This window comes from Epibacterium sp. ABZ3_068, assembly GCF_056159265.1.
Genome location: NZ_JBSWUV010000001.1, coordinates 511269 through 624984, shown reverse-complemented (window position 1 = coordinate 624984; position 113716 = coordinate 511269). Strand labels below are relative to the sequence as shown.

Genomic DNA, 113716 nt, shown 5'->3' with positions numbered 1-113716 from the left:
ATCTGACCCCCTAAATAGCATCTGACGCCCTGAAGCCCTCTATGAAATATTGCCCCTAGATCAAGCTGGGGCGACGATATGGCTTAGAAACCAAATCCCTCACAGTTTATGGGTATAAGAGGCTCTGTTGCACAAATCTCGTGAGGGATTCATCTTGTGAACCCAGCGTGGTAGCCGGGATGCATGAGCTGACCCACACCCCCGACCTACAAGACCAGGAACTGGCCAGCCTAGCGAGCCATTGAGGCGCCATTGGTTCTAGCCCAATGGCGAGCGAAGCGCTAAAGCGCCGGGGATCGCTGACGATCTGGTTCGACCCTGAGATGAGCTGTGATGGCGTGCCGACAGGCAGGCGTGGCCGACAGCAGACCTATAGCGATGCCGCTATCCAGACGTGCCTTTCGATGAATGGCTACTGCGAAAGCTTCAATCGCACAGTTCGGCACGAATGGCAGATGTGCTGTGCAAATCGCCTGCCGGGCAATGGATGAACTGCTCAAAGGCGAAATCTTCTACAGCCTAAGGGAAGCTCAAATCCTGATTGAAGAACGGAGGAAGCACTACAACACGAAGCGACCACATAGTGCTCTGGGTTACCGCCCATCGGCCCCGGAAACCATCGTCCAGATGGACCAAAGGCCGATCATGCACTAACAATCAAACTGGTCCACTCAGGTGGGCCTGATCACTCAAAGAACTCTAACAATTTTGCGCGTTTGATCTTCTTGTTGAAGACCTTGTCACCTGTCGCAGAAACTCCACGAACTTGGAAAACGTCCTTGGCCAGATCCAGCCCTATGGTATTCACTAGCATTGGGTGGCTTCGCTCAAAAGCAGATTTTGACACCTGTATTATGGCGCATTGCGACGCCGGGAGGAGCAGGAGGCATCCGCTTTGGGTAAGGTGGTGTGCCTCCACTATCGAAACTTTTCACGGACACGTTCAGCTGGTTTCTTGCACTAAGGTGAATCGGACTCCATCTTGTTTTTACTTGCGAAAATGACCTTCTGCATAAGATTAATGAACTGACATCTCTCTTCTTCTGAAAGGTCAGCCAGCGCTTCGGTGTTCACGGCCATTGCGGCTTTGATCGCCGGGGCCCGCAATCCACGTGCGTGATCTGACAGCCAGACGCGCTGCACGCGGCCGTCATTCTCATCCTTCTCACGTCGGATCAGCCCATCGCGCTCCATTCGCGCGAGCGTGTTGGCCATCGTCGCCTGCTCGATGTCCAGCCGCTCGACCAACTGCTTCTGGGTCAGACCGTCGGCCTCCCATAATTCCAGCAAGGCCGGGAAGGTGCCGGTCGTGAGCCCCAACGGGCTGATCCGGGCGGTCAGCCCTCGCACGAAGAGCCGTGCGATGTGGTTTGCAAGATAGCCCGCCGATTGATTTTTCTTGAACTTCATGTGTCCATTCTACCACTTGAATAGCTTGCTATGCAAGAATATATAGTATGCTATATTAATGTTGAATGGAGAATAGAAATGACAAAATTCGTCCATCCCCTTGCCGGAGCAATCGCCTTGCTGACGATTCTAACCTTCTGGCTCTCCACCGCGATTTCGGAACTATTTGCGGACGCGGCCACCGTCACACTGGTCAAGTCGCTGATCCCGTGGGGGTTCATCATCCTAATCCCGGCTCTGATGGCTGCAGGCGGGTCGGGCTTTCAACTGGGTAAGAAAATGCGCGGCCCGATGGTCGCAACCAAAAAGAAGCGAATGCCCTTCATAGCAGCCAATGGCATCCTGATCCTCATTCCTTCGGCGTTTTATCTTTCGTTCAAGGCACGTGCTGGGGTGTTCGATACCGGGTTCTACGCCTTGCAGGCACTGGAGCTAATCGCGGGCGCCGTTAACATCGTACTCCTGAGCCTGAACATGCGCGACGGTTTTCGATTAACTGAAAAGTTGCGCCGCAGTCCGGCTCAAGCCGTGCAAGCGAATGAAGCAGGAAAAGCTGGACGAGCTGGCCGTGCCAGAAGCCCCGAATGAGGTCTGGTCCATTGGCTTTGGGGGATGGACGGCAATTCCGACCGCCCCAACATGGCCTTCGGTGGGAGAACACCCGCTATGAAACCGAAAATCGCCGCGTAGTTCAACAATCGGGCCCCATTAAAAATGGGGGCATTACCTAAGAACCGATCGATTGACCGCAGCAAGTGATCTTGCGGGATGTGATTATCCAATGAAAACTCATAGAGCAGTGCCGCCTGCGCTTCCTGCCTCGGTCCCATTGCCCTAGGTCATGTTGACAAATGGCGCAGCCAAAGGCGGATCGATGTGATGTCGATGAAGCCTAGATAGCTTTCTGCAGTCTTGTCGTATCGTGTTGCGACGCGCCTAGCATTCTTGAGCTTGTTGAAGCATCTCTCAACCATGTTGCGTAGCCGATAAATCGTGTGATCCACACCGACGCGCATCTTGCGGGTCTTACGCATCGGGATTTGGGTTAGGATGTCACGTTTGTTCATTTTTTTTCGAATACGGTCAGCATCATAGCCACGATCGGCCAGCAGCACCTTGGGCTCTGGCAGATTGTCGGCCATGACCTGATCGAAACCGAGATAGTCAGATGTTTGCCCCGGCGTGATCTCCGTTCTCATAGGCAGGCCATGTGCGTTGACGCGGAGGTGGATCTTGGTCCCTCTCGGCAGATTTGCGATGCAAATCGCCTGCCGGGCAGGGGAGAAGCCACCTCTTGAACGGCCAAAACCTTGCCGCGGAGTCCCCCTTTAGCGCCTGTTGCCCGATGATGGGCGCGGACCACGGTGCTGTCCGCTGCCCGGCAGGCGGCTTTGCCGCCGAGAGGGATCATTTGAAGTGCATCAGGCACCGCCCCGCTGAGGTTCAGAGCATCAAGGATGTCTTCCCACAATCCCGCCAGCGTCCAGCGCCTGAACTGGCGATAGACGCTGGACCATTTTCCGAACTCCTCGGGCAAATCTCGCCACGGTGACCCGGTGCGCGCGATCCAGAAAATTCCATCCAAAACAAGTCGGTGGTTGGTAGGCTTGCGTCCATTCGGTGCGCGGACAGAAAGGACGAAACGTTCAAAGAACGCCCATTCTCCATCCGACATAAGGTCTCGTGCCAAGCTGGTCTCCATAGCAGATACCAGCTTGAATCACGCTTGAAGCGCGGTGTGAATCCCTTTTGTCAACACGGCCTAGATACTCCTGTCCAAAATAGGATTTGAATTAACCGACGGTCCTTCGAGCAAGGGCGAGTTTTCAATAAAGGAGGCAATAAAGCGGACAACGATGCCAACAGGTGTCGTTGGGTATCGATTTTCCCCTTCTCGCTGATCGCTTCGCTCGGATTCCTAGTTGACCATGAAGATCGTAATGAAAAGGACGAGCACCAAGCCAAACCCGACCGTGAAAAAGATTGCGCGCTTTAGCGATCCGACAAGCCCTGCCAGCGCCAGCGGACCAAGAAACCAGTAGGCCTGTGCAGTATAGAAGCCGGGGAAATACTTGCCAAACCAGATGACCCACCAGGTGTGCGCAATTGCATTGCCCAATGCACCGTAGACGACGAAGAACAGCATTGGCGCGACCAGGAATCGGATGCCCTTGGTCAGAACCGCAATGCAAGCGAGTGTGAATCCCGCGTATGAGAGCATATTGATCGCGACAAAAAAGTTGGCACTGTAGGCATCAGCACCGTAAAGCACTGGAAACTTCTCACGAAAACCTGTCACGAACTCTTCGATAAAGTGGATGAACTGCCAGGCGAGCGTAGCGAAATAGATCGGGTAGTAGGCTTGGGCATCGGGAAATGCCGTCTTGCCACGATGGATCAGCACAACAATTGTTGCGACGCCGAGTAGGCCGACGTCGAAGGTGACGATGAGGGGGAGACCGCCAAGCAGGGTGAAAGTCAGCGCCATCACTGCTGTTACTGCTAGGGCAAGCCACATCTGGATGCGGGTAAGGGCTGTACTGAAGGTTTGCATGACTTGGTTCTTCATCTTTGCCAACATGTGTTGACATTTACTTTTCGCAACCCGCAAATGTCAACGCGCGTTGGCAACTGGTGAAGTGGCAAATCGACAAATGAAGACCCGTAAATCTGACCTCACTAAGTCCAGGATCCTTGAAGCTTCCCGAACGCTGTTCGCGCAGCTTGGGTATGAAGCCACAACGATCCGGGGCATCGCTGAGAAGGCTGAAATCGATCCTTCGATGGTGATCCGATATTTCGGCAGCAAAGACGCTCTCTTTGCTTTGACCGTTGATTTCCAAATGGGCCATATCGCTCCCCCTTTGTCTCGGGATCGCACTCCAGGTCAGCGCGGCGTCAGGCATTTCCTGCGGCTTTGGGAAGGCGAGGAGGCAATTGCGGCGCTGCCAATTCTACTTCGGACGGCGTCCTCTTCCACGTTGGCCGCGGATCGGCTTCGCCGGTTATTCGAGACGCAAATACGTAGCCTGATCGAAAATCTGACCGGACGACCAGTTGAGCCAGAATGCGCAGGGTTGATTGCCAGTCAAATGCTCGGCTTCGCCTATTGCCGATACATTTTGCAGATCGAGTCCATTGCCAACATGATGCCGGACAACGTGGTCGCGTCGCTGGGTGAATGCATCGACCATCACCTGCAGGTGGAAGGTCCGCTACCCGGGGGAACGGACGCACATGGCGGCCGAAACACCCAACCGTCTGGCCTCGAGGAGGAAGGAAGATCATGAGGTTATTGGCGAAAAACAGCACTGCAATTGTTAGATCGTCCAAACTCGGATTGCAGGTAACTGATGTGATCCCAGAAAACTGGACCTATTTGGCCTAGGTCATGTTGCCAAACGGGATTCACACCGGCCCTTAAGCGTGTTTCAAGCTGGAATCTGCGATGGAGACCAGCTTTGCACGAGACTTGATGTCGGACGAGGAATGGGCGTTCTTTGAGCGTTTCATCCTGACAGTCCGCGCCCCGAACGGGCGCAAACCCACGAACCACCGCCGTGTTCTTGATGGAATCTTCTGGATCGCCCGCACGGGCGCGCCGTGGCGCGACCTGTCTGAAGAGTTCGGGAAGTGGTCCAGCGTTTACGCGGGACGAAGTGTTCATTCGCTGTGGGCGCTCGAATGGCAGCTCTTGGCTTATCGCGTCGGCAAACTAATGCTGGCCGGGCGATTTCTGGACATACGCCAACAGTACGAGTTGGTCACGTAGGAAATCGATCAGTCGGCATCCAAGTAGAGGTGGAACCAACTGTTACCGGCGTTTCCGCAAGGGCGCGTCAAACCATGCACGCTGCATCACGAAGAATGGGGTGAAGGTAGACAGGCGCCTTGGATTGCGTGCAAACGGGCCCGACGAGATCGCCAGGCCCATTCGTATTAGTGGTCTTGTGCCAGGAGACGCCCGCCGTGCGGGTTATCGATCACCATCTTCCATCCCCCATCGGACTGCTTGCGCAGAACCGCCACGGACAGTCCCGATTGCTCAATAGCCTGGCCATCCGGGCTTTGGGCAGTCATTTTCCAAGGCGCGATATGCACCGCGATATCGCCACTCACGATGACCTCGTGCCCAGCGGGGTAGGTGAACTCCGGCCCTAACGCCGCCATTCCTGCGAACATCTGTTCAAGCAGAGCCGCATTCGAAACAGGGGCCTCGGGCTCGAACACCACGGTGGCCGCCGCTTCATAGCTTTGCATGACGGTCGAAATATCGCCTGCCTGAAAGCCGACCGTCATGGTTTCGATCGCGGCGAGTACGCCTTGTTGATCTTGTGTCATTTTTTGTCCTTCTGCGATTGAGATACTCGGGAACGTGACGGCAAGCGCTACCAGCCACGCAAATGCATGTTTCATGTCTTCTCCTTTGGTTGGATTGGGTGGATCAGGGTCTAGCCGGGCGGGTTCACGATCTTCAGAACCTCAGCGGCGTAGTCGTTGAGTGGCGTCAAAGGGCCAGTGGCCCGCTGCAGCTTGGCCGCAATCAGACTTGTCTGCGTGCGCAGTGCCTGCTTTTCGACCTCGGCGAACGCGGGTGCCTCTGCAAACTCGGCGGAGGGCGCGGTGCCAATCCGCCCCATCGCCATCGCCGCGGGCAGACGTTTGCGGCAGGTGCAGCGGGGGCCTTTGTCGGCAAGGCCACAATGCGCCGCGGTGAAATCCTGAATCAACGCCCGCGCGCGCGACAGGCGTTTGCGAAAATTCGCGGGGGAAATGCCGAGCGCCTCCGCTGCCTCTGCATGATCGAACTCGATGATTTCGCCCAGAACATAGGCCGCGCGGTGCGGCGGATCGAGGCAGAGCAACATTGCCATGGTACAGCGCAGCCGCAATTCGTTGAGCATGATGTGGTCTTCGGGCGCCGCCTGCGCCTCGTCGGCCAATCCGCCCAGTAAGTCGTCACCAAACATCTGAAAAGAGAGGCCGGGATCATTGGCGATGACCTTGCGAGCGGTCAGCAGGTAATTTGTTGCGACCCGATAAACCCAGGTCTCAAACTGACTGTCCTCACGGAACGTCGAGAGCTTTGTCACAATCCGGACGAGAATTTCCTGCGTGGCGTCTTGCGCAGCCGAGGGGTTGGCCAACATTCGATATGCCAATCTATACACCCGGTCCTGGATGCCGCGCACGAGCGTTTCAAGGGCTTTCGCGTCGCCTTGCTTTGCGGCGGCGATGTCGGCTGTTTGTACACAGTCCATCGGTCGGTTTGCGCCTCTCTCTGTCTTGATACTTCGTTAGACAACTGCCTGAGGCAAGGTGTGACAAGAAATTTTGCCTATGATCGAACGAATTGAAACCGACACTCAACCTGCGTTCAATATCTTGCCTGCGTGATCGTGGATTTCCGCCGCGACCGCCGCGATCACCTTCGATCCCCGACTGTCCTGATTTCGCAGCAGCCAAACAGAGCGCGCCGCGCTGAGCGGGGTCATTTGACTCTGCACCGCGCCGCGCAACTGGTCGCCCACAACTCTGGGCAGGACCGCCACGCCGATCCTGTGATCCACGGCGCTTACCAAATTAGAGAAGTCATCGACGACAACGACCGATTGAAACCTATCGGGATCCACCGACCATATTTGACTGTGGCGCTCTGCCTTCATGCGAATGAGGCAAAGCGAGTCATAGGCGCCCCGATCCAATGCCGCGATTTGGTCCGGATGGCCAAAGACCCCCATGGAAAGGGTGCCGACCTGTCGCCCCAGAAGATCTTCTGGCGGTGCATCCGTGAAGCGGAGGGCGATATCCGCTTTGCCGCTTTGGACGTCCACCGGATCGTCCCCGGTGATCAGATCGAAGGACAATGCGGGGAACCGGCGGCGAACGGTGGCCAAGGCCGGAAGAACCAACAGATCGAAGCCCCACGGATTACAGGCGATGGACACGCGGTCGATGACATCGGGGTGTTCGCGGCGTGCGAACTGCGCCATCTCGTCAACCACGGCGTTCATCCTGTCCGCATGATCACAGATGACCTTTCCCTTCTCGGTCAAGGTCCAAGGGTGGCGCTCCCGATTGACAAGCCGCAGCCCCAAAGCACGTTCCAGCGCGGTGATGCGGCGCGACACCGTTTGATGGCTGAGCCCGAGCGCGCGCGCGGCCGAGGTCGCACCACCATAGGCGCGCAGCACAAGGAGGACACGCAGATCAGACCAGTTTAGAGAGTGAAACTCGTCCATTTTTGCACCTTTCTTGTCCACGCTCTTCTGTTTTTGCACCAAAGGCACCGTGTTAGAAAGAGAAAAAGAGAAGGAGCAGCTATGAGTATGTCAGTTTTTTTGATGATCGCGGGCCTGTTGCATTTGGCCCTCTTGATCGGTCATGGCGCGCAGATCGCGTTGAGCCATGGGGTGTCTTGGGGCACGGGGCGGCGCAGCACCGCGCCGGTTCTGAGTGACCTTGATCGGCGGTTTGACAGAACAGTCACGAACAATACTGAAAGCATGATCGCCTTTGTGCCCGTGACCGTTGCGGCCCTTATGCTTGGTGCCGATACTGGCGTCGCGCTATGTGCGGCGCAGGCCTTCATCGCTGCCCGTATTGCCTTTACTGGGTTATACCTTCTCAACATCCCCTATGTGCGAACTCTGGTCTGGTTCGTCGCAAACCTGTGCATTGCGACGATTGCCTATGAGACCCTTTTGGTAGTGGACTGGTGATTGTTCAAAAATGCCACTGCGTGACCAAAACCGAAACGCTCAAAGCCAATCCGGCCATTGGCCAATGGCGGCAACGTGTGGTTCACGATCTCATGTGCTTCCTGCAGAATTCGAGATTCGGGGCTCATTCTGTACCTTCGCTGCGTGGAAATCCAATGACCGCTTGGGGCTGGCTGGCGTCATCTGAGGACCGGGGCCAGGTGCGTACATGCTGCAAGCCTGCTGCGGCATCGCCGCAAGGCCGCTGAGAGCCCGTTTTACTGAATGCTGCACCGTGCGCGAATGTCTGCGCTGCTCGAAAATCAAATAAGGTCAGTCAACGTTCCAACGTGCATGGAATTCGGGGTCTACCGCTTCATTGGGGTCGTAATCGCTTTCCTGCCACTTTAGAAACTTGGTTTTTTCTCGTGGAAACAGCGAGAAGCGCTCCCAGTTTTCTTCCAGCCAACCGAGTGTCATGGCACTGCCATTTTCCCTCAGGTGATCCTCGTGAATAACCCAATTACCCATCAAACCTGCCTTGAAACCCAACCAGTTAACCCCGACAAGGTGCTTGTTGAACTTGATGAACATGTAGCAAAATGCATCGCGATCTGGGTGAGTATCGAAGAAATACAGCAGATCACCGACACCAATGCGCTCACTGGTGTCTGTAACCTCGCGATAGGTCTGCCCCATCAAGTTGAATTCAAACATGAATGATTCCGATCCCCACGTTTACAATGGCTCTCACGTCTACATCGGGATGAAATGGAGCAAAAGACTGCATAGCAGTCTGTGACCTGCCAAGAGCAAATGGCAGCAAAGTCCGCCTCCCTTCCGTTCGACGGTGGTTGGTGGCTGCATCTGCGGCGAAGGTCTGTTCCCCCCATTGCTCGTGCAGCATGAGACCGTTGCCTAGGTGGCAGATCCTGAGACTTTGCAAATGTCGCTCACTGCGCTTCGCTGACATTGGGGAGGGACGCAGCATCAGGTCGGGCAGCCTGAAGCCGCAGAGTGTCTGTTTTCGGGAAACTGGCCTTCAAATCTCGCATATGCAGCGTTGAGCGCGAAGCATGCCATGTGAGGGACCGCTTCGGGCTTATTCAGTTGAAAAACTCGCCGATTTGAATGCTCGGTTTTGATCTCGATATCTGCACAGCCGAGACCTTGATCATATGGCGGGTGTTGTTTGGGGAGCCGTGATGAGCTTTGCGAGTTTTCTGAGGTTCTGGGCGGTGGCGGCGAGGTGGAATTCGTCGCGTGCGCCGCATGGACCACGTAATCGGAGGCGTCCGAGACCGAGGATGCGTTTGAGGTGGGCAAACAGCATCTCGACCTTCTTCCTGAGCTTGCAAGAGATCGCGTATTGGGTGGTTTGGGCGATGGCGCGCGCCACGTCTCGGGATGGTTCGTGGACCGACCGTGTTACCTTGCGCCGCGGCTCTTTCGGGCAGCATCGGCTTTTCAGGTTGCAGGCGTCGCAGTCGGATCTGCGGGCACGATAACGAAGGATGCCGTCCTTGTCCGGTTTCGGTTCCCTCGGCTTTGTGAAGGCCCGGCGGTATTGTTTGAGTTCCTTGCCACCTGGACAGATGTACGCGTCATTCTCAGTGTCATAGGTGAAGTCGGCTCGCTCGAAGGTCCCGTCGTTGCGACCGGATTTATCGATAACCGGGATATGCGGAGCAATGCCATGATCGACAAGCCAGCCAAGCATGGGTCCCGAACCATAAGCCGTGTCTGCGATCAACCGTTCCGGCTTGAGATCATGGCGCTGGTGCACCCGACTAACCATGGTTCGGGTAGCACCGACCTCAGCCTGTCGGATAGACCGAGTTGCTTCAACATCCAGGATCACACCGTTGTCGGTGTCGATCAGATAGTTGGCGGAACAGGCAAAATAGGCGGGTCCACCCCGTGCCCCTGTCCATTGCGAGGCTGGATCGGAATGTGAGGTGAACTTCGGCTTCACCGGGCTTGCAGCACCAAAGGCGGCTTCATCCAACGTCTCTAGGTATTCCCTGACGGCGCGGGGTGCATCTTCAGGGACGATCTTCTCAGGTGCCCAATCCCGCTGCGGTGAGGAGTTCTGCCGATTGGCATCAGCCTGGATCAGGCTGGCGTCAGCTGCGAAACGCTGCCCACTGGCCAACCCTTCCTCGATACAGCGCGTAACAACCGTCTCGAACAAATGCCGCAAAAGGTCACTGTCTCGGAAACGGCCGTGCCGGTTCTTCGAGAAGGTCGAATGGTCCGGCACCGGATCAGTGAGATCGAGGCGGCAAAACCAGCGGTACGCGAGGTTGAGATGCACCTCGTCACAGAGCCGACGCTCAGATCGAATGCCCATCACGTAGCCCACCAGCAGCATCCGGATCATCAGTTCCGGATCAACTGACGGTCTGCCCGTTGAGCTATAGAAGGGGGCAAGGTGTCCCCGGATGCCTGAAAGTTCGACGAACCGGTCTATGCCACGGAGAATGTGATCCTGAGGAACATGGTCCTCAATCGAGAACTCGTAGAACAACGCTCCCTGCGCTTCCTGCCTCGGCCCCATCATCGCGGTCAATCTCCTGCAACGTCGCAAGAATTGAATCAGTCAATCCAGCACCAAACAAGAAGAGTTTTTCAACAGAATAAGCTGGCTGCGGACATTTTCTGGTAGCTGACTTTTGGCAGCTTTGTCACGACCATCTCCGGTGAGTTCAAGGCATAAATCTATTTTCCGTATTGGCCGCTAGGCCAATATAGCGTCAGCTATCGGTTCACGGAAGGTAACAATCAAGGGGTCACTTGCAACGCTTACTTTTTGTCTGATCACATCTCTTGCTTATTTGGCAGCGTCTCGGGCTTTTCGGCCGAAAACTGGAACACTTCGGCCATGTCATGGATCCTGTCATAGATGAAATTGCTGACATTTCGGATTCTGGCCAGGTATTTGTAGTCCTCGGGATAAAGCAGCCAATAGCTGCGGCTGAATTTGATCTCATGGGGAAGGATGGGAACCAACTCTGTGTTGCGGGCAATGAAACAGGGCAGAACCCCCATTCCTGTTCCGTTTCGCACCGCGTCAAGCTGCGCTTTTACGGTTGCCGCCTTATAGACCACACGAAGATCGGCCGAGATGCTCCGGTTGAAATCCAACTCATCCGTGTAAAGCAACTCGTCGATATAGCCGACAAATGGGTATGCGGTCAGATCTTCGCGTTGTTGCGGAATGGAGCGACCGTCAAACAGGACCGGGTTTGCATACAGGCGCAGATCATAGTCGATCAGTTTGCGCATCACCACCCGCCCGGTGATCGGCCGATCCAGGGTGATGGCAATATCCACGTCGCGCCGCCACAGCTTGTGGTTGGAAGGCACAGGCACCAGCTCGATCTCATAGCTCGGCTCGCTCCGGATGAATTCGGGCAAGAGATGAGACAGGATTGCATTTCCAAATCCGTCAGGTGCTCCGACCCGAACCCGGCCCGAATGGCTGCTGTTATATCGGCTGAGTGAATCCGCTATGGCGCTGGCTGCGGTTTCCATCTCCTGAGACCGGCTCAGGATCAGAGCACCGGGCTCAGTCAGCGCCATTCCGTCCTGTGTTGGTTCAAAAAGGTGGCACCCAGCTTTCTCCTCCATCTGGCGCAGGCGACGGGCCACTGTTGTGTGGCTCACCCCCAGCCGTTTGGCCGCCTGGCTTACGCGGCCGGTCCGTTCGATTTCCAGAAAGATGCGGATGTCATCCCAGTCCAATTGCACGCAGGGTCTCCTTTCGGGGGGTAAGTCCCAGTAACAACATTCATAAACCAGTTCAGCCCGCTTGGTAACCAATCTGGTTTGTCCTTCCCGGTTTGCATTTACACGTCATCGGAGCCTTTTGCCGAACACGCATTGTACTGTGATCGATTTGAGGGCCATCCGTGCGTCGCTTCTGGCAAAATGGATATCCCCACATTAGGATGATCGCATGGTGCCATGTTTTGGCCGATAAAACCCACCCTCAGAGAGGCCAAATGAACGCTCCAGATCCAGAACACGCTGTGGAGAAATCCGATCCTTCCGCACCTACGGAGGTTGCTTCACACCCAAGTGAGGTTGTGAACCTGCTGCCGCGCGGCGAGCTTGATGCGCTGGCGATCGCCACTGAAACCGACAAAAGCTCCAAGCGGCATGACTACATGCGGTTTTACGAGAGCCTGCTGACGCCTTACAAAGACCAGTCATTCTCGCTGCTGGAGCTTGGCGTCGGACTGCCCAGCCGGCGTGCGCCCTCTTTGCGCACCTGGAAATCCTTCTTCCCAAAGGCACGTATCGTGGGCGTCGACATCCGCCGTGTCTCAAAGGAGTTTGAGGAAGACCGCATTCATATCGAGATTGGGAACGCCGCCAAACCCCGGTTTCTGAAACGTGTCTTTCGGACCTATCAGCCGTCAATAATCATCGACGATGCCTCGCATTTCTGGTCTCATCAGATCATCGGGTTTCAGACGTTGTTCCCTTTGCTTCCGCCCGGAGGGATCTATATCGTCGAGGACGTGCATACGAGCTTTCTGGCCCAGGAGCAGGGATCGCAATATGCGGATCACGAAGAAAGTTTCTGGAGCTATTTCAACCGTTTGCAGATGGCTACTGTTTGTGCTCAGAACCACGGACCGGAGTTGAGTCAGGCTGAAAATCGTCTGGTTTCCTGGATCGACGCCATGTTCATTACGCGCAAAACCGTCGCCGTTGTAAAACGTCAGGCCCCGCGCCGCAGGGAATGGGTCACCCCCGCACAGGAGACGCTGTAGCCGACGCCGCTTATCCGGCCTTTGCGCGTTTCAAAAGCCAGATGAAGAAACTGCCTCCGACCAGGCCTGTGACGATGCCAATCGGCATATCTTCCGGGGCCATGACGGTGCGGGCGGCAATATCGGCCCAGATCAGGAACAAGGCGCCAAACAGGGCCGACAGTGGAAGGACCCGGCGATAGTCGCCGCCGACCACAAGGCGCACCACATGCGGGATCATCAGGCCGACAAAGCCGATGATCCCGGAAAAGGCGACCAATGTGCCGGTCATCAGCGCCCCCAGGACAAAGATCTGCAGCCGAAAGCGGCGTACAGGAATACCCAAGGTGGCGGCGGTTTCATCGCCAATTGTCATCGCATTCAGATCATCGCTGTGCAGCCAGATCCAGAGACCGCAGGGCAAAAGCACCGCCACCGGATAAATCAGATGTGTCCACTGTGCGAGGCCGAGCCCGCCCAGCATCCAGAATACAACCGTGTGGGCCGCGCGTGGATCGCCCATGAAAATCAGCAGATTACCGCCGGCCATCACAATAAAGGACACGGCAACGCCCACCAGCACCAAACGGTCCGCGCCGGAGGCTTCGGTAAACCTGACAACAGCCAGCACCATCACTGTGGCACCCAATGCCCCGGCAAAAGCCATAAGCGGGACCGTAAGGAGGCCCAGAAACAACCCGGTATGCAACAGCGCAAGGATCGCGCCAAAGGCCGCCCCGGAGGAAATGCCCAAAAGATGCGGATCAGCAAGCGGGTTTCGGGTGACCGCCTGAAGCGCGGCCCCAACCATTGCCAAACCTGCCCCCACCAAGGCCGCCAGCAACGCGCGGGGAAACCGAATGTCCCAGACAATGGCCGCGCGCCCTTTGGACCAGGTTGGTTCAATCAGACCCGGCGTCAGGTGCTCCATCACTACGCCCCAGACGGTGGCGAGAGGTATGGAGACCGCCCCGACCGCAACCGCAAAGCTGACCGACGCCAGAAGTGCCGCACCCCCAATGAGGCCCCAGAAGATGCGGGGAAACCGCAGGCGCGGTTTTTTGGGGGGTAACAGGGTGGCATCGGTCATGAATTCGGGTCTCACTCCGGCAGATCTGCTCACTCTGCCCAAAAGGCAGAGGCGAGCTTTTTGATTGCCTTGATGTTGCGCGGTCCAGGCGTCGCCTCGACATATTCCAGCGTAACAAACCGGTCGTTCTTCACGGCGTCCATATCCGCAAAGGCCGGGTTGTTCATCATGAACGCGCGTTTTTCTTCGGCAGTTACATTGCCATAATTCACAATCACCACAACCTCGGGATTGCGCTCCACCACTTCTTCCCAGGTGACCGTGGCCCAGCTTTTCTCGAAATCATCCATGATGTTGGTGCCGCCGGCGGCTTCGATCAACGCAGTTGGCATGGCGTAACGGCCAGCGGTAAAGGGGCTTTCCTCGCCGCTGTCATAGACAAAAACACGCAGCGGCTCATCACCGGCGTTCAGCGAGGCCGTAAAGGTTTCAAGCTCGGCTTTGTAGCCATCCACCAGGGTCGCCGCCTTGTCCTCGACGTCAAAAATGCGGCCAAGGTTCAGGATGTCGTTATACATGTCATCCATGGAAACCTTGGGTTTGTCACCGATGTGGATGCAGCTTTCGGTCAACTCATATACTTTGATGTCAAATGGATCCAAAGTTTCTGGCGTGACTTCGCCGCCGACTTTCATACCATAATTCCAGCCCGCGAAATAGAAATCCGCATCCGCGCCCAACAGCACCTCTTTGGTGGGGTATTTGGCGCTCAGCTCGGGTAGCTCTTCGATGCCTGCGCGCATATCTTTGTCCAGGGTCTTCCAGCCCGAAATACCAGTGTAGCCCACCATTCTGTCCGCCAGCCCCAGAACCAGCATCATTTCGGTCAGGTTTACGTCGTTGGAGACGGCAGCTTTGGGCGGCGCGTCAAAGCTGACCTGACGGTTGCAGCTATCGACAGTGGTTTCAGCCAGTGCGGCACCGGTCGAGGCAACAAGGGCAAGCAGGGAGATCGTCAATTTCATGGGGTTGGTCCAGTTTTGGATTTGGAAAGGTGGAAGGTGAGATGCGACCGGGCGCTGATTGACAGCCACTCGGCGCGGGCATGTACATCAAAGGCAGTGGACACACGCTCCGAGGACAGCACCTCGGCAGGCGGGCCAAAGGCGATGCTTTGCCCTTGATGCAGCAGAAGAATGTCGTCGCAGACCTCCGCTGCCATATTCAGATCGTGCAAGGAGGTGACAATTGTCATATCCAGTTCGCGGATCAGTTGGAGCACGTCCAGCTGATGGCGGATGTCCAGATGGTTGGTCGGCTCATCCAGAACCAGAACCTGCGGTTCCTGGGCCAGCGCGCGTGCGACCATACAGCGTTGACGTTCTCCGCCGGACAGGGTGCCAAAGGCTCGCGATGCCAGGTGATCCAGATCCAAACGGCACAGGGCGTTTTCCACAGCGGTTGCGCAGCCTTTGCCCGGTACGGCAAATCCCTGGCGATGCGGGATACGTCCCAGCGCCACAACATCGCGCACCGACAGCGCAAAATCTGTAGGTTGCTCCTGTAAAACGGCGGCAATCTTGCGGGCGCAGGATCGCGGGGGCAGGGACCAGATGTCGTCTCCGCCGATTGTGATGCGGCCACGTGTTGGTTTGACCCAACGATAAAGCAGCCTCAGCAAGGTCGTCTTGCCCGCGCCATTTGCGCCGACAACACCCATCACCCGCCTTGGAGCAAGGTGAAACGAGGTCGGATGCAGGATCAAAGGCTGCGCCCGCCCGCTTCCCCAGGAGACATTTTCAATAGTCAGCTCAGCTGCGCTCATGCGGCGGGCTCCGGCTGCTCGGTGGCGGAAAACAACGTGGCCGGCACGCGCGCCAGGGTGGATTTCCGCAGTTTTCCAGGGCGATCAACAGAGGAGCACCAGCCGTCCCCCAAGGTTACATATTGCTGCGCAAAGACAAGGATATCCTGCACGTCCGCGTCCGCGTTCAGATCGCCAAAGAGGTATGTTGCCTTGCCCACGCCATGAAACCCGACGGTGCAGGGATGGTCACATCCTGCCATACAGGCGACGCCTGCGACACCAATGTGGCCTGCAAGGCGTGGATCCTCTGCGATGGCCGTGTGCAAAGCGTCGATCAGCTCAAAGCCCGGCTGGCGTCGGGTTTCCTTGTCTTTGCAACTGATGCAGACCGCAATTCTGCATTGTGTGTTCTCAGCCATTCTGCCCTCCGCAGAACCGGGGGGACGACGAAAACAGGGGATGCGGCAGTGACATGGCCACATCGCACAACTCTTTCGTCCGGACGCCCCGTCCGGGTTTAAAAATATCTGGATGGCAGGTCTCCTGACTCGCGGGTCACTGCGCTCTGTCCCTTCCCGGTCGAAAGCCGACCAGTGGTCCTGACAGAGAGCTCACCGCTCACAGTTGCGGGGGCAGTCACGGATTTGGTGCCTTTTGGCTACGCCGCACCGTGTTCCCTTTTCATCCCGGATTGCCTTGGGCGTCGCGGGAACCATCGTCCCCGTCTCTGCCAATCCCTATTGTCTCTGTCAAGTTTCCCTGCAAACCCCTGAGCTGGAAACAGGCAGCCGGAATGGCCAAAAGGCCCATGAAGCGCTGAGCAGGAGCCGCAACAAAGTCCGGCCAGACCGCAAGGCTGCAGGTCTTCACTGTTAGCGCGGAAGCAGAAAGATTGTCGGCGGCGCTGTTATCGGGTCATGTAAACCCAGCTTTTGAAAGGACGCACCATGACCGACAAAGATGATGCAACAGGATTGGACATCCACAACATTCCGATCCTGTTGCGCCGCAAGATCGAAGCGATGGTCCTGAAACATGTTTTTGACGTGATCAGCGAACGGTCCGGGCGTGACGAAGCCGAAGCGGTTATCGGTGAGGCCTGTTCAAAATCGGCCATCGAGCAGGGGCAGATGATGGCCGACGCCCTGGGACATGTGCCGGACCTCAAGGACTTTGCCGACATTTTGCCCAATTGGACGCGACAGGGCGCTCTTGAGATCGAGCCCTTGACCATGACCAGGGACCAGATGGACTTCAACGTCGTGCGCTGTCGTTATGCGGAAATGTACCAAGAGATGGGGGTAGGTGACATCGGCCACCTCTTATCCTGCAATCGAGATGGCGACTTTTGCATCGGCTATAATCCGGACATTGAAATGACCCGCACACAGACCAAAATGCAGGGCGCCAGCCATTGTGACTTTCGCTACCGTCTCAAGCCGAAGCCATGAGGCACAAGCGATACAGGAAACGAAAGGGTGAAGAAACGACTTCCAAATGCGCCCACCTGTTGGTGCAACGGCAGGAACAGGCAAGAGATAACGACGCGCTATTGACTGAGGTCTGCCCAGATCTGTTCGACCCAGGACTTGATCTGCAGCGCTTCCTCCCAACGGTTTGAAAGCTCAATGCCATCAGGCCCAGTCATCGCGTAATCCGGCGGGCCCAATTCACACAGGAACACACAAGACCCCTCGGGATTGCGGGTTTTCCACCCGTTCAGACCTTCGCGCCAGAAGGCCCTGAACATATCAACCCATTGTTGGTTCTGGGGGAAATCAAGTTGCAATTGCACTTGGCTGCGGCTTGCAACACGCCCTTGAAAACTGTCGGAACGGGCCAGAATACGGCTCATATGTTCTGCGTCGCGTTCACGGATCGGACAGGCCATTTCACGCCCCACCACATAATGAGAGAGATCGGCACACATCCGCATTTCCGGGATCGCATCCAGCAGGCACAATGTGCTGAACAAATCGTTGGTGATACAGTCGCGATGGGTTTCAAACAGGATTGGCATGCCTTCCTGTTCTGACATTTCAATCCAGGCCCGAATAACGGGGATCATGCCGTCCACACTCAGCGGCATGACCTGACCAATGACCACGACAAAGGGCGCGCCAAAGTCCTTGGCCATTTTCAACGTCGGACGCAGCCCTTCGACAGTCTTGGGGAAATCCACCAAAAAGGGAGTCAGACCAGCGCGGGCCATCATCGGTTGGATGCGTTTGACATCCTCAACCGGGGTTGCGCCAAAATCCAGCGCCATGCCTTTGTAACCGGCACCGGCAACCATCTCCACAACCTGCTCATAGGGCAATTTTATGCCGGTCTGGTCATGAGGCTGCATCGCCCAGAGCGACGTATAAACATCCAGCGTTTGGTTCATTCCGCTTCCACCCGCATGCTGCGACCATTGACCGGCACCACCCAGACCTCATTCATCGGATATTGGCTTTCATCTTTCTGGCTGAGTTTTTTGATCACTTCGATCTGAAACTCAAACCACCCCATCCGCCAGACTTCACCGCCGATTTTCGCTTCGATTTTTTCGTTCAGCTCGCGCAGTTTCCAAAACGGCACCGAGGGGAATGTATGATGCGCAGTGTGATAAGGCATCTGCCAGCAGAGCCAGCGCATCAGCGCATTTGTCCGGGTGCTGCGGGTATTTTCCAGAATGTTGTCTTCGTGGCTCAACCCCAGGTGTTCAATGGTGTTTTGCAGCTGATGAACCGGCTTTGTCAGAACCATCGGGATGATCCAGAACGTCGCCCAGGCCCAGTTTCCAAAAGCGACCGACACAGCAATGACCAGCACATAAAGTGCAAGGTGAATTCGGCTTTCACGGATGATCATCGCTTCTTCATCTGCGCGGATATAGGGTTCGATGATGATACCTCGGGCGCGACGCACAGTTCCAACAACGCGGTTGCGCCAATAGGTTACGCCGCTCAGCCACAACAGATAAGTCGTGAGCGTGTATGGCTCACGAACCAGTTCACCGTCGCGCTCCCAGTCCTGTGTCCACTTGTGGTGGGCAAAATGCATCACCTGATCATAATCGCGCGGGAAGATCATCACAAACCCGATCAATCTGCCCCAGATCTCATTGACCCGCTTTGTCGCAAAAACCGTACCGTGTGACAGCTCATGCTGGCCCGCGTAGAGGAAATTCAAAAGCACACCCAGCACAAAACCGGTCAAGATGACCCAGTAGCTCCCCAGTGCCTGCGCGTGCAAAATGGCCATCATAGCAATCGCGCCGATGTGGCTTAGGATCTGCATCCAGCCCCGAAGGTCTGAGCGCGCATTCAGTTCGCGTAGCTCAGCAGGTTCAAGCAGTTTGCGGCGGGAGAAGCTGGCTTCCATGGCATGGCCCTCAGGTTGGATCTTGATCCTTACTTGACTACCCATTTAAAATTTGCAGGTCTAATGATTATATCTCCGGTAAATGATGAGATTCTTGCATGAATTTGCCTCCAATATCCGCGCTGACCGTATTGGACGCGCTGGCGCGTACCGGATCCGTCAAAGAGGCCGCACGGGTCTCCAACCTCAGCCAAAGCGCGGTCAGCCATAAACTGAAGGCGCTGGAAACGCAGTTGGGCTTTGACCTGACCACTGCAAAAGGGCGGGGCGTGGTGCTCACGCCGGAGGCCCGCAGATATGTTGCGGCCATCCGTCCGGCGCTTGCCATACTGCACGAGGCCCACAGTGGGCTGGAGCAGGCAAAAGGGCGTCTGGAAATTGCAGTTACATCCGGGTTCGCGGCCACCTGGCTGGCGCCGCGTCTTCAGGCATTTCTGGAACGTTACCCAGCTATTTCGCTGAAACTGCGCAGTGTCGCAGTGGGAGAGAGCCTGCCGGATTGTGACCTGTCCGTGGTCTTTACCGACCGCCCTGCGCCTGGCTCCCAACGTCTCTTTGATGTGACGTTCTTTCCGGTTTGCAGCCCGGATTTCTTGCATAGCCACGGGCCGCTCACATTGGATCGCTTGACGCCTGACATGTTGTTGCATCTGGACAATCACACCGATTGGCAGGAGTGGCTGCACAAAAACGACATGGATCTTGCGGTTGCGGGGCCTGGCCTTGTCTTTACGGGCCTATTGGCAATGTATGCATCTGCCGAGGCCGGGATGGGGCTGTGCCTCGGGGATGCGGTGACCTCAGACCATGCGCTGCGCTCTGGCCGCCTGGTCCGTCCCTTCGAGCAAGAGATCCATGCGCGCGCCTCTTATTGGATCACACCGCCGTCTGCCGGGTTAACGGCCCCTGCCACAGCCTTTTCGGATTGGCTGCGCGAAGGTTTTGCACAGGGTGCGGGTTCGCAGTTTACGTCGAACGACAAATGAAATTAAACTTTGCCCTAGGTGTGCATTTTTTTTGAAGGATCAAGATGCCAAGGGTTCCGTCCACACAAGCCCTGCGCGCGCTGGAAGCGTTTGCCCGGTTGGGGTCGATCTGGCAGACCGCAGAAGAGCTGCATCTCACCAAAAGCGCGGTGAGCCATCAGTTGCGTCAGCTTGAACGCGATCTCGACTTTCCTCTGACCGACAAAGTTGGAACGCGTTTGCAGCTGACCCCGGCAGGGCGGCGGTATGCTGTTGATGTCCGCAAGGCTCTGGTTGCATTGCACAACGCGGCCTCACGGTCTTCGGCCCGGGGGCTCAGTGGCAAGCTGACTGTCAGCTGCCCGCCGGGCTTTGCAAGCAATTGGCTGTGTACATCCCTGCAGAGCTTTCAAAATGCGTTCCCGGATATTTCGCTTGAACTGACAACGCCGCGACGGCTCAATGACGTGAGCAGCCCGGATGTGGATGTATTTATTGCGTTCGGGCAGGAGTTTCCGGGAAACGTCGTGCTTGAGACGTTTCAGGAGATTTCCTACACGCCGCTCTGCAGCCCGGCCTATCTGAACCTTATGGACGGTTTCTCGGATCAGAAAATCCTCTCACGGGCCACCCTGCTTCATTTGCAGGATCACCAGGAGTGGCGCAGTTGGATGAAGATGAAAGACCTGCCGGTTGAATGGGGGAACCGCGGCATTCGATTCTCTGACATGAATCTGGCCTATTCGGCGGCACTGGCTGGGCAGGGGATCGCGATGGGTGATGAATTTGTCTGTTCTGCCGCTCTTTTGAGCGGAAAACTTGTGCGCCCGTTTCCCGAGCGTTTGCCGACTCAAAACGCCTATCACATTGCTTTGCCGCAGGATCGGGGGGTAAATCCAGCCGCTGCTGCATTTGTGAGCTGGATGAAGGACACTTTGCGTAAACCTTGAACGGTTTTTGCACCATTCGTGTCACCGGCAAAAAATATTTGCTGTTGGCGCGAATTTCTTTCGCTTGTTCTGACCGGGGCGGGGCATCCAATGTGTATTTGGAGACCAGCCACCCATAGGACGTGAACACGTGACTTCCCTCAAGCCAGCCATCGAAGCCATCAACATCGGTAAGGACTACGGTACGTTCACGGCATTGGACGATGTGTCGATGAAGATCATGCCCGGCGAGTTTCTGACTCTTTTGGGGCCATCCGGGTCGGGCAAGACGACCTTTTTGATGATGCTGGCCGGCTTTGAACCCATAACCCGTGGGTTTTTGAAGATAGAAGGCTTCGACCGGACCACGGCCCAGGCCGAAACGCGCGGGTTCGGGATGATGTTTCAGGGCTACGCCCTGTTTCCCCATATGACCGTCGAAGAAAACATCGCCTTTCCGCTGAAGGTTCAGAAACGCGCAAGGTCGGAAATCAAAAACCGGGTTACGGATATGATTGATCTGGTGGGGCTGACAGGGCACGGTCACAAGCGCCCGTCCGGCCTGTCTGGCGGCCAGCAGCAACGGGTCGCCTTGGCGCGTGCGCTTGCCTATGAACCGCCGGTCCTGTTGCTGGACGAGCCGTTCTCGGCACTTGACAAGAACCTGCGTGGCCAGATGCAGGATGAATTGCGCCGCATCCATGCCAGGATGGGAACAACCTTCGTGTTTGTGACCCACGACCAGAGCGAGGCGCTGGCTTTGTCCAGTCGAGTGGCGATTTTTGAACACGGAAAGCTGCAACAACTTGCGGATCCGGCCACGGCCTATGCTCGACCCGCCAACCGGTTCGTTGCGGAATTTCTGGGGGACATCAATATATTACCCGCCAAATTCGATGGAACCCATTCCACGGTTGGCGATTTTGCATTCCATCTCAGCAGTGCGCCCAACGCAACCGCGGACCATGTGGGGATCCGTCCCGAAAACCTGATCCTCTTGCCCGATACGGACAGGCGGGGGCTGAGCTGTGAAATCGCAGACCGTATCTACATGGGCGCGCAATCTCGTTTGCATCTGACCGCGCTTGCCGATGGCAGCCCTTTGATCATCGACCTCAAGACCTCCGAGCTGAATGGTGCAGCCGAACCCGGGCAAAAGATCCGGGTCGGCTGGGCCGCAGAAGACAGTCTGATCTTCTGATCAGTGTTCCAACAGAAAGGTATCAAAATGCACACTCCCTTCCAGCAAGACCAAGCATCACTATTGAAAGAAAAGCTCAAATCCGGCGCGTTGTCCCGTCGCGGTTTCTTGCAAGGCCTCGCGCTTCTTGGCGGCACCTCAGCGCTGGGTTTGTCCGCAGGCCAGTCTCAGGCTGCGGGCAAAGACATGGTTTTTGTAAACTGGGGCGGCGACGCGATTGACGCGATGGCCCAGGCGTTTGGCGATGGCTTCGCGGCAAAATCCGGCGTGAACGTCCTCTATGACGGTTCCGGCCCGCTGGAGGGGTCAATCAAGGCGCAGGCCGAAACCGGGAGCCCAACATGGGATCTGGTCGATTGTGATCCCTTCTCTGGTCAGGCCTTGGGCAAATTGGGCCTGATGCGTCCGATTGACTGGGATGTGGTGGACCCCGGCAAGATCCGCGAGGGTTTCCAGTGGGAATATGCCGCCAACAGCTATTTCTACAGCTACATCATCGCCTATGACAAAACCAAATACGATACGCCGCCGACCTCGATGGCGGATTTCTTTGATGTTGATAAATTCCCCGGCAAACGCGCCATGTACAAATGGGGTGTGGGCATGTGGGAAGCGGCGCTGTTGGCGGACGGTGTTGCTCCCGAAGAGCTCTATCCGCTGGATCTGGAGCGTGCCCACGCAAAGATCGCAGGTTTCAAGGATCACATTGGCGCCTTCTGGGGCGGCGGGGCCGAAAGCCAGTCCTTGCTGTTAAACGGTGATGTGTCCATGGCCATCATCTGGAACACTCGGGCGATGCTGCTGGACAAGGACAGCGAAGGCGAGATCGGCATGACCTGGGCTCAGGGTATTCTGGCTCCCGGATCAACCGGCGTTTTGATGAACAACCCGGCCGGTGAAAAGGCCGCCATGGACTATATCGCCTATACGCAGGACCCCGAAGCGCAGGCCAAACTGTTTGCCCTGCTTGGAAATGGGCCAGCCAACCCTGCAGCAGACGCGCTGATCCCGGATGCGGACAAGTTCTATAACCCGGTCGACCCCGAGAACTTTGCCCAGCAAACCCCGCTTGATATGGGCTGGTACGAAGAAAACTACGGCGCGGCGCTGGACGCCTACCTTGGCGTGATTTCCTCATAATCAATGACACATCCCGCCCCAAAGACCGGCTTTGGGGCGGGTTTGAACGAATGCCCTCATAAATGATGACCCGCTTTCTCCTTCTTTCGCCATTGATGCTGTTCCTTGGGATCGCCTATCTGATCCCGCTTAGCGGCGTCATGATTCAAAGCCTCACAACCCCGCAACCCGGTCTGCAGAACTATGAACAGGCCCTGGGGGACCCGATGGTCTGGGGGGTCATCTGGCGGACCTTGCGGATCTGCCTATATGTGACGGTTCTGTCTGTGGTGCTGGCCTATCCGCTGACCCTCCTGTGGTTGCGCGGGGGCAGGGTGACCCGGGTCCTGGTCGAGCTGGCCATCATGGTGCCGTTCTGGCTGTCTGTCCTCAGTCGGGCCTTTGGCTGGCTGTCGCTTTTGTCGAACCGGGGTCTGATCAACAGCTGGCTCCAGGGAGCGGGTCTCATATCTGAACCCCTGACACTGGTGCGAACCGAACTGGGCGTCGTCATCGGCATGGTACACTTCCTGATCCCCTTTGCCGTTTTTCCGCTGGCCAGCGCCATGCGTGCGGTGGATGATCGGGTGATCCTTGCCGCCCGCGGCATGGGCGCAAGCCCGTTGCGGATCTTCTGGCAGATCTTTGTCCCGATGACTAAAAGCGGCATCATCGGCGCGGGCCTTCTGGTGTTTGTCTTTGCGCTTGGGTTCTACATCCTGCCGACGCTTCTGGGCGGCGGGCGTAGCGTGATGATTGCCGAACTGATCTATCTGCGTATTTTCCAGATCCCCAACTGGGGGCTTGCGGCCGCACTTTCGGCGCTGCTGATGATGTCGATCGGGGCGTTCCTGGTGACGCTGATCAAACGAGCGGGAGTATCATCGCAATGAAAGGTCTGCGCCCCGGTTTCTGGACCACGCTTATTGGCGGTTTTGCAGCGGTTTTTCTGCTGTTGCCACTGCTTGCGGTGATCCCGGTCAGTTTCACATCAAAACGGTACCTCAGCCTGCCCAAGGACAGCTGGTCCTTCCGCCATTATGAGGCGCTGCTGAACAAGCCGGAATGGGCGGACAGCCTCTTGTTGTCGGCGCAGGTCGGAGTCGTTGCCGCACTCCTGTCGACCCTCCTGGCAACGGCATTCTGCCTTGGTCTGTGGATGATGCGGCCAAAATTCGGCGGCCTGCTGGCCGGGCTTGCCCTTTTGCCCATGGTTGCGCCGCCGGTGGTGTCCGCACTCACGCTCTACTTCTTCCTGCGCTCTGTCAGCAGATGGAATAGCTGGATCGTTTATGACGGCTGGCTTGGGGTGGCGGTGGCCCATACTGTGATGGTGGTGCCCTATGCGGTGGTGATCATCATGGTCGCGCTGTCACAGGTTGATCGCAAAATTGATCTGGCGGCACGGTCCATGGGCGCATCCGCCTGGACCCGCATTCATGCGGTGATCTTGCCCAATATCCGGTTTGGCATGTTCTCTGCCTTCCTGCTGAGCTTTGTCCTGTCCTGGGATGAGATCGGCGTCACTTTGTTTATCACTTCGATTAAGGCGATCACATTGCCGCGCCGCATGTGGATGGGGCTGCGCGACAATGTCGACCCGGCTGTGGCAGCCCTGTCTGTCGTCCTGATCGTGGTGGTGTCTCTCGTCATTCTTGGTCGGCTTCTCTGGCAAAGCCGCGCTGCCCGGAACCCATAATCAGTTGAGATTTGGCAATGAATATTTCCTTAAAAAAGCCGTTCAATCAGCCCCTTGGTGGCAACGCAATGCCGCGGTCTGGTGGCCCTTCCACCATGATGCGCCTGCCCACACAGGAGACAGCCGCGGGGCTTGATGCATGTTTTGTTGGCATCCCGATGGATATCGGCACCTCCAACCGTCCCGGCACGCGTTTGGGCCCGCGCCAGATCCGAGACGAAAGCCGCATGATCCGCCCCTATAATATGGCCACCGGAGCGGCACCGTTTGAACATCTTCAGGTGGCCGATATCGGGGATGTGCCGATCAACCTCTTCGATCTGAAGAAGTCGGTCGACATTATCACCGCATTTTACAAGGACGTGCTGAGCCATGGGGCAACGCCTTTGACCCTTGGCGGCGATCATACGCTGACCTGGCCGATCCTGCGGGCCATTGCCGAAAAACACGGCCCTGTTGCGCTGATCCATGTGGATGCGCATTCCGATACCAATGCCGATATGTTCGGCGAGACCGTGGCCCACGGCTGTCCCTTCCGACGTGCCCACGAAGACGGGCTTCTGGACAATGACAAAGTGTTCCAGATCGGCCTGCGCGGCACCGGCTATGCGGCTGACGACTTCGATTGGGGACGCGCGCAGGGGTGGACCTGCATACAGGCCGAAGAGTGCTGGCACAAATCCCTCACACCGCTGATGAAGATCATCCGGGACCGGATTGGCGATACGCCGGTGTACCTCAGTTATGATATCGACAGTCTGGATCCTGCCTTCGCGCCGGGCACGGGCACGGTTGAGGTGGGTGGTTTGACAACGCTTCAGGGGCTCGAAATCATTCGCGGATGTGCCGGGTTGAACCTTGTGGGGGCAGATCTTGTGGAAGTCTCTCCGCCCTTTGATTCAGTTGGTAATACGGCAATGATCGCCGCAGACTACCTGTTTGAAATGCTGTGTGCCCTTCCCGGCGTGCCGCAGACCCGCGGCACTGTAAAACCGCAAATTGAGTTCTGAGGACACTGGCGTCCCGAACAGCCCCGATTGGATAAGATAATGGAACAGACCAACCGCCCCGAAGGTATGAGTGTTCAGGAGTGGGATGCGCGCGTGAATTTGGCCGCGGCCTACCGCCTTGCAGCCCATTTCCGGCTCACCGATTTGATCTATACCCATATCACCGCCCGTGTTCCCGGCGAAGAGGGGCATTTTCTGATCAACCCCTACGGTCTGCGCTGGGAAGAGATCACGGCCTCCAATCTGGTGAAGGTCGATGTGGAGGGCAACAAGGTTGCGCCCTCAGTGTTCAACGTGAATCCAGCCGGTTTTACAATCCACTCGGCCATTCACCGCAGCAGCCACAAAGCCGCCTGGATCATGCATACCCATTCGCGCGCGGGGGTCTCTGTCTCAACCATGGAAGACGGGCTGTTGCCGCTGAACCAGATTGCGCTGCAGTTCTATAACCGCATCTCCTATCACGATTACGAAGGCATTGCGCTGGATCTGTCAGAGCGAGAGCGGATTGTGGCCAGCCTGGGCAGCAATCAGGCGCTGGTTCTGCGCAATCACGGGCTTCTTACAACAGGGGCTACTGCCGGGCAGATGTTCAATAACATGTTCTATCTTGAACGGGCCTGCGAGATACAGGTGGCAACACTGTCCATGGGCCAGCCGCTTCGCATCGTCCCCGACGCTTTGGCCAAACATGTGGCATCGCAATATGACACTCCCATGGGAGAGGATGACGACATAGAGCTCGAATGGGCCGCGCATCTGCGCCTTCTGGCGGACATCCACCCGGATTATCTGACCTAGCACCACCAGGGTCCGACCTGCCCAGGTCCGCCCCATCTCCGACCGTAAAGCCAACCGTATAGGAAGGGGCAACAGGCGTCCTGTGCGGTTACGTCATCCTGTGGTGGAAAGCCTGTCAATAGGCGCACGCATCGCGAATATGTCATCAGGCTTGCGTTCAGCATTAATCCTCTTATGTACGTATCCAGGATTAACCAAGGAATAACCACGATGCGAATGCGCGATACGTTTATCAAACCAATGCACCCGGAAGGGATCAAGTTTGTCGCGATTTTCGCCGCTATCACGGTTGGTTTCTTCTTGCTGTCCAATATCTTGGGCTGGATCGGCGTTGGCCTGACGGTCTGGTGTTACTATTTCTTCCGCGACCCGGAACGTGTGCCACCCACCCGCGAGGGGCTGATTGTCAGCCCGGCAGATGGCATTGTCTCCCTGATCGAAAAAGCTGTCCCCCCAGAAGAGCTGGGCATGCCCGATGCCCCCCTGACACGGGTCAGCGTCTTTATGAGCGTGTTCAACTGTCACGTGAACCGCACACCCATCCAGGGTGAGATCACCGCTGTTGCCTATCGTCCGGGCAAATTCTTCAATGCCTCTTTGGACAAAGCCAGCGCGGACAATGAACGCAACAGCCTGCGTATCAAAATGCCCAATGGTCAGGATCTGGCGGTTGTGCAGATCGCCGGTCTTGTGGCCCGCCGGATCGTCTGCTTTGTAAAACCCGGTGACCAGATGCAGACCGCAGAACGTTTTGGCCTGATCCGCTTTGGCTCGCGGCTGGATGTCTATTTGCCGGACGGCATCGACCCGATGGTCAGCGTCGGACAGACAATGATCGCTGGCGAAACGGTTCTGGCAGAGCTGAACAGCCCGGAACAAGGGTAAACAGTCAGGCCCATGGTGGACCCAACCGATAAAAAAGAAAAGCTCGCGCTTATTCAGCTCCTGCCCAACGTACTGACAATAACCGCGATCTGTGCGGGTTTGTCAGCCATCCGTTTTGGCGTGCAGGGGCAATTTATGATTGCTGTGCAACTTGTTATGTTTGCCGGGGTTCTGGATGGGCTGGACGGGCGCATTGCCCGCCTTCTGGGCAGCGACAGCAAGCTGGGGGCAGAGCTTGACTCACTTGCAGATGTGCTGAACTTCGGTGTGGCTCCGCCGCTGATACTCTATTTCTGGGGGCTCCAACATATCCCGAACGCTGCCTGGATTGCCGCGCTGATCTATGCGGTCTGCTGTGTCATGCGGCTGGCGCGGTTCAATGTCGGGAACAAAAACGAAGACTCCGGCCAGGATCCCGCCTATTTCGAAGGCGTTCCCTCTCCGGCAGGAGCGCTGCTGCTCTTGTTGCCGATGTATTTCTCCTTTGCCTTCCCGGACGCGCCGCAATTGCCTGGGTTTGGCATCTGTATATATATGGTTTTTATCGGTCTTTTGCTGATCAGCACAATTCCGACCTGGTCGTTCAAGACCACCAAAATTTCCCGTGGGAACGTTAAGTACTTTCTGGTTGCTGTCGCCTTCGCAGGGACGGCTGTTCTGACCTACGCTTGGTTTTCGCTGATTGTGCTTTGTCTTGGCTATGTGGCGATGGTCATCTGGGCGTGGTTTGCAAAGGAATTTCACACAAAACGATAAGGACCCGACATGGATATCAAAGCCGTGCAATCTTCCTATGCGCGCTGGGCACCCGTCTATGACAAGACGTTTGGTGCGGTTACAAATGCTGGCAGGCGACGTGCTGTAAGCTATATCAACAAACGAGGCGGACACGTCCTCGAAGTTGGCGTAGGCACCGGGCTTTCCTTGGAGCACTACAGCCCCAAGATGCAGGTCACCGGCATCGATTTCAGCGAGGAAATGCTTCAGAAAGCCATCGGCAAAGTGCGATCCCTCGGGCTGAGCCACGTCAAAGAGCTGCGGCAGATGGACGCCCGGTCACTGGATTTCCCGGACAATAGCTTTGACACCATTGCAGCGATGCACATGTTGTCGGTGGTGCCAGAGCCGGAAAGAGTGATGTCCGAAATTGCGCGGGTCTGTCGCCCGGGTGGTCAGGTGGTGATTACCAATCATTTTGAACAAAAACGCGGTTTTCTTGCCTCGTTGGAGCGGCTGTGCGCGCCGTTTGCCAATACCCTTGGCTGGCATTCCGACTTCCGGATGGAAACTGTGCTTCAGGAAGACGATCTGACCCTCGAAGAACAACGTGCGCTACCGCCGCTTGGGATGATGACCTTTCTGGTGCTCGAAAAGAAACGGCGCTGATCCTACCCTTGGCTGACTTAAACTGACGGCACTGCTGCGCCCAACCAGCGCCGGTGCTGTATATACGCCATAGCTGCGCCGTGCCCGCAGCCCGCGTCTTTCCCGCTCCAAAAGTGCGCGTGATCAAAAAACGCGCGCCGTGCGGTGCGCTGGTACCTTTGTGAAGCGGTCATTCGCAGTCTTTCCAAACATTTCTGTTGCGCGTTTTGGTCGATGTGTGCTCACGTTGAATAACCTTGGCAATAAAGGCATTGCGCGCTGCTGTCGGGGTGAGCGGAGCCAGTCTGCTCGAAATGAACCCCGGGCCTGATTGCTGGCCGCATATCGGGTTCACTGCGTGCAACCGGCTCTTTTCATGTTTAGCAGGCGGCGCGCCGCTGACTTCGGAAAGATGAGCCATGCTTCACAATGACCAACTCGCCCAATGGGATCGCGACAGTTTTTTCCACCCTTCAACTCATCTGGCGGAATTTGCCCGCGGAAACCTGCCGCATCGTGTGGTCACCGGCGGCAGCGGATGCCATATCGAGGACCGGGATGGCAATCGGCTTCTGGATGCTTTTGCAGGACTTTACTGTGTGAACGTCGGCTATGGACGGGCCGAGATCGCCGAGGCAATAGCCGAACAGGCAAAGGAGCTGGCATATTACCACTCATATGTCGGGCATGGCACAGAGGCTTCAATCACCCTTGCAAAAATGATCCTCGACCGGGCACCGGATCATATGTCCAAGGTCTATTTTGGCCTATCGGGATCAGATGCCAATGAAACCAACATCAAGCTGGTCTGGTATTACAACAACATCCTTGGTCGGCCTGAAAAGAAAAAGATCATCTCGCGCTGGCGGGGCTATCACGGTTCGGGGCTGATGACCGGATCGCTGACGGGCCTGGAGCTGTTTCACAACACATTCGACCTGCCGCTGGCGCAGGTGGTGCATACCGAGGCCCCATATTATTTCCGCCGCTCGGATCTGGATCAAAGCGAAGCGGAGTTTGTGGCGCATTGCGTGGCTGAACTGGAAGCGCTGATTGCCCGCGAGGGCGCGGATACCATTGCCGCCTTTATTGGTGAGCCGGTATTGGGAACCGGTGGCATCGTGCCGCCGCCTGCGGGCTACTGGCCCGCCATACAGGACGTGCTGGAGAAACACGACATCCTGTTGGTCGCCGATGAGGTTGTTACCGGCTTTGGCCGCCTGGGCAGCATGTTTGGTTCTGATCACTACGAGATGCACCCGGACCTGGTCACCATCGCCAAAGGGCTGACCTCGGCCTATGCGCCCTTGTCGGGTACAATTGTGTCGGAAAAGATGTGGCGGGTTTTGGAGCAGGGCACCGATGAAAACGGTCCGATCGGCCACGGCTGGACCTATTCCGCCCACCCCATCGGCGCGGCAGCCGGGGTGGCAAACCTCAACCTGCTGGATCAGCTGAACCTGGTGGAAAACGCGGGGGGCATCGGCGCTTATCTCAACAAAACACTGGCCGACGCTTTGGGCGATCATCCCCATGTCGGAGAGGTGCGCGGTGAAGGCCTGCTATGTGCGGTGGAGTTTGTCGCCGACAAGGACAACCGCAGCTTCTTTGACGCAGGCGAGAAGGTCGGGCCACGTTTGGCTGCAACACTGCTGGAGCAGGACAACATAATCGCCCGTGCCATGCCACAGGGGGATATTCTGGGATTTGCCCCTCCATTCTGCTTGACCCGGGCCGAGGCTGATCAGATCGTTGACGCGACCACACGCGCCGTCACAACGGTTCTGGGATAACGGGGGCACAGATGACACAGGCAAACGCAGCCTTTTCCCAACAGGAATATGATCGCCGTATCAGCAAGACACGCACCGCAATGGCGGCTGCGGGGCTTGATGCGATCTTTGTCACCGACCCGTCCAACCAGGCCTGGCTTACAGGCTATGACGGCTGGTCCTTCTATGTGCATCAGGGGGTCATCCTGACCCTTTCGGGAGAACCGATCTGGTGGGGGCGTCACATGGATATGATGGGCGGGCGACGCACCTGCTGGATGGATCACAGCAATATCCTCGGCTACGGGGATCACTACATCCAATCTACCGAAATCCACCCGATGCAGGATCTGGCCCAGCAGCTGAAAGCGCGCGGGCTGGAGCAGGCACGCATCGGTGTCGAGATGGAGAATTATTACTATTCGGCCAAGGCCCATGCCGTCCTGCTGGAAAATCTTCCCCAGGCGGAGTTGTGTGATGCAACCGCCTTGGTCAACTGGCAACGCCTGATCAAATCAAAAGATGAGATCGCCTTTATGCGCAAGGCAGCCCGGATCACCGACAAGGTGATCCAAACCGCTCTGGAACGGGCTGCTCCGGGTGTGCGTAAAAACGATCTGGTGGCCGACATCATGCAGGCCGGTATGACCGGCGTTGACGACGACTGGGGGGATTACCCGGCCATTGTTCCGCTGACGCCATCGGGGCTGGATGCCACAGCGGCACATCTGACCTGGGACGGTACGCCCATGCGGGCCGCAGAGGCGACGTTCTTTGAGCTGTCCGGCTGCTATCGCCGCTATCACGCGCCCCAGTCCCGTACGGTTTTTCTGGGCACCCCGCCCGATGATATGCTGCGTGCCGAAGAGGCGCAGCTCGCCGGGATCGAGGCGGGCCTGACAGCCGCACGTGCAGGCAACCGGACCTGTGACATTGCAAATGCCTTTATGGATGTCCTGGCGCGCTATGGGATCGAGCGGTCGGGGCGTATGGGCTATCCGGTCGGGCTCAGCTACCCGCCGGATTGGGGGGAACGGACTGCCTCTCTTCGCGACAGCGATACCACAGTGCTGGAGCCGGGGATGGTCTTCCACTTCATGCCCGCACTCTGGATGGAGAGCTGGGGGCTGGAGACCACCGAAACCATCCTGATCCGCGCCGATGGCGCTGCAGAGCCTCTCTGCTCCACTGAACGTAAACTGTTTATCAAGGATTAAGACGGCCATGCTGGACGAGGCCAAGCGTATTCTGGCGGACCTGATCGCCTTTCCAACCGTGTCCGCCGACAGTAACCTCGATATGGTGGCCTATATGGCGCGCCTGCTGGAACGCTGTGGGGCCCGGGTGGAGATCCTGCCGGATGCCACCGGGACCAAGGCCAACCTCTTTGCCACTTTGGGTCCGGATGCAGAGGGTGGGCTGATGCTGTCGGGGCATTGTGATGTGGTTCCGGTGGCCGAGCAGCCCTGGACATCAGATCCGTTCCAGATGGTTGAACGGGATGGGCGTCTTTATGGGCGCGGCAGCTGCGATATGAAGGGGTTCCTGGCCGCAACCCTTGCGATGGCCCCCAGGTTCGCCGACAGCGTCCGGGACCGTCCGGTTCATTTCGCCTTTACCCATGACGAAGAGGTCGGCTGCATTGGTGCGGGCCATCTGGCCGAAACGCTGCGCGAACGCGGGATCAGACCTGCCATGGCCCTTGTGGGGGAGCCGACCAATATGGCCCTGATTGAAGGGCACAAGGGCTGCTTTGAATATACGACCCGGTTTCATGGTCTCGAAGGGCACAGTTCGACGCCGGAGCTTGGCGTGAATGCCGCCGAATACGCCGCCCGCTTTGTGACCCGGCTCGTAGAGCTGCGCGAAGATCTGAAGCCGCGGGCCCCGTCCGACAGCCGTTTTGATCCGCCCTGGTCCACGTTGAATATCGGCACTCTCCACGGGGGCACGGCCCATAACGTCATCGCCCCCTTTGCCGAGGTCGCCTGGGAAACGCGACCGGTCCAGCCCGAGGACGCGGAATTCATCACGGCTGCGATCTCATCCTACTGCGATACGGTTCTGCTGCCCGCCATGCAGGCTGTTCATCCAGAGGCCCGGATCGAAACCGAGGTGATCGGCGAAGCCGCCAGTTTCCTCCCCCAAAGCCGCAACGCGGCTCGGGATCTGTTGGCTGAACTGACCGGTGCCAACGCAGCCGGGGTTGTGCCTTTCGGGACCGAGGCCGGGATCTTTCAGGCTCTCGGCATGGACGTCATTATTTGTGGCCCCGGCAGTATCGAACAGGCTCATAGGGCGGATGAGTTTATCTCGGTCGATCAGCTTTCACGTTGCCTCACGGTTCTGGCGGGCCTGTGTAAGGCCCTGTGACGACCATCCGGGAAACGACGGGGCATTGACCCTCTTCTGTTAACTATTCTTGACAAATCGTGCCTCCACCGTGCGCCCCACAGGCAACCGTTTCGCTGCGAAACCACCTTGCAAACTTGGGGTTTTCAGCCTATGAACCGCCCATCCGGCGCTCGTGTTTGAGTCGCGCGGATCTTTTTGCATTTATACGTTTGGTTTCTTTCGACCGAAGCGGAGTGCAGAAAGCCAAGATCAAAAGAATGTCGGATCATCTCTGGCGGGCGTGGTTTCGGTGCGAAACGGAAATCAGCGGACCCGGTGAAAGCGCAGAGCTCTGGGACGAGAAATCACCTTCGTGGACAAAACCACGAGCAAAATAGGAGAAGGTCAGATGGATCTGATCGCACAGCTGGAGGCGGAACAAGTTGCCGCCCTGGGGAAAGACATCCCCGATTTCAAAGCCGGTGACACCATTCGCGTCGGCTACAAGGTGACCGAAGGTTCGCGTTCGCGCGTCCAGAACTACGAAGGCGTCTGCATCAGCCGTAAAAACGGTTCGGGCATTGCCGGTTCGTTCACCGTTCGTAAGATTTCCTTTGGTGAAGGCGTTGAGCGTGTGTTCCCGCTGCACTCCACCAATATCGACAGCATCACCGTTGTCCGCCGCGGTCGCGTTCGTCGCGCGAAACTGTACTACCTGCGCACCCGCCGCGGTAAATCGGCACGTATTGCTGAAGACAGCAACTACAAGCCCAAAAAAGCCTAAGGAGTGGTTCAATGAAAGCCGATACACATCCCGACTACCACTTGATCAACGTCAAAATGACCGATGGCACCATCGTCAAAATGAAGTCGACCTGGGGCAAAGAAGGCGACCAGCTGGCGCTGGATATTGACCCTTCCGCACACCCGGCATGGACCGGTGGTAACACCCGTCTGATGGACGCAGGTGGCCGCGTATCCAAGTTCAAAAAGAAATACGAAGGTCTGGGCTTCTAATCCCAACTTTTCGAGGTTTCGTACCGAAACGCCGTTCCTTTTGGGGCGGCGTTTTTCTTTTTGGCCACGCTTTCCCCGCGTTTACCATTAAACCTATGGAGAAAGAGTGCTGAATCTTTCCCTTTGATTGCGGACAAGCTATAGTCTGTGGAAACTAGCTTTCTGCAATATCTGGGGTAACGGGGCAGACATGGCACATATCATCGTTGTGGGGAACGAAAAGGGCGGTGCTGGGAAATCCACAGTGTCCATGCATGTGGCGACAACTTTGGCGCGAACGGGCCATTCGGTTGCTGTGCTGGACATGGACCTGCGACAGCGTTCGTTGGGGCGGTATCTGGAAAACCGCAAAGCCTTTATCGAGGAGACAGGAATTGAGCTCCCGATCATTGAGCTGACAGAGCTGCCGGAGATCGACGAAAGCACTCTTGGCCCGAATGAGAACATCTATGATCACCGTTTGTCGGCGGCGATTGCGGATCTGGAGCCGCGGGTTGATTTTATCCTGATTGATTGTCCGGGGTCTCATACAAGGTTGAGCCAGGTTGCGCATTCTTTGGCGGATACGCTGATCACGCCGCTTAACGACAGCTTTGTTGATTTCGACCTTCTGGCGCGCACGGATCAGAAGGGTGAAAAGATTCTGGGCCCGTCGGTTTATTCCGAGATGGTCTGGAACGCCCGTCAGCTGCGCTCGCAGGCAGGGTTGAAGCCGATTGACTGGATTGTGATCCGCAACCGTGTCGGCACGCAGCGGATGGTCAACAAGGAAAAGATGGAGCGTGCGGTCAAGATGCTGTCCAAGCGCATCGGTTTCCGCGTTGCGCCGGGCTTCTCGGAACGGGTGATTTTCCGCGAGCTTTTCCCGCGCGGGCTGACGCTTCTGGACCTGAAGGACATTGGTGTCAAACAGATGAACATCTCGAATATCGCCGCCCGTCAGGAGCTGCGTGACATGATCAAAGCCTTGGAGCTGCCAGGGGTCCAGGCTGACATCTGATGGGCCGGTCCTATCTGAAAACAGGTTGACCGCCAAAGCGGGCTTGCCTGAGGAACGGGCGGGGCAGGGGTTGCCCCGTCTTTCAAAACTGCTAGACACTCCATTCCAAGGTTGACGGTGCAGAGGCCCCGTCAGCGGCGCGGTGCTGATCGGATAGAAAGGGCAGCCAACATGAACTTTTCGGATCTGGCCCTTGACCCAACCGTTGCAACCTTGCTGTTCTGCGTGACATGTCTGGCGGGTTATCAATACCGTCGGGTCTGGAAGGCCGAAGGTCCCAGGTATCTTTATTGGATATATGGGGTTTTGGCCGCCGTTGGCCTGATGATCCTGGGGTTTATCCCGCTGGATCTGGCAGGCTAACGACGGAAACCAAATTAGGCTTCGGACTCGAGACCCGCACGCTCAAGCATCTTTTTGGCGCGCGGGCATTCCAGACGTTCGCGCAGGGGCGAGTCCGGGTCGATTTCCTTTTTGCAGACCAAACACTGGTCTGCGTCACCAATGGCATTCAGGCCGCCGCAGCTTCCTTTGATCCTCTTGTTCATGAGGATCACGCCAAGTGCCATACCAAGCATTACCAACAAAAACAGAGAGAATGTGAACAGGAAGGTGGTCATTGCGGCGTCCTTGCTGGGTTGGATTACGCGGTCAGCGCCTTGAATGCGTCGCTTGCGTAGGTCTTGAATTGCAGGCTGGCAACGCTTTCGTCACGATCCGCAAACTGGACCGCAATTCCGTGTTGCGCTGCAACCTCAAGACCCCGTTCACGGCCGAGGATCAGCATCGCCGTGGACCATGCATCCGCCAGCATCGCATTGTCCGCCAGTACGGTTGCCGAAGCGGTTTTGTGATCAACCGGGCGGCCGGTGATCGGGTCGATCAGATGCGAATAACGCTGCCCGTCCACTTCGAAATAGTTGCGGTAGTCGCCCGAGGACGCAAGGCCCATGCCGGAGACGCCAACAACACCCATCACGCCACGATCGTGGGCGTTGGGGGTTTCGATACCAATCTGCCAGGGCAGACCGTCGGGGTTGTGGCCCGCCGCATAAAGGTCGCCGCCGATTTCAACCAGATAGTCGTTGATACCCAGAGCTTCGAGCGCGCGACCCACGTGGTCAGCGCCATAGCCTTTGCCAATTGCCGCCAGATAGATCTGCGTGTCGGACTGGGTTTTCTGAACGGTGCCAGAGCCAAGCGAGAGCGTATTGCCGTGGCCGGATTTGGCCTGCGCATCCGCAATGGCTTCGTCGCTGGGCATGTCCTGCGCGCCCGGAGCGCCAAAGCCCCAGAGCTCGATCAGCGGGCCGACGGTTGTGTCAAATCGGCCACCGCTTGCGAGGTTGACCTGAGATGCCGCATCCATCACCTGCGCCAGCTCGGGCGAGAGAGAAGAGACAGTGCCTGTTTTTGCAGCATTGATTCGCGAAATCTCGGACGTGTTGTCCCAGTTCGACATGCTTGCGTTAACACTGGCCAGAGCCCTGGAAACAGCGGTTTGCACCTCGGATTTCTGCAAGGTGTTAGAGTGGTCAACCGCTACGATATTGTAAGTGGTGCCCATGGTTTGACCATTAAGATCAATTACTTGCTTGCTAGAGCGGCAGGCAGCAAATGCCAGGGGCATCAAAAGGAAAGATCGGCGGGAAAACGACATCAAAGAGGTCATGACGTGCCCTTTTTTTTCACGAGTTCGCGGTTTGATGGGGAAAAATGCGGATTTCTTCAACCTCTTTCTGGTCATTTCCCCAAAAAACCTCTAGCAGGGCGCCGAGGTAGCGGGGCGCCAGCCGAAACACCTTTTGGTGGCCAACGGCGTGTTCCCAAAATCGAGGAATTCATCGTTGAAGCGGTACAAACTACGCAAAGGTCTGGATTTGCGCATCACAGGGGTGCCACGCCCCGAAATCCAGCAGATCAAACAGGTCCAGACAGTTGGCATTCTGGGCGCAGATTACATCGACTTGAAACCACGCATTGTGGTCGCTGAAGGCGACACAGTTGTGGCGGGCTCGCCGGTTATGTTCGACAAAAACATGCCGGAGGCGCAGGTGGTTTCCCCGGTTGCGGGCAAGATCCGCGCCATCAATCGCGGCGCGCGGCGCAAGCTGGTCAGCATCGAGATTGATGTGGACGCCACGGCCGGGGCTCCGGTCGATTTCTCTGAGGTCGGAGATATCAGCACCCGCGAAGGTCTGGTGGAGCGTCTGTGCGCCGCCGGCCTGTGGACATCGTTCCGCACACGCCCCTATTCCAAGGTTCCCGCGCCGGGCAGCAGCCCTGTTGCGATCTATGTGACCGCATTGGATACAGAGCCGTTGGCCGCAGATCCGGCGATTGCGATTGGCGAAAATGCCGAAGCCTTTGCCAAGGGGATGGAAGCAATTGCAACCCTGACCGATGGCACCACCTACCTGTGTCAGGCGGATGCGGCGCCGCTGCCGGGCCATGATGCGCCAGGTGTGGAAGCCGTTGCCTTTGCCGGGCCGCATCCTGCGGGACTTGCGGGGACGCATATGCATTTCCTCGACACGCCAGATGCGACAAAAACCGTTTGGACCATCGGCTATCAGGATGTGATCATCATTGGCCGCCTGTTGTTGACCGGCACCTATGACGCCTCCTGTGTGATCGCGCTGACCGGTCCTGTGTGCAAGGATCCGCGCCTGGTGAAAACCGTGGCGGGGGCGTCGCTGGCGCAGCTGGCCGCCGATGATATTCCAAGCGGCACGCCGGTGCGCATGATCTCTGGCTCGGTTCTGAGCGGTCGTGCCGGTGAAGGCACCGATGGGTATCTGGGGCGTTATGCGCGTCAGATCACCTTGATCGAAGAAGACAAGAAACAGATCCCGATGGGCTGGATCCGTCCCATGCTGTCCAAATATGCGGTTCAGCCTGTGCTGGGCTCTGCGCTGTCGAAACGGGCGTTCCCGCTGACCTCGAACCTGAATGGTGGGCGCCGTGCGATGGTCCCTCTGGGCACATTCGAAGAGCTGATGCCGCAGGATTTCCTGCCAACGCAGCTGTTGCGGGCGCTTCTGGTGGTGGACACAGATCAGGCGCAGCAACTGGGCGCGCTGGAACTGGACGAAGAAGATCTGGGGCTGGTGGGTTTTGCCTGTCCTGCAAAATATGAATATGGGATGGCGCTTCGTGACTGCCTGACCAAGATCGAGAAAGAGGGTTAAACGTGGGCCTGCGTAACTTTTTCGACCGGATTGAGCCGCACTTTGAGAAGGGCGGAAAATGGGAGCAGTATTTCCCCATCTACGAGATGGTGGAGAGCTTCCTGTACACTCCAAAAACCGTAACAACTGCTGCACCGCATGCGCGGTCGTACATCGATATGAAGCGGATCATGACCTATGTGGTCATCGCAACGATCCCTTGTATCCTGATGGCGCTATATAACACCGGCTATCATACCAATATGGCAATTGCCGAGTTTGGTCCGTCCGGTTGGCGCGCTGCAATTATCGAGGCCCTGGGCATCGGGTTCAACGCTGCAAACCCGCTGGCGAATATGTTGCACGGGCTTTTGTATTTCCTGCCGATCTATATCACCACTTTGGTGGCAGGCGGCATCTTTGAGGTGATCTTTGCCACTGTGCGCAAGCACGAGGTGAACGAGGGCTTCCTGGTGTCTTCGATGCTGTATGCGTTGATTCTGCCTGCAACCACGCCGCTGTGGCAGGTTGCGCTGGGGATCATCTTTGGTGTGGTCATTGGCAAGGAAGTCTTTGGCGGGACTGGCAAAAACTTCCTGAACCCGGCGTTGACGGGGCGGGCGTTCCTGTATTTTGCCTATCCGGCGCAGCTGTCCGGCGACAGCGTCTGGGTTCCGGTCGACGGCTTCACCGGCGCAACCGCGCTGGCGGTCTCCGCGTCTGAGGGCGTGCAGCATCTGGCCGCCATGGGTGTGACCTGGTGGGATGCCTTCCTGGGCTTTATTCCGGGATCCATGGGGGAGACCTCAGCCGTTGCCGCGCTGATCGGTCTGGGCTTCCTGTTGATCACCAAGATCGCAAACTACCGGATGGTGGTTGGCTGTCTGGCGGGCATGATCGGGTTTTCGCTGCTCTTGAACTGGATTGGCTCTGACACCAACCCGATGTTTGCAATGCCCTGGTATTGGCATCTGGTTCTGGGCGGTTACGCCTTTGGTCTGGTCTTCATGGTGACCGAGCCTGTTTCCGGCGCGCACACCAATCTGGGGCGCTATTTCTATGGTGCATTGATCGGCTTCATGGTGGTGATGATCCGGGTTGTGAACCCGGCCTTCCCGGAAGGCATGATGCTGGCCATCCTCTTTGGCAACGTCTTTGCACCGCTCATCGACTATTTCGTTGTTCAGGCAAACATCAAGCGGAGGGCGCGTCGCAATGCGTGATACAGACCAAAACGCCCCCAAGGGCTTTATCGGCCGCTTCCTGGCGCTGCCCACGGATTCGGTTCCCAAAACCATCTTTGTTGCGGTTGCGGTCTGCCTTGTGGCGTCCATGATCGTGTCGGCGGCAGCGGTTGCGCTGCGTCCGATCCAGGCTGTGAACTCGCTGAAGGACAAGCAGATCAACATTCTGCAGGTCGCAGGCATCTACGACCCCAAAGTCGACGTGCTTGAGGCGTTTACGGCCTTTGAACCGCAGGTTCTGGAACTGGCAACCGGTGAATTTACCGATCAGTTTGACCCGGCGGACTTTGATGACCGCGCGGCTGCCGATGATCCGGCAACCTCGGTTGCGCTGAGCGACGACCCGGCGGGCATCGTGCGTCAGGGCAAATTTGTCACCGTCTATCTGCTGCGCGACGAGGCCGGGGAGATCGACAAGGTGATCCTGCCGATCCATGGCTATGGGCTGTGGTCGACCCTTTACGGGTTTATCGCCCTGGAGGAGAACGGCAACGACATCTTTGGTCTGCAGTTTTATGAACATGCAGAGACACCGGGTCTGGGTGCCGAAGTCGACAATCCGCGCTGGAAAGCCCTGTGGAAGGGTAAACGGCTGGCGGATGACAACGGCGAATTGCAGATCAGCGTGACCAAGGCGGTGCCTGCTGCCGGCAAAGAGTATCACATTGATGCTTTGGCTGGTGCAACGCTGACAACGGCAGGTGTCCACAATCTTGTGAATTTCTGGATGGGAGAAGCGGGTTACAAGCTCTTCCTGGAAAACCTGAAGGCGGGGAATGTGTAATGGCGCATAAGCGTAAAGAAATGCTGGTCGACCCGCTGGTCGACAACAACCCGATCACCTTGCAGGTTCTTGGGATCTGTTCCGCGCTGGCTGTGACCTCGTCGCTGAAAGTGGCGCTGGTGATGGCGATTGCGGTGACGCTGGTGACGGCGTTTTCCTCCATGTTCATTTCGATGATCCGCAACCAGATCCCCGGTTCGATCCGCATTATCGTGCAGATGGTGATCATCGCGTCGCTGGTGATCCTGGTGGATCAGATGCTGAAGGCCTTTGCCTTTGAAATCTCCAAGACGCTGTCTGTGTTTGTTGGCCTGATCATCACCAACTGCATCGTGATGGGCCGCGCCGAAGCCTTTGCCATGAAGAACCCGCCGATTGACAGTTTCATCGACGGCATCGGCAACGGGCTGGGCTATGGTCTGATCCTGATGCTGGTGGGTGTGATCCGCGAGCTCTTTGGCGCGGGCAGCCTGTTTGGCATCACCATCTTTGAAACCGTCAACAATGGTGGCTGGTACGTGCCAAACGGCCTGCTGCTGCTGCCGCCCTCTGCCTTCTTTATCATCGGCTTGATCATCTGGGCCTTCCGGTCCGTGAAAAAAGAGCAGGTGGAAGAGCGTGAATATAAAATTCAAACCGTCGAGGCACATTGATGGAAGGTCTTCTCTCACTCGCGGTCAAGGCGATCTTTGTTGAAAACCTGGCCCTCTCCTTTTTCCTTGGCATGTGTACCTTTATCGCGGTCTCGAAAAAGATTTCGACGGCGATTGGTCTGGGTATTTCGGTCATGGTCGTGCAGGCGATCACGGTTCCGGCCAACAACCTGATCCTGAACAACCTGCTGGCGCCCGGTGCGCTGGCCTGGGCAGGGTTCCCCGAAGTTGATCTGACCTTCCTCGGCCTGATCTCTTATATCGGGGTGATTGCGGCACTGGTTCAGATCCTTGAGATGGTTCTGGATAAGTATTTCCCGCCGCTTTACAACGCGCTGGGTGTGTTCCTGCCGCTGATCACGGTAAACTGCGCGATCCTGGGTGGATCGCTGTTCATGGTAGAGCGCAGCTACAACTTTGCCGAAGCCGCGACCTATGGCTTGTCTTCCGGCTTTGGCTGGGCGCTGGCAATCACTGCAATGGCGGGCGTGCGTGAAAAGCTCAAATACTCGGACATCCCCGATGGTCTTCAAGGTCTGGGCATCACCTTTATCACAGCAGGTCTGATGGCGATGGCCTTCATGTCCTTCTCTGGCGTGAAACTGTAAAGGGGCTGGCACATGGAAACTTTTGGTCTTGGTATCATTCTTTTCACCCTGATTGTTCTGGCCCTGGTCACGATCATTCTGGCGGCGCGCTCGCGTCTGGTGTCTTCGGGGAACGTCAACATCACCATCAACGGTGAAAAGACGATCTCGGTCCCGGCGGGTGGCAAGCTGTTGCAAACGCTGGCTGAACAAAAGCTGTTTGTGCCCTCCGCCTGTGGTGGCGGTGGCACCTGTGCGCAATGCCGGGTGCGGATCCACTCGGGGGGAGGCTCGATCCTGCCGACAGAAGAAAGCCATATCACCAAGCGTGAAGCGGCCTGCGGGGACCGTCTGTCCTGTCAGGTCGCGGTCAAGCAGGATATGGAAGTTGAAGTTCCCGAAGAGGTCTTTGGCGTCAAGAAATGGGAATGCACCGTTCGGTCCAACGACAATGTTGCGACCTTTATCAAGAACCTAGTTCTGGAATTGCCCGAGGGGGAGGACGTAAACTTCCGCGCGGGTGGCTATATCCAGATCGAGGCTCCAAAGCACACGCTGAAATACACCGATTTTGACATCGGCGAAGAGTATCGGTCTGATTGGGACAAGTTCAACCTGTGGCAATACGCCTCCACCGTGGATGAGCCGATTGAACGGGCTTATTCCATGGCGAATTACCCAGACGAAAAAGGCCTGATCATGCTGAACGTGCGGGTGGCCTCTCCGCCGCCGGGCACCGATCTGCCGCCGGGTCAGATGTCGTCTTATATCTTTAACCTGAAACCGGGTGACAAGGTGACCATCTCCGGTCCGTTTGGTGAATTCTTTGCCCGCGAGACTGAAAAGGAAATGGTCTTTATCGGCGGTGGTGCGGGTATGGCGCCGATGCGCTCGCATATCTTTGACCAGCTGAAGCGTCTGAAGAACAAAGACCGCAAGATTACCTTCTGGTATGGTGCGCGCTCCAAGAAAGAGATGTTCTTTGTCGAAGATTTCGACCAGCTGGCCGAGGAGTTCCCGAACTTCACCTGGCATGTGGCCCTGTCTGATGCACTGCCCGAAGATGATTGGGGCGGCTACACCGGCTTCATCCACAATGTTCTTTATGATGAATATCTGAAGAACCACCCAGCACCCGAGGACTGTGAGTTCTACATGTGTGGTCCGCCCATCATGAACAGCTCTGTCATCAATATGCTCCTGGAGCTGGGTGTCGACCGTGAGGACATCATGCTGGACGATTTCGGCGGTTAAATAGACGCACATTCGACGTTAAAGAACGCCCCTTTGCCATTGCGCAGAGGGGCGTTTTTCGTTTCGCGGTGATCTGTGGGGGTCGCGCATTTATCACGGGTTTTTCAAGCAACGTGATGTGTCAGTCCTGTCGAATTCCGATATGTGAATATCTATTTTCATATTGGTGGATTATGTCGAGCGAAATGAGCCGAAGCCTTGCTGCGTGGATTGAGCGGCAGTTGAAGGAAGAATCAGATTACATTGAACGGTTATTACTCAAAGATCTGAAGGGGCGCGCCGAAGATCTTGTGGAATTACCAACCAGCATGGGGCAGTTAACCAATCTGACCCATATGGATTTATGCGGAACCCGTATTGCGGATGTCTCTGTTCTGGCGCGCTTTCCCCAGCTGAATTTTCTGGCGCTGGATGACATGGTTGCCACTGATCTGTCTGCGCTTTGTGGTCTGAAACATGTGGAACATCTTTCCCTGCGCGGGGTACGGACCACTGATCTGTCCTTCCTGTCGAGCATGCGCTCTCTTAAGGTTTTGGATCTGACGGGGACATTGGTTCGGGACTTTTCTGCGCTGGCGCAGTGTAAAAAACTGCAAGAGGTGACCCTGAACTGTACCTCCATCTCGGATCTTGCGCCTTTGGCAGATTTGAAGAAGCTGCAAAGGCTAAATCTGGATCATACGTTGATCCGGTCGCTCAAAGGGTTGGAGGGGTTGAAAAGCCTGCGCCAGTTCAGTGCCAGTTATACCGGAGTGGAGGATATGTCGCCGCTGGCCAATGCGCGCTACATGCGGCGTTTGCGGATGGATCATACAGGGGTGCGGCGGCTGGATGTTCTGGAACATTTTCCGCAACTGGCGGAGATCAGTTTCAACGGCTGCACCGTCACCGATCTGTCGCCGCTGAGGGATCTGATCCGATTGCGCAATGTCTTTTTGGCGGACACCACCGTTTCGGATATTTCACCCATTGCCCACAATAAACTGCGTGATCTGTTCCTGAGCGGGTCACAAGTGAATGATCTCTTGCCGTTGAAGGGAAACAGGAGTCTGGAGAATGCATGGGATAACCAGTTTATCGGTGTGAGTTTTCGCAACACTCCCCTGACTGAAATGGATCCCAAGGGGTTTGGCGTGATTGCGGAGATACCGCATCATGGTGACCGGTGCATGGCTATGTTTCGGTATCTGAAGGCGCTGAAAACCTGGCCACCTGAAACGGCAGACGGCGGGGCCCAGATTGAGCTGTTGCCGGAGGCACCGGCGCCCTATCCCGGCTGTGCCCTGCATGTGATCGTTGCAAAAGGATCTGGTCTGCAGGTTGATCTGGTTCCGGGTCCTAAGATGCGTTTGCCCAATGTCAGCACGTTGAAGGCCCTGTTGGACCAAACGTTAGCGGTTGCGACGTTCCCCCGTGTTTACGAAGAAACACTGCTGAAACGGCCAGTTGCCGCCTTGGCCCAGACACTGGATGAAGCGGGCTCTGGCGTGGACGCCAACGTCCTGACAATTGCCGCGCTGCAAATGGAAAACGCCATTGCCTATGTCCGAGAGCAACAGCGCGCGATGGCGGAACAGCAGGGACAACGGGCGGCCAAGCTACAGTCAGCTTTGCGAGAGGTCATGGGCGTCCTTCGTGACGACATGGTCACGGAAGGCCTGGGTGAAATCGACTATTACGCCCGCTACGAGGCGGCAGCTGTGGCATTGCATGAGGCTTTGTGCGATTCTTTGCAGGGGATGACAGCCAGGGCGGCAGAGGAAGAAGGGCAGGGGCTGCAGGCCATGGTGTTACGCCCGCCGGTGGCAGATAAGTCGCTGAAGGTCATAAAAGCGCAGGCGTCATTTCTGGAGGCATGTGCGGGCTTCGAAGTGCCGTTTTCCAAAGATGTTCTGCGGCTCGCGACGGCCGTGGAGAATGCGCAGATGCGGGAAGAGCATTTGGAACTTGGCGCGGCGGTCTGCCGGAATGCGATCATTGCATTGGGGGCTTCTGTCCAGGCCATGATTGAGCAAAACACTGTTAATGAACAGCACGGGTTTGGTGCCCTTGAATGGCTGCGCAAGAACAAGCCAGCTCTTACGCGTTTTGCGGGAACGCAGGGGCGGGCCTTTGCTGGCTGGGTGCGGGTTTTGTCGTCGAATATCAAGATCTGGGAGGCGCGTTGGGATACGTTTGTGGATGAAAAGGACGGGGAGCCAACGGAAGATCGGGACCTGGCCGAGCTGAAAGAGGGGGTGTGGTGCGGTTGCCACCGCACCCCGGATTATTCAGACTGACCGGCGCGCGACGATGCGTGACTAGGAAGGAAGCCCACCAAAGCGCATGCCTGGACGCAGTTGGGTGAAGGGAATGCTTTCCAGATCGCAGGGGTTGGCTCCGGGCGCGGTTGCAAAGAGGATGTGTTTGGCAATTCGCTTGTAATCCGCCATGAAATGCACCGCACTTTTGACGCAGACAATGTGGTGCTCTGAGGGGTCCAGTCCAACTGCGCGAAACTGTTCCTGATCGGCGTTTTGCGCGCGATGTGACGCGACAACAACCTGAATGCCGGTTCCCAGCAGGCGCAGACGCGCCATCTGGCCCAGATCGGCCTCTGACCCCTTGTACATCGGGCCAGTGTAGACAAAGGGTTGGTTGTTCAACGCTTCGACCCGTACGGCAGCGGTGACTGGGGCACCATAGTTCGTAAAGGCTCCGCCAAAGGTCAGCGTCAGTTCCGCACCTTCGCCCGCCTGTGCCGCGGTGTCTGCGGCCTTTGGATCATAAAGAAGGCCCAGGATTGCATCGGGGACTTTGGCCTCGATCAAAGCATTCAAAACGCCGGTGGTGTCACCGGTGCCGCCTGCGCCGGGATTGTCCTGGGGGTCGGCGATCACAACCGGACCTTCCAGCGTCAGTGCCTGGGCGATGGCCTGGGGGGCGGGCTGCAGATTGGAGTCGAAATCGGCTTTGCTTGCAGCCAACAGGCCAGCCAGACGGTTTGCTTCTTTCTCGGCGGCGTCCAGGGTTTTGTCATAGACAAAGATCGACGGCCCGCAATCGGGGACATCTGCCGGGGGGAAGCCAATGGCAAGGTCCGCAGAGAGGGCAGAACTGTTGGCGACCGCGTCATAGAGCCTTCGGGCCGGTTCGTGTTCGGTGGTCTGAGCGGTGATCGGAACCATGAAATTGCCCTGCCGGAAGGCTTTGGCCAGCGGCGCCTGCAACGCCCGGTCCAGAAGCCGTGCGGCGCGGGCTCCGGTTTCGGCCAGATCCGTGTGGGGGTAGCTGCGGTAGACCGTGACCACGCTTGCGGCTTCAAAAAACGCCCGGCTGAGATTGCCGTGCAGATCCAGGCTGACGGCTATGGGCAGATCCGGTCCAACGGCGGCACGCAGGCGGCGTAGAATCTCTGCCTCTGCATCCGGGTGCTCTTGGGTTGCCATCGCGCCATGCAGATCGAGGTAGATCGCATCAGGCATGGATTTCACAACCCCGTCGATAATTTCACCGGTAATCGAGTCAAAGGCGTGTTTGTCCACATATCCGCCGGGTTCGGCATAGCACCACAGAAGGGGGATCAATCTGTGGGGGCAGGCCTCAGCAAAGCCCGAAAGCGGAAGGTTCAGGCCCTTCATACGTGTCAGAACGTCCGGCCCTCTCAGAAACTCTGGCCAGGAGCCGCGCGCCTCGAAATGCTCCAAAACGGTTGGGAAAGGGGCGAATGTATTGGTTTCATGTTGAAATCCGGCAATGGCAACGTGGGTCATACTGAAATCTTTCGGCCTTAATTGGGTTCTGGAGTGCGGCGTGGAGCCGGAGCGTCTTGCGTGAGGTTCGCTGTGTACGGGCATCATTGGTGCGTTATTCACACCGAATAGGTTTGCTGAGTATTTAGGACATGTTTCGGTTTTTTGTCGACAATCGACAGTTTTTCTTTTCGATTAGAAGAATTTCGCGCAATGTTTCAACATCAAAGAAAACAATGTTCCAAAATCAGGGAGTAAATAATGCCTTCTGTCCTAAATATGCTTACCAGGCGCGCAGTTGTCGGAGCGCTTGCCGCTTTGCCGCTCTTGGCGTCGGCCGGGACAACGCCTGCTTTGGCGGAAACCGTTTTGCGTGTTGGAACGGATGCGGATCTGAAAAACCTGGATCCGATCTGGACCACCGCCTATGTGACGCGCGACCACGGTTACATGATCTATGACGTGCTGTTTGCGATGGACGCGGAATTCAAGCCGCAGCCGCAGATGGTCGACACCTGGACCACGTCCGAAGACGGTCTGGTCTGGACCTTCGTTCTGCGCGACGGTCTGACGTTCCATGACGGTGCACCTGTGACCGGCGCAGATGTGGTTGCATCGCTGGAACGCTGGGGCAAGCGGGACGGTATGGGGCAGCAGCTGTTTGGCGTGATCGACACGCTGGAAGCAACCGATGAAAAGACCGTGACCATGACCCTGTCCGAGCCCTATGGGCTGGTTCTGGAATCGATTGGCAAACTGTCGTCAAACGTGCCCTTCATCATGCCCGCACGGATTGCGGCAACCGACCCGTTTGAGCAGATTTCCGAATACATCGGATCTGGTCCCTTTGTTTTTGAAGAAGATCAATGGGTTCCCGGCTCGCAGGTCGTTTATTCCAAATTCGATGGATATGTCCCACGCAGCGAACCGGTATCCGGCGCGGCGGGTGGTAAGGTGGCAAAGGTCGACAAGGTCATCAAACAGTATTTCTCGGATGCGACGACAGGTATGAACGCACTGATGGCGGGTGAGATTGACTATCATGAATCGCCTGCGCCGGATCTGGCACCGCTGTTGGAGGCCAACCCGGACATTACCGTTGCGGTGACCGATCCGCTGGGCTCCATCGGCTTTGCCCGGTTCAACCACGTCCAGCCGCCGTTTGACGATCCCGCGATCCGCAAGGCCGCGATCATGGCGATGAAGCAGGAAGACTATCTGGCCAGTGCAATTGGCGATCCGCAGTACTGGAAGACCTGCTATTCCGTTTATCCCTGTGGCACCCTGCTCGAGAACGAAAAAGGCTCTGAGCTGATGGCGACGGGTGATGTCGATGCGGCCAAGGTGGCGTTGGCAGCGACCGATTATGACGGGACCGAGGTTGTGATCATGCAGCCGACCGATATTGCGGTGCTGAATGCCTTTACCCTGGTAACCGCGGACAAGTTGCGTGCGGCAGGGTTCAACGTGAAACTGGAAGCCATGGACTGGGCGACGCTGACCTCCCGCCGGGCATTGCGTGACCCGATTGGTGAAGGCGGATGGAACATGTTCCACACATGGTGGATCGGTGCCGACGTGATTGACCCCATGTCGATTGCCTTTTCCGGGAACCCGGACGCCGGCTGGTTCGGCTGGGCCGAGGATGAAAAACTGGAAGCCGCACGCGCAGCTTTTGCCAAGGCCACCACATTGGAGGCGAAACAGGAACAAGCGGCTATCGCTCAGGAACGCCTGTGGGAAATCGGTGCCTCGGGTGAGCTGGGTCAGTTCTTCACACCGGTTGCCTACCGCAACACTGTCAGCGGTGTCATCGACTCTCCGCTGTACCTCTACTGGAACATTTCGGTCGAGTGATACGCGCAAATGTCGGGAGCAGGCGTGGTCCTGCTCCCGTTCTTCCTGTTCTGGAATAGATGCTTATGACTATTTACATTCTGAAGCGGCTGGCGATGACCATTCCGGTTATGTTGCTGGTGGCGCTTTTTGTCTTTTTGCTTCTGCGCCTGTCACCGGGTGATCCGGCGGCGGTGATCGCCGGCGATTACGCCACGGCCGAAGATGTGGCGCGGATCCGGACACAGCTGGGGCTGGATGATCCTATTGTGATCCAGTTTGCCCGATGGGTGGGCGCGTTGGTGCAGGGTGATCTGGGAACGTCGATCTTTTCCCGCAAACCCGTGGTTGAGCTGATCGTTCAACGGTTGGAACCCACGTTGCTGCTGGCGCTGACAACCATCACGTTCTCGGTTCTGGTGGCGGTTCCACTGGGGACACTTGCGGCCTATCGTGCCGGGACAAGTCTGGACCGTGCGGTCATGTTCTTTTCCGTGGGCGGGTTTTCGGTGCCGGTCTTTGTGCTGGGCTATGTCCTGATTTACAGCCTGTCTCTGCAAATCGGTATCTTTCCGGTGCAAGGGTATCGGTCGCCGTTTGAACACGGGCTTTGGGCCTTCTTGCATTATATCACCCTGCCCACTCTGACGCTGAGTGTGATTTATATTGCCCTGATCGCGCGGATGACGCGGGCCTCTGTGGTGGAGGTGTTGGAAGAGGATTATGTCCGCACCGCACGCGCCAAAGGGCAGAGCGAGTTCAAAGTGTTGATGAACCATGCGCTGAAGAACGCTGCTGTGCCGATCATCACTGTGGTTGGTATCGGGGTTGCGTTGCTGATCAGCGGTGTGGTGGTGACCGAGAGTGTATACAACATTCCAGGCCTGGGGCGTCTGGTTGTGGATGCGGTTCTGGCGCGGGATTACCCGATCATACAGGGGCTGATCCTGTTTTTTGCCTTTCTCTACATTTTGCTGAACCTGGTCATCGACCTGACCTATTGCCTGTTTGATCCGAGGATCCGCTACTGATGGCCGATATTTCCACCGAAGCCCGCGCACAGACGCAGGGCATATCCGAGGCGCGCGCGGGCTTTGTGACGCTCATGAGCAAGAACAAAAGTGTTTTCTGGGGCGGGCTTGTGCTGGTCGCGATCCTGCTGGTTGCTATTCTCGGGCCCGTCTTTACCAAAGATCCGCTGGCGCTGAATGCGATGGGTCGACTGAAGCCGCCGGGAGAATACGGGCTGTTTGGCACCGACCAGCTGGGTCGTGACGTCTTTGCCCGAGTGGTGCATGGCGCCCGTATTTCCCTGATCGTCGGGCTGGCTGTTGCCGTGATCTCTGTCTGCGTTGGCACTGTGATCGGATTGATTGCGGGCTATATCCGCTGGGCCGATGCGGTGGTGATGCGGGCGATGGATGGTTTGATGGCCATTCCTGCGATCCTGCTGGCCATTGCCATGATCTCGCTGTCCGGTGCGACGTTGTTTACGGTTGTGGTGGCCATTGTGATCCCGGAAATTCCGGTTGTGGTGCGGCTTGTCCGGTCTGTTGTGCTGGCGGTGCGCGAAGAACCCTATGTGGAGGCGGCGATCTCGAGCGGGACACGCACCACGTTGATCATGATCCGCCATGTCTTGCCCAATACAATTGCGCCGCTGATTGTGCAGGCGACCTATATTTGCGCCTCGGCCATGTTGACGGAGTCTATTCTGGGCTTTCTGGGGGCGGGCATCCCGCCGGAAATCCCGTCCTGGGGCAATATCATGTCCGAGGGACGAACCTTCTTCCAGCTGACGCCCTGGATTATCTTCTTTCCGGGGGTGGCGCTGGCGATCACCGTTCTGGCGGTGAATGTGATGGGCGACGGGCTGCGCGATACGCTTGATCCCCGAATTGCAAGGACGATGCGATGACACTTCCCATTCTTGATGTACAGGGGCTGACGGTCAGCCTGCCCAAGGGAGCAGACCGTCCCAACGCGGTCGAAGACATATCGCTACAAGTCAACCGGGGTGAGATCGTCTGTGTTGTTGGTGAAAGCGGCTCTGGCAAATCGGTAACCGCCTTTACCGTGATGGGGTTGCAGGACACGCGCGCGCTGAAACCGGTGGCTGGCGATATCCTGCTGGACGGAGAGAGCCTGCTTGGCAAATCCCCGGCCGAGATGCGCCAGATGCGCGGTGAAAAGGTCGCGATGATCTTTCAGGAGCCGATGACCGCGCTGAACCCTGTTGCGCGTGTGGGCGATCAGATTGCCGAAACCCTGCAGATCCACACCCGTCTGAATGCACGGGAGCGCAAGGCCAAAGTGCTGCAGGCGATGGAGGATGTCTACCTTCCGGATCCTGAAAAGATGTATCGCTCCTTCCCGCATCAATTGTCGGGCGGGCAGCGTCAGCGGATCATGATCGCCATGGCGCTGGTACTGGAACCTGTCCTGCTGATCGCGGATGAGCCAACCACCGCGCTGGATGTAACAACGCAGGCCCAGATCCTGCGATTGATCCGGGAGCTGCAAGAGAAGAAGGGCATGGGCGTGTTGTTCATCACCCATGATTTTGGCGTTGTGGCGGATATTGCCGATCGGGTGCTGGTGATGAAACGCGGTACTTTGGTTGAGGAAGGTGCTGCGCGGGACGTTCTTCTGAACCCACAGCACCCCTATACCCAAGGGTTGATGGACGCGGTGCCCTCGATGACGCCGCCGGAACGCGAAGCTGCAACCGGTGATCCAGCCCTTGAGGCGAAGGCGGTTTACAAGGTCTATGGCTCTCGCGGTGCCTTTGGCAAAGGGCGTGAGGTCAAGGCGGTGGATGCGGTGAATTTTACTGTCAAACGTCGGGAGACCCTTGGAATTGTGGGGGAAAGCGGATCAGGTAAATCGACCGTTGCACGCTGTGTGATGCGGCTGATTGATCCGTCAGACGGTGCCATTCTGGTCGACAAGACAAACATTGTCCACTTTAGCCAGGAGAAGCTGCGCCCTCATCGCAAAGACATCCAGATGATCTTTCAGGACCCCTATCGCTCGCTCAATCCTCGGCGCACCGTGGGGCAGTCGATTGTGGAGGGACCGATGAATTTTGGCTTGTCCGCAGGTGAAGCCATGGAGCGCGCGCGGGATCTTATGGGGTTTGTGGGGCTGGAACCGGATGCGCTGGAACGCTTTCCACATCAGTTCTCTGGCGGGCAACGGCAGCGGATCTGTATTGCACGTGCCTTGGCTATGCAGCCCAAGATCTTGATTGCGGATGAGGCGGTTTCGGCGCTGGATGTCTCGGTTCAGGCGCAGGTTCTGGAACTTTTGGACCGCACGCGGGAGGCGTTTGATCTGGCGATGCTGTTTATCACCCATGATCTGCGGGTGGCGGCGCAGGTCTGTGACCGGATCATGGTGATGCAGTGTGGGAAGGTGGTCGAAAGCGGACCCACCGCTGCGATCTTTGCCGCTCCGCAGCATGAATACACGCGGGCGCTGCTGGAAGCTGCGCCGGGTCATTCGATTTTTGCAAGCTAGGACGCGCAGATGACACTCCATTCCGCAATTCAGGACAGCGCCGAAGATCTGAGGGCGCTGTTTGAAGATTTCCATGCCCATCCTGAACTGGGCCTGGAAGAGACCCGAACGGCCGCCATCGTAGCGCAGAAACTGCGTGAGTTTGGTGTGGATGAGGTTCACGAAGGGGTTGGCGTCACCGGTGTGGTGGGGCTGATCCGGGGGCAGGGGCAGGGCAATCGCCGGGTGGGGCTGCGGGCCGATATGGATGCGCTGCCGATCGACGAAATCACCGGGCTGCCCTATGCCTCTACCCATCCGGGCAAGATGCATGCCTGTGGTCATGATGGGCACACAACCGCCCTGTTGGGGGCGGCAAAATATCTGGCTGAGACACGTGCGTTTGACGGGACTGTGGTGCTGATCTTCCAGCCCGCCGAAGAGGGCCTGGGCGGGGCACGCGCGATGCTGGCGGATGATCTGTTGACGCGGTTTCCCTGTGACGAGCTTTTTGGCCTGCACAATGCGCCGTTTCTGGCGCCGGGGCAGATGCGGATCTGCAAAGGGGCCGCGATGGCCGGGGCTCAATTCTTTGATATCAAGGTCACCGGTGTTGGCAGCCATGCAGCCCGGCCTCATGGCGCGCGCGACGCTGTGGTGATTGCATCGGCTTTGGTGGGGCAGATCCAGAGTGTGGTTGCCCGCAATGTGGCCCCTTTGGATGCCTGCGTGGTTTCGGTCACGCAGATTCATGCGGGGGCGGCCTATAATGTGATCCCGGAAACTGCGACGCTGGCGGGCACGATCCGTTATTTCAGAGACGACGTGCGCGATCTGGCCGAACAGCGGATTGCCACCTTGTGCGACGGGCTTGGACGCGCCTATGAGGCCGAGATCACCTTTGACTGCCGCAATGTGTTCAACGTTCTGGAAAATGACGATGATCTGTCGGATGCCTATCTTGAGGCGGCCGCAGATGTGTTTGGAGCTGAAAATGTCGCCGAGACGACTGAACCGGCTACCGGGTCCGAGGATTTCGCCGATATGCTGCGCGTGGTTCCGGGAGCCTATGCGGTTCTGGGCCATTCCGGGGATGTGCAATTGCACAACCCTGCTTTTGTGCTGGGGAAAGAGTTCCTGACGGATGGTGCGGCGCTTCTGGCCCGGCTGGCAGAGCGGCGGCTGCCTTTGATTACCCCTGACGAGCCCCTGACGTAGCACGGCCTGCATTTGCTGAGCTGCGGTAATATAGAAAGGCGCGACCTACAGGGCCGCGCCTCTTTTATGTCAGGCGTCCATTGGCCAGGATGTGATCGGGCCGCGCCAGGTTTCATAGGCGCGCGCCAGGGCAAAGACACGCAGATCCTCGAACCGCGGGGCAATGATCTGCAGGCCGATGGGCATGCCGCTTTTGGACAGGCCGCAATGGATCGAACAGGCCGGTTGTTCTCCCATGTTCCAGGGCATGGTAAAGCCGATGTGTTCAAAGGGACGGTTGGGATCGTTGGTCGGGCTTGCATATTCTGCGGGGAAGCTGACGTCCGGATTGACCGGAGACAGGATTGCATCAACGTCGTGCAGCGCCCGGGCGCAGGCAGCGCGCATTTCAAACGTCTGGTCAAACCCGCGTGCCACATCCGGTGCAGCCGTGCCTTCGATGCCTTGGGCCCATTCCAGAATATATGGCAGGACCAGCGCTTTCTTCTCTTCCGGCAGCTGTTCCATCATGCCCCAGAAGCGCGCGCGCCATGCCACATCAAGCCCGTCCAGCATCTTGCGGGTCAAAACCGGCTGGATCGGAACAATCTCGGCCCCGTGTTGCTCAAACAGTTTGGCAGCGGCGGTCACGGCCTCCTGGACCTCGGGGTCGGCGGGGGATCCGGCACCTGCATCAAGCATCAGCCCGATTTTCATGCCGGAAACGTCGGCGGCAGGTTGGAACCAGTCCAGCGGTTCATAGGCCAAGGCGGTGGCGTCGCGCCAGTCGGGGCGGCTCATCTCGGCCATCAGATAGGCGGAGTCGTCTACGGTTGGTGTCATCGGCCCGGCACAGCGGCCTGTGTAATAGGGGTCGATCGGCACCCGGCCAAGTGTGGGTTTGAAGCCAAAGAGCCCGGTCCAGCCCGCAGGCAGGCGGACAGAGCCACCAATGTCCGTGCCGACGTGCAGCGGCCCATAGCCGGCCGCCCCCGCAGAACCCGCGCCGGCGCTGGAGCCGCCGGGGTTCTTGGTCAGATCCCAGGGGTTGCGGCTGAGCGCGTGGAAACTTGAAAGACCGGAACTGAGCATGCCGTAATCTGGGCATGTGGTCTTGGCAAACATAATGGCGCCAGCTTCTGCGAGACGGGCAGGCACGGGCGAATGGGCTTTGGCTGGGACGGGATCAATCGCTGCGGTGCCCATCGGGATCGGATCGCCTTCGGTGGCCAGAATTTCCTTGATCGTGACGGGGACACCATCAAGCGCCCCTCGGGGCGTGCCGGCTGCCCAGCGGGCCTCGGCGGCTTTGGCCTCTGCCAGCGCCTGCTCCGGGCGGAAGAGCCAGAGGGCTGCGACCTTTGGCTCGCGCTCTTCCACGCGGTTGATCAGCGCGGTCATATAATCAACGGGAGAGAAGTCCTTGGTTTGGAAGCCTTCAAGGATCTGGCGGGTGGACAGGGAAAGTAGATCAGACATGACGGTTACCTTTGGGGGATCGCGAATGCATTAAGTGTCGGGGAAACGCGGTGGTCACAGCGGTGCAGTTTCGTTGGGCTGGGCGTGTTGATCACAAAGCTGCTGCAACCTAAACGCTGGCTGCAGGGGAGATTTTCATCACGCATGCCGGTTTCCTTTTTGTTATGGCTACCAATAGCCTTGGCGTTTGGGTTGATGTCAATAAATTGTCGACAGTCGACACAATCTAGGGGCAGGCAGAAAAGGAACCGCTCATTGAGTGATCAGAAGAAAGACACATCTGCGATGACTTCACGATTTCAGCCTCTTGGTCGCGACATTCTGGTTGAGCGCGTCACGAAGGAACTGAGCGACGCCATCATCGGCGGAACGCTGAAACCGGGGGATCGCTTGTCAGAATCCGTCATCGCGCGAGAGATGGGGGTCAGTCGGGCACCTGTGCGCGAAGCGGCGCGTTTGCTGGAGAGCTCCGGCCTTGTGGCCTATAAACCCAACCGGGGGTTCTTTGTGCGAAAGATCTCTGCCCGAGAGTTGGAGGATCTTTACGATCTGCGCCAAACCATCGAAGTTGCCGCGGCACAGCGTTTGGTCCGCGAAGCCGAGGACGCAGATATTGCCGCTCTTGGGGACCAGTTGCAGGTGCTGCGGGATGTCTGCGCCGAGGGCACTGCGATGCACGTTCAGGTGGAGGCGGATCTGGAATTCCACCGCCAGATGATCCGCGCCTCGGGCAACCCACGGTTCTTGCAGATTTTTGACCAGATCGCCCGGGAAACCGAGCTGAGCATTATGGTCATCGGCAGTCTGTATAGCGGGCCGGAGGTGATTGCAGAGAGCCATCTACCGATCCTTGAAGCGCTTGAAGCCAGAGATGCAGAGGGCTGCGCGCGGGCCATTTCCCATCACCTTGGCGAAGCCCGTCGTATGGTCACTGCCCAGTTCCGGGAGATCGAAGAGGGGTAACCTGCCGCAACAGGGTGGCGTTCCACCCGCAAAGGCCCAAAGGGGCCCGTATGGTGGCATTATTCCATTGCGTTTGGCTGCGCGCGCACAGATGTCCGCCAACGGGGCTGTGCTGTGAGGCGCGCGCTGAGGTCAAGGTCTGCGTTTTCCAACAGGATGTCGCTCACACGTTCTGCTATTGCATCATAGGGCTGGGCAAAGGTGGTCAGGCCATAGCTGTGCCAGCTGGATTGCGGGATATCGTCAAACCCAAGCACACAAAGATCATTTGGAATTGACAGGCCAAAATCCCGTGTTGCGGAGTCTATGAACCCGCAGGCAACCAGATCAGTGATGCCAAAGACACCATCGGGGCGATCGCTGCCTGCCAGGAGCTCTCGTGCGGCCTGTATGCCGTCCTCATAATTGGTGCCGGGGCGTCGGCAGATGAGGGTTGAGAGCCCCTGTGCCCTGGCGGCTTCCACAAAGAACTCTTCCCGTGCAACAAGGCTTGGCGTGCCTTTGGAGGAGCTGGCCAGGGCAAGACGTCGGCAGCCTGCGCGGACCAGCATATGGACGGCGTCTGCCATTGCCTGCCTATAGTCGATCTGGATATGGTGAACGCCGTCAAACGTGTCGCTGCGGTTGACCAGAATGACCTTTTGCCCCGCTCCGACACAGGCGTGTACCATGGCTTCGGGAGGGGTGCCGGACATGACAACACTGGCTGAGGCGCGATAGTTCAGCGTGCTTTGCAGGGCCTCGCCCGCGCTTTCGGGATCAGCGCTGACGTTGATGACCATGGAAATCCGTCCGGCCGCCTGCAGCCGCCGGGTCAGCGCATCCAGCAATAACCCGTGATAGGGTTTGTTCAGATTGGCGGCCAAAAGACAGACCGGGCGGCTTTCCTCCTTGGAGATCCCCCGTGCCAGGTGGTTGACGTGATAGTTCAGCGCCTTGGCGGCCTCCAGGACCTTGGCGCGGGTCTCGGGAGAGACGCTGGCCCCATCTGTAAAGGTGCGCGACACGGCAGAGCGGGAGACGCCCGCCAGACGGGCAACTTCAGCGGCAGAGGCCGGGCGGGTAGGGGAGGTGCGTGTCGAATTGGTCATGTCTTCAGGACTTTGCAGGTGTTTCCAATGTCTTCGGCGTATGTGGCGCAATCATCCGCACCATATCAGCAGCCCAGCGGGCGGCATCAACCAGGACTGCTTTGGGCGCTTGCGGCCACTCTTCCTCTAGCAGTTCACGTGCAACACGTATGTGATCCACTGCCGCGTCAAGGGTTGGATAGTGGTCCGGGCACTCCAGATGCAGGAAAAGTGCCGCCAACGTAACTGACCGGCTGCGCCCGCCGCGGCAATGGATCAGGATGTTGCCGCTGTCTCCCCAGGGGTAGCTTGCCTTTTGCGGCAGGACCTGATCAATCGCGCCTTTCAGTTGGTAATAACCGGCCAGGATCATCGGGGCGGGGTTGCCCGGACCATCCACAATGCCAAGCTTGTAATAACGCACAGGCCCCCAGCCGAAGGGCAGCGCACGGGCACTGCTGTCAGGGCGAGTCACCATATTGATATCGAGGTTCACGGCGCAGTTGAACACCATGCCGATGCCATGCTCCGCCAGAACCTCCGGGTTCGAAGCGGCGTGTTTGTTGCCGATAAAGAGGTTGATGCTCCGCCCGCCCAGGTTTTCATGTACCAGATGCAAAGGCGCGCGGGCCGCGTCTGCGGCGGCAAAGACCTCTTTGATCCGGGTGACGTCTGCTGTGGTCATTATACGCCCTCCGCCACGGGTTTCAGGGCAATTCCGCCAAGGGCCGTATTTGCCAGCCCATCCGCCAAAGCCGGGGTAACGGCCAGAACCGGACCAGTTTGGGTCAGATCCTCCAATGTGGCGGGCCATGCACCGACACGGCCGCCGGCCTCTTCAACCATCAAGAGGCCTGCTACGCAGTCCCAGCTGTTCATGGACAGCTCAAGGTATCCATCTGATACACCCTCGGCCACGTAAGCTAGCGCCAATCCACCAGAACCACCGCGCCGCACATTTGCCCCAAGCTCCAGAATATTGCGCTGGGTGGTCAAATATCCGTCGATCGGCTGACGCCGGGACCAGCCCATCTCAAGACAGGCCATGGACATGTCCTGTGTATCGGTCACGCGGATCTTCTGCCCGTTCTTGGTCACCCCCGCGCCGCGTCGAGCCAGATAGGTGTGGCCCAGAACCGGGTGTGCGATCGCCCCCAGCTCACAGCGCCCGTTCAGGCAAAAGGAGATGATTACGCAAAAATGCGGCACGCCGCGTGCAAAATTTGCGGTGCCGTCAATCGGGTCGATGACCCAGGTCGCCGCGCCGGGGGTGCCGCCGCCTTCTTCCCCCAGGATGGCGTCATCGGGGAAGCTCTGAGCGATTTCACGACGGATCAGGTCTTCGACTGCGAGATCGGTTTCAGTCAGGAAATCCTGCGGGCCTTTTGTTTCAAACTGCCCGGCTGTGCGTTTGTTAAACCCCTCCAGCGCACGGTCGGTGGCTTTGCGGATAACGGATTTCAAGAAGCTCTCGCGGGCGTCGAGGCTGATTTGGCTGTCGGTGGTAGCGGTTGTTTCGGTCAATGGAAGGCCTTTGGATATTCAAATGTGAAGGGCGGACCCCGCGTTTGAGGCCCGCCGTAATGGAGTTCTAGCGGATTATTGGCTCAATTGCCCGGCGCGTGCCAAGGCCCATATGTCCTGCCAGTCCTGACGCGCGTCCCAGTCATCGCCGGATGTGGCCGCGTTATAAGACAGGAGTTGATCCAGATGCGCAGCCACGCCCGAAGGTTCCTCGGCCGGGATCGGCAGGTCCACGTTGGTGGAAATCTTGCCGTCGATGGCCTGCGGACCCCAGCCTTCGGCGGTCAGCATATAGTGGACAAAGAGCTTTGCCGCATTCGGGCTATCGGTGCCTTCGGTGATCATCATGAACTTCGGAGACAGAAAACCGACCATCGGCTGCATGCTGTCGCAGATGCCAAGCTTCATACCGTTCTTGTTTTCACGGAATTTGGCGGTGGACATGATGCCGATGAAATTTTCGGCACTGTCGGGTGCACCGACTGCGGCAGCCACGTCGCTGTCGGAATTGGTCAACAGGGGCTGGTTTTCGGCAAGCGCGACCACAAACGCCTCGGTTGCGCTGCTGAATTTGGTTTCCAATGGCGTGCCAAAATGCGCCTCATAGGCGGCTGCGATCTCGCCATCGTGGTGCATGGCCAGCTGGTTGAACCAGTCGGTATAAAGAGATTTTGCCAGCGGGTCGGGCATGGCGATACGACCTGTCCAGCTCTCTTCGGTCAGGGCCCAGATGTTTGAGACCGGGCAGCTGTCATTCAGCGCAGTGTTATAGGACCAGACCACCGGAGAGTTGGAAACCACCAGTGGCTGGTGATAGGCGGCGTCGATCTTGTCTGCCATGTCAGAGGGCAGGTAGCTGGTGACGTAGCCAGGATTTAACAGCTGCGCGGTGGCGGCGGGCACGTCAGAGACAATCACAACATCCGATTGTACATTCTGCGCCTGCGCTTCGCCGGTCACGATCTTGATGGTGGCGGCAGCTTTGGATTTGGTGCCGACAGCTTCCAAGCCAAAGGTTTCGGCAAAAGCGGCTGCCTGTTTCTTGATCTTACCGGTCGAGTCATAGACCGTCAGCGCCGGTTCCGATTTGGCGGCTTCAAGCAGCGCGTCGAGATCGAATTCCTCGGCCAAAACCGGCGTAGCGAGCAGGCTGCCAAGGGCGAGTGAAGAGATCAGGGAAGGTTTCATGTCGCGGTCCTTTGGGTGCGAGATAACGATGAAAGTCACAGGTCGAAAGTCACAGGGCCTCGCCCGCAGAGGCGCGGAGGAGGGGCGTTTGCGTGGGGGTCGTTTGACCGGGCAACGCCTGCCGCGTGCCGGTGTGGTCAAAGGCATGCAGAGCATGGGGCTGCGGGTGTAGAAACACCGCATCGCCAACACGCCAGGGCGGCGGCGATTGGGTGGTGTGGGTCAGATGGGCTGGTGTTTGACCGTTGGCATAGGTGATCTCAACCATCCAGGCTCCGCCGGTTGGCAAGATCTCCGAGATCACCACCGGCAGCGCACCGGGGCCGTCTGTGGTGTTCAGCACCATCCCTTCGGGGCGCAGGCCGATCATTGCGACATCTGCCAAAGATGTGGGGGCGGCAGAGATCAGGACCTGCGCCGCACTCGAAGAGGCGGGGATCAGATTGATGGGCGGATTGCCGATAAATTCAGCCACAAAACGGTTCGCGGGGCTGGCATAGATGTCATCCGGCGTGCCGATCTGTTGCAGCTCACCTTTGCTCATCACGGCGATCTGCGTCGCAAGGGTCATGGCCTCCCATTGGTCATGGGTCACAAAGACGATGGTTGTGCCAAACTCCCGGTGCAAACGGCTGAGCTCGGCGCGCATCGACAGGCGCAAGGTGGCATCCAGATTTGACAGGGGTTCATCCAGCAACAAGATACCGGGTGTGACCGCCAGGGTGCGTGCCAGTGCCACCCGCTGTTGCTGCCCGCCGGACAGCTGCGCGGGGTATCGATCCTCAAGCCCTTCAATACGCAAGGTTTTGACCATTTCAGCCACACGGGCCTTGCGCGCCTTGGTCGGCATGTTCTGCAGTTTCAGACCAAACTCGATATTGGCGGCGACGCTCATATGGGGCCACAGCGCATAAGATTGAAAGACCAGACCAATGCCGCGTTTTTCAGGCGGAACAAACTGGCCGGTGGCCACATTGTCCAACGCGCGGCCGTCGACCGCGATTTCGCCTTCGGTCAGAGTTTCCAGACCGGAAATCATGCGCAAGATGGTGGATTTCCCGCAACCTGACGGACCCAGCACGCACATAAAGGCGCCATCCTCGACGGTCAGGTTCACATTGCGCACAGCCGGAACATTGCTGCCTGCATAGGTCTTGGTGATATTGGACAGGGTGATCTGGGGCATGGGTCAGCTCTCCAACCCTTGGGCCAGCCCGGTGCCGGTGATGCGGTTGATCACCAGCGTGCCCACCAGGGCAATCAGCGTGATCATCAGCACTACCGCATTGGCGGCCTGGGTGTAGTTGTAATCGATAAGGCGGATCGAGAAGGTGGTCAGCACATCGGTGGCTGGCACCGCTAGGATGATAAAGAGGCTGACCCCTTTGATCCCGGAGATGAAGGGCATCAGGATTGCGGTGACCAGTGCACCTTTTTGGATGGGCATCACAATCGACCGCATCCGGCGCAACCAGCCTGCACCAGCAATACGGGCGCTGTCTTCGACGTCGTGGCCCAGCTGGGTCATCGCAGAGATACCGGCACGGCTGGCAAAGGGCATTTGGTCCGCAATCAGCGCCAACAACAGGATCCAGGGCGTTCCATACAGCGCGGGGATCGGACCGTGAGGAACCGCAAAGAGGGTCAGGAAAGCCGCCGCAAAGGCAATCCCGGGCACCAGATAGGGAAAGAATGTGATCTGCCGCAGCAGGGAAGAGACCCCCCGCATGGGGGCTCGGACCACGATATAGCCGGTCAACAGTCCCAGGAGGCCGGCGCAGAGTGAGGCAGAGCCAACAATCCGCACGGAATTCCACGCCGCCGACCAGAACTCAGACGACAGCAGGATGCCGTTGCGCAGGGCGATGGTGTCCAGATTGGTGCCGATCCAGTAATCCAGGGTGAAATTCGACAGCTCAAACCGCCCCGGCAGGTGCATCACTGTCGAAAGCGCCAGCGCACCAAGGGGGATGATCACGGCGATCGCAAACATCATTCCAGCCAGTGCAAAGGCCGGCAGCTGCAAAAGGCCCAGCGATTGACGACGCCCCATGGCGCCCTTGCCACCGATAATGGCAAACCGGCGGGCCTCGCGCATCATCCAGGTGTCAATGGTCAGCGTTACAATGCCGATGACCATGATGACGCCTGCAAAGACCGCAGCCATACCGGTTTGCTGGGTGCCAATGGCGCGATAGAGCGAGGTCGCCAGCGTTTCAAATTGCACCGGCAGACCCAGAACATAGGGCACTGAAAACTCGCCAATCGCATCCGCAAACATCAAGAGCGCCGCCGACATCACCGCCGGGCGCATCAGCGGGAACACAATTCGTAGGGCAACCGTGCTTTGGGAGGCGCCCAGCATCCGCCCAGCATCCTCCAACTGGCTGTCCAGACGGCGCAGCGCATTACCCACCAACAGGATGACAAAGGGGATGTAATTGAGAGTCATGATGATGATGGTCGGAAAGGCCCCGTAAGAAACCCAGTCGGGCAGCTGATAGCCCATGCCTTCAACCCAGCCTGGCTGACCGCCGATGGTGGCGTTTTTGAACAGTGTTGTCCAGGCCAGCGCAAAGGTCCAGGCAGGCAACATAAAGGGGATCACCAGCGCCGTAGACAGCCAGCCGCGCCCCATCAGATCGGTACGCACCAGAAGCCATGAGAGGATGGACCCGATGACGAGGGCCAGCACCATTGAGGTCAACGCGATTTTCAGGGTGTTCCAAAGAGGTTGCAGAAAGATCAGCTGCGACATCCGCGAGGCAAAGGCGCGTTCGAGGTAGTAGAGTGTCCAGTCCCCAACCGCTCCGCCGGTGCGCGGCTCATCACCGATTTGAACGGTGAAGATATCGGCAAAAATGGTCAGCAGCGGCATGGCAATCAGCCACAGAAAAACCATCAACAGCAGCAGGCCAACAAAGAGAGTTGGCTCTGTGCTGGCCACAACCAGCCGGTGGCGCAGTTTCTGGAACGCGCTGGCGGCCTGGGGGCTTTGGGATGGATCTGCGGCAATCATGAGAGTGGGGCTTTCCCTGGTGTGATGTGGCAACTTATAGCCTGATTAGGTGACGAATTCGTGACAAGTTGCACATATGTGCACATATTAAGCTGTTGTTCTTAAACCATAAAATAAGGATCATTTTGGAAATTTGATATGTGGTCATTGAGGTCGGCCCCGGAGCATTCCCCGAGACCAAGGGCTTTTTGAGGGAAATCACTCCAGTTCCAGCGCCGATTTGATTTCGGCAAAGGAGATGAATTTGAAGTTGCTTGTGAAATCCTCGTTCTGGTCGTCCATCATGACCAGCATCCCTTCGGGAAAATCGGGGCCAAGGTTTGCAGACGTCACAGCCAGACCATCGGTTTCGGTCACACCGTCGACCACGCCTGCGGCGATCTCGACGAGGCCGCGACAGATGGGCGTCTCTTCACCATCAAGGGCAAAGATCGCTGCCCGGTGAATGCCTTGGGATGAGGCCACCAGATAACGCGCGGCTTCCCCATCATAAAGCGACAGCCCTTCGATATCATCGGTCGGGAAACAGGGGGAGGGGACGGTTGCGACAACAACGCCGGTATCTCCGGCACCCGGCAGCAGCGGGAAACGCCAGATGGCGGCGTCTTCTTCCCCTACATAAAGATGACCCATCTTGTCGTCGGCGATCATGCCTTCGGGCTGGCTTGGCACTTTTAATACGCGCGCCAGTTCCAGCTTGATCTGCCCATCGACATCCAGAACCTCATACTGGGCGATGTGGCCGGTTTTGAAGTTTGCCAGCGCCCAGACACGCCCGGTTTCCGGATCCCGCGCCATCGCGTGGCCATAGATCTTTTTGATCTCATCCGGGTGGTCTGGGATGCCGGGGAAGGCATGGGGGCTGGCGCGTTCTACACGGCCATCCCGGTGGATCACATAAAACAGGATTTCTTCGTTTTCCCGTTCCGTACCCGACGCGAGCCAGACCGTTTCGCCGCCGAGCTGGAACTCCCGCAGGTCGACATTGTTGATGCGGCCATCTTCGAAGTAGGCAACGCTTTGCCCGGAAAGGTCAAAGAAATGCAGGCCGAAATCCTTGTCGGTGCCCAGAACCAGACTGGCTTCGGGATTGTCCGGATTGACCCAGATCGCCGGATCATCTGCGTCGCCCGGAAGGGCTGCGCTTTCGGTGACGGCCGTGACCGCGACATCGGGAACCTCGGCCCAAGCGGCAGGTGCCAGCGCTGGCAGAACCAGCGCCAGAGCGGCGGATTTCAACAAATCAGTCTTCAACTTCGAACTCCGTCACTGGCAGGGTGAAAGAGATCACCAGAGTTTCCTTGCCGCGTTGTGCACTGATATAGCCGCCGACCATGCCGTCCGCGTTGGGCTCATCCGCTTTGTAGCCATCATCCAGATTGACCGTGGCCACTCCGCGCCAATTGGCCAGTTCCGCGTTCACGGATTTGCCGCCGCCTTCCCATTCGAATTCAAACTCGGTGAATACGCGGTTTCCGGCTGGGAATTCCTCGCGCGATTGCACTTTGAACTCTGCCGGCAGGTTGGGCAGATTGTTGAAATCCGCATGGGTCAGTTTTGCCTCGATGGTTTTGGCAACGCCTTCCAGTTTGATCTGAAGGCCCAGATCAATTTCCTGGTAGGGCGCATAGCTCCCTTGGGTTTTCAGGTATTCGCGTTTCACTTCCAGATCGTGGATGTTCTTGTCGTTGAGATCAGTCAGCTGGAGGTCGAACGGGTAACCACCGGCGGTGCCCATCACAACCAGATGCGGGGCCTGGCCCAGCCATTGTGTTGGGGCAGAGGTCAGTTTGTTGTTCGCGGTCTTGGTCTCTACCAGCGGGTTGGCCAGGGTCAGGGTTGGCAGCAGCGCTGCGGCTAAAGCTGTCGTTAGGATGTGTCTCATCTTGTCCTCATTGCGCAGGTCGTATTTGAAAAAACTAGTTATTTGTTGCCCGAAAGGGGCGGTTGGTATGTAAAAATTGCACATATGTGCATAATTGCGCGCGATGCGGGTATCTGGTCGTGTGATTGTCGCAGCGCACGCAAGTGGGGGGCTTCGTCTTAGAACTCCAGAGCCAGACCGATGGAGAAGAATTCCTCTTCGTCATCGACGCCATAGCCTGTGGCCAGGATCAGATTGTCGCGCAGCTCGTAGTCGGCGGCGAGGCCGAAGCCGTCCTTGCTTTCGGTGCCTTCGGTGATCTCGCCATAGTTGCCGTGGAAGGTCCAGCGACCGGTTTCATAGCCGAGCCCGATGTATTGCGACTGGAAATCTTCGCCATCCAGCTCGCCATCGACGTAGCCCGCAATAATTGCAAAACCGTTGATTTCATACAGCGCGGACAGGCCGTAAAGATTTTCATCGCCGCGTTGGCCGTAGCCCGCATCCAGTTCCAGCGCGCCCTGGTTGAGCGGCACGTGATAGGCCAGACCCGCCTGAACGTTCGGCTCATCTTCATTGATGTCCGAGATGGAAACAGCGTAATTCAGGTCGCCAATGCTGTTTTCATAGCGCAAAGTAATGAGTTTTTCGCTGAGATCATCCAGTTCATCACTGTCGAAATAGCCTGCGTGCTCCTCAAAATCGTCTCCTACGGCTTCGCCGCCCACGGCATCGTCGGCCTCGGACAGTGCCCATTTGAAGGCGCCGTTTGCGTCTCCGCCAAAGGTGAATTTGCCGAAGTTGCCCTCGATGAACAATTCGCCGGGGAACTCCTCTTCGTCCTCAGCTTCTGCGGTGGCAATGTCGGCAATGTCGAACAGGTCGATTTCAAACCCATAGGTCAGCCCGTCTTGGGTGGATCCTCCAAAGACAAAGTTGATTTCTGGGTCGAATTCAAAGTTTGTCTCGGACTCGTCGCTGGAGGCCTTCACCCCTTCATATATGACGCCCGCTTTGACTTCGCCTTCGAATTTGTACCAGGTGTCGGCGGACGCAAGTCCACCGGTCGCAAGCAGCAGCGCCGTTGCGTTGAGCAGATATTTCATTTTGTTACCCTCGTTCAGATGCGGTTGGTCGCACCCACGTGGCCCGTGGCCATTTTGTTTTCTGCCAAGGGAAACATGCGAATCTCACATCCCTTTGCACATATGTGCATTAAGTTTGTTGTGTGACGGTTTCATGTAGGACAGCGCAAACTTCAGGATTTTTCAGTTGTTGGGCTGGTTTGAGCTCCCGCCGAAATTGGGACACTGAGGTAAGCTATGATTTGTTGTCTGCTGATCTTCGACGAAGAGGGGATCAGAGATGTCGAAATGGAAGAACCGCAGCCCTGAGTTCAAGGCGAAAGTCGCCCTGTAAGCTCTGAAGGGTGAGCGCACGGTATCGGAGTTGGCGAGCCAGTTTGGCGTCCATCCGACCATGATCCACGGTTGGAAGCGGGCGCTGCTTGAGGGAGCATCCGGCGTGTTCGAGCGGGGCGGTAAGAAAGACCCAGAGATCGACGAAGAGCAGATGAAAGAGCTGCACGCTAAGATTGGGGAGCTGGCGGTGGCCAATGATTTTTTGTCACGAAGGCTCACGCTTTGGGGCCTGAAGTGAGGCGCGGCATGGTCGAAAAGGAAAATCCCGAACTGTCGATTGGGACGCAGTACAAGTTGCTGTCGATCTCACGGTCGTCGTTTTACTACCAACCCAAGGGCGAGACTGCGATGAACCTGATGTTGATGCGTCAGATCGACGAACAGTTTCTGGAAACCCCGTTCTTTGGTGTGCGTCAGATGACCTGGCATCTGCGCAACGACGGGCATCTGGTCAATGAAAAGCGGATTAGGCGGCTGATGCGGCTCATGGGTTTGATGCCGATTTATCAAAAGCCCAACACCAGCAGGCCTGCAAAGGGCCATAAGACCTATCCCCACCTGCTGAAGGGGCTGCGCGTGACACGGCCCAATCAGGTTTGGGCATCTGACATCACTTACATCCCCATGCGGCGCGGGTTCTTGTACTTGGTGACGATCATCGACTGGTACACCCGCACGGTACTGGCATGGCGTCTCTCAAATACCCTGGAGGCCGACTTCTGTGTTGAGGCATTGAATGAGGCAATGGCCAAATATGGAATGCCGGAGATCATGAATACAGATCAGGGATCGCAGTTCACGTCTTTCGCATGGACAGGCTGTTTACGGCGGTCCGGCGTGCGCATCTCCCTGATCAGCCCCACCTTAGTGGTCCAATTCGATTGTTAGTGCATGATTGGCCTTTGGTCCATCTGGACGATGGTTTCCGGAGCCGGAGGGCGATAGCCCAGAGCACTATGTGGGCGTTTCGTGTTGTAGTGTTTCCTCCATTCTGCGATCAGGATTTGCGCCTCGCGCAGGCTGTAGAAGATTTCACCGTTCAGGAACTCATCCCGGAACCCGGCATTGAAGCTTTCGCAGTACCCGTTCTCCCAGGGGCTGCCTGGTTCGATGTAAGCGGTTTTGGCGATGTGAAACTGGTGGTGGGTATCGGCTTGCTGTGCGGGTTTTCGGTGACGATCACTGTGGTGATGATGGCGTCCTTCAGCGATGCAGTTCTGATGGCGTTCTGGCCAAGCCGTGTAGCGCGGAGAGATCGAGCTCTAGCCTTCGGGCCGCTTCTGTGTTTTGCTACATGGATGATTTAGGTCATGTTGACAAATGGCGCAGCCAAAGGCGGATCGATGTGATGTCGATGAAGCCTAGATAGCTTTCTGCAGTCTTGTCGTATCGTGTTGCGACGCGCCTAGCATTCTTGAGCTTGTTGAAGCATCTCTCAACCATGTTGCGTAGCCGATAAATCGTGTGATCCACACCGACGCGCATCTTGCGGGTCTTACGCATCGGGATTTGGGTTAGGATGTCACGTTTGTTCATTTTTTTTCGAATACGGTCAGCATCATAGCCACGATCGGCCAGCAGCACCTTGGGCTCTGGCAGATTGTCGGCCATGACCTGATCGAAACCGAGATAGTCAGATGTTTGCCCCGGCTGTCCGTCGTCAGGGTTTTGGGGACCAAGAGCGGCTTAATCTAAGAGAGAGTTTGGCTCATCTTATTGGTTTGATTATGCGGCGTGTTTGCGGTGATGCAAGCGTCGCGTTTCGAGTGTCTTTTGTTTGATTCTTTCGCGTTGTTTTAGAATGGCTTTGTCACGTCCGAAGTAGACGTCAGCGGGTGTGACGTTGTTGATGCCCTCGTGATAGCGCTGATGATTGTAGTGGTCGACGAAGGCTTCAATCTGAGCTTCGAGATCGCCCGGTAGGAAGTAGTTTTCCAACAAGATGCGGTTTTTGAGCGTCTGATGCCATCGCTCAATTTTGCCCTGGGTTTGCGGATGATATGGCGCGCCGCGCGAGTGCTTCATGCCTTTGTCTTTCAACCATTCTGCAAGATCACCTGATACGTAACTCGAACCGTTGTCGCTCAGCAGGCGCGGCTTGTGAACGACATGAACCCGGTCGCAGCCAGATGCCTGCATCGCTAAATCCAGAGTATCTGTCACATCCTCTGTGCGCATGTTCGTGCAGAGCTTCCACGAGACGATGTAACGGCTGTAATCGTCGAGAACCGTGCTGAGATAGAACCAGCCCCAACCAAGGACCTTGATATAGGTGAAGTCTGTCTGCCAAAGCTGGTTGATAGCCGTCGTCTTATGCTGGAACTCATTGGCTGCCTTGAGCACGATGAAGGCAGGGCTGGTGATCAGGTCATGCGCCTTGAGTGTGCGATACACCGTGGATTGCGACACAAAGTAGCGTTCCTGATCGGTGAAGGTCACCGCCAACTCGCGTGGCGACAGCTCCGTTTCCTTGAGCGCGAGATCGACAACCTTGCGTTTCACCTCAGTGGGGACCCGGTTCTAGACGTGCTTCGGCGTGGGAGATTGATCCCGCAATCCAGCCTCGCCGCGCTGCAGATACCGGTCGTACCAGCGGTAGAATGTGGTGCGGGGAATGCCGAGCTTAGCCAGCGTCCGACGCGCTGACAGGTGGCTTTCTTCGACCAGCCGGATGATCTCCAGTTTCTCTGATGCGGCATACCTCATTCGTGGTCGCCCCCATCCCCGAGCATGCTTTTTTTGAGAAGACGCAATTCAAGCGTCTGCTCTGCGACGACCTCTTTGAGATCCTTAGCCTCCCGACGCAGTGCCTTGACCTCGTCCGTGCTCGCAGCCTGCTCAGGTCCCCAGCAAGCCGCTTTTTACCCGCTTCCGTGAAGTCCTTGGACCATTTGTAGTAGATGCCTTGTGAGATCCCTTCAAGACGGCACAGCTCAGCAATGCTGTCCTCGCCACGCAGGCCATCAAGCACGATCCTGATCTTCTCTTCAGAGGAATAATGTTTGCGCGTGGCGCGCTTGATATCTTTGACGATTTTTTCGCCAGGGCTCTTCGTTGTTTTTCTCATCTTCCACTCCTCAGTGGCTACGATGAGCAACAAACACTCTCTTAGCAAATCCCGCTATTTGGACCCATAGGCGCTGACGTCAGACAGTGAAACCAGTTTTTGAACTGTGCCGCATCTGTCGACTGTCCAAAGGCGAAATCGCCGAGTATCCAGAGGTCATCGTCAAACCCGATGCAGTTTTGGAAGTTCCGGATCAGCGCTGCGTTCATATCTTCGGTTGAATTGAAGGGGCGTTTGCAGAACTCGATGATCCGGGAATGGCCGAAATGCGGATCTGCTGTGTACCAATGGGCCATCGGCTTCCTTATCTATTTTGAGAGAAGTGTAGCTGGAGGGGGCTCGGGCGGCAATTCGGCGATCAGAAAAACCGCAGCGACATTACTTTCAGGTCTCAGAGGTATTTTTGCGCCGCGCGTCAATGGAAGACGCTCAACACCGCAGGTGCTTACATCGCGTGAAGTATAAGTCTTGGCTGGACAAAATGCGTGTTCAAGCTGGATAAATCTAAATTCAAGCTGGACGGCACAAATGGAGAAAATTGGCTGGGATGGTAGGATTCGAACCTACGGTACACTGTACCAAAAACAGTTGCCTTACCACTTGGCTACATCCCAGCGTTTGTGAGGGGCGTTCTAATGCTTGTGCCGAAGGGGCGCAAGAGGTTTTTTGCAAAAAATCACGGTTCTGGAGAATTCTTTTGAAATTCCTAAAACCTTTATTATTCATTAACTTGCGGGGCGATCTCACGGTTTAGTCGAGGAGAGGCGGGCCAACTCCTGTGGGGCGGCCCGTCTTTTATTGGAATGATAAACCTAGCTCAGAAGTCCTGCCAGGGGTCGCTTCCTGCGCCTGCTGCTTTGGCTGGCTGCTGAACCGGGTCGCTGTCCCAACTGTCTAAGGGGGTTCCATGGGCAGTAGGGGCAGGGGGGGCTTTTGACGGGCTCTGGCTTTGCCGGTCGACGGGAGAGGCGCGCCCCAGGTTGAAATGCGCAACCATCTCTGCGAGCTTGCTGGCATCCGCATTCAACATATGCCCCGCCGCCGTGGCCTGTTCGACCATTGCGGCATTTTGTTGGGTCACCTGATCCAATTGGGTGACGCCGGTGTTGATTTCTGCCAATCCGGTGGATTGTTCGGCTGCGCCTTCTGCGATGCGGGAAATCAGAGTGGAAATATGGCTCACGCGCTGGACAATCTGCTCCAACGCGTCGCCGGCTTTTCCAACCAGGTCCACGCCACGTTCCACCTGTTGTGAACTGTTGGAAATCAGCGTCTTGATCTCCATAGCCGCATCCGATGATCGCTGTGCCAGTCCGCGCACTTCACTTGCTACAACCGCAAAGCCACGGCCTGCCTCACCTGCACGGGCGGCTTCGACTCCGGCGTTCAATGCCAGAAGGTTGGTCTGGAACGCGATGTCGTCGATGACACCGATGATTTGGGAGATGTGGTTGGAGCTGCTTTCGATTTCGGTCATCGCAGCAACGGCGTTTTGTACAACCTCCCCACTGGCCTCGGCCTGTTGGCGCGCCTCCTGCATCGTGGTTTCCACGCTTCGGGCCCCTTCTGCGGCTGATCGAACGCTGGTGGTCATTTCTTCCAGGGCTGCTGCCGTTTCTTCCAGGGTCGCGGCCTGGCTTTCGGTGCGGTGGGACAGATCATCAGAGGATTGGTTGATCTCGCTTGCACCGTTTCTGATGCTACTGGACACATCCACAACCTGAGAGATTGTGTTTTGCAACTGCTCCACTGTTGTGTTGAAATCCGCGCGCAGCTGTTCGTATTGTTCCGGGAAGGCGCGTTCAATTCGTGAGGCGAGATCCCCCTTGGACAAGGTAGCCAAATTGGTGCGTAATGTGTCGACAACCTGATTTCGGGCTTCTTCTTCGGCTTTATGCTCAGCTTCTAGCACGCTTTGTGCCTGTAGCTTGCTGCGGAAGATTTCCAGGGTGCGTGCCATGGCACCGATCTCGCTGGCGTCTGCGAGGCAGGGAACTGTAGAGCTCTCATCACCATCTGCAAGATCCTGCATGCGTCCATTTATAGCTTGTAGCGGCACGGTAATGCTGCGGGTCAGAAGGTAGCTGACCGCAATCAGTACCATCAGGCCAGTGGCCAAGACGACCAATGCTGCATTTCGCTCTTTTGCCGCGTCTGCGGCAAGATCTTCGATGTAGCTGCCTGTTCCAACGACCCAGTTCCACGGTTCAAAATTTATCACATATCCAAGCTTGGGCTCGACAACCTCGCTGTTGGGGCGCGGGAAGTAATACGTCAGGTCTCCTGCGCCCTGGGTTGCACCGATCCGCACCAGTTCTTTGACGATAAAGGTGCCGCGCTTGTCCACAATTCCTGACCGATCCGTGCCAGGAAAATCCGGGCGTACGCCATGTGCTTTGTTGATGTGGTTGTGATCATAGGCAAAAAAGTATCCTGCTTTGCCATAGCGCAACTTGTCGATCTCAATGCGACCCTGCTCCTGGGCCTCGGCCAGGGTCATCTCGTTGGCTTGGACTTTATTGTCCAAGTCTTGCAGGCTGCTGATAGCGATCTCAACCAGTTGGTGCAGTTCCGTCCTGCGTTTTTCAAGCGCAGTATTGGAAGCAAGCGTGAGCATGATGAAGGTCAGCGCGAGCGCCATTGCGATTGCAATCACAACAATGGCGTAAATGCGCGTTTGTAGTTTGTGGAAGAGTCTTGGCATTTCCTGGTGTTTCCTACGAGTGGAAGAATTCCAATAAAGTCGCCCCGCCGTTCGTTGCGGGTTGTCACAGGGCTAGCCGGTAGGGGTTAATGCCTTATAAAAAGAGTTGGATAGCGCGTGGGTATCGTTTGGTTTTGGGTCTGATATTTTGTTTTAATTGTCCGGAAGTGATTGTTTTCGCGCGTGGATTGTCGCGGCCGACAATGAGGGTTGGATAATCGCGCTATCGTAAAAGGGAAAAGCGGCCGACCACTGGTCGACCGCTCTTTCTTGAAATGTCCCGGGTGAGGTTAAAAGTCCTGCCAGGTTTTGCCGCCGCCAGCTGCCGCCGTTGGCTGGTCTTCGCTCCATTCGTCTTCCCAATCGCCCTGGCCGTGCGCCGTAGGAGGAGATTTAGGTGCCGTTGCAGTATTGGCCGGTTGCCTTCCTTTTCCCGTGTTGAAATAGGACACCAGTTCCGCAAGTTTGCCTGCATCGCTATTCAACATGTGCCCGGCTGCGGTTGCCTGTTCTACCATTGCGGCGTTTTGCTGTGTGACCTGATCCAACTGTGTCATGCCGGTGTTTATCTCGGCCAGACCCGTTGATTGTTCCGCGGCGCCTTCTGCAATGCCAGAAATCAGTGTGGAGATATGGCTGACACGCTCCACGATCTGCTCCAGTGCTTCCCCGGCTTTGCCCACCAGATCCACCCCGCGTTCCACCTGTTGCGAACTGTCCGAAATCAGCTTTTTGATTTCCATCGCCGCGTCAGATGATCGCTGTGCAAGTGCGCGTACTTCCGAGGCCACAACCGCAAAACCACGCCCGGCTTCGCCAGCACGAGCGGCTTCAACACCGGCGTTCAGCGCCAGAAGGTTGGTTTGGAACGCAATATCGTCAATAACGCTGATGATCTGGGCAATGTGGCTTGAGCTTTTCTCGATTTCGGTCATGGCAGCGACGGCATTTTGCACAACTTCACCGGATACTTCGGCCTGATTGCGCGCCTCACCCATAGTAGTTTCGACCCCACGCGCGCCTTCTGCTGCTGAGCGAACACTTGTGGTCAACTCATCCAGCGCAGCAGCTGTTTCTTCCAGCGTTGCTGCCTGGCTTTCTGTGCGATGAGACAGATCATCCGATGCTTGGCTGATTTCAGCCGCGCCATTTCGGATCGAGGCAGCCGAATCAATGACCTGAGAGATCGTATTCTGCAATTGATCCAGTGTTTTGTTAAAGTCGTTCCGAAGCTGTTCATACTGCTCCGGGAAAGCAGCGGCAATTTTGATGTCCAGATCACCCTTGGACATTTTTGCCAGCTGATTGCTGAGGACATCGATGACTTGGGAAATTTCTTTGGTCTGGATCTGTTGATCCGCTTCCAGTTCTTGCTGGCGCTGCAAACCGTCTCGGAAGACGCTGACAGATCGCGCAATCTCACCCAATTCGCTGCGAAATTCAGTGAAGGGAATCTCTGTTTGGATGTCACCCTCGGTCATCTTGGACATGCGGTTTTTCAACCCGTCCAGGGGCTTGATCACGCTGCGTGCTGCCAGAAATGCAACCACGACGACCAAAGCCAGACCGATGAGAAAGACCACAGCCTGTTTGTTGCGCATAGAGGCCAAGGTTGCCTCCACATCATTTACATAGCTTCCCGTGCCAATGATCCAGCCCCAGGGTTCATAGATTTGCACATAGCTCAGTTTTGGCTCCGGGATGTCCGTATTTGGCTTGTTGAACCAATAGGTCAGCGCGCCTTTGCCTTTTTCTGCAATGATCTTGTTCATTTCGACAAAAATAGGCAAACCGTTTACATCTTTTACGTCGGACTTATCCTGGCCTAGCCACTCTTGTCTGAAGGGGTGAACGAGGATCCGATTTTCACGGTCCAGGACGAAGAAGTATCCCGATCCTTCAAACCGCATGCCGTTCAGGATGTCGTGCCCTTCTTTGCGCGCTTCTTCTGGTGAAATTGTTCCCGCTTCAACCTGCGCGTCGAGGTCAGCCAGAACGCTGGCCGCAGTGTCTGTCAAGCGAGCGAGCTCGAATTCGCGCATGTCGTAGGTTGCTTTGCGGACTTGCTGAGAGAAGAGAAAGCTCATCCCAACCGCCAGCAGCAGGGCCATCGCAGCACCTGCGTAGATACGCAGGGACAGTTTGTGCAAAAAAGCAGGCATTCTTTACGTATCCTCATTGGGCGAAAGAGAAAATTCACTTCGGATAACGTAAGGAGAGGTTCTTAATGGTGTGTTTAAACGTATTCACAAAAGAAAATGCGTTTACTGTGTGCGCTTGGTTGAAACGTTGAAAAGTGGTAACTCGGAAGCTGAAGTTGCCTCAAAGTACCTATTTTTCGCGAAAAAATGATGGATTATGAAAAATCCCACCCGTTTCCGGATGGGACTTCTAAATCTAGTTAAGATTTTAGCTTCTTAGAAATTAGCCGATAATGGCATTAAGTGTCCCGCTGGGACGCATAATTTCTGCCTTCTTCTCAACTGACGGGCGATAGTAGCCCCCGATATCTGCAGCCTTGCCCTGTGCGGCTGCCAGTTCGGACAGAATCGCTTCTTCCTTGCTGCTCAGCGCCTCGGCGATAGGTGCAAAATGCGCCGCCAGATCGGCATCGTCGGATTGCGCGGCCAGGGCTTCAGCCCAGTAGCGTGCAAACCAATAGTGGCTGTCGCGGTTGTCCGGCTGGCCAACCTTGCGCGAGGGCGATTTGTTGTTGTCCAGGATGCCTTGGGTTGCCACTTCGGCGGCTGCGCCCAGAACGCCTGCTTTGGCGTTGCCTTTGACATCAGCCAGGAAGTTCAGGCTTTCGCCAAGAGCGCAGAATTCACCCATGGAATCCCAGCGCAGGTGGTTTTCTTCAACCAGCTGCTGCACGTGTTTCGGAGCCGAACCACCGGCACCGGTTTCAAACAGACCGCCGCCCTGCATCAGTTTCACAATCGACAGCATCTTGGCCGAGGTGCCCAGTTCCAGAATTGGAAACAGATCGGTGAGATAGTCGCGCAGCACGTTGCCGGTGATGGCGATGCTGTCGTTGCCTGCGGTGATGGTTTTCAACGACTGAGCCGTTGCCTCACGCGGGGCGAGGATCTGGAACAGATCCGCCTTGCCCGCGGCTTCGAGGGCAGGGGTGACGTATTTGATCAGCTCTGCATCATGGGCGCGGTTTGCGTCCAGCCAGAAAATTGCCTCGGAACCGGTCAGACGCTGACGGTCCATTGCCAGCTCGATCCAGTTCTCGATCGGGGCTTTCTTTACGGTGCAGGACCGCCAGATGTCGCCAGCCTCAACCGCGTGGCTGTGCAGGGTCTCGCCATTGGCCAGAACGATGCGGATTTCGCCGTCGGCGGGCGCTTCGAATGTGGTCGGGTGGGAGCCGTATTCCTCGGCCTTTTGCGCCATCAGACCAACGTTTGCAACGGAACCGGCAGTGGTTACGTCCAATGCCCCATTGGCTTTGAAGAAGTTGATGGTTTCGTCATAGACGGTTGCATAGCAACGATCGGGGATCACACAGTTGGTGTCGCCTTTGGCTCCTGTCTCGTCCCAGCCTTTGCCGCCAGCGCGGATCACAGCCGGCATGGAGGCGTCGATGATAACATCGGACGGCACATGCAGGTTGGTGATGCCCTTGTCGCTGTCGACCATATACATGGACGGACGCTCCAGTGCTGCGATCTCTGCCTTGATCTCATCCGCGTTGTCCAAGGTGTCGATGGCGGCCAGAACCGCACCGAGGCCCGAGTTCGCAGAGCCACCGGCGGCCGCGATCGCCGCGCCGTGTTTCTCCCAGACCGGGCCAAGCCATGCTTTGACCGCGTGGCCAAAGATGATCGGGTCCGACACTTTCATCATGGTCGCTTTCATGTGAAGCGAGAACATGGTGCCGTCGGCTTTGGTGTCTTCAATGGCTTCGGTCAGGAAAGCGGCGAGCGCCTTGGCGGACATGAAGGTCGCGTCCGCGACGGTGCCTTCGTCGAGGTACCAGCCGTCTTTCAAAACGGTTACAGATCCATCAGCAGCAACGAACTCGATCTTCGTGTCACCTGCTTGTGCGGCGGTGATGGTTGCAGATTTTTCGTTGGCATAAAAATCATTGCCCGGCATGGAAGACACTTTGGTCTTGCTCGCGCTGTCCCAGGTCCCCATCGAATGCGGATTGTTCTGGGCGTAGTTCTTCACTGCTTTGGCCGAACGACGGTCCGAGTTGCCTTCGCGCAGAACCGGGTTCACAGCCGAGCCTTTGATGGCATCGTAACGTGCGCGGATCTCTTTCTCTTCGTCGGAGGCGGGATCTTCCGGGTAGTTCGGAATGTCATAGCCTTGGGCCTGCAATTCCGTGACGGCTGCAACCAGCTGTGGAACCGACGCCGAGATGTTCGGAAGTTTGATGACATTGGCATCGGCCGTTTTCACCAGCTCACCCAATGCGGCCAGGTCGTCATCCTGACGCTGTGCGTCGGTCAGCTTTTCAGGAAAGGTCGCGATGATTCGGCCAGCAAGCGAGATGTCCTTGGTGCCGACTGTGACACCTGCCGCCGAGGCGAAGGTACGGATGATTGGCAAGAACGAAGCGGAGGCCAGCTCGGGCGCTTCGTCTACAATGGTATACAAAATATCGGGGTTAGAGGTGTTTGTCATGTTCCATACCCTTTCAGCGATAACGGAGGCGGTTGGACGGGGCGCGGGAAAAACCCACGCTGTGGACGATCTGAGCCAGCCCTGTCTTGATGCTTTTGCATCCGTTTTTGGCAGTTCTCATGGCCCCCGTGTAAAACAGACGCCGCCTTGGTGCAATTCTTAGCTGCATATTTCTGGCGGTCACAGTGACGCGCGGGTGGCTGTGGCTCTCAAAAACGGCGTTGCGGGACGGGTTGGGGCACATCTTATGGAGGGGTTGGACCGCGAAGCGTTAAATTTCTGGCAAATCAGAATAGTTGCCTGCGCCCTTTGCGTCCCTTCTTCGCACTCTGCGGATATTCTATGCTCTCGAATTAAACGCTAGGCCCGTATAATGTGGGTAAAGTTGTTTTAGTTTCAGGACATCAGCGACACCGGGGAGAAATAATATATCCCTCATGTCAAAGAGGTCTAGTGGAGAGTTTGAAATGCGCGACATTGAGAGATCACCTGCCGATGGGCGTCTACTGATCTATGCTCCCGTACCGGTTTATCGGTTTGGTGGTGCGCTCTATGTCGAACGTCAGGCCATAAATGGTCTGCGGCTTTGGGCGAGCCATTTTTCTGAAGTCATTGCCATGATGCCTGTCAACACTGCGCCGCCGCCGGTCGGATGGCTGCCTGCCGGGGACCACATGGAAGCGCTCCAGCGGGTGCGCATTGAACCGCTGCCCACTGCCTACCGTCCCGATCAATTCCTGAAGGCCTACCGTCAAACCCGCAAGATGATTGGTGAATTGATCGAACAGGCAGAATATCTCAGCTTTGCCATCGGGGGGTTGTTTGGCGATTGGGGCGCGGTGGCAGCCTTTGAAGCCCGCAGTCAGAGACGCCGGTTTGCAGTCTGGACCGACCGCGTGGAGTCCGAGGTGGTGCGCCAGGACCTGAAAGACCCCAGCCGACGCAAGCGCTGGCGCGCGCGGCTGACCTATCGTCCGATGGTGATGTTAGAGCACAAGGTGGTTTCAATGGCTGCCTTGGGTCTGTTTCATGGCAAAGACACATTTGATGCCTACAGCCCTTACAGTTCAAACCCGCATCTTGTGCATGATATCCATATCCGCGCCGAAGACCACATCTCGGCTGAACGCCTTGTGGCCAAAATGGACGCGGTTGACGATGGGGCGCTGCATATCGTCTATGCCGGTCGCGCAGATGCTATGAAAGGGCCTTTGGATTGGGTGGCTGTGCTTGAACGTCTGCATGTCATGGGCGTGAACTTTCGCGCTACATGGCTTGGGGTTGGGGACGAGCTGGAGCAGATGCGCACGCGGATCGCCCGTGCGGGTTTGTCCGACCATGTCTTCTTGCCGGGGTTCGTTTCGGATCATGGGCAGGTGCTGGAAGAATTGCGCCGCGCTCATGTATTTATGTTCTGCCACAAGACACCCGAAAGCCCGCGTTGCCTGATCGAAGCGCTCAGCAACGGAACCCCGATTGTGGGATATGAAAGCTCTTATGCGCAGGATCTGATTTCGGCACATGGCGGTGGGGTTTTGGTTCCCATTGATGATGTCGAAATGCTGGCCTACGAAATTTCAAATCTTGCGGCGGATCGCGGGCGGACACGTCGCCTGATCGGCCAGGCCCGCGCAGATGGTGAGCCGTTTACAGATGAAAATGTGTTCGAGCACCGCGCGCAGCTGATCCAAAGCGAACTGCGCACAGATGTCCCGGGTGAAAACCGCCTGCGGGCGCGCTGGGGAGAAAAACTACCGAACTGAGCCTGCATTCCATCGTTGTGTCAGTGGAGCAAAGTGGGAAACGCTCCGACATCATTCGTTTTCAGGGGCCGCTCTGCCCGGTTCGGGGCCGCCTAACCAAAGGCGCGGAAATTTCAGTTCAAAACCGTTTGTTGCAACGGCGGCAAGGCCAATGCCAGTTCCCGCAGCCACATCATGATGCGCGCGGTGCTGTTTCCTTCGCACAACATCATCAACTCCAGTTCGGCTCGTTTGGTGCGTCCTCGGCGTACTGATTTCAGCGCGTCAAGCAGTCGGCGTTCATGTTCGGTCAGAACCGCAGAGCAGTTGCTGCAGTTTGGGTTGTTGAACATAAAGCAGGAGCGCCTGGACTGACGGACGGCGTCCAGAACACGGGCGACAAGAGAGCCGATGACCGGGCCATTGCAATAATCGAAATGCTCCTCGGCCGTGGTCATGGCTTTCATCCAGGCCTGACTGTGGGGCGTGCTGAAGGTGCAAAAGAAATGACGGGCAATCTGGATGCAGATGAATTCATCCTGATCCGCCCCGGATTGGGCAAAGCTACGCTCTTTATCGGATGGTGTCCGTTTGCAAGCGCCTGGGAAATGCACTTTGGGGCGCCGTGTTCCGGGCTTTTGGGGATCGTACCCGGACTGATCTTCAAATTTCTTTTGGTGCTTCACTGCCGACCCTTTCGCCTGGATGTCCAAAATCCTGAAACTACCGGGCGGATCGGGAGGGCGATTTGGCTGGGCGATTAATCCCTACCAAAACACTCTGGAATTTACAAGGCCGGAAAACGGGTCGTGATGCAGTTGCGGCAGTGTCGAAAACTCAGCGGCCGGGCAGGGGCCCGGCCGCAAAAGTGTCGTGTTACAGCAGGCCTTCACCGCGGGCCCACTCGGCGGCTTGGTCCAATGCCAGTGTGAGACGCGCAAAGATGATCTCGATGTCTTCTTCAGTCACCATCAGGGGCGGGCAAAGGGCGATGGTTTCATAGATGTTCCGGCAGATCAGGCCTGCATCCTGCGCATTTTTGGCAACGCGCGCTGCCATCGACCCGGCCGGTTCAAAGGCTGTTTTTGTTGCTTTGTCAGCAACCAGTTCCAAGCCGCCAATCAGGCCAACACCGCGGGCTTCCCCAACCAGAGGATGGTCTGCCAATGCCTTCAGCTTACCCTGGAACAAAGGCTCCAGCCGGGCCGCGTTGCCGATCAGGTCCCGTTCTTGAATGATCTTGATGTTTTCCAGCGCAACGGCGCAGGACACTGGGTGGCCAGATGTTGTATAGCCATGCCCAAAAGTGCCCAGCTTTGCCGTGTTGTCCGCAATTGCGTCATAAACTGAATCGCTGACCATGATGGCTGCCAGCGGCATATAGGATGAGGTCAGCTGTTTCGACAGAACCAGAATATCCGGAGTAAAGCCATATTTCTCGAAGCCAAAGGTCGTGCCGAGACGGCCAAAACCGTTGATCACCTCATCTGCGACCAGCAGAATATCGTATTTGCGGCAGATCTCAGCCACGCCCGGCCAATAGCCTTCGGGGGGCGTGATCACACCGCCCGCACCCATTACGGGCTCACCAATAAAGGCAGCAATGGTTTCCGGGCCCTCAGACAGGATTGTATCTTCCAGCTCCTTAAGCAACCGCGCTGTGAACTCTGCTTCGCTCTCACCCTCGGCACCGTTGCGCCAGAAATGCGGTGTGGTCAGATGGGTGACCGGGATTGCCGGCAAGTCGAAATCGCGATGGTTTCCGGGCAGACCGGTGAGGGAGCCAGAGGCGACAGTGATCCCGTGATAGGCTTTGTTGCGCGACAGGAATTTCTTCTTTCCCGGGCGGCCCAAGGCGTTGTTCATGAACCAGACCATCTTGATCACGGTATCATTGGCCTCGGAGCCCGAGTTGGTGAAAAACGCGCGGTTCAGGCTCTCAGGTGTCATCTCAGACAGGGTTTCGGCAAGCCGGATGGCCTGTTCGTTCGCCTTATGAGCAAAAGAATGGTAATATGGCAGCTCTTCCATTTGCTTCATGGCAGCTTCGCGCAACCGCGGTTCGGAAAAGCCAACAGCCACGGACCAAAGCCCTGCCAGCCCTTCAATATATTCCTTGCCTTCGCTGTCATAGACGCGGGCGCCATCGCCGCGGGTCATGATCAGCGGACCCTGTTCTTCGTGCAGACGCGCGTTGGTGTAAGGGTGGATTGAGTGCGCCACATCGGTGGCATGCAGGGAATTCGAGATCTTGGTCATGATGTCACGCTTCTGCTGAGTAGGTGAGAATTGCGGGGTGTTCATTCACGCCCCAGGAAACCTGAGAAAAATGAGACCAGCGAGGTGGTCAGGTCTTTAGAGAGATAGCCGCCTTCCTGGATGAAAACTGTTGGGATTTCGACAAAACGTATGTCATTTCCGACGCGACGAAATCCGTCCCAACTGATATTCATCCCGTCCAGCGGGTCGTTTTCATGCGCGTCCAGGCCCAGCGAAACAACAAGCGCGCCGGGATTGAACTCTTTGATCCTTTCAATTCCAACGGCAATAGCTTCAAGCCAAGGATCGTCTGTGGTTGTGCGGGGCAGGGGAAGATTTAGATTGTACCCCGCACCCTTACCAGACCCGGTTTCATGGGCGTGGCCCACGTAAAAGGGGTAGTAGTCCGAAGGATCAGCATGAATGGAAACGGTCAGGACGTCGCTGCGGTCATAAAAGATCGCCTGGGTGCCGTTCCCGTGATGGACATCAATATCAAGGGTCGCCACGCGGTCATGGCTTTGACGCAGCTGTTCGACCGCAATGGCCGCAACATTCATCAAACAATGGCCGGCCGCAGTGTCCTTGCTGCTGTGATGTCCGGGCGGGCGTGTCAAAGCATAGGCGGCAGGTTCTCCTGCCAAAACTGCATTGGCCGCTGCCACGGCACAGTCGGCAGCCCGACATGTCGCCTCCCAGGAATGTTGTCCGATCGGGGCCGAGGCATCGCCCAAATGCCAGCCTGCCTTTGCAATGATACTGTCGGGATAGGTCGAGCTCGCCTTTTGCGGAAAGAGGTTGGGAACAATTTCTTCGGCAGCGTTTGGTAGTTTTTGCCACTCGGCCCATCCGTTCTCGAGGAAGGCCAGAAACTCTGGTGTATGCACGGCTTCATAGGCGCTGCGAGGTGCCTTTTCAGGAGACGTCGTTTCCAGCCCCAGCTGCCGCAGACCCTCCAGCAACAGTTCGGCCCGGCGTGGCTGTTCGGCGTTGCTGCTGGGACGGCCATGGGTCAGGCGGAACTGAGGATTATGCCGTTCCGTTTCGGGTGCGTAAAAGCATTTCATGTCTTCAACTGTCCTCAAGGCCTCGGAATTGCTGCGTCACCAGACGTTGTGCTTCTCCGATGTGATATTCAATGGCTGCAACGGTCTGGGCCTCGTCACGTGCGGCCAGTGCATCCAGGATGGGGATATGGGTCTCTGCGATCCATTGTGGATCGCCGTATAACTTGCCGATCACTACAATGCTCAGTTCGGTCTCCCGCGCGATTTGATCAAAGATATTCAGGAAACGCGGGTTGCCTGAGGCCTGGATCATGCGGCGATGAAACTCCATGTCGGCTTCAACCTGCTTGTGCATGTCGGTCTCTGAATTGGAGACGTCTTTCAGGGTTTGCAACTGGTCGCGCAGACCCGCCAGCATGTCGTCATCCGCTTCGCGTGCCACGCGCCGGGCCGCCGCGATTTCGATAGCGATTCTAAGTTCGTAAAGGTCATCCAGCTGTCGCGCCGAAATCTTACGCACAAAAAAGCCGCGATTGGGCTGATAGGCGACCAGACCCGAACTTTCGAGAAGGCGCGCCGCTTCCCGCACCGGAGCGCGGCTCAACCCCATTTCGCGCGCAATCACGGATTCTGACAGCCTGTCGCCGGGCTTTAACTGGCCCTTGATGATCGCATCGCTCAGCGTATTGGCCACGCGCTCCACCAAACCATCGCGGCCAAGGGGCTGAAACTGCGCCGGGGTATCGTTTTTTTTCATGCTTTGAATGCTCTTTGGGCAGGGTGCTGTCAGATTAAATACCTTTTTGTCGATTGTCGACAATTTCTTGACATGAATCATTGCTGCATCGTTAATGGACCCAACAACGAGAAAAGGAGCAAATATGCTCGACAGCAAAACGGACGTCGCCACATTACGCCGAGACTTGGCCGCAGCATATCAATTGGTCGCTCTTTTGGGCATGGACGACGGCATCTACACACATATTTCTGCACGTTTGCCGGACGGGCCAGAAGGGGAGCGCCGGTTTCTGCTGAACCCATTTGGCCTGCGCTTTGAAGAGGTGACAGCGTCGAACCTGGTCACCGTTGACGAGACGGGCGCAGTGATTGATGACCCCTATGGCGCGGGGGTGAATGCGGCTGGTTTCACAATCCATTCAGCTGTGCATATGGCGCGCCACGATGCCGTCTGTGTCCTGCACACCCATACTGAGGCCGGGGTTGCTGTGTCCTCGGTCAGGGAGGGCCTGCTGTCACTGAACCAATGGTCTGCACAGTTCCACAACCGGATTGCCTTTCACGATTATGAAGGGATTGCACTGGATCTTGAGGAGCGCGCCCGGATCGTGGCGGATCTAGGTGAGAAATCCATCATGCTGTTGCGCAACCACGGCACGTTGGTTCTGGGGCGCTCCATTGCGGAAGCTGTGAAGTATGCGCTCAATCTTGAACGGTCCTGTAAGGCCCAGGTCGCGGCCTTGGGTATGGGTCTGACACCCATCGTCTTGCCGGATGACGTCGCAGAGCACACGGCGCTCCAATACGAACGCATGTACGACAAGATCGAAACCAACGGTCTGCCTGATCCTGAATGGGCGGCAATCCTGCGACAGCTGAAGCGCGAAGCCCCCAATTTCGAACAATAATGCGACCCTGGACCACCTGGGCACCCCACAAAAACCAATGACAGGGAAGACAATGAAACATCTGAAAGCTACGACATTTCTGATAGCCGCAGCCCTTGCCGGGCAATCCTTTGCTGCCGATGCCGGCGGGCGTCTGGATATCGTCGTCCAGCCGGAACCGCCGGGGCTGATGCTGGGATTGGTGCAAAACGGGCCGACCCAATTGGTGGCAGGTGACATCTACGAGAGCCTTTTGCGCTATGATACCGATCTTGAACCGCAGCCGAGCCTTGCCAAGTCCTGGGACATTTCTGAGGACGGTCTGACCTATACTTTTACCTTGCAGGAGGGCGTAACGTGGCATGATGGTGCGCCGTTTACCTCGGCGGATGTTGTGTTCTCCGCGGATGTCTTCCTGCGTGAAACCCATGCGCGTCTGCGGGCGTCGCTGAAGTATGTAGACAGTATTACCGCTCCGGACGACCAGACGGTTGTGTTCAAGTTGAACGAACCTTTTGGACCTTTCATTTCGATCTTTGAAACCGGCACCATGCCGATTGTGCCCAAACACATCTATGACGGCACTGATTACGCCAACAACCCTGCAAACGCGACGCCTATTGGCACCGGCCCGTTCAAATTTGCCGAATGGGAAAAGGGCAGCCATATCAAACTGGTCAAAAACGATGACTATTATATCGACGGCCTGCCCAAACTGGACGAGGTGTTCTATCGGGTGATCCCTGACGCGGCGTCGCGCGCGGTGGCCTTTGAGACTGGCGAAGTTGACGTGCTTCCCGGGGGCTCGGTTGAAAACTGGGACGTGCCACGCCTGACGGCGATGGATGGGGTCTGTTCGACCGGCAAGGGCTGGGAGTTCTTTGCGCCGCACGCGTTTATGTGGCTGAACAACCGCGAGGGCCCGACCGCTGACAAGCGTTTCCGTCAGGCTGTGATGTATGCCATGGACCGGGACTTTGTGAAGGACGTGGTCTGGAACGGGTTCGGCAAGGTTCCGACGGGGCCGGTGTCTTCGAAAACCAATTTCTATTCGGATGATGTGAACATTTATGATCACGATCCGGCCAAGGCCAAGGCGCTGCTGGAGGAGATGGGATATAAAGGTGAACCCGTGCGCCTGTTGCCCTTGCCTTATGGGGAAACCTGGCAGCGCTGGGCCGAAGCGGTGCGCCAGAACCTGTCAGAAGTGGGGATCTCTATAGAAATCGACGCCACAGATGTTGCTGGCTGGAACGAGAAGACCGCCCAGTGGGATTACGATATGGCGTTTACATATCTCTACCAATATGGCGATCCGGCGCTGGGCGTATCGCGCAGCTACGTGGCCTCCAACATTGCCAAAGGATCCCCCTGGAACAATGTCGAAGGCTATGTGAATGAAGAGCTTGATGCCAAATGGGAGGCCGCGGCCATCATGGCAGATCCCTCGGCGCGCGCCGGTGCCTATGCGGACATTCAGAAAGCCATCGTGGATGACGTGCCGGTTGCTTGGCTTCTGGAGCTGGAGTTCCCGACTATCTATCGCTGCGAGATCAAGGATCTGGTGACAACGGCCATCGGGATCAACGACGGCCCGCGCAACGCCTGGATCGAGAAGTAATTTCCAGTTTGCTCTCCCTGGCCCGCGTTTGATGCGCGGGTCATTCCCATTTTCCCGATAGCGAAGGATGATCGCCGCCAATGGCTGCCCTCACCGTAGTTTTCGGCAGAGTGCTAAAGGCCGCTTTGACGCTTTTGGCTATTGCCGCTTTGAATTTCTTTCTGATCCACGCGGCACCAGGAGACCCGGCCACGGTGCTTGCTGGCGAAGCCGGCGCGGCTGATGAACAGATGATTGCGCAGTTGCGCGCCCGGTTCGGGCTGGATCAACCGTTTCACGTGCAGCTTTGGAACTATGTCTCGAATGTTCTGACTCTGGATCTTGGCTATTCCTTCCGTCAGGGCGCCCCGGTTCTGGACCTGATCAAAGACCGTTTGCCGGCCACATTGCTGCTGACGCTGACAGCGTTTGTGATCTCGCTGACGTTTGGTATTACGCTGGGCGTTGCAGCTTCAGCGCGGGTTGGAAAGGCCTCGGACAGCCTGCTGACAACATTGGCGCTCTTGTTTTACGCAACACCCCTCTATTGGGCGGCGTTGATGGCGGTTCTGGTCTTTTCGGTACAGCTCGGCTGGTTGCCCGGTTTCGGCTATGAGACGGTTGGAGCCGACTATACCGGTCTGGCGCGCGTATGGGATATTCTGAAACATCTCATCCTGCCTGCCACCACATTGGGGCTGTTTTTTATGGCCGTATACATGCGGATGACGCGGGCTTCGATGCTGGAAGTCAGTCAGATGGACTTTGTCCGTACCGCAAAGGCCAAGGGGTTGAGCGGCCCGGTCATCCGCCGCCGCCATATCCTGCGCAATGCGATCCTGCCGGTGGTCACACTGGCCGGTTTGCAGGCGGGGCAGCTGGTCGGCGGTGCCGTCCTGACCGAGACGGTTTTTGCCTGGCCCGGCATTGGACGGCTGATGTTCGAAAGCCTCGCCGCGCGGGACTATAATACCATCCTTGGCGTCTTTTTGGTGTCAGCCGCGATGGTCATCATCTTCAATATTCTGACCGATGTGATCTATCGCGTGGTCGACCCTAGGATCGGAGCCCGAACATGATCCGCAGATTTGCTTCCCACAAGGGCGCTATGATCGGCGTTCTGATCCTGACTATCGTCATCGCGCTAGCCATATGCGCCCCCTTGATCTATCCCCGTGGTCCCTGGGCCATGGTGCAACGCCCCTTCCTGCAGCCGATGGCAATGGATGGGTTCGTCCTGGGGACTGATACATTGGGGCGTGATGTGGCGGCAGGTCTGGTCCATGGCGCCCGTGTGTCGCTGCTGGTCGGTCTGGTCTCAACCGTTGTGGCGCTGTTGATTGGCGTTCCTCTTGGCGCAATGGCCGGGTTTTATGGCGGTTGGGTGGATGAAGGGGCGATGCGCTTTACCGAGTTTTTCCAGACCATTCCGAATTTCGCCCTTGCCATCGTTCTGGTTGCTATTCTGGAACCCACGCTGACATCCATCACGCTTGCCATTGCAATTGTCAGCTGGCCGCCCGTGGCCCGTCTGGTGCGGGCCGAGGTTATGGCTGTCAAAAGCCGCGAATTTGTCGATGCGGCCCGTCTGGCGGGACTTTCCAAGCGGCGGATCCTGGTGGAACAGGTCCTGCCCAACACGGTCTCCCCGATCATTGTTCTGGCGTCGTTGATGGTGGCCACTGCAATCCTTCTGGAAAGCTCCTTGTCCTTTCTTGGCCTTGGCGATCCCAACATCATGAGTTGGGGCTATATGATTGGAGCGGCGCGCACCGTGATCCGGTCTGCCTGGTGGCTCAGCTTCTTTCCCGGCGTTGCCATCGTATTGACCGTGCTTGCGCTGAACCTGATTGGGGAGGGGCTCAACGACGCGCTTAACCCGCATCTCAGCCGAAAGGGGCACGCATGACCTCTGTTCTAGATATTCGGGGTCTGACGATCGCGCTGCCCAAAGGTGCGGATCGTCCTTTTGCTGTCGAAGAGATGAGCCTGATCCTGAAGAAAGGTGAAATCCTATGTGTTGTTGGCGAAAGCGGCTCGGGCAAGTCGATGACCGCAAATGCCTTGATGGGCTTGTTGCCGACGGGTGTTACTGTTGCTGGCGGTCAAGCGCTGTTCGATGGGCAGGACGTGCTGGATCTGCCTGAGGCTGCGCATCAGGCGCTGCGGGGCGCGCGTATTGCGATGATCTTCCAGGAGCCGATGACCGCGCTTAATCCGTTGATGCGGATCGGGGACCAGATCGCAGAAGTCTTTGCCGCCCATGGCAAGTTCACCGGAAATGAACATCAGGAAAAGGCATTGGCCCTGATCCGCGAAGTTGGGTTGCCGGATCCGCTGAAGATCATGCGCGCCTATCCGTTTCAATTGTCAGGCGGGCAGCGTCAACGGGCGATGATCGCCATGGCTCTGGCCCTGGAGCCTGAAATCCTGATTGCGGATGAACCGACAACTGCGCTGGATGTCACCACTCAGGCGCAGATCCTTGACCTGATATTGGATCTGCGAAAACGGCGGGGCATGTCGGTGATGTTCATCACCCATGACTTTGGAGTTGTGGCTGAAATTGCTGACAAGGTGATTGTCATGCACAAAGGCAAGGTGGTCGAACGCGGGCCTGCTCCCGTGGTGCTGGGCCATCCGCAGCATGACTACACCAAGCGGCTGCTCGATGCGTTTCCAACCGGAAAACTGCCAGAGGCGCGCGTTTTGGAGGAAACGCCGGTTCTGGAACTGCGGCACCTGCGCAAGACCTATCGCACCGGCGGTGGTTGGTTTCGCGACGCACGAGAGGTGCGCGCGGTCGATGATGTCTCTTTGACCATTGCCCGTGGAGAGGTCCTTGGTCTGGTTGGCGAAAGCGGGTCGGGGAAATCCACCCTGGGCCGGACCGTTGTCCGGCTGGTCACGCCGAACAGCGGCAACGTGCTGGTGGATGGTGTCGACCTTGCGGCCCTGTCCGAAGAGGAACTGCGCGGTCAGCGCAATAAGGTTCAGATGGTGTTTCAGGATCCTTATGCCTCACTCAACCCACGCCATCGGGTGTTGAGGGCGTTGATTGATGGACCGATGGCGATGGGAAAACCCAAGGCCGAAGCCATCAAACGCGCCCACGAGCTGCTGGATATTGTCGGTCTGGGGGCGGAAGCCGCCAACCGTTTCCCGCATGAATTCTCAGGCGGGCAGCGGCAGCGGATCGGCATTGCGCGCGCCCTGGCTATGGATCCGGATCTGATTGTCGCGGATGAGGCGGTGTCGGCTCTGGATGTTTCCATTCAGGCGCAGGTCTTGGATCTGTTACGGGAGCTAAGGGCGCAAATGGGGCTTTCGATCCTTTTTATCACCCATGACTTGCGCGTTGCTGCCCAGCTGTGCGATCGCATTGCGGTAATGCAAACAGGACGTTTGGTGGAGATCGGACCCGTGCACGACATTTTCCTGACCCCGCAAGAGAGCTATACCCAAGAGCTCCTGGCAGCGGTTCCCGGAGCGGAATGGGCCGCAGAACAAGACGTGAGAAGTGGTACATGATCTGCGTTGTCATCAATGAGGGCTTCGATATCCTCGAATTCCACGGTGCGGCGTTTGCAGAACATGCGCCCGAGCTAACGCTGCTGCGCCCAGAAGAGGTCACGGACCCGTCAGCGGTCGAGTTTTTGCTGACTTTCCGGCCTCCAGAGGACGCTTTTCTCCCGTATCCAAACCTGAAGGCGGCCGTCTCCGTTGCCGCCGGGGTTGATGCGATCCTGTCGTGCCCTTCCTTACCCAAAGGGCTGCCGGTGCTGCGGGTCGAGGATGATGACCAAGCGCTGCAAATGGCCGGCTTTGCGGCGTTTCACGTTCTTTGGCATCACCGTCGTATGGATCTGCATTTGCGAGATCAGGCCAATGAAGTCTGGAACCGGCCGCTGTTTGGCCGGTCACCGCTGGCGCGGCGCGTGGGGGTCATGGGCTTTGGGCTGATGGGGCGCGCGGTAGCAAAAGGCATCGCGGCGCTTGGCTATCCGACCGCCAGCCTGTCACGTCGCGCGCCTGAACCACCAGAGCCGGGTGTCGAACATTTCCTGGACACGGACCGCGATACATTTCTGGCCCGCAGTGACATCCTGATCAACGTCCTGCCGCTGACGCCGGCCACCCAGAATATTATGGACGAGGATCTGTTTGCCAAGCTGCCAGCTGGAGCCTCGATCATCAACCTTGGTCGCGGGCAGCATTTGGACGAGGACGCCATGTTGGCCGCGCTGGACAGCGGCCATATCGCTGGGGCTTCGCTGGATGCGTTTTCTGTTGAACCCCTGCGCCTGGGGCACCCTTTCTGGTCTCACCCGCGGGTTCTGGTTACGCCTCACACTGCCAGCGCCTCGGAAGCGCAGGGCGTTGTCGCCTCCATTCGGGCCGGGCTTCAACGCCTTCAGGCGGGGGAGTACCAGGATGACCGCCTGGAACGCGGGTATTGAAACAGGGCGCCGGACCGGCAGTGTCCCGGCGCCTTTATGCGGTTAGGCCTCCGCAAAGCGGTCCGCATAGGTGTCACGCAGGATGTTTTTCTGAACCTTGCCCATGGTGTTGCGGGGCAGCTCATCCAGAATAACCAGCTCACGCGGGTGTTTGAAACGGGCCAGTGAGCCTTTGACCGCTGACATGATCCCATCCAGATCTGGCGCTGCGTCGCCGTCCGGGATGATTACCCCCAGCACAGTCTCGCCAAAGTCGGGGTGGGGGACACCGATCACGGCGCTTTCCAGCACTCCGGGCTGGTCGTCCAACACCAGTTCGATTTCCTTGGGATAGATGTTGTACCCGCCCGAGATGATCAGGTCTTTGTTGCGACCAACGATATGGACATAGCCATCGGCGTCCACCTTGCCCAGGTCCCCGGTGATAAAGAACCCATCGCTGCGCAGCTCGGCTGCGGTTTTCTCTGGCATCTGCCAATAGCCCTGAAACACGTTGGGTCCCCGGACTTCGATCTGGCCGATGTCCCCCTGCGCCAGCTCGGCGCCGGTGTCAGGATGAGTGATCTTCAACTCCACACCGGGCAGGGGAAAGCCCACGGTGCCCGCGCGGCGTTCCCCGTCATACGGGTTGGAGGTGTTCATATTGGTTTCCGTCATCCCATAGCGTTCAAGAATGCGGTGACCGGTGCGCTCTTCGAATTTCACATGGGTTTCTGCCAGAAGCGGCGCAGAACCTGACACAAAAAGGCGCATGTGTTTGGTTAGATCGCGGGTAAAGCGCGCATCGTCCAGCAGGCGGGTATAGAAGGTCGGAACACCCATCATCGCCGTGGCTTTGGGCAGGCCAGCGATAATCTGATCCTGATCGAATTTGGGCATGAAAATCATACTGCCACCGGCCGCCAGCACTACGTTTGTGGCGACAAACAGCCCATGGGTGTGAAAGATCGGCAGCGCATGCAGCAGCACGTCCTGATCCGTAAAACGCCACTCCTTGACCAGGGTTTGCGCGTTGGACAGCAGGTTGTTCTGGCTCAGCATGGCGCCTTTGGACCGGCCTGTGGTGCCCGAGGTGTAAAGAAAGGCTGCCAGATCATCGCCACTGCGGTCCACTGTTGAAAAATCGGCGGGCATGGCGCGCGCCTGCTCCGTGAGCGTACCGGAGCCATCCGCGTTCAGCGTCTCGATCCGCGCGCCATTGGCCTGGGCAATCGGTTGCAACGCGGCTTCCTGGCCGTCGTCGCAGACGATCAGTGCTGCGCCGCTGTTTTCGATGAAATAGGTCAGCTCATCCACTGTATAGGCGGTATTGAGTGGCAGGAAGATCAGACCGGCCTGCGCGCAGGCCGCATAAAGCGCCAGCGCTTCGGGAGATTTCTGAACCTGTACGGCAACCCGGTCCCCCGGTTTTAATCCGATTTGTGCGGTGACATTGGCGATCTGCGCGCCCAACGACAAAAACGCCTGATGGGTCAGTACCTGACCGTCCATGAGATGCAAAAACGGTGTTTCTTTGCCTGTGTGGCAGCCAAATAGAGTATCAAAAAGGGGGTTTGCCATGAGTTTACCTTTCTTGCGTCACGGCGCTGGATCCGGCAGCGGCCAGTGCTTTGACGTCCGCCGCTGCGATTACGCTGCGTGTATTGGCGAATTCTTCCTGGTTTTGTTCAACGTTGGGCAGGTCATACAGATAGTTCACCATTGCGCCTCCGGATTGGGCGCGCCCTTTGTCTGATGTGTCGGCCTCTGCATGTACCGCGTGGATAACGGCTCCGTTTCCAAGATGGAAGCGCGCGACCGGATCATAGGGCAGATTGCCGCGCGACTTGGCGTTGATCAGGTAATGGGCCGCAAGGGATCTGATCTGTTCCGGCTGTTCCGGGCTCCAGTCGATTTTCTCCTGAAACAACCATTTGGTCAGACCGGGTATCGGGGACAGGGTGACAAAGGTCCTGAGCCCACCCAGTTCCCCCGCCAGATCTGAGGCCACCTGTTTGATCAAGGAGTTGCCAAACGAGATGCTGGCCAGCCCAGCCTGACAATTGGAAATAGAGTAAAACACCGCCGTATCCGCCTCTTCCGCAGGCATCGCGGCGCGGTCTTCGGCCAACAGATCCTGTACCGAACCGGGGATGCCCTTTGTCAGGGCGACCTCAACAAAGATAAGCGGCTCATCGGGCATTGTCGGGTGAAAGAAAGCAAAGCAGCGCCGGTCCGACGGTTCCAGACGCCGACGCAGATCCTCCCAGCTTTCGATCGCATGCACCGCCTCATAGGCGATGATTTTTTCCAGAATATGGGCCGGGCTTTCCCATGAAATCGGGCGCAGGACCAAAAAGCCCCGGTTGAACCAGGAGGCAAACAGGTGGCGAAAATCAAGATCAAGCGCCGCCAGTTCGGGGTCTTTGCCGCTCAGCCGTAACAGGTCCGCGCGCATCCGCACCAATGCCTGCGTGGCGCCGGGCAGGCGGTTCAGGCGGCGTATCAGTTCTTGTCGTTTGGGTTCGGCAGCTTCGGCAAAGGCGCGGTAGCTCGCTTTGGAGGGTGCGCGCTCATATTCGTCAAGCGTGGTGCGCACGGCCTCGGGGTCGAGGTTCATGGCTGTTGCGACAAAGCGGAAGAACTCCGCTTTGTCGTTGTCACTCAGATCATCAAACCGTGTCAGGATCTCTTCGGCCAGAGCCAGCCCTGAGGTTTCAGCCGTTGAGCGCACCAGCGCCTCGGCCAATTCACTTACACTGCGGCTGTCATCCGCCATGGCAGTGCGATTGCGGCGATAGCGGCGGTCGAACACGGTTGTCAAAAGATCGGCAAGCAAGGTCATTGGGCAGCTCCCATAACAAGATCCGGCAACCAGGTTGCAAGACCTGGAAACAGGCACAACAAAACAATGGCCAGGATCATGCAGGCCACGAATGGCAGCGATCCGGTCAGAATGGTCTTGAGAGAAATATCCGGTGCAATGCCGTTAATCACATAGAGGTTTAGCCCTACCGGCGGCGAGATCAGGCCAATTTCCATGTTGATGGTCAAAACCACGGCAAACCAGATCGGATCAAAGCCAGCGGTGGTAATGATCGGCAGCAGGATCGGAGCCGCCATCAGGATGACCGCAACGGGTGGCAGGAAGAAGCCTGCGATCAGGAGGAAGACATTGACAGCCCCCATCAGCACCCAGCGGTTCACATCCAGCGTACCAATCCATTCGGCAATCGATTGGGTGATGAACAGCGAAGACAGCATGTAAGAAAACACGCCTGCGGCCGCGATGATGAACAGGATCATCACGCTTTCCTTGGTGCTGTCGCGCAGAACCACCCACAGATCGCTTGGATGCCAGAGTTTGTAGATGATGACCGCAATCAACAGACAGAGAAGCGCGCCCACCGCAGCTGTTTCAGACGGTGTCGCGATGCCACCATACATGGCATATAGGACGCCCAGAATGATCGCCAGAAAAGGCAGAACGCGCGGCAGGATCTCAAACCGTTCAGCCCAGGTATAGGACCCGGTGCCCAGTTGTTTGGCATTGCCGGACGCCCAGGTCGAATAAAGCGACCATGCCATAAAGAGCCCCACCAGCAAAATCCCCGGAACAACACCTGCCAGAAACAGGCGGCCAATCGAGGTTTCGGTGGCGATGCCGTAAACGATCATGGTGACTGAAGGGGGGATCAGGATGCCAAGCGTTCCACCCGCAGCGATCGACCCGGCTGCAACGCCGTCAGGATAGCCACGTTTGCGCATCTCGGGTATGCCCATTTTGCCGATTGCCGCGCAGGTGGCCGGGCTGGAGCCTGACATCGCGGCAAACAGGGCGCAGGCCCCGAGGTTTGAAACCACCAGCCCGCCGGGAATACGGGTCAGCCAGCGCTCCAGTGCTTCATATAGATCGGCACCCGCGCGGGTAGAGGCAATTGACGCCCCCATGATGATAAACATCGGGATCGACAAAAGCGCAAAGTTATCCAGCTTGCCAAACAGGATTTCTGGCATCAGTTCAAGCGAACGCGGCCCATCAAAGACGATCAGAAAACCGGCCGACACGATCAGCAGACCGATGGCCACCGATACACCAGAGAAGAGGACAAGGATCGTCGCAATCGCCACAATAGCGCCAAGTAAGAGGGGATCCATCAGACGTCCTCCAATCCAAAGGGTTTATCAATGCCCAAAAGGACAGCCACAAGGTCCGCGATCAGCTGCAATAGCAAAAGACCAAAGCCAATGGGGATCGAAAGGTAAGGAATCCATAGTCTTACTCCCCATACCGTGTCCGAGCGCCAACCGCGATCCCAGGCGAAATGCCAGTATTCATAGCCGTAAAACAGCATGACCGCGATGATGGCAATCGACAGGCAAGAGGTGACAAGCGACATGTAGAACCGCGCGCGCGGTGCCAGCGACAAAGGGATCAGATCCACATTCACATGGCCACGCAGACGTTGGACGTAGGGCAGGCCAATCAAGGTGGCAGAGATCACCAGATAAATAACCGCTTCGGTCTGCCAAATGGTGGAGCCATTCAGCACAAAACGCACGATGATCATCTGACATGTGATCCCGACGGCGGCCACGATCATTGCGGCAGAGAGCCACCCGGCCAGGGTTGACAGAGCTGCGACCACGGTCAGAAACGGGTTGTTCCCGGTGTGTGAAGCAACGGCAGAGCTATGGCTCGCCATAAGCGCCTCCTGTAGTCAAAATTAGGGAAATTGCAGAAAAGGACGGTGGGCAACGTAAGCGTTGCCCAGGCCGGGATCATTCAACGGCAAGCGCCAGATCGAGCAGTTTTTGCCCATCTTCAACGTCTTCTACAAATTTCTTGTATGAGGTCTCCATCGCCAGCGTGCGCCAGGCTTCGAAATCCGCAGCTGACATTTCTGCGATCTCTACACCGGCCTTTTCAAAGACTTCAGCTGAGGCGGCATCCTGTTTTTTGGCCTCTGCCAGATAATAAGCCTCTGCCTTTTCTGCGGCGGCCAACAGGGCGGCTTGCTGTGCTTCGTTCAGGCCGTCAAAGGTGGATTTGTTCATCAGCAGCGGCTGATACATAAACCACAATGCAACTTCGCCTGCCGGGGTGTAGCAGCTGACCTGCTCATAGATGCGGTAGGACACAAAAGACGAAGAAGAGGTGTTTGCCGCCTGCAGGACCCCTGTCTGCATGGCGTTATAAATCTCGGACGAGGCCATCGACGCGATGGATGCGCCAGCGCCTGCCAGCATCTGCTCAAAGGATTTTCCCGCCGCACGTGTTTGCAGGCCTTCGACATCATCGGGTGAGGTGATACAGTGGTCCTTCCCCGCAAAACCACCAGCCAGATAGCCGTGGACCAGCACCATGACGTCGTCATCGGCCATTTTGGCTTCCAGCGCTTCCATAAAGGGGCTGTCGGAAAGCCGCGCCGCGTGGTCGTGGTTTTTCACCAGGCCAGGCATCAGCGTCAGGTTATAGGCAGGTTGCTGACCGCCCGCATAGCTGAGGGGGAGAACGGTCATGTCCAACTGTCCGCGGCTCAAGGGCTTATATTGCTCGCGTGGTTTGAACAGTGATTTTGAGCCAAAAATCTTGATATTCAGGTCGACATCGGCGGCGGCAACTTCGTCTGCTACGATTTGCGCCACTTGATGGCGGATGTCTTTATTGGACCATTGATGCGACAGGCGCAGCTCCGTTGCCTGAGCGGCTGCGCCCATAGCGACAAGCGAGACAGCAGCCAGGGCTGTTTTCAATGTCAGTTTCATATTTTTCCTCCCAAAGCGTGTTTGGCCCTCCTCAAGGCCTTTGACAGGATAGGATTGCTATGTTTTTCAAGTCAACATTTTTGTATACAAAACTTCCATTGTTGAATTTTGTAAGCGCGTCAGCTATGAGAGAACAATGACAAAACGGCGTGCTGATACTATTGCAGAACAGCTGGAACAGCTGATTTTTGATGGAACTTTTGTCGATGGCGATCGCTTGGACGAGGTCCGGTTGTCGGAACAGTTCGGTGTCTCCAGGACTCCCCTTCGAGAGGCTTTGCAACGCCTTGCTCTGTCTGGTCTGGTGGAGCTGATTCCCCGCCGCGGTGCCTTTGTTCGCCAGCCAGGTCCGATTGAGCTGATGGATATGTTTGAGGTCATGGCCGAGATGGAGGCGGTTTGCGGCCGCCTTGCAGCTGTGCGAATTTCGGACGAAGCCCTGGACGAGCTGCGGGATGCCAATGCGAAATGTCAGGCCGCCGTGGAGGGCGCGAATCCAGATGCCTATTATCTGGAGAATGAGCGGTTCCACCGCATTATCTATCAGGAATCGGGGAATGCCTTCCTCTCACAAGAGACCTACAAACTGCACAAACGCCTGAAACCGTTCCGTCGGCAGCAGCTGCGGTTTCGCGGGCGTCTGAACCAGTCCATGGCAGAGCACGAAGCCATCCTGGACGCATTGGCGACCGGGTCTCAGGACGGGGCGGCCAATGCCTTACGGGACCACGTCGCCGTGCAGGGTGAGAAATTCCAGCGCCTGATGGCAACGCTCAAAAGCGCTGCGGAATAGCGCGGGCTAAAGCAGGTCCGTCATCATTTCGGCCAACAGATCAATCCCGGTCTCAATCCTGCCGGTTGGGATAGAGGAGTAGGCCAGCCGGTAGTGCTGGTGATTTGCCTTCTCTGGGGCGAAGAATGCATGTCCAGGTTCTATCAGAACGCTTTCCTTGCGAAGGTCATAGGCCAGCTGGGACGTGTCAATATCACCTGGTGCCCGCAGCCAAAAGGACGAACCGCCAAAGTCATTTCTGCGGGTCGGGAGTAACCCGTGTTTTCGGAGCGTTTCTTCCATTGCGGCCCGGCGTTTTCGGAAGCTCCGGGATTGTCGCGCCAATTGGGCATCAAAATGCCCAAGAGAGAGAAAATAGGCGATTGTGCGCTGCACGTGGCTCGGCGGGTGGCGCAGAACCGCGCTGCGCAGGGCGCGGGCCTCGGTGATGACCTCTTGCGGCGCAACCATATATCCAAGGCGCAGGCCCGGAAACACCGATTTCGAGAAGGAGCCGACGTATATAACTGTGCCGGATTGATCCAGTGATTTCAACGCGGGTGAGGGGGACTTCAGGAACGACAGTTCAAATTCGTAGTCATCTTCGACGATCACAAAATCGTCCCGCGCGGCCTGTGCCAGCAAGGCCTGCCGCCGATCAAGCGGCATGGTCACATTGGTTGGGCAGTGGTGGCTTGGGGTGGTGAAAACGACATCCGCATCAGAGGGGATCAAATCCGGTGGCAAACCGTCTTCGTCAACGTCAATTGCCGCAATGGCGCAGCGCTTTGGCCCAAGGATCTGGCGCAGCCCCGGATATCCAGGGTTTTCGATTACCGCCTTGCGTCGCCGGTTCAACAGCATTTCGACCACCAACCACAAGGCGTTCTGGGATCCCATCGTGATCAGGATTTCTTCGGGGCGGGCTGCGATACCGCGGCGCGGCAGAATCTGGCGCAGAATGAACTCCACCAGCATCGGGTCGTCCCGCTGATAGTGGTCCGTCGCCAATGTATCAAAATCGCGCCGTCCGACGGCACGCAAGGCACAGGCACGCCAGTTTCGATGATCGAACAGATCGGCATCCGACTGGCCATAGATAAAGGGATACCGGTAATCACGCCAATTTGGGGGACGTGAAATCTCAAAATGGGCTGAGAACTTCTGATTGAATTTGCGTCCCCATTGGACTTGCTCTTGGGCGGGGGAGGTCAGGTGTTCAAATGTGGGGCGTTTGGGGGCTGTATCCGCGACATAAAACCCGGAGCGCCCGCGTGAGATCAGATATTCATTTGCGACCAGTTCATTATAGGCCAGCGTCACGGTGATCCGGGCCACGTTCAAATGATCGGCCAGACGCCGGGTGGAAGGCATCCGTTCTCCGACCGCGCAGCGCCCCGAGACAATTGCCTCCGAGACAACCTGTTGAATTTTCTGCTGTAATGTCGCTTCACCACTAGGGGGGAGAAGGAAAATTTCTGGTGGAATTGTCATTTGGACCTATGTTCCAGATGTTTTGGCCTTAACGCTAACGGAGCTTTTGCGTTTGCGCAACTGCGCAGGCTCAACAAGGATGTCTGATATCGTTCACGAACCCTGGATCATTCATCAAACGATGAAAATCTGTACAGATCGGTGGAAATGATGATTCCAAACCTACTCAAAAAATAGATCCAACTCTTGTCGAGAGTTGTCGAAACCAAGGAGGGGTTTCTTACTGTTAATGTGTCGGGGCACCTGGCATCACCAAAAAGGGTCGTTTCAGGCCCAATCAGCGGGAGTTCCACCCGTTCGGTCCAGACAAGGAGAACGAAATGAAAGCAATCACCAAGCTACTGGCAGGCACGGCATTTGTATTCAGTGCACAAAGCGCGGCCGCCGTCGAAGAACTGACTGTGGGCTATTTCCTGGAATGGCCTATGCCGTTTCTGGCGGCAAAGGCTGACGGCTCATATGATGAAGCGTTGGGTATGAAAGTGAACTGGGTTGCCTTTGAAACAGGCACCGCGATGTCGGCGGCCATGGCCTCGGGCGACGTTCAGATTTCCATCTCTCAAGGCGTGCCACCGTTTGTTGTTGCTGCTTCCGCAGGTCAGCCGCTTCAGGTGATTGATGTCGCGGTCAGCTATTCGGAGAATGACAACTGTGTTGTCAGAGCCGAGCTTGAGATCGACAAGGACAGTGCGGGCGAATTGGCCGGTAAAAAGGTTGCAGTTCCGATCGGCACAGCGGCGCATTATGGTTTCCTGCGCCAAATGGAGCACTTCGGCGTTGACGTGTCTTCGCTTGAAATTGTGGATATGGCTCCGACAGATGGCGCGGCGGCATTGGCACAGGGGGCGGTGGATTTCGCCTGCGGGTATGGCGGTGGTCTGGCTCGTATGAAAGAGCACGGCAATGTGCTTTTGACAGGTGCCGAAAAAGAGGAACTGGGTATCCTGGTTTTTGATGTTTCCTCAGCTCAGGCAGATTTTGTTGTCGAAAACGAAGAATTGGTATCGAAATTCCTGGCAGTCACTGCCGGAGCGAATGCCGAGTGGAACGATAAACAGTCTGACGAAATGTTGTCTAAGATTGCGCTGGAAGCCGGTTTGGATGTGGATGCCGCCAAGGCCTCGATTGCCACATTCTCCTTCCCTTCCGTCGAGGAGCAACTCTCTGAGAAATGGCTCGGCGGAAACGCACAGTCTTTCATGAAGGGCGTTGCGGATGTATTTGTGACATCAGGTTCCATTGATGGTGCGCTGGACAGCTATGCCGGTGCTGTGAATTACGGACCGTTGACGGCGATCAAGTAACCACATTTCAAGAAAACACGGGCCCCGCAGGCAAATGTCTGCGGGGCTCTTATCGTTAGAAATAGAAGGAGGCGCCTCATATGGGAGCCTTGAGTATCAATGATGTGTCCATGCGATTTGATCTGCCGGATGGCTCGCATGTGCAGGCCCTGCAGGATGTTGCGCTGGAACTGAAACAGGGCGAACTTCTCTCAGTGCTTGGCCCGTCTGGGTGCGGCAAGTCGACTCTGTTGAACATTTTGGCAGGCTTTTTGGCGCCCACATCTGGTCAGGTTTCACTGAATGGAAATGTGGTCACAGGCCCCAGCGCTGAACGTGGCATGGTGTTCCAAAAAGGCGCGCTGTTTGAATGGATGAGCGTGCGCCACAATGTGGAATTCGGCCCTCGTATGAAGGGCATGCCCGAGACAGAGCGCAATACCATTGTTGAAAACCTCCTCGATACGGTGGGTCTGCGCGCGTTCAAGGAGAAGGCTGTTTATGAGCTCTCTGGCGGTATGCAGCAGCGGGTCGCGCTGGCGCGGTGCCTGGCCAATGATCCAGATGTGATCCTGATGGACGAACCCCTCGGGGCGCTGGATGCGCTGACACGGGAAAAGATGCAGGGCCTTGTTCTTGATCTGTGGAAGAAGACGGGCAAGACCATCATTTTGATCACGCACTCGGTGGACGAGGCGCTTTTGTTGGGTGAACGGCTTCTGGTCATGGCCCCTCGTCCGGGGCGGATTTTCAAAGAATACCGCTTGCCTTTTGCAGAACGCGCCGTCGGGGCCGATCTGCGCAGTGTCAAGGACGATCCGAAATTCGGCGAGACCAAAAAAGAGATCCTGGAGATGATCTGGGAGATGGAAGAAGAAATCATGGGCGCGTCGGAGGCATAAATGACTGGTCTACTTATCCTTCTAATTTACGTTGCACTCTTTGCAGGTGCCTTTTTTGCCCTGCGGCTTGTGCGCACAGCAATGCAGCCCAAGGCTGATTTCAACTCGCTGAAAACCGTGACCTTCGGTGACGAAAGCGCGGTGCGCGCAGATCGGGCGGCCTCGGTCATTTCGCTGGTTGTGGTCTTCCTGGTTTGGGGAGCCTTTACCGGATCTAAGCTGGTGCCGGTCCATGTGCCGGGGCCCTTTGTTGGCAGCACCTCCTTCACCTACACGGCCAAGAATGCCGATGGTCAGACATCTGATGCAATCGTGAACGTTTTGGTGCACGAGGCCGGTGAAACGGTCGATGCGCCTGCCGTTGTCGCCGGATCCGGATTTGCGCAGGGTGATGCAGCCACTGTGGCCGCCTGGCGCTCGGTGTTGATCCGCGCCCACAAAAATGATGGAGACGACGTCACCACAATCGCAGTTGAAGGTCAGCCTATTGTACCTGGCGAGAGTGTCGATGTGCCCAACGGCCGCGTCACAATGACTGCCAAAGGTTCGCTGAATTTCTCCCCCAATCCGGGTCTCCAGATGGAGCCGATCTGGATGCCCCCGCCGGAAAACGTGGTCTCGCGCCTGGCTGAGATCGCGTCCAATGGCTATCAGAACGCCTCCCTTTTTGAACACGTGGGCTGGTCCCTGTGGCGCGTCTTTGCCGGCTTTGTACTGGGAACTCTCGTTGGTGTGCCGCTTGGCTATGCCATGGGTCTTTCGGGCTGGGCCCGTGGCTGGTTTGATCCCATCGTGGAATTCATGCGCCCGGTGCCGCCTCTTGCGCTGATCCCGCTGGTCATCATCTGGTTTGGCATTGGCGAAAACGGCAAAGTGGTGCTTTTGTTCCTGGCTGCGCTCTGGGTGATGATCATCGCCGCGCGCGCGGGCGTCTCTGGTGTCAACATCACCAAAGTGCAGGCCGCTTATTCCCTCGGAGCCTCCAAGTGGCAGGTCCTGCGCCATGTGATCGTGCCGAACTCCCTGCCGGAAATCTTCACCGGTGCCCGTGTCGCCATGGGCGTCTGCTGGGGTACCGTGGTTGCCGCAGAACTGGTTGCGGCTGAAAAAGGTGCCGGTAAGATGATCGTAGCCGCCTCCAAGTTCCAGGCCACCGACATTGTGATCATGGGTATTGTGATCATCGGTCTCATCGGTTTTGGCATCGACATTCTGATGCGCCGGGCTGAAACCATCTTGGTTCCTTGGAAAGGTCGCTCCTGACCTTTCCTACCACCAAACAGGAAAAGGTCGCGCCTGAGTGCGGCATATTCCAATCGGGAAGGGGCGCCTCAGCCCCTTCCTCAAACTGAAAAGGGTCGGCAAATGCCGACCCTTTTCCATTTAACAACAGGGATGACTTACAACAGGCCCATCAGCCCTTTGCCACCGGTCATCAGCGCCGACAGCAGCAACACGCCCAAGGCCGCCTTGCGATAGGAGCCATCGCCCAAGCGCTGAAACACCCAAGTTCCGCCCCAGCTCCCTGCCATCATCGCAGGAAAAGACAGTGCCGCGCTCAGGCCGATGTTCCAGCTCAACACATCCGATGTCGCCGCCACAAACCCAAGGGCGACCGTGGCCGTAAAGGCAAAGAAGATCAGCAAGGACGCCCGGCTCACCTGTTTGTCGGCCCCGCGTCCCAGGAAATAGGCCACCGCAGGTGGCCCCGGCATGGCCGCAAGCCCGGCCAATAGCCCCGAACAGCTCCCGGCAATCAGCGCAGGTGCGCGCCCGTCCGGCAGGGTGACCTTGGCCATCAGCGCAAATAGCCCCAACAACACAAGCGCCGCAATCACCAGACGCAGCAGATCCGGCGACAGCTGGGTGGCAATCAGCGCGCCAATGACAACACCGGGAACAGAGCCGATCACCAGCCGCCCCAGCGCCTGACGATCAATGTGATGGCGGTTCTGCACCAGATCCACGGGCGCTGCTGCCACCTGCAGGATCTGCGCCATCAGCACCGCAAATATCGGCGAGACGATCAGGCTGTAGATCGGCACGGCCGCAAGGGCAAAACCAAATCCGGTCACCCCACGCAAAAAGCCCGCAGCGAAACTCGCTGCGGACAATAAAATCACATGATCCATATCTGGGCCTTAATCGAAGTTGATCACAATGGTCTTGGAGCGGGTGAAATGCTCCACCATCGCCTCCAGAGAGGCTTCCTTGCCCAAGCCAGACCGGCCAAACCCACCGTAAGAGACGTTGGGCTGGATGGTCAGGTTCTGGTTCACCTGCACATAGCCTGCATTCAGGCGTGACGTGCTGTCCAGCGCGGTCGACAAGTCCTTGGTCCAGACCGAGGCCGCCAGCCCATAATGGGTGCCATTGGCGCGGGCAATAACGTCCTCATAATCGGACCAACGCTGGATTGCCGCAACAGGGCCAAAGATCTCTTGGGTGACGCAGGGGTGATCTTCCGACAGGCCCAACAACAGGGTGGGCTGCATGAACAGATCCGGCGCCAGATCACCGCCTTCAGGCAGCGCGCCAAAGCGGCGGATATCAGCCCCTTCGGTGGCTTCGGCCTTTGCCACAAAGCCCTGGATCACATCCATCTGTTTCTGGTTGATCACAGTGCCCACATCGGTGGCCTCATCCAGCGGATCACCAATCACCAGCTTCTCCAGCTCGGTACCCAGTTTCTCCATAAAGTTGTCAAACAGATCATCATGCACATAGATCCGGCTGGCCGCGGTGCAGCTTTGACCCTGACGGGTAAACCGCATGCCGGAAATCGCACCGGCCACCGCCTTGTCCAGATCCGCATCGGCGCAGATGATCATCGGCGATTTGCCACCCAGCTCCAGCGAGGCCGGGATAATGCGGCTGGCGGCCACCTTATAGATCGCCTCGCCCACGGCTTCCGATCCGGTAAAGGTGATCTTGGCCACATCTTCGTGGTGGGTCAGCGCATTGCCGCAGGTCTTGCCGTCACCATTGATGACGTTCAACACGCCCGCAGGCAGGTATTGGGTCATGATCTCGGCCATCAGGAAGGTGGCAAAAGGCGCTTCTTCCGAGGCTTTGACCACAACAGTATTGCCTGCAACCAGCGCCGGGCCGATTTTCAGCGCCCCCAGAACCAGCGGCACGTTCCACGGCAGGATCGCAGCGACAACACCCAGCGGCTCCAACGTGGTGGTGGTCATCATGCGTGGGTTAAACGGTACGGTCTGCCCCTTCAGCTCGGAACCAAGCGAGCCGTAGAATTCCAGAATATCCGCGGCTACGGTGATCTCCCCCCGGCATTCGGTACGGATCGCCTTGCCAGTCTCACGTGCCAGAACCTGGGCGATCATCTCGGATTGGGCGGCCACGGCGCGGGCGGCTTCGGCGACCATCTTGCCGCGGGTCCGGGCGGGAATTGCAGCCCAACCGGCCTGAGCCGCTTTGGCGGTGGCGACGGCGGCTTCGGTTTCTTCGGCGGTGCTGGCGGCAGCTTTACCCAGAACTGCGCCGGTGGCCGGGTTTTTCACATCCAGCGCTGCGGCACTGGCCACGCGGGCCCCGCCGACCAGGTTCACCTGGGTATAGGCGGTGATTACATCATCGGCGGTGGCAAAAGACAAAGGGGCGTTGGGCTGTGCCATAGGAGGGACTCGCTTCTTGTTCAGGTTTGTTCCTTCATATGAACGCATCGCCCTGGCGGAGTAGGGCCAATTCCTTCAGAAAATGGATCCAAATGGAGGGAATACAAAGAGCCGCCCCGGTTGGAGACGGCTTTGCACATTTTAGAAGCGTAATGCGGTTTACTGCAGCGCTCCGATTTCTTTGTAATACCGTTCTGCACCGGGATGCAGCGGCATGTCCGCAAGCGATTGTACCGCGAACTCAAGGCTCAGCGCCTTGGCCCAGGGCGCGTCCGAGGTGATGCTGTCCAGATTGTCCCAAAACGCCTTGGTGACAGCATAGACGGCCTCAGCATCCAGGTCTGCGCGCACGCCAATGCCAACGGCTGTGTCACTGGACACGGTCGGACCGTTGTTCAGCTGGTTCTTATATTGTCCCGCCGGAATTTCGGCCAAGTATCGAAAATTCCCCAGGTATGTGTCTACGCTCTCGCCTGTGTGATCCTCGGGGCCAATGAACCGCAGGCTTTCGGTTTCGGTAAATTGCAGGAATTGCTGGCAAGGGTCTATGCATCCGTTCACATACATGTCGATCTTGCCATCCATGAAGGATTGAAACCCGGTTGCCCAATTGGCGGTGATCGCCTCATAATCTTCGCCTGCGACCAGCCCGGTGGTTGCCTCAATCCAGCCTTTGGCGGCATTAAAGGCGCCGCCGCCAGCGGGGCCCAGAAACACCGATGCGCCCTCGATGTCATCCAGAAATTCGAGGTCGCTGTCGCCCCGAACCGCATAGTGGTACTGGCCGTAGGGAAACCACATGATCAAGGCCAGATTCTCCGAAAGCGCCGCTGCTTCGGGCTCTTTCTTGTACATGGCAGTGCCTGTGCGGATGAAGTGGTAGATCGTTGGCGAGGTCATATACATGTCCATATTCCCGCGCGCTGTTTCCAGCTGGTGAACCGTTGCAGCCCCGCCGCCGGCAACTTCGATTTCCACCACATCCTGGTTGTTGTTCACCACATTGGCAAAGGTCGCCATTGTGATCGCCTGTCCAAGGCTTGGTTCAATTGTGGCCATCTTCAGCTTGGTTTCAGCAAGGGCCGGGGGGACGGCTGACAAAAGCGTCAGCGCCGTGGCAAGTGTTAAAGACCGCATCGAATCTCCTCCATATCGGTGCGCAAATACAGTTCTAAGTCGTGTGCAGCAGTCGGTTCGGCGCCAGCTTTGGGCTGGCCCAGATCAGCAATAGGCCAGCGCAGGCGGCAGGCGCGGCAAGTGTCAGTTGCGGCAGCAGCGCTGTGCCGCCCAAGGCAAGGCGTAGCACACGTTCCCATGGGGGCAGGCGCGTGCGGTCAAAACCGGCCAGGGCTGAGGCGATCAACCACATAGCCAGACAAAACGCGCCGAGGACCCAGGCGAAATCGAACCATGTAACCGTTGAAATGTCGATCATGGCCCGGGCCTGGACCGGGGCCTCGCCAAACCATTCAAACACCACCTGCAATTTATAAAGAACAGCCGGATGATAGACAAAGACAAATGGTATAAGGAAGCCGGCCAGCGCAATCTTGGCTGCTTCGAACCCTGTGCGCAGCGGATCGGCCCCGGCAATCGGAGCGGCGGCAAAGGCAGCCAATGCCACCGGCGGGGTGACCGTCGACATCATGGCAAAGACCACGACAAACAGATGCAGTGTCAGTGGCGCGATCCCCACGGTATCAATGCCTGAAGACAGGGCGATCACAATAATGAAATAGGTCGCCCCCGGAGGCAGCCCCATGCCAAGGACAATCGCGCCGAAGGCGACAACCAACAGGACAATTGGCAGCGGACCATCCGCGACCTGAGCCAGCAACAGCGACAGGCGGCCGGCAAAACCAGACGTCTGAATCAGGCCGACAATCAGTCCGATGGCTGTCACAATCACAACGATAGATGCGGCCATCCGCCCGGCTTTGGCAAAAGCGTTCCAGATCCGTTTGGGTGAACGGAAGTCCCTGAACAACAGCAAGGATGCGCCAAGTGCGGCGATCAACCCGTAAAATCCGGCCTTGGGCACCGATGGCTGTGCGAACAGAAAATAGGACAGCGTTCCCAAGGGGATCACAAAAACAAGACATTGCAGTCGTTCCTGCGCTGTCAGCTTAGGGCGGTCCTCAATCGGCAGGGCACCAACACCACATTTACGGGCCTCGAAATAGACTGCCAGAAAAGTGCCAAAGTAGTAGAAGAAGGCAGGCACAATTGCTGCCACAACGATGTATCGATACTCCAGCCCGATCTGTCCTGCGACAAAGAAAGCGACAACTCCCATAACCGGCGGCATGATCTGGCCACCTGTGGAGGCAGCGGCCTCAACCGCGCCAGAAACCGCCGGTTTGAAGCCGGCTTTCCGGATGACGGGTATGGTCATCACTCCGGTCGACACCACGTTCGAGATTGCAGCACCGGACAGGGTCCCAAACAGCGCGGATGAGGCGACTGCCGCATGGGCCGCGCCTCCGGTCATGCCGCCGGTCAGCCGGTTGGCGATTTTCATCAGCAAGTCACCGGCACCGGAGGCCATAAGAATCGCGCCAAAGACGATGAAGATCAGGACATTGCCCGTCACGACCTGAATTGGTTGCCCAAACATCCCGCCGGTCTGGGCCCAGAATTGCAGGACCATCTGGCGTAGGTTCTGACCAAAGGACGCCTGGGACCCTGCCAGGATCCCGGTCCAGTCCGGCAGCGCCCCTTTGACAAAGAAATAGACCACCCAGAACAGGCAGAAGGCCACAATGAAGCCGCCAAACAGCCGATAGGTCAAATAGAGCGTAACCGCCGTGGCGAGGGGGAAGAGCACATAATCCCAGGTCGATGCACTGGGCAGAACCCCTGCATCACTGGCGAAAATTCCGATAATCCAGCTGGAAAAAGACAGGGTCGCCGCGAAGACCATCACCCAATTGGCCCAGCGGTTTTCGGGTTTCAGATGCAGCGTCAGCCCCGAGATAACAAAGCTCAGCAAAATCGGCAGGCCAATGATCAGACCGGTGGGCAGCAGAAATGCCTGTTCAAAGCTGCGATAGCCCGCACCCATCCAATGCTCCCGCAGAAAGACCCTCTGGTCCCGGCGGCTCATCTCCTCAAAACCGGGGGTGGTGGTCTCGATGAACCAGCGCACGAAATCATTCAGCGCGCCAGAAGCGGAGTAGATCACCACAACCAGAGCAAAAGCCACCGCAACCAGATTGGCCAGCTGGTGGTCCTGCTCCATCCCTTTGGATGTGTTCCTCTGTGTCATGGCGCTCCTCCCCTGGCCACTCACCCTTTGGTGTGAAACTGTCTGGCAGCTCCTCGGTACTTGTCAGTCAGTTCCTCGGGGACTTCGCTGCCGTCCACCAGAAAGGGTAAAATCCCGCGCCTCAGGGATCGCCCCCGCGCGGCTGTTATATCATCGTCCGACATGGTGACCCGCTGCGACATCCGCCGTCCCCAGGCTCCCAGATGACGATAAAGCCGGTCGATCTCCTCCCGGTAGCCCGGATCATCGCCAAGGTCGGTAAATTCATTGGGATCGCTTTCCAGATCGAACAACATCGGGCGGAAGCCGCCTTCAAAGTGGATCATTTTCCAACGCCCATCAAAGACCATGAACATTCGCGCATCGCGCGCGGTGACCCCCAATGCCTGGGCGCGCGGGGTAGCAGAATAATCATATTCGCTGATCACAACCTCGCGCCATACATCCGGAGTCTGGCCGTGGATCCACGGCAAAAGCGATCGTCCTTCGATAATGTGGTCTGGCACGGTGCCGCCTGCGGCCTCAACAAACGTAGCGGCCAGGTCAATCGCTTCCACCAGCGCATCGCAAGTGGTGCCGCGAGTGCTGTCTGCCTGCGCGCGCGGATCAAAGATGATCATCGGGATCTTCACGGATGCCTCGTGGAAGAAGTCTTTCTCGCCCAGCCAGTGATCTCCCAGATAGTCGCCGTGATCGGATGTCAGGACAATCATGGTCTCCTCCATCTGGCCCTTGTCCTCCAGATGATCCAGCAACCGTCCCAGTTGATCATCACATTGCTTGATCAGCCCCATATAGGCCGGGATAACCTTCTTCCGCACGGACTGTTGTTGAAACGCATCCGCCACACGCGTGTCGTGATAGGCGGCCAGAACCGGGTGGGGATCATCCAATTCCAGGGGATGACGCACCACCGGTTTGATGTCTTCCCGCTTGTAAAGATCATGATAGGGAGCGGGCACGATATAGGGCCAGTGTGGCTTGATAAAAGAAACATGGGCGCACCAGGGGCCTATGGCCTGATCCACAAATCTGATGGCTTCAGAGGTAAGCCAGGGTGTTTCGCTGTCTTCTTCGCGAATATTGGCCGGTTTGTCTGCATTTTCAAACATCCAGCCGCTGGCCATCTCACCCTGGTTTACGCCAGCATTGGCGTAATCTGCCCAGGGGTTCTCACCATCATAGCCTTTGGACTTCAGGTATTCATTATAGGGGGATCGTTTCTGGTCATAGAACCCATCCGGACCAGATCCCCACAGGCCGTCATCGCGCGCCCAGGCGTCAAACCCGCAATCGGCCTGCCGTGCGCCAATCGTGCTGTCCGGAGACAGGCCCAGACGTTCCATGCCCTTGGCATCTGCTTTCATATGCGTCTTGCCCAGCAGCCAGCAATCCATGCCCAGCTCCCGCAGATGGTCGCCCAATGTGATCTCCCCCACCCGCAGGGGGAAGCCGTTCCACTGCGCCCCATGGGACGAGACATAGCGGCCGGTGTAAAAGCTCATCCGCGACGCCCCGCAGATCGGGGATTGTACATAGGCATTGGTAAACCGAACACCCTTTGCCGCGATCCGGTCAAAATTCGGGGTTTTCAAAGAGGGGTGTCCCGCACAGCTCAGGTAATCAAAACGCAGCTGGTCGTACATGATGAACAGAATGTTCAAGGTATCCTCCATCCGTGCAGCTTCATGAGGCAAACTGATTTACCACATGTATCTTTTGGGATGCGAGAACGGCAGGCTCAAAATGTTTATGGGTATAACTAACGGGAATATGTCTGGTCAAAGGTGTTCCGTGAAACCTGTTCCAGACAATCACAGAAATATTGCAGCGCAGGCGTGGGGGCCCGTTCAGAAGAGGTGATCATCGAGATGCGGGCAGCCCGTAGTTTTTCCTTGAGATCAAGGTGTTTGATACCCCACCGTGCTTGTGTCTGGTCCAGAAGGAGCCCAGGGAAAGTACATAGGTAGTCGCCGTCCTGCACCATGGAAAGGATGCTGGCAATGGAATCGGATGTGATCTTTGGGTCCGGTGGCGTCAGCTCGTGATCATGAAAATGGCGCTGCAAATGGGGCAGGCGGGTCCGTGTTCCAATCATCAGCCACTCCCCTTCGGTCAACTCCGAAAGGCTTGTGCTGTTCACCCATTTTGAGTGCGCGCCTGTGATCACCACAATGGGTGTTTCCACCAGAAAGGTCAGGGCCAGACCCGCCGTATTGGCCTCCCGTGGCTCTGGCCCGATCACCAGATCAACGCGCCCTTCCCGAATTGGGCTGAACGCAATAGGTTCGTGGCCGCCGTTCAGTTCGACCTCTACCATCGGGAATTTCCGCCGGAAGAGTTTCAGGGTCTGCGCAATCAGACGATGGGCTGCCAACGGGGAGACGGTAACCGTAAGTCGCCCGGTGCCCAATCCACGTCGTTGGGCAATTTCCTCTTCCATCCGGCGCATTTCCGACTGGATCACCCGCGCGCGTTTCAGGATCAACTGCCCTTCCTCGGTCAGCATCACGCCGCTTGGAGCGCGCTGGAAAATGGCCGCCCCCACATCTGTTTCAGCCTGGCGCAAGGCTTTGGTCACTGCCGGCTGCGTCTTGCCCAAGGCCTTGGCGGCACTGCGGATACTGCCTGCCTGTTCAACGGCCAAGAGCATTTCAATATGTTGGAGCTTGATCATTGCCATTAAACCTTCTGGCTGGATATTCCGTAAGTTTATATCCTATAAGCTGCCTGAATGCAGGCCTCGGCGTGAAGTCTGCATATCCAGCTCTTTTCCGCGTGCGAAAAAACACGCGCTTCTTTATGTTGACATCAGTATGATACTGGGATGATCCACGAGTTGAACAAGACACCGGACAATCTGCAAGACTTTGACCTTGCGCATTTCACGCCCTACCGTTTGGCAGTCGCGGCGCAAAAGCTCTCTGAAATGCTGGCGCGCCAATACCGCGAGAAATTTGGTGTTTCGATTCCAGAATGGCGCGTTTTGGTGCATCTGACGCAATCGGATGGCGTTTCGGTTCGTGATATCGAAGCGCGTGTCGCGATGGAGAAATCCAAGGTAAGCCGCGCCGCCACCCGGTTGGAAGAAAGCGGTCTGGTGATCAAGACAGTCAACCAGGGCGACCGTCGCCTTGTTCGGCTGGAGCTGACACCAAAGGGACGCGCCCTGATGGCCGACCTTCTGCCGCTGGCAGAAGACTTTCAGGCTGAGATCGCCGCAAAGCTGGGCCAAACACAGGATGGTTTCGAAGCGGGGCTTGACCGGCTTCTGGAAGAGTAAAGGGTGGAAGGCCAACCCAGGCCAAGTCATGCAGGCTCAGTCTAGGCAGAGCGGCTCTGCGGGGGGGAACTCAAAGAGACAAGGCGTCTTGTAGCGCAAGGAATGAGGCCTTGGGTGTGCGCTCCATGGTATCAAAATCCACATGCACCATGCCAAAACGTTTCTCATATCCCAGCGCCCATTCGTAGTTGTCCAGCAGTGACCACAGGAAATAGGCAGAGACCGGAACGCCATCCGCCATCGCCTTTTGGACTGCCGCAATGTGTTGATTTATATAGTCCATGCGCGGAGTGTCATCGACCATACCGTCTTTTATCACATCGGCGTTTGCCATGCCGTTTTCGGTAATGTGAATGGGCAGGTCGCCAGTGTATTCGTCTGCTGTGCGTTTCAGGAACTTGTAAAGCCCTTCAGGGTAAATCTCCCATCCCATCTGGGTCTTGGCAAGAGGGCCGTCGACCTCGTGGTGATGTGGCCAGGGACCATCGTTCGGGGCCAAGAGCTTGCGGGTGTAATAATTCACGCCACACCAGTCGACCGGCTGGGAAATCACGTCGAAATCATCCTGCCACCCCTTGGGGAGATGCGCGTCCATCCCCTCCAGCACCACTTCGGGATAGCATTTGTGGAAAATTCCGCTCAGGAAGAACCGGTTATAATAGGCGTCATAGGTATCTGCGGCTTTTTGTGCCTCTGGGGTGTGATCCACCGGATCAGCCCACTCCATGTTGAAGATCGCACCAAGGTTCGTCATCCCCATGCCGCGCATCACATCAATGGCCGTTCCATGGGCCAGCAGCACGTGATGCATCGCATGGGCGGTGGCGCGAATGTCGCGCAGTCCCGGAGCGTGATGGCCCAGAAAGTGGCTTAACCAGCTGACGCACCAAGGTTCGTTAATCGGTGCAACGCTGTGCATCCGGTCACCGATCCGGCCCATGATGACTTCGGTGAAATCCGCAAACCACCCGGCAATATCGCGGTTGCGCCAACCGCCAAGATCCGAAAGCACTGCTGGTAGTTCCCAGTGATACAGGGTCGCGCAGGGCTTTATCCCGCGTTCCAGCATCGCGTCGGTCAGCCGGTCGTAGTAATCCAGACCGTCCTGGTTGATGGTGCCGCGCCCCTCGGGCATGACTCGCGCCCAACTGGTGGAAAAGCGATAGCAGTCCAGCCCTGCATCCATGATCAGATCCAGATCTTCTGCGTAGCGATGGTAGTGATCACACCCGCGCGCGCCATTTTCCGCCCGCACCACATTGCCCGGTGTTGCGGCAAACGTATCCCAGTGGGTCGGGCCGGCCCCGCCAAAGGCGTGACCTTCGATCTGATAGGCCGAGGTTGCTACGCCGAATTGGAAATCCTGCGGGAATTCAGAGCGTTTAAACTGCATAACTTCAATCCTGTGGCGCAGGGCCGGTAGAGCTGCCGACGACCAGTTCGGCCTCCAGCATTGTGTTCATCGGAGGATGGTTCGGCGAGGTAATCAGGGTCGCCAGCATTTCAGCGGTAATTTGCCCGGCCTGGCGCACTGATGAGCGCAAAGCCGTAAAGATCGGGATATCCTGTCCGTTCTTCAGGTAGGACAGGTCATCGTCGTGGGTAATCACTGAGACTTCGCGGCCCATCTTGAGGCCCGCGTTTTCGATCGCGCGGCGGACACCGATGGCGGTGATCATGGATGAGGTCAGAAAGGCCGTGGGTGGATTTTCCATCGCCAGCATCGCCTTTGTTTCCTTGTGGCCAAAGACCTCGGTCATTTCGGACGATCTCATCAGTGTGGGATCGGGGTGAAATCCGCGGGTCTCCAGCGCTTTCATGTACCCCTCGCGGCGGCGATGGGCAAAATCCATATGTTCCAGGCCATTCAGCAGGGCAATGCGGCGATGACCCAGATCAATCAGGAACTCGGTTGCACGCTGGAAGGCACGGATATTGTTCACATCGACCCAGCTATAGGGCTCTTCAATGCCGGTTGACCGTCCGTGCACAACAAAGGGCAGCCCCATCGTGTTGAGCAAGGTGATGCGTGAATCTTCCACCAGCGGGCCTTGAATGACAACGCCATCAACCGCGCGTTTGGCCAGGAGCTCGCGATAGGATTGCTCGACACTTCCATCAAGCACGCGGGTGAACATCATGTCATAGCCAAACCGCGCATAAGCCTCTGATGCGCCGGCGACAAAATCCCCAAAGACCGGGTTCACCATCTCATGCTGGTTGGAGGTCGGGATCACGTGTCCGATCATCATCGCACGCCCCGTTGCCAGCCCCTTGGCGCGGCTGTTGGGGCGATACCCATAGCGATCCGCCGCTTCCTGCACACGCAATCTGGTTGCCTCATTGACCTCAGGATAGCCGTTCAGGGCGCGGCTGACAGTGGTCTGTGACAATCCGAGTTGCTCTGCGAGGCTCTTGAGGTTCATCTTTCAAAGCGCTTTCAATTCTGTTTCAAATTCTTTTGCAGGAAAAACGGGCATCTGGTCAATAGCTTTATTGAAACCCATAAAAACAAGCTACTTTGTAGCGTCATAAGGCGGCCAAAGCGTTTTGGCTTGACAGCTTGAGGGGTGGTGGAGGTACAAAGTGACCTCAAAGCGCTTTGAATATTGAGTCGCTTTGCTGAATTCTTACGCTTTGCGTGTTTTGGGAGGAGAATGATGAAGAAGTCGATTTTGACAAGCGTTGCTGCGCTTGCTCTGATGTCCGGTCAGTCCTTGGCTGAGGATCTCACCGTGTTTGGCCCCTGGCTTGGCCCGGATCAGATGAACGTGGAGGCTGTTCTGGAAGGTTTCGCCGCGGCCACCGGGCACAACGTGTCTTATGTGGGCTCTGACAGTTTTGAACAGCAGATCCGCATCGACGCCGAGGCAGGTTCTGCTCCCAATATCGCTATCTTCCCTCAGCCCGGTCTGGCGGCCGAATTGGCCAAGGGTGGTTTTCTGACGCCACTGGCCGATGGCACCGGCGACTGGATTGCCGAGAATTATGCCGCCGGTCAGTCCTGGGTTGACCTGGGCACCTTTGCAGGTCCGGACGGTGCGGATGATCTTTATGGTTTTTTCTTCAAGGTGGATGTGAAATCCCTGGTCTGGTACCTGCCCGAAAACTTTGAGGACGCAGGCTACGACGTCCCGACCACCATGGAAGAGCTGAAGGCGCTGACCGACCAGATTGTGGCGGATGGCGAAACACCCTGGTGTATCGGTCTCGGGTCCGGTGGGGCCACCGGTTGGCCGGCAACGGATTGGGTCGAAGACCTGATGCTGCGTACCCAAAGCCCTGCGGATTATGATGCCTGGGTCAACAACGGGCTCAAATTCAACGATCCCAAAGTTGTTGCCGCGATCGAAGAATTCGGTACCTTTGCTCGTAACGAAGATTACGTCGCCGGTGGGGCAGGGGCCGTGGCGACTACAGATTTCCGCGACAGCCCCAAAGGCATGTTTGACGCCCCCCCGCAGTGCTACATGCACCGTCAGGCATCGTTCATCCCGGCGTTTTTCCCCGAAGGAACGGTTGTGGGAGAAGATGCGGACTTCTTCTATTTTCCGGCCTATGCGGACAAGGATCTGGGAACTCCGGTTCTGGGCGCAGGTACGGTCTGGGCCATTACCAATGAAAGCCAAGCTGCGCATGATCTGATTGCCTATCTGCAGGATCCTGCTGCGCATGAGATCTGGATGGCCCGCAAAGGCTTCCTGACACCGCACAAAGGTGTCGATGCCTCGAAATTTTCTGATCCCACCCTGCGCAAGATGAATGAGATCCTGCTGGGGGCCACCACGTTCCGGTTCGACGCGTCTGACCTGATGCCGGGCGGCGTAGGTGCCGGTTCTTTCTGGACTGGCATGGTTGACTACGCCGGGGGCAAGTCCGCTCAGGATGTCGCCGATGAAATTCAGGCGTCCTGGGACGCTCTGAAATAAGAACCTGAACAGGTCATCGGGGCAGCGGGGACCTATCTCCTGGCTGCCCCGGTGCCGCTTTTATTCTGGCTCCGACACAATAAGGGAACTGACCATGCATCCGGCACTTCAGGGACTGTCGATCATTGTTTTTGGCGTCACCGCCTGCATCGCCTATTTCGCTTTGTCGAACCAGATTCTCGATAAAATACTGTTTCCCCCACGTGGCCCGAATGCCGGGCGCAACATCAACCGCGCCAATATGATCCGGCCTTGGCTGTTTCTGATGCCCGCGCTTTTTGCGCTGGGTGTGTATCTGGCCTACCCGGTGGTTGAGACCCTGCGGCTATCACTCACAGAACGCGTGCCGGGTGGGGGATACCAATGGGTTGGTCTCGACAACTATGTGCAGATGTCAAACGAGGCCAAGTTCTGGGAGGCCCTGCGCAATAATATGCTGTGGCTTCTGGTGGTTCCCGCCGCCTCCACCGGTTTTGGCCTTCTGGCCGCACAGCTGACGGATCGGATCGGCTGGGGCAATGTGGCCAAGTCGCTGATTTTCATGCCGATGGCGATCTCTTTTGTGGGCGCCTCGGTGATCTGGAAACTGGTTTATGACGTCCGCCCTGCGGATCAGGACCAGATCGGCGTCT

At 57.1% G+C, this 113716-nt stretch carries 103 protein-coding genes, 1 tRNA gene, 6 pseudogenes and 1 riboswitch (1 of these 111 running past the window's edge); of the genes and pseudogenes, 55 read left to right on the top strand and 55 right to left on the bottom strand.

Annotated features, from left to right (window positions below):
- Positions 1-240: 240 nt before the first annotated feature.
- Both ACXAEW_RS02950 and ACXAEW_RS02945 read left to right on the top strand, forming a co-directional pair.
- Positions 241-452 (top strand): annotated as a pseudogene (locus tag ACXAEW_RS02950) (transposase); the annotation flags it as partial.
- A gap of 25 nt (positions 453-477) precedes the next feature.
- Positions 478-624, top strand: a pseudogene (locus tag ACXAEW_RS02945) (integrase core domain-containing protein); the annotation flags it as partial.
- Positions 625-685: 61 nt separating this feature from the next.
- Here the strand turns inward: ACXAEW_RS02945 and ACXAEW_RS02940 are convergent.
- Positions 686-814 (bottom strand): hypothetical protein, encoded by a 129-nt coding sequence (locus ACXAEW_RS02940; RefSeq protein WP_474939893.1) that lies wholly within the window; start codon positions 812-814, stop codon positions 686-688.
- Positions 815-960: 146 nt separating this feature from the next.
- Positions 961-1410 (bottom strand): MarR family winged helix-turn-helix transcriptional regulator, encoded by a 450-nt coding sequence (locus tag ACXAEW_RS02935; RefSeq protein WP_474939892.1) that lies wholly within the window; start codon positions 1408-1410, stop codon positions 961-963.
- Positions 1411-1488: 78 nt separating this feature from the next.
- Between ACXAEW_RS02935 and ACXAEW_RS02930 the strand changes: the two genes are divergently transcribed.
- Positions 1489-1998, top strand: coding sequence for a hypothetical protein (locus ACXAEW_RS02930; RefSeq protein WP_474939891.1), 510 nt, complete (start codon positions 1489-1491; stop codon positions 1996-1998).
- Positions 1999-2249: 251 nt separating this feature from the next.
- On the opposite strand, the gene ACXAEW_RS02925 is transcribed toward ACXAEW_RS02930, so the two are convergent.
- Together ACXAEW_RS02925 and ACXAEW_RS02920 are read right to left on the bottom strand one after the other, a co-directional pair.
- Positions 2250-3112, bottom strand: a protein-coding gene (locus ACXAEW_RS02925; RefSeq protein ID WP_474939890.1) for an IS5 family transposase whose coding sequence is annotated in 2 segments (ribosomal slippage) — positions 2250-2740 and positions 2740-3112 — 864 coding nt in all. Because the reading frame shifts where the segments join, the coding sequence is not laid out codon by codon here.
- A gap of 216 nt (positions 3113-3328) precedes the next feature.
- On the bottom strand, positions 3329-3964 hold the full coding sequence (locus tag ACXAEW_RS02920; RefSeq protein WP_474939889.1) for a hypothetical protein: 636 nt from the start codon (positions 3962-3964) through the stop codon (positions 3329-3331).
- 100 nt (positions 3965-4064) lie between these two features.
- Here ACXAEW_RS02920 and ACXAEW_RS02915 point away from each other — a divergent pair, with 100 nt between their 5' ends.
- On the top strand, positions 4065-4700 hold the full coding sequence (locus tag ACXAEW_RS02915) for a TetR/AcrR family transcriptional regulator (protein ID WP_474939888.1): 636 nt from the start codon (positions 4065-4067) through the stop codon (positions 4698-4700).
- 158 nt (positions 4701-4858) lie between these two features.
- Positions 4859-5059: pseudogene (locus tag ACXAEW_RS02910) on the top strand (transposase); the annotation flags it as partial.
- A gap of 290 nt (positions 5060-5349) precedes the next feature.
- On the opposite strand, the gene ACXAEW_RS02905 reads toward ACXAEW_RS02910, so the two are convergent.
- The 3 genes from ACXAEW_RS02905 to ACXAEW_RS02895 all read right to left on the bottom strand — a co-directional run bounded on the left by ACXAEW_RS02905 (position 5350) and on the right by ACXAEW_RS02895 (position 7652).
- Positions 5350-5826, bottom strand: a complete 477-nt coding sequence (locus tag ACXAEW_RS02905) for a YybH family protein (protein WP_474939887.1) — start codon at positions 5824-5826, stop codon at positions 5350-5352.
- 35 nt (positions 5827-5861) lie between these two features.
- Positions 5862-6671 carry an RNA polymerase sigma factor gene (locus ACXAEW_RS02900; RefSeq protein ID WP_474939886.1) on the bottom strand — a complete coding sequence of 270 codons (810 nt, stop codon included), beginning with the start codon at positions 6669-6671 and terminating at the stop codon, positions 5862-5864.
- A gap of 105 nt (positions 6672-6776) precedes the next feature.
- Positions 6777-7652 carry a LysR family transcriptional regulator gene (locus ACXAEW_RS02895; RefSeq protein WP_474939885.1) on the bottom strand — a complete coding sequence of 292 codons (876 nt, stop codon included), beginning with the start codon at positions 7650-7652 and terminating at the stop codon, positions 6777-6779.
- Between the two features lie 81 nt (positions 7653-7733).
- Here ACXAEW_RS02895 and ACXAEW_RS02890 point away from each other — a divergent pair, with 81 nt between their 5' ends.
- Positions 7734-8132 (top strand): MAPEG family protein, encoded by a 399-nt coding sequence (locus tag ACXAEW_RS02890; RefSeq protein WP_474939884.1) that lies wholly within the window; start codon positions 7734-7736, stop codon positions 8130-8132.
- Positions 8133-8444: 312 nt separating this feature from the next.
- On the opposite strand, the gene ACXAEW_RS02885 is transcribed toward ACXAEW_RS02890, so the two are convergent.
- The 3 genes from ACXAEW_RS02885 to ACXAEW_RS02875 form a co-directional block, all read right to left on the bottom strand.
- Positions 8445-8828, bottom strand: a complete 384-nt coding sequence (locus ACXAEW_RS02885) for a hypothetical protein (protein WP_474939883.1) — start codon at positions 8826-8828, stop codon at positions 8445-8447.
- 457 nt (positions 8829-9285) lie between these two features.
- On the bottom strand, positions 9286-10674 hold the full coding sequence (locus tag ACXAEW_RS02880) for a transposase (RefSeq protein WP_474939882.1): 1389 nt from the start codon (positions 10672-10674) through the stop codon (positions 9286-9288).
- Between the two features lie 257 nt (positions 10675-10931).
- Positions 10932-11864: a LysR family transcriptional regulator gene (locus ACXAEW_RS02875; protein WP_474939881.1), complete on the bottom strand. Its 933-nt coding sequence runs from the start codon at positions 11862-11864 to the stop codon at positions 10932-10934.
- 254 nt (positions 11865-12118) lie between these two features.
- Between ACXAEW_RS02875 and ACXAEW_RS02870 the strand changes: the two genes are divergently transcribed.
- On the top strand, positions 12119-12895 hold the full coding sequence (locus tag ACXAEW_RS02870) for a class I SAM-dependent methyltransferase (protein WP_474939880.1): 777 nt from the start codon (positions 12119-12121) through the stop codon (positions 12893-12895).
- A gap of 10 nt (positions 12896-12905) precedes the next feature.
- Here ACXAEW_RS02870 and ACXAEW_RS02865 read toward each other — a convergent pair whose 3' ends face one another.
- Genes ACXAEW_RS02865 through ACXAEW_RS02850 form a run of 4 tightly spaced genes read right to left on the bottom strand, consistent with a single transcriptional unit; the run spans position 12906 to position 16130 of the window.
- Positions 12906-13964: a FecCD family ABC transporter permease gene (locus ACXAEW_RS02865; RefSeq protein WP_474939879.1), complete on the bottom strand. Its 1059-nt coding sequence runs from the start codon at positions 13962-13964 to the stop codon at positions 12906-12908.
- 29 nt (positions 13965-13993) lie between these two features.
- Entirely contained in the window at positions 13994-14929 is a 936-nt protein-coding gene (locus ACXAEW_RS02860; protein WP_474939878.1) for an ABC transporter substrate-binding protein, read from the bottom strand.
- Entirely contained in the window at positions 14926-15729 is an 804-nt protein-coding gene (locus tag ACXAEW_RS02855; RefSeq protein WP_474939877.1) for an ABC transporter ATP-binding protein, read from the bottom strand. Before ACXAEW_RS02855 ends, ACXAEW_RS02860 begins: the two co-directional genes overlap by 4 nt.
- Positions 15726-16130 (bottom strand): DUF1636 family protein, encoded by a 405-nt coding sequence (locus tag ACXAEW_RS02850; protein WP_474939876.1) that lies wholly within the window; start codon positions 16128-16130, stop codon positions 15726-15728. Before ACXAEW_RS02850 ends, ACXAEW_RS02855 begins: the two co-directional genes overlap by 4 nt.
- 97 nt (positions 16131-16227) lie before the next feature.
- Positions 16228-16443: riboswitch (cobalamin riboswitch) on the bottom strand.
- 215 nt (positions 16444-16658) lie between these two features.
- On the opposite strand from ACXAEW_RS02850, the gene ACXAEW_RS02845 reads away from it, so the two are divergent.
- Complete coding sequence (locus ACXAEW_RS02845; RefSeq protein WP_474939875.1) at positions 16659-17162, top strand: L-2-amino-thiazoline-4-carboxylic acid hydrolase; 504 nt, start codon at positions 16659-16661, stop codon at positions 17160-17162.
- A gap of 98 nt (positions 17163-17260) precedes the next feature.
- Here ACXAEW_RS02845 and ACXAEW_RS02840 read toward each other — a convergent pair whose 3' ends face one another.
- Positions 17261-18100 carry a sugar phosphate isomerase/epimerase family protein gene (locus ACXAEW_RS02840; protein WP_474939874.1) on the bottom strand — a complete coding sequence of 280 codons (840 nt, stop codon included), beginning with the start codon at positions 18098-18100 and terminating at the stop codon, positions 17261-17263.
- Positions 18097-19125: a fatty acid desaturase gene (locus ACXAEW_RS02835; protein WP_474939873.1), complete on the bottom strand. Its 1029-nt coding sequence runs from the start codon at positions 19123-19125 to the stop codon at positions 18097-18099. The genes ACXAEW_RS02840 and ACXAEW_RS02835 overlap by 4 nt, the downstream gene beginning before the upstream one ends.
- Positions 19126-19178: 53 nt before the next feature.
- Here ACXAEW_RS02835 and ACXAEW_RS02830 point away from each other — a divergent pair, with 53 nt between their 5' ends.
- The 18 genes from ACXAEW_RS02830 to ACXAEW_RS02745 all read left to right on the top strand — a co-directional run bounded on the left by ACXAEW_RS02830 (position 19179) and on the right by ACXAEW_RS02745 (position 35540).
- Positions 19179-20066 (top strand): LysR substrate-binding domain-containing protein, encoded by an 888-nt coding sequence (locus tag ACXAEW_RS02830; protein ID WP_474939872.1) that lies wholly within the window; start codon positions 19179-19181, stop codon positions 20064-20066.
- A 44-nt stretch (positions 20067-20110) separates the two neighbouring features.
- Positions 20111-20995 carry a LysR substrate-binding domain-containing protein gene (locus ACXAEW_RS02825; protein WP_474939871.1) on the top strand — a complete coding sequence of 295 codons (885 nt, stop codon included), beginning with the start codon at positions 20111-20113 and terminating at the stop codon, positions 20993-20995.
- Positions 20996-21125: 130 nt separating this feature from the next.
- Positions 21126-22175 (top strand): ABC transporter ATP-binding protein, encoded by a 1050-nt coding sequence (locus ACXAEW_RS02820; protein WP_474939870.1) that lies wholly within the window; start codon positions 21126-21128, stop codon positions 22173-22175.
- Positions 22176-22202: 27 nt separating this feature from the next.
- Complete coding sequence (locus ACXAEW_RS02815) at positions 22203-23315, top strand: ABC transporter substrate-binding protein (RefSeq protein ID WP_474939869.1); 1113 nt, start codon at positions 22203-22205, stop codon at positions 23313-23315.
- A 65-nt stretch (positions 23316-23380) separates the two neighbouring features.
- On the top strand, positions 23381-24187 hold the full coding sequence (locus ACXAEW_RS02810; protein WP_474939868.1) for an ABC transporter permease: 807 nt from the start codon (positions 23381-23383) through the stop codon (positions 24185-24187).
- Complete coding sequence (locus tag ACXAEW_RS02805) at positions 24184-24993, top strand: ABC transporter permease (protein ID WP_474939867.1); 810 nt, start codon at positions 24184-24186, stop codon at positions 24991-24993. Before ACXAEW_RS02810 ends, ACXAEW_RS02805 begins: the two co-directional genes overlap by 4 nt.
- A gap of 17 nt (positions 24994-25010) precedes the next feature.
- On the top strand, positions 25011-26003 hold the full coding sequence (gene speB, locus ACXAEW_RS02800) for an agmatinase (protein WP_474939866.1): 993 nt from the start codon (positions 25011-25013) through the stop codon (positions 26001-26003).
- A 39-nt stretch (positions 26004-26042) separates the two neighbouring features.
- Complete coding sequence (locus tag ACXAEW_RS02795) at positions 26043-26804, top strand: class II aldolase/adducin family protein (RefSeq protein WP_474939865.1); 762 nt, start codon at positions 26043-26045, stop codon at positions 26802-26804.
- A gap of 210 nt (positions 26805-27014) precedes the next feature.
- Positions 27015-27689 carry a phosphatidylserine decarboxylase gene (locus ACXAEW_RS02790; RefSeq protein WP_474939864.1) on the top strand — a complete coding sequence of 225 codons (675 nt, stop codon included), beginning with the start codon at positions 27015-27017 and terminating at the stop codon, positions 27687-27689.
- 12 nt (positions 27690-27701) lie between these two features.
- On the top strand, positions 27702-28445 hold the full coding sequence (gene pssA, locus ACXAEW_RS02785) for a CDP-diacylglycerol--serine O-phosphatidyltransferase (RefSeq protein WP_474939863.1): 744 nt from the start codon (positions 27702-27704) through the stop codon (positions 28443-28445).
- A 9-nt stretch (positions 28446-28454) separates the two neighbouring features.
- The gene (locus tag ACXAEW_RS02780; protein ID WP_474939862.1) at positions 28455-29075 is read left to right on the top strand and encodes a class I SAM-dependent methyltransferase; all 621 of its coding nucleotides are present in this window, start codon (positions 28455-28457) and stop codon (positions 29073-29075) included.
- Between the two features lie 398 nt (positions 29076-29473).
- The gene (locus ACXAEW_RS02775) at positions 29474-30847 is read left to right on the top strand and encodes an aminotransferase class III-fold pyridoxal phosphate-dependent enzyme (protein WP_474939861.1); all 1374 of its coding nucleotides are present in this window, start codon (positions 29474-29476) and stop codon (positions 30845-30847) included.
- 11 nt (positions 30848-30858) lie between these two features.
- Positions 30859-32043, top strand: a complete 1185-nt coding sequence (locus ACXAEW_RS02770) for a M24 family metallopeptidase (RefSeq protein ID WP_474939860.1) — start codon at positions 30859-30861, stop codon at positions 32041-32043.
- Between the two features lie 7 nt (positions 32044-32050).
- Positions 32051-33199 (top strand): acetylornithine deacetylase, encoded by a 1149-nt coding sequence (argE, locus tag ACXAEW_RS02765; protein WP_474939859.1) that lies wholly within the window; start codon positions 32051-32053, stop codon positions 33197-33199.
- 370 nt (positions 33200-33569) lie between these two features.
- Complete coding sequence (gene rplS / locus ACXAEW_RS02760) at positions 33570-33944, top strand: 50S ribosomal protein L19 (protein ID WP_474939858.1); 375 nt, start codon at positions 33570-33572, stop codon at positions 33942-33944.
- A gap of 11 nt (positions 33945-33955) precedes the next feature.
- Positions 33956-34177 carry a 50S ribosomal protein L31 gene (rpmE, locus tag ACXAEW_RS02755; RefSeq protein WP_474939857.1) on the top strand — a complete coding sequence of 74 codons (222 nt, stop codon included), beginning with the start codon at positions 33956-33958 and terminating at the stop codon, positions 34175-34177.
- A 190-nt stretch (positions 34178-34367) separates the two neighbouring features.
- Positions 34368-35177 (top strand): division plane positioning ATPase MipZ, encoded by an 810-nt coding sequence (locus ACXAEW_RS02750; RefSeq protein WP_474939856.1) that lies wholly within the window; start codon positions 34368-34370, stop codon positions 35175-35177.
- 171 nt (positions 35178-35348) lie between these two features.
- Entirely contained in the window at positions 35349-35540 is a 192-nt protein-coding gene (locus ACXAEW_RS02745) for a hypothetical protein (protein ID WP_474939855.1), read from the top strand.
- A gap of 14 nt (positions 35541-35554) precedes the next feature.
- On the opposite strand, the gene nqrM is transcribed toward ACXAEW_RS02745, so the two are convergent.
- Positions 35555-35797: a (Na+)-NQR maturation NqrM gene (gene nqrM, locus ACXAEW_RS02740; RefSeq protein WP_474939854.1), complete on the bottom strand. Its 243-nt coding sequence runs from the start codon at positions 35795-35797 to the stop codon at positions 35555-35557.
- 23 nt (positions 35798-35820) lie between these two features.
- The gene (locus ACXAEW_RS02735; RefSeq protein WP_474939853.1) at positions 35821-36744 is read right to left on the bottom strand and encodes an FAD:protein FMN transferase; all 924 of its coding nucleotides are present in this window, start codon (positions 36742-36744) and stop codon (positions 35821-35823) included.
- Positions 36745-37024: 280 nt separating this feature from the next.
- Here ACXAEW_RS02735 and ACXAEW_RS02730 point away from each other — a divergent pair, with 280 nt between their 5' ends.
- The 7 genes from ACXAEW_RS02730 to ACXAEW_RS02700 all read left to right on the top strand — a co-directional run bounded on the left by ACXAEW_RS02730 (position 37025) and on the right by ACXAEW_RS02700 (position 45148).
- Positions 37025-38368: a Na(+)-translocating NADH-quinone reductase subunit A gene (locus ACXAEW_RS02730; protein ID WP_474939852.1), complete on the top strand. Its 1344-nt coding sequence runs from the start codon at positions 37025-37027 to the stop codon at positions 38366-38368.
- Positions 38369-38370: 2 nt separating this feature from the next.
- Positions 38371-39570, top strand: coding sequence for an NADH:ubiquinone reductase (Na(+)-transporting) subunit B (locus tag ACXAEW_RS02725; RefSeq protein WP_474939851.1), 1200 nt, complete (start codon positions 38371-38373; stop codon positions 39568-39570).
- On the top strand, positions 39563-40375 hold the full coding sequence (locus ACXAEW_RS02720; protein ID WP_474939850.1) for a Na(+)-translocating NADH-quinone reductase subunit C: 813 nt from the start codon (positions 39563-39565) through the stop codon (positions 40373-40375). Before ACXAEW_RS02725 ends, ACXAEW_RS02720 begins: the two co-directional genes overlap by 8 nt.
- Positions 40375-41028, top strand: coding sequence for an NADH:ubiquinone reductase (Na(+)-transporting) subunit D (locus ACXAEW_RS02715; RefSeq protein WP_474939849.1), 654 nt, complete (start codon positions 40375-40377; stop codon positions 41026-41028). Before ACXAEW_RS02720 ends, ACXAEW_RS02715 begins: the two co-directional genes overlap by 1 nt.
- A complete protein-coding gene (nqrE, locus tag ACXAEW_RS02710; protein ID WP_474939848.1) occupies positions 41028-41636 on the top strand; it encodes an NADH:ubiquinone reductase (Na(+)-transporting) subunit E in 609 nt (202 codons plus the stop codon). Before ACXAEW_RS02715 ends, nqrE begins: the two co-directional genes overlap by 1 nt.
- Before the next feature lie 12 nt (positions 41637-41648).
- Positions 41649-42869, top strand: coding sequence for an NADH:ubiquinone reductase (Na(+)-transporting) subunit F (gene nqrF, locus ACXAEW_RS02705; RefSeq protein ID WP_474939847.1), 1221 nt, complete (start codon positions 41649-41651; stop codon positions 42867-42869).
- Positions 42870-43090: 221 nt separating this feature from the next.
- On the top strand, positions 43091-45148 hold the full coding sequence (locus tag ACXAEW_RS02700; protein WP_474939846.1) for a leucine-rich repeat domain-containing protein: 2058 nt from the start codon (positions 43091-43093) through the stop codon (positions 45146-45148).
- A gap of 21 nt (positions 45149-45169) precedes the next feature.
- Here ACXAEW_RS02700 and ACXAEW_RS02695 read toward each other — a convergent pair whose 3' ends face one another.
- A complete protein-coding gene (locus ACXAEW_RS02695) occupies positions 45170-46621 on the bottom strand; it encodes a M81 family metallopeptidase (RefSeq protein WP_474939845.1) in 1452 nt (483 codons plus the stop codon).
- 240 nt (positions 46622-46861) lie between these two features.
- On the opposite strand from ACXAEW_RS02695, the gene ACXAEW_RS02690 reads away from it, so the two are divergent.
- From ACXAEW_RS02690 to ACXAEW_RS02670, 5 genes are all read left to right on the top strand, one after another.
- Positions 46862-48457, top strand: a complete 1596-nt coding sequence (locus ACXAEW_RS02690; RefSeq protein WP_474939844.1) for an ABC transporter substrate-binding protein — start codon at positions 46862-46864, stop codon at positions 48455-48457.
- 65 nt (positions 48458-48522) lie between these two features.
- Positions 48523-49467 (top strand): ABC transporter permease, encoded by a 945-nt coding sequence (locus ACXAEW_RS02685; protein WP_474939843.1) that lies wholly within the window; start codon positions 48523-48525, stop codon positions 49465-49467.
- Complete coding sequence (locus ACXAEW_RS02680) at positions 49467-50354, top strand: ABC transporter permease (RefSeq protein WP_474939842.1); 888 nt, start codon at positions 49467-49469, stop codon at positions 50352-50354. The genes ACXAEW_RS02685 and ACXAEW_RS02680 overlap by 1 nt, the downstream gene beginning before the upstream one ends.
- Positions 50351-51958, top strand: a complete 1608-nt coding sequence (locus ACXAEW_RS02675; RefSeq protein ID WP_474939841.1) for an ABC transporter ATP-binding protein — start codon at positions 50351-50353, stop codon at positions 51956-51958. Before ACXAEW_RS02680 ends, ACXAEW_RS02675 begins: the two co-directional genes overlap by 4 nt.
- 9 nt (positions 51959-51967) lie before the next feature.
- Complete coding sequence (locus ACXAEW_RS02670; RefSeq protein ID WP_474939840.1) at positions 51968-53155, top strand: M20 aminoacylase family protein; 1188 nt, start codon at positions 51968-51970, stop codon at positions 53153-53155.
- A gap of 69 nt (positions 53156-53224) precedes the next feature.
- Here ACXAEW_RS02670 and ACXAEW_RS02665 read toward each other — a convergent pair whose 3' ends face one another.
- Positions 53225-54613: an amidase gene (locus ACXAEW_RS02665; protein ID WP_474939839.1), complete on the bottom strand. Its 1389-nt coding sequence runs from the start codon at positions 54611-54613 to the stop codon at positions 53225-53227.
- A 285-nt stretch (positions 54614-54898) separates the two neighbouring features.
- Between ACXAEW_RS02665 and ACXAEW_RS02660 the strand changes: the two genes are divergently transcribed.
- Entirely contained in the window at positions 54899-55576 is a 678-nt protein-coding gene (locus ACXAEW_RS02660; protein WP_474939838.1) for a GntR family transcriptional regulator, read from the top strand.
- A gap of 59 nt (positions 55577-55635) precedes the next feature.
- Here the strand turns inward: ACXAEW_RS02660 and ACXAEW_RS02655 are convergent, their stop codons facing one another.
- From ACXAEW_RS02655 to ACXAEW_RS02615, 9 genes are all read right to left on the bottom strand, one after another.
- A complete protein-coding gene (locus tag ACXAEW_RS02655) occupies positions 55636-56667 on the bottom strand; it encodes a LacI family DNA-binding transcriptional regulator (protein ID WP_474939837.1) in 1032 nt (343 codons plus the stop codon).
- Positions 56668-56671: 4 nt separating this feature from the next.
- Positions 56672-57331, bottom strand: coding sequence for a dual specificity protein phosphatase family protein (locus ACXAEW_RS02650; protein WP_474939836.1), 660 nt, complete (start codon positions 57329-57331; stop codon positions 56672-56674).
- Positions 57331-58170, bottom strand: a complete 840-nt coding sequence (locus ACXAEW_RS02645; RefSeq protein ID WP_474939835.1) for an inositol monophosphatase family protein — start codon at positions 58168-58170, stop codon at positions 57331-57333. The genes ACXAEW_RS02650 and ACXAEW_RS02645 overlap by 1 nt, the downstream gene beginning before the upstream one ends.
- Positions 58171-58245: 75 nt before the next feature.
- The gene (locus ACXAEW_RS02640) at positions 58246-59358 is read right to left on the bottom strand and encodes an ABC transporter substrate-binding protein (RefSeq protein ID WP_474939834.1); all 1113 of its coding nucleotides are present in this window, start codon (positions 59356-59358) and stop codon (positions 58246-58248) included.
- 49 nt (positions 59359-59407) lie between these two features.
- Positions 59408-60544, bottom strand: a complete 1137-nt coding sequence (locus ACXAEW_RS02635) for an ABC transporter ATP-binding protein (protein WP_474939833.1) — start codon at positions 60542-60544, stop codon at positions 59408-59410.
- Positions 60545-60547: 3 nt separating this feature from the next.
- Positions 60548-62377: an ABC transporter permease gene (locus ACXAEW_RS02630; RefSeq protein WP_474939832.1), complete on the bottom strand. Its 1830-nt coding sequence runs from the start codon at positions 62375-62377 to the stop codon at positions 60548-60550.
- A 198-nt stretch (positions 62378-62575) separates the two neighbouring features.
- Entirely contained in the window at positions 62576-63631 is a 1056-nt protein-coding gene (locus ACXAEW_RS02625) for a phytase (protein ID WP_474939831.1), read from the bottom strand.
- Complete coding sequence (locus ACXAEW_RS02620; RefSeq protein WP_474939830.1) at positions 63621-64262, bottom strand: hypothetical protein; 642 nt, start codon at positions 64260-64262, stop codon at positions 63621-63623. Before ACXAEW_RS02620 ends, ACXAEW_RS02625 begins: the two co-directional genes overlap by 11 nt.
- 158 nt (positions 64263-64420) lie before the next feature.
- On the bottom strand, positions 64421-65347 hold the full coding sequence (locus ACXAEW_RS02615) for a porin (RefSeq protein WP_474939829.1): 927 nt from the start codon (positions 65345-65347) through the stop codon (positions 64421-64423).
- Between the two features lie 343 nt (positions 65348-65690).
- Here ACXAEW_RS02615 and ACXAEW_RS02610 point away from each other — a divergent pair, with 343 nt between their 5' ends.
- Positions 65691-65900: a transposase gene (locus ACXAEW_RS02610; protein ID WP_474939828.1), complete on the top strand. Its 210-nt coding sequence runs from the start codon at positions 65691-65693 to the stop codon at positions 65898-65900.
- Between the two features lie 8 nt (positions 65901-65908).
- Positions 65909-66550: an IS3 family transposase gene (locus tag ACXAEW_RS02605; protein WP_474939827.1), complete on the top strand. Its 642-nt coding sequence runs from the start codon at positions 65909-65911 to the stop codon at positions 66548-66550.
- Here the strand turns inward: ACXAEW_RS02605 and ACXAEW_RS02600 are convergent.
- The 8 genes and pseudogenes from ACXAEW_RS02600 to ACXAEW_RS02565 form a co-directional block, all read right to left on the bottom strand.
- A pseudogene (locus tag ACXAEW_RS02600) lies at positions 66547-66789 on the bottom strand (integrase core domain-containing protein); the annotation flags it as partial. The gene ACXAEW_RS02605 and the pseudogene ACXAEW_RS02600 sit on opposite strands and share 4 nt — an antisense overlap.
- A 181-nt stretch (positions 66790-66970) precedes the next feature.
- Positions 66971-67312, bottom strand: a pseudogene (locus tag ACXAEW_RS02595) (transposase); the annotation flags it as partial.
- A 75-nt stretch (positions 67313-67387) separates the two neighbouring features.
- Positions 67388-68729 (bottom strand): annotated as a pseudogene (locus ACXAEW_RS02590) (IS3 family transposase).
- Positions 68730-68770: 41 nt separating this feature from the next.
- Positions 68771-69025 (bottom strand): hypothetical protein, encoded by a 255-nt coding sequence (locus ACXAEW_RS02585; protein WP_474939826.1) that lies wholly within the window; start codon positions 69023-69025, stop codon positions 68771-68773.
- A gap of 243 nt (positions 69026-69268) precedes the next feature.
- Positions 69269-69343 (bottom strand) — tRNA-Gln (locus tag ACXAEW_RS02580).
- Positions 69344-69546: 203 nt separating this feature from the next.
- Positions 69547-71433 (bottom strand): methyl-accepting chemotaxis protein, encoded by a 1887-nt coding sequence (locus tag ACXAEW_RS02575; protein WP_474939825.1) that lies wholly within the window; start codon positions 71431-71433, stop codon positions 69547-69549.
- Positions 71434-71723: 290 nt separating this feature from the next.
- A complete protein-coding gene (locus tag ACXAEW_RS02570; RefSeq protein ID WP_474939824.1) occupies positions 71724-73595 on the bottom strand; it encodes a methyl-accepting chemotaxis protein in 1872 nt (623 codons plus the stop codon).
- A 262-nt stretch (positions 73596-73857) separates the two neighbouring features.
- Positions 73858-76074 (bottom strand): NADP-dependent isocitrate dehydrogenase, encoded by a 2217-nt coding sequence (locus tag ACXAEW_RS02565; protein WP_474939823.1) that lies wholly within the window; start codon positions 76072-76074, stop codon positions 73858-73860.
- A gap of 467 nt (positions 76075-76541) precedes the next feature.
- On the opposite strand from ACXAEW_RS02565, the gene ACXAEW_RS02560 reads away from it, so the two are divergent.
- Entirely contained in the window at positions 76542-77837 is a 1296-nt protein-coding gene (locus ACXAEW_RS02560; protein ID WP_474939822.1) for a glycosyltransferase, read from the top strand.
- Positions 77838-77950: 113 nt separating this feature from the next.
- Here ACXAEW_RS02560 and ACXAEW_RS02555 read toward each other — a convergent pair whose 3' ends face one another.
- From ACXAEW_RS02555 to ACXAEW_RS02540, 4 genes are all read right to left on the bottom strand, one after another.
- Positions 77951-78502 (bottom strand): hypothetical protein, encoded by a 552-nt coding sequence (locus tag ACXAEW_RS02555; protein ID WP_474939821.1) that lies wholly within the window; start codon positions 78500-78502, stop codon positions 77951-77953.
- A gap of 190 nt (positions 78503-78692) precedes the next feature.
- Complete coding sequence (locus tag ACXAEW_RS02550; protein WP_474942983.1) at positions 78693-80075, bottom strand: aspartate aminotransferase family protein; 1383 nt, start codon at positions 80073-80075, stop codon at positions 78693-78695.
- A 41-nt stretch (positions 80076-80116) separates the two neighbouring features.
- Positions 80117-81142 carry a histone deacetylase family protein gene (locus tag ACXAEW_RS02545; RefSeq protein ID WP_474939820.1) on the bottom strand — a complete coding sequence of 342 codons (1026 nt, stop codon included), beginning with the start codon at positions 81140-81142 and terminating at the stop codon, positions 80117-80119.
- A gap of 4 nt (positions 81143-81146) precedes the next feature.
- Positions 81147-81839 (bottom strand): GntR family transcriptional regulator, encoded by a 693-nt coding sequence (locus ACXAEW_RS02540; protein ID WP_474939819.1) that lies wholly within the window; start codon positions 81837-81839, stop codon positions 81147-81149.
- Positions 81840-81963: 124 nt separating this feature from the next.
- Between ACXAEW_RS02540 and ACXAEW_RS02535 the strand changes: the two genes are divergently transcribed.
- The 6 genes from ACXAEW_RS02535 (at position 81964) to ACXAEW_RS02510 (ending at position 88767) form a co-directional block, all read left to right on the top strand.
- Positions 81964-82728, top strand: coding sequence for a class II aldolase/adducin family protein (locus ACXAEW_RS02535; RefSeq protein ID WP_474939818.1), 765 nt, complete (start codon positions 81964-81966; stop codon positions 82726-82728).
- 52 nt (positions 82729-82780) lie between these two features.
- The gene (locus tag ACXAEW_RS02530) at positions 82781-84328 is read left to right on the top strand and encodes an ABC transporter substrate-binding protein (RefSeq protein ID WP_474939817.1); all 1548 of its coding nucleotides are present in this window, start codon (positions 82781-82783) and stop codon (positions 84326-84328) included.
- Between the two features lie 80 nt (positions 84329-84408).
- Positions 84409-85386: an ABC transporter permease gene (locus ACXAEW_RS02525; RefSeq protein ID WP_474939816.1), complete on the top strand. Its 978-nt coding sequence runs from the start codon at positions 84409-84411 to the stop codon at positions 85384-85386.
- Positions 85383-86216 carry an ABC transporter permease gene (locus ACXAEW_RS02520; protein ID WP_474939815.1) on the top strand — a complete coding sequence of 278 codons (834 nt, stop codon included), beginning with the start codon at positions 85383-85385 and terminating at the stop codon, positions 86214-86216. The genes ACXAEW_RS02525 and ACXAEW_RS02520 overlap by 4 nt, the downstream gene beginning before the upstream one ends.
- On the top strand, positions 86213-87838 hold the full coding sequence (locus ACXAEW_RS02515) for an ABC transporter ATP-binding protein (RefSeq protein WP_474939814.1): 1626 nt from the start codon (positions 86213-86215) through the stop codon (positions 87836-87838). Before ACXAEW_RS02520 ends, ACXAEW_RS02515 begins: the two co-directional genes overlap by 4 nt.
- A complete protein-coding gene (locus ACXAEW_RS02510) occupies positions 87835-88767 on the top strand; it encodes a 2-hydroxyacid dehydrogenase (protein ID WP_474939813.1) in 933 nt (310 codons plus the stop codon). Before ACXAEW_RS02515 ends, ACXAEW_RS02510 begins: the two co-directional genes overlap by 4 nt.
- A gap of 42 nt (positions 88768-88809) precedes the next feature.
- Here the strand turns inward: ACXAEW_RS02510 and ACXAEW_RS02505 are convergent, their stop codons facing one another.
- From ACXAEW_RS02505 to dctP, 5 genes are all read right to left on the bottom strand, one after another.
- On the bottom strand, positions 88810-90327 hold the full coding sequence (locus ACXAEW_RS02505) for a malonate--CoA ligase (RefSeq protein WP_474939812.1): 1518 nt from the start codon (positions 90325-90327) through the stop codon (positions 88810-88812).
- Positions 90328-90331: 4 nt separating this feature from the next.
- Positions 90332-91591: a malonyl-CoA decarboxylase gene (locus tag ACXAEW_RS02500; protein ID WP_474939811.1), complete on the bottom strand. Its 1260-nt coding sequence runs from the start codon at positions 91589-91591 to the stop codon at positions 90332-90334.
- Positions 91588-92904 carry a TRAP transporter large permease gene (locus ACXAEW_RS02495; RefSeq protein WP_474939810.1) on the bottom strand — a complete coding sequence of 439 codons (1317 nt, stop codon included), beginning with the start codon at positions 92902-92904 and terminating at the stop codon, positions 91588-91590. Before ACXAEW_RS02495 ends, ACXAEW_RS02500 begins: the two co-directional genes overlap by 4 nt.
- On the bottom strand, positions 92904-93452 hold the full coding sequence (locus ACXAEW_RS02490) for a TRAP transporter small permease (RefSeq protein WP_474939809.1): 549 nt from the start codon (positions 93450-93452) through the stop codon (positions 92904-92906). Before ACXAEW_RS02490 ends, ACXAEW_RS02495 begins: the two co-directional genes overlap by 1 nt.
- Before the next feature lie 76 nt (positions 93453-93528).
- Entirely contained in the window at positions 93529-94515 is a 987-nt protein-coding gene (dctP, locus tag ACXAEW_RS02485; protein ID WP_474939808.1) for a TRAP transporter substrate-binding protein DctP, read from the bottom strand.
- 136 nt (positions 94516-94651) lie between these two features.
- Here dctP and ACXAEW_RS02480 point away from each other — a divergent pair, with 136 nt between their 5' ends.
- The gene (locus ACXAEW_RS02480) at positions 94652-95308 is read left to right on the top strand and encodes a GntR family transcriptional regulator (protein WP_474939807.1); all 657 of its coding nucleotides are present in this window, start codon (positions 94652-94654) and stop codon (positions 95306-95308) included.
- Between the two features lie 6 nt (positions 95309-95314).
- Here the strand turns inward: ACXAEW_RS02480 and pdxR are convergent, their stop codons facing one another.
- Positions 95315-96781, bottom strand: a complete 1467-nt coding sequence (gene pdxR / locus ACXAEW_RS02475; protein WP_474939806.1) for a MocR-like pyridoxine biosynthesis transcription factor PdxR — start codon at positions 96779-96781, stop codon at positions 95315-95317.
- A 320-nt stretch (positions 96782-97101) separates the two neighbouring features.
- On the opposite strand from pdxR, the gene ACXAEW_RS02470 reads away from it, so the two are divergent.
- The 3 genes from ACXAEW_RS02470 to ACXAEW_RS02460 all read left to right on the top strand — a co-directional run bounded on the left by ACXAEW_RS02470 (position 97102) and on the right by ACXAEW_RS02460 (position 100229).
- Positions 97102-98085, top strand: a complete 984-nt coding sequence (locus ACXAEW_RS02470) for a taurine ABC transporter substrate-binding protein (protein WP_474939805.1) — start codon at positions 97102-97104, stop codon at positions 98083-98085.
- 80 nt (positions 98086-98165) lie between these two features.
- On the top strand, positions 98166-98966 hold the full coding sequence (locus tag ACXAEW_RS02465; protein ID WP_474939804.1) for a taurine ABC transporter ATP-binding protein: 801 nt from the start codon (positions 98166-98168) through the stop codon (positions 98964-98966).
- The gene (locus tag ACXAEW_RS02460; protein WP_474939803.1) at positions 98967-100229 is read left to right on the top strand and encodes an ABC transporter permease; all 1263 of its coding nucleotides are present in this window, start codon (positions 98967-98969) and stop codon (positions 100227-100229) included.
- A 137-nt stretch (positions 100230-100366) separates the two neighbouring features.
- On the opposite strand, the gene ACXAEW_RS02455 is transcribed toward ACXAEW_RS02460, so the two are convergent.
- From ACXAEW_RS02455 to ACXAEW_RS02430, 6 genes are all read right to left on the bottom strand, one after another.
- Positions 100367-101098, bottom strand: a complete 732-nt coding sequence (locus ACXAEW_RS02455) for a sulfite exporter TauE/SafE family protein (RefSeq protein ID WP_474939802.1) — start codon at positions 101096-101098, stop codon at positions 100367-100369.
- A gap of 9 nt (positions 101099-101107) precedes the next feature.
- Positions 101108-102604, bottom strand: a complete 1497-nt coding sequence (locus ACXAEW_RS02450) for an aldehyde dehydrogenase family protein (protein ID WP_474939801.1) — start codon at positions 102602-102604, stop codon at positions 101108-101110.
- Between the two features lie 159 nt (positions 102605-102763).
- Positions 102764-103741, bottom strand: coding sequence for a TAXI family TRAP transporter solute-binding subunit (locus tag ACXAEW_RS02445; protein WP_474939800.1), 978 nt, complete (start codon positions 103739-103741; stop codon positions 102764-102766).
- 34 nt (positions 103742-103775) lie between these two features.
- A complete protein-coding gene (locus ACXAEW_RS02440) occupies positions 103776-105872 on the bottom strand; it encodes a TRAP transporter permease (RefSeq protein ID WP_474939799.1) in 2097 nt (698 codons plus the stop codon).
- A gap of 20 nt (positions 105873-105892) precedes the next feature.
- Positions 105893-107536 carry a sulfatase-like hydrolase/transferase gene (locus tag ACXAEW_RS02435; RefSeq protein ID WP_474939798.1) on the bottom strand — a complete coding sequence of 548 codons (1644 nt, stop codon included), beginning with the start codon at positions 107534-107536 and terminating at the stop codon, positions 105893-105895.
- Between the two features lie 98 nt (positions 107537-107634).
- Positions 107635-108555 (bottom strand): LysR family transcriptional regulator, encoded by a 921-nt coding sequence (locus tag ACXAEW_RS02430; RefSeq protein WP_474939797.1) that lies wholly within the window; start codon positions 108553-108555, stop codon positions 107635-107637.
- A 144-nt stretch (positions 108556-108699) separates the two neighbouring features.
- Here ACXAEW_RS02430 and ACXAEW_RS02425 point away from each other — a divergent pair, with 144 nt between their 5' ends.
- Positions 108700-109155, top strand: a complete 456-nt coding sequence (locus tag ACXAEW_RS02425; RefSeq protein ID WP_474939796.1) for a MarR family winged helix-turn-helix transcriptional regulator — start codon at positions 108700-108702, stop codon at positions 109153-109155.
- Between the two features lie 70 nt (positions 109156-109225).
- On the opposite strand, the gene ACXAEW_RS02420 is transcribed toward ACXAEW_RS02425, so the two are convergent.
- Together ACXAEW_RS02420 and ACXAEW_RS02415 are read right to left on the bottom strand one after the other, a co-directional pair.
- On the bottom strand, positions 109226-110548 hold the full coding sequence (locus ACXAEW_RS02420) for a GH1 family beta-glucosidase (protein ID WP_474939795.1): 1323 nt from the start codon (positions 110546-110548) through the stop codon (positions 109226-109228).
- A gap of 4 nt (positions 110549-110552) precedes the next feature.
- Positions 110553-111581: a LacI family DNA-binding transcriptional regulator gene (locus tag ACXAEW_RS02415; protein ID WP_474939794.1), complete on the bottom strand. Its 1029-nt coding sequence runs from the start codon at positions 111579-111581 to the stop codon at positions 110553-110555.
- 234 nt (positions 111582-111815) lie between these two features.
- On the opposite strand from ACXAEW_RS02415, the gene ACXAEW_RS02410 reads away from it, so the two are divergent.
- Both ACXAEW_RS02410 and ACXAEW_RS02405 read left to right on the top strand, forming a co-directional pair.
- Positions 111816-113084: an ABC transporter substrate-binding protein gene (locus ACXAEW_RS02410; protein ID WP_474939793.1), complete on the top strand. Its 1269-nt coding sequence runs from the start codon at positions 111816-111818 to the stop codon at positions 113082-113084.
- A gap of 94 nt (positions 113085-113178) precedes the next feature.
- Positions 113179-113716 carry the 5' portion of a carbohydrate ABC transporter permease gene (locus ACXAEW_RS02405; protein WP_474939792.1) on the top strand. The gene runs 470 nt beyond the window's last position, so only the first 538 of its 1008 coding nucleotides appear in the window; it begins with the start codon at positions 113179-113181; its stop codon lies beyond the right edge, outside the window.

What these genes read in the sequence shown, in the direction of transcription:
- dctP (WP_474939808.1), bottom strand. Translation starts at nt 94,515, where the DNA reads ATGAAACTGACATTGAAAACAGCCCTGGCTGCTGTCTCGCTTGTCGCT.
- ACXAEW_RS02630 (WP_474939832.1), bottom strand. Translation starts at nt 62,377, where the DNA reads ATGATTGCCGCAGATCCATCCCAAAGCCCCCAGGCCGCCAGCGCGTTC.
- ACXAEW_RS02675 (WP_474939841.1), top strand. Translation starts at nt 50,351, where the DNA reads ATGACACTTCCCATTCTTGATGTACAGGGGCTGACGGTCAGCCTGCCC.
- ACXAEW_RS02505 (WP_474939812.1), bottom strand. Translation starts at nt 90,327, where the DNA reads ATGGCAAACCCCCTTTTTGATACTCTATTTGGCTGCCACACAGGCAAA.
- ACXAEW_RS02905 (WP_474939887.1), bottom strand. Translation starts at nt 5,826, where the DNA reads ATGAAACATGCATTTGCGTGGCTGGTAGCGCTTGCCGTCACGTTCCCG.
- ACXAEW_RS02490 (WP_474939809.1), bottom strand. Translation starts at nt 93,452, where the DNA reads ATGGCGAGCCATAGCTCTGCCGTTGCTTCACACACCGGGAACAACCCG.
- ACXAEW_RS02570 (WP_474939824.1), bottom strand. Translation starts at nt 73,595, where the DNA reads ATGCCTGCTTTTTTGCACAAACTGTCCCTGCGTATCTACGCAGGTGCT.
- ACXAEW_RS02940 (WP_474939893.1), bottom strand. Translation starts at nt 814, where the DNA reads ATGCTAGTGAATACCATAGGGCTGGATCTGGCCAAGGACGTTTTCCAA.
- ACXAEW_RS02545 (WP_474939820.1), bottom strand. Translation starts at nt 81,142, where the DNA reads ATGAAATGCTTTTACGCACCCGAAACGGAACGGCATAATCCTCAGTTC.
- ACXAEW_RS02550 (WP_474942983.1), bottom strand. Translation starts at nt 80,075, where the DNA reads ATGACCAAGATCTCGAATTCCCTGCATGCCACCGATGTGGCGCACTCA.
- ACXAEW_RS02500 (WP_474939811.1), bottom strand. Translation starts at nt 91,591, where the DNA reads ATGACCTTGCTTGCCGATCTTTTGACAACCGTGTTCGACCGCCGCTAT.
- ACXAEW_RS02650 (WP_474939836.1), bottom strand. Translation starts at nt 57,331, where the DNA reads ATGACCACAGCAGACGTCACCCGGATCAAAGAGGTCTTTGCCGCCGCA.
- ACXAEW_RS02795 (WP_474939865.1), top strand. Translation starts at nt 26,043, where the DNA reads ATGGAACAGACCAACCGCCCCGAAGGTATGAGTGTTCAGGAGTGGGAT.
- ACXAEW_RS02565 (WP_474939823.1), bottom strand. Translation starts at nt 76,074, where the DNA reads ATGACAAACACCTCTAACCCCGATATTTTGTATACCATTGTAGACGAA.
- ACXAEW_RS02680 (WP_474939842.1), top strand. Translation starts at nt 49,467, where the DNA reads ATGGCCGATATTTCCACCGAAGCCCGCGCACAGACGCAGGGCATATCC.
- ACXAEW_RS02480 (WP_474939807.1), top strand. Translation starts at nt 94,652, where the DNA reads ATGACAAAACGGCGTGCTGATACTATTGCAGAACAGCTGGAACAGCTG.
- pdxR (WP_474939806.1), bottom strand. Translation starts at nt 96,781, where the DNA reads ATGACAATTCCACCAGAAATTTTCCTTCTCCCCCCTAGTGGTGAAGCG.
- ACXAEW_RS02880 (WP_474939882.1), bottom strand. Translation starts at nt 10,674, where the DNA reads ATGATGGGGCCGAGGCAGGAAGCGCAGGGAGCGTTGTTCTACGAGTTC.
- ACXAEW_RS02520 (WP_474939815.1), top strand. Translation starts at nt 85,383, where the DNA reads ATGATCCGCAGATTTGCTTCCCACAAGGGCGCTATGATCGGCGTTCTG.
- ACXAEW_RS02465 (WP_474939804.1), top strand. Translation starts at nt 98,166, where the DNA reads ATGGGAGCCTTGAGTATCAATGATGTGTCCATGCGATTTGATCTGCCG.
- ACXAEW_RS02790 (WP_474939864.1), top strand. Translation starts at nt 27,015, where the DNA reads ATGCGAATGCGCGATACGTTTATCAAACCAATGCACCCGGAAGGGATC.
- ACXAEW_RS02510 (WP_474939813.1), top strand. Translation starts at nt 87,835, where the DNA reads ATGATCTGCGTTGTCATCAATGAGGGCTTCGATATCCTCGAATTCCAC.
- ACXAEW_RS02895 (WP_474939885.1), bottom strand. Translation starts at nt 7,652, where the DNA reads ATGGACGAGTTTCACTCTCTAAACTGGTCTGATCTGCGTGTCCTCCTT.
- ACXAEW_RS02735 (WP_474939853.1), bottom strand. Translation starts at nt 36,744, where the DNA reads ATGGGCACCACTTACAATATCGTAGCGGTTGACCACTCTAACACCTTG.
- ACXAEW_RS02810 (WP_474939868.1), top strand. Translation starts at nt 23,381, where the DNA reads ATGACCCGCTTTCTCCTTCTTTCGCCATTGATGCTGTTCCTTGGGATC.
- ACXAEW_RS02415 (WP_474939794.1), bottom strand. Translation starts at nt 111,581, where the DNA reads ATGAACCTCAAGAGCCTCGCAGAGCAACTCGGATTGTCACAGACCACT.
- ACXAEW_RS02420 (WP_474939795.1), bottom strand. Translation starts at nt 110,548, where the DNA reads ATGCAGTTTAAACGCTCTGAATTCCCGCAGGATTTCCAATTCGGCGTA.
- ACXAEW_RS02665 (WP_474939839.1), bottom strand. Translation starts at nt 54,613, where the DNA reads ATGTCTGATCTACTTTCCCTGTCCACCCGCCAGATCCTTGAAGGCTTC.
- ACXAEW_RS02840 (WP_474939874.1), bottom strand. Translation starts at nt 18,100, where the DNA reads ATGAACCAAACGCTGGATGTTTATACGTCGCTCTGGGCGATGCAGCCT.
- ACXAEW_RS02670 (WP_474939840.1), top strand. Translation starts at nt 51,968, where the DNA reads ATGACACTCCATTCCGCAATTCAGGACAGCGCCGAAGATCTGAGGGCG.
- ACXAEW_RS02470 (WP_474939805.1), top strand. Translation starts at nt 97,102, where the DNA reads ATGAAAGCAATCACCAAGCTACTGGCAGGCACGGCATTTGTATTCAGT.
- ACXAEW_RS02720 (WP_474939850.1), top strand. Translation starts at nt 39,563, where the DNA reads ATGCGTGATACAGACCAAAACGCCCCCAAGGGCTTTATCGGCCGCTTC.
- nqrF (WP_474939847.1), top strand. Translation starts at nt 41,649, where the DNA reads ATGGAAACTTTTGGTCTTGGTATCATTCTTTTCACCCTGATTGTTCTG.
- ACXAEW_RS02525 (WP_474939816.1), top strand. Translation starts at nt 84,409, where the DNA reads ATGGCTGCCCTCACCGTAGTTTTCGGCAGAGTGCTAAAGGCCGCTTTG.
- ACXAEW_RS02540 (WP_474939819.1), bottom strand. Translation starts at nt 81,839, where the DNA reads ATGAAAAAAAACGATACCCCGGCGCAGTTTCAGCCCCTTGGCCGCGAT.
- nqrE (WP_474939848.1), top strand. Translation starts at nt 41,028, where the DNA reads ATGGAAGGTCTTCTCTCACTCGCGGTCAAGGCGATCTTTGTTGAAAAC.
- ACXAEW_RS02885 (WP_474939883.1), bottom strand. Translation starts at nt 8,828, where the DNA reads ATGTTTGAATTCAACTTGATGGGGCAGACCTATCGCGAGGTTACAGAC.
- ACXAEW_RS02835 (WP_474939873.1), bottom strand. Translation starts at nt 19,125, where the DNA reads ATGGGTAGTCAAGTAAGGATCAAGATCCAACCTGAGGGCCATGCCATG.
- ACXAEW_RS02900 (WP_474939886.1), bottom strand. Translation starts at nt 6,671, where the DNA reads ATGGACTGTGTACAAACAGCCGACATCGCCGCCGCAAAGCAAGGCGAC.
- ACXAEW_RS02455 (WP_474939802.1), bottom strand. Translation starts at nt 101,098, where the DNA reads ATGGATCATGTGATTTTATTGTCCGCAGCGAGTTTCGCTGCGGGCTTT.
- ACXAEW_RS02770 (WP_474939860.1), top strand. Translation starts at nt 30,859, where the DNA reads ATGACACAGGCAAACGCAGCCTTTTCCCAACAGGAATATGATCGCCGT.
- ACXAEW_RS02605 (WP_474939827.1), top strand. Translation starts at nt 65,909, where the DNA reads ATGGTCGAAAAGGAAAATCCCGAACTGTCGATTGGGACGCAGTACAAG.
- ACXAEW_RS02425 (WP_474939796.1), top strand. Translation starts at nt 108,700, where the DNA reads ATGATCCACGAGTTGAACAAGACACCGGACAATCTGCAAGACTTTGAC.
- ACXAEW_RS02870 (WP_474939880.1), top strand. Translation starts at nt 12,119, where the DNA reads ATGAACGCTCCAGATCCAGAACACGCTGTGGAGAAATCCGATCCTTCC.
- ACXAEW_RS02815 (WP_474939869.1), top strand. Translation starts at nt 22,203, where the DNA reads ATGCACACTCCCTTCCAGCAAGACCAAGCATCACTATTGAAAGAAAAG.
- ACXAEW_RS02745 (WP_474939855.1), top strand. Translation starts at nt 35,349, where the DNA reads ATGAACTTTTCGGATCTGGCCCTTGACCCAACCGTTGCAACCTTGCTG.
- ACXAEW_RS02690 (WP_474939844.1), top strand. Translation starts at nt 46,862, where the DNA reads ATGCCTTCTGTCCTAAATATGCTTACCAGGCGCGCAGTTGTCGGAGCG.
- ACXAEW_RS02440 (WP_474939799.1), bottom strand. Translation starts at nt 105,872, where the DNA reads ATGACACAGAGGAACACATCCAAAGGGATGGAGCAGGACCACCAGCTG.
- ACXAEW_RS02640 (WP_474939834.1), bottom strand. Translation starts at nt 59,358, where the DNA reads ATGAAACCTTCCCTGATCTCTTCACTCGCCCTTGGCAGCCTGCTCGCT.
- ACXAEW_RS02460 (WP_474939803.1), top strand. Translation starts at nt 98,967, where the DNA reads ATGACTGGTCTACTTATCCTTCTAATTTACGTTGCACTCTTTGCAGGT.
- ACXAEW_RS02850 (WP_474939876.1), bottom strand. Translation starts at nt 16,130, where the DNA reads ATGGCTGAGAACACACAATGCAGAATTGCGGTCTGCATCAGTTGCAAA.
- ACXAEW_RS02935 (WP_474939892.1), bottom strand. Translation starts at nt 1,410, where the DNA reads ATGAAGTTCAAGAAAAATCAATCGGCGGGCTATCTTGCAAACCACATC.
- ACXAEW_RS02655 (WP_474939837.1), bottom strand. Translation starts at nt 56,667, where the DNA reads ATGACCAATTCGACACGCACCTCCCCTACCCGCCCGGCCTCTGCCGCT.
- ACXAEW_RS02660 (WP_474939838.1), top strand. Translation starts at nt 54,899, where the DNA reads ATGACTTCACGATTTCAGCCTCTTGGTCGCGACATTCTGGTTGAGCGC.
- ACXAEW_RS02535 (WP_474939818.1), top strand. Translation starts at nt 81,964, where the DNA reads ATGCTCGACAGCAAAACGGACGTCGCCACATTACGCCGAGACTTGGCC.
- ACXAEW_RS02515 (WP_474939814.1), top strand. Translation starts at nt 86,213, where the DNA reads ATGACCTCTGTTCTAGATATTCGGGGTCTGACGATCGCGCTGCCCAAA.
- ACXAEW_RS02560 (WP_474939822.1), top strand. Translation starts at nt 76,542, where the DNA reads ATGCGCGACATTGAGAGATCACCTGCCGATGGGCGTCTACTGATCTAT.
- ACXAEW_RS02930 (WP_474939891.1), top strand. Translation starts at nt 1,489, where the DNA reads ATGACAAAATTCGTCCATCCCCTTGCCGGAGCAATCGCCTTGCTGACG.
- rplS (WP_474939858.1), top strand. Translation starts at nt 33,570, where the DNA reads ATGGATCTGATCGCACAGCTGGAGGCGGAACAAGTTGCCGCCCTGGGG.
- ACXAEW_RS02450 (WP_474939801.1), bottom strand. Translation starts at nt 102,604, where the DNA reads ATGGCACAGCCCAACGCCCCTTTGTCTTTTGCCACCGCCGATGATGTA.
- ACXAEW_RS02780 (WP_474939862.1), top strand. Translation starts at nt 28,455, where the DNA reads ATGGATATCAAAGCCGTGCAATCTTCCTATGCGCGCTGGGCACCCGTC.
- ACXAEW_RS02620 (WP_474939830.1), bottom strand. Translation starts at nt 64,262, where the DNA reads ATGAGACACATCCTAACGACAGCTTTAGCCGCAGCGCTGCTGCCAACC.
- ACXAEW_RS02430 (WP_474939797.1), bottom strand. Translation starts at nt 108,555, where the DNA reads ATGGCAATGATCAAGCTCCAACATATTGAAATGCTCTTGGCCGTTGAA.
- ACXAEW_RS02855 (WP_474939877.1), bottom strand. Translation starts at nt 15,729, where the DNA reads ATGAGCGCAGCTGAGCTGACTATTGAAAATGTCTCCTGGGGAAGCGGG.
- ACXAEW_RS02530 (WP_474939817.1), top strand. Translation starts at nt 82,781, where the DNA reads ATGAAACATCTGAAAGCTACGACATTTCTGATAGCCGCAGCCCTTGCC.
- ACXAEW_RS02585 (WP_474939826.1), bottom strand. Translation starts at nt 69,025, where the DNA reads ATGGCCCATTGGTACACAGCAGATCCGCATTTCGGCCATTCCCGGATC.
- argE (WP_474939859.1), top strand. Translation starts at nt 32,051, where the DNA reads ATGCTGGACGAGGCCAAGCGTATTCTGGCGGACCTGATCGCCTTTCCA.
- ACXAEW_RS02865 (WP_474939879.1), bottom strand. Translation starts at nt 13,964, where the DNA reads ATGACCGATGCCACCCTGTTACCCCCCAAAAAACCGCGCCTGCGGTTT.
- ACXAEW_RS02715 (WP_474939849.1), top strand. Translation starts at nt 40,375, where the DNA reads ATGGCGCATAAGCGTAAAGAAATGCTGGTCGACCCGCTGGTCGACAAC.
- ACXAEW_RS02830 (WP_474939872.1), top strand. Translation starts at nt 19,179, where the DNA reads ATGAATTTGCCTCCAATATCCGCGCTGACCGTATTGGACGCGCTGGCG.
- pssA (WP_474939863.1), top strand. Translation starts at nt 27,702, where the DNA reads ATGGTGGACCCAACCGATAAAAAAGAAAAGCTCGCGCTTATTCAGCTC.
- ACXAEW_RS02860 (WP_474939878.1), bottom strand. Translation starts at nt 14,929, where the DNA reads ATGAAATTGACGATCTCCCTGCTTGCCCTTGTTGCCTCGACCGGTGCC.
- ACXAEW_RS02575 (WP_474939825.1), bottom strand. Translation starts at nt 71,433, where the DNA reads ATGCCAAGACTCTTCCACAAACTACAAACGCGCATTTACGCCATTGTT.
- speB (WP_474939866.1), top strand. Translation starts at nt 25,011, where the DNA reads ATGAATATTTCCTTAAAAAAGCCGTTCAATCAGCCCCTTGGTGGCAAC.
- ACXAEW_RS02685 (WP_474939843.1), top strand. Translation starts at nt 48,523, where the DNA reads ATGACTATTTACATTCTGAAGCGGCTGGCGATGACCATTCCGGTTATG.
- ACXAEW_RS02825 (WP_474939871.1), top strand. Translation starts at nt 20,111, where the DNA reads ATGCCAAGGGTTCCGTCCACACAAGCCCTGCGCGCGCTGGAAGCGTTT.
- nqrM (WP_474939854.1), bottom strand. Translation starts at nt 35,797, where the DNA reads ATGACCACCTTCCTGTTCACATTCTCTCTGTTTTTGTTGGTAATGCTT.
- ACXAEW_RS02775 (WP_474939861.1), top strand. Translation starts at nt 29,474, where the DNA reads ATGCTTCACAATGACCAACTCGCCCAATGGGATCGCGACAGTTTTTTC.
- ACXAEW_RS02410 (WP_474939793.1), top strand. Translation starts at nt 111,816, where the DNA reads ATGAAGAAGTCGATTTTGACAAGCGTTGCTGCGCTTGCTCTGATGTCC.
- ACXAEW_RS02915 (WP_474939888.1), top strand. Translation starts at nt 4,065, where the DNA reads ATGAAGACCCGTAAATCTGACCTCACTAAGTCCAGGATCCTTGAAGCT.
- ACXAEW_RS02890 (WP_474939884.1), top strand. Translation starts at nt 7,734, where the DNA reads ATGAGTATGTCAGTTTTTTTGATGATCGCGGGCCTGTTGCATTTGGCC.
- ACXAEW_RS02445 (WP_474939800.1), bottom strand. Translation starts at nt 103,741, where the DNA reads ATGCGGTCTTTAACACTTGCCACGGCGCTGACGCTTTTGTCAGCCGTC.
- ACXAEW_RS02695 (WP_474939845.1), bottom strand. Translation starts at nt 46,621, where the DNA reads ATGACCCACGTTGCCATTGCCGGATTTCAACATGAAACCAATACATTC.
- ACXAEW_RS02750 (WP_474939856.1), top strand. Translation starts at nt 34,368, where the DNA reads ATGGCACATATCATCGTTGTGGGGAACGAAAAGGGCGGTGCTGGGAAA.
- ACXAEW_RS02615 (WP_474939829.1), bottom strand. Translation starts at nt 65,347, where the DNA reads ATGAAATATCTGCTCAACGCAACGGCGCTGCTGCTTGCGACCGGTGGA.
- ACXAEW_RS02805 (WP_474939867.1), top strand. Translation starts at nt 24,184, where the DNA reads ATGAAAGGTCTGCGCCCCGGTTTCTGGACCACGCTTATTGGCGGTTTT.
- ACXAEW_RS02635 (WP_474939833.1), bottom strand. Translation starts at nt 60,544, where the DNA reads ATGCCCCAGATCACCCTGTCCAATATCACCAAGACCTATGCAGGCAGC.
- ACXAEW_RS02845 (WP_474939875.1), top strand. Translation starts at nt 16,659, where the DNA reads ATGACCGACAAAGATGATGCAACAGGATTGGACATCCACAACATTCCG.
- rpmE (WP_474939857.1), top strand. Translation starts at nt 33,956, where the DNA reads ATGAAAGCCGATACACATCCCGACTACCACTTGATCAACGTCAAAATG.
- ACXAEW_RS02920 (WP_474939889.1), bottom strand. Translation starts at nt 3,964, where the DNA reads ATGCAAACCTTCAGTACAGCCCTTACCCGCATCCAGATGTGGCTTGCC.
- ACXAEW_RS02495 (WP_474939810.1), bottom strand. Translation starts at nt 92,904, where the DNA reads ATGGATCCCCTCTTACTTGGCGCTATTGTGGCGATTGCGACGATCCTT.